The organism is Gemmata sp. SH-PL17 (genome assembly GCF_001610855.1).
GTDB lineage: Bacteria > Planctomycetota > Planctomycetia > Gemmatales > Gemmataceae > Gemmata > Gemmata massiliana.
The window spans coordinates 7,765,826-7,878,961 of record NZ_CP011271.1 but is presented as its reverse complement, the minus strand read 5'-3'; the positions used below and the strand labels follow the sequence as shown (position 1 = coordinate 7,878,961).

The 113,136-nt window shown below is 63.6% G+C and carries 110 protein-coding genes, 1 tRNA gene and 5 pseudogenes (2 of these 116 only partly in view); 61 read left to right on the top strand and 55 right to left on the bottom strand.

The genetic code is table 11. The features are described from left to right. Positions 1 to 1,326, bottom strand: the 5' portion of a protein-coding gene (locus VT84_RS32830; RefSeq protein WP_052551181.1) for a hypothetical protein. 765 nt of this gene lie to the left of the window's left edge; only the first 1,326 of its 2,091 coding nucleotides appear in the window; the start codon lies at positions 1,324 to 1,326; its stop codon lies off the left edge, out of view. 247 nt (positions 1,327 to 1,573) lie between these two features. Between VT84_RS32830 and VT84_RS39190 the strand changes: the two genes are divergently transcribed. Further along, positions 1,574 to 1,735, top strand: coding sequence for a transposase DNA-binding-containing protein (locus VT84_RS39190; protein ID WP_162271930.1), 162 nt, complete (start codon positions 1,574 to 1,576; stop codon positions 1,733 to 1,735). A gap of 128 nt (positions 1,736 to 1,863) precedes the next feature. Here the strand turns inward: VT84_RS39190 and VT84_RS41445 are convergent. Both VT84_RS41445 and VT84_RS32820 read right to left on the bottom strand, forming a co-directional pair. Then, a pseudogene (locus VT84_RS41445) lies at positions 1,864 to 2,010 on the bottom strand (transposase); the annotation flags it as partial. Positions 2,011 to 2,295: 285 nt separating this feature from the next. Then, positions 2,296 to 2,793 carry a winged helix-turn-helix domain-containing protein gene (locus tag VT84_RS32820; protein ID WP_082842513.1) on the bottom strand — a complete coding sequence of 166 codons (498 nt, stop codon included), beginning with the start codon at positions 2,791 to 2,793 and terminating at the stop codon, positions 2,296 to 2,298. Positions 2,794 to 2,878: 85 nt separating this feature from the next. Between VT84_RS32820 and VT84_RS32815 the strand changes: the two genes are divergently transcribed. Beyond that, positions 2,879 to 3,709: an IS5 family transposase gene (locus VT84_RS32815; protein WP_082842512.1), complete on the top strand. Its 831-nt coding sequence runs from the start codon at positions 2,879 to 2,881 to the stop codon at positions 3,707 to 3,709. A 309-nt stretch (positions 3,710 to 4,018) separates the two neighbouring features. Here VT84_RS32815 and VT84_RS41440 read toward each other — a convergent pair whose 3' ends face one another. Then, complete coding sequence (locus VT84_RS41440; RefSeq protein WP_239465539.1) at positions 4,019 to 4,819, bottom strand: hypothetical protein; 801 nt, start codon at positions 4,817 to 4,819, stop codon at positions 4,019 to 4,021. 368 nt (positions 4,820 to 5,187) lie between these two features. On the opposite strand from VT84_RS41440, the gene VT84_RS41435 reads away from it, so the two are divergent. The 6 genes from VT84_RS41435 to VT84_RS32780 all read left to right on the top strand — a co-directional run bounded on the left by VT84_RS41435 (position 5,188) and on the right by VT84_RS32780 (position 9,485). Further along, positions 5,188 to 5,697, top strand: a complete 510-nt coding sequence (locus tag VT84_RS41435) for a hypothetical protein (RefSeq protein ID WP_239465537.1) — start codon at positions 5,188 to 5,190, stop codon at positions 5,695 to 5,697. A 598-nt stretch (positions 5,698 to 6,295) separates the two neighbouring features. Continuing rightward, on the top strand, positions 6,296 to 6,490 hold the full coding sequence (locus VT84_RS39185; protein WP_157470101.1) for a hypothetical protein: 195 nt from the start codon (positions 6,296 to 6,298) through the stop codon (positions 6,488 to 6,490). Positions 6,491 to 6,535: 45 nt separating this feature from the next. Beyond that, positions 6,536 to 7,273 (top strand): hypothetical protein, encoded by a 738-nt coding sequence (locus VT84_RS32795; RefSeq protein ID WP_162271540.1) that lies wholly within the window; start codon positions 6,536 to 6,538, stop codon positions 7,271 to 7,273. Positions 7,274 to 7,419: 146 nt separating this feature from the next. Further along, a complete protein-coding gene (locus tag VT84_RS41430) occupies positions 7,420 to 8,007 on the top strand; it encodes a hypothetical protein (protein WP_239465535.1) in 588 nt (195 codons plus the stop codon). A gap of 108 nt (positions 8,008 to 8,115) precedes the next feature. Beyond that, positions 8,116 to 8,742: a hypothetical protein gene (locus VT84_RS32785; RefSeq protein WP_157470099.1), complete on the top strand. Its 627-nt coding sequence runs from the start codon at positions 8,116 to 8,118 to the stop codon at positions 8,740 to 8,742. Positions 8,743 to 9,311: 569 nt separating this feature from the next. After that, complete coding sequence (locus VT84_RS32780; RefSeq protein WP_239465534.1) at positions 9,312 to 9,485, top strand: hypothetical protein; 174 nt, start codon at positions 9,312 to 9,314, stop codon at positions 9,483 to 9,485. A gap of 9 nt (positions 9,486 to 9,494) precedes the next feature. Here VT84_RS32780 and VT84_RS32775 read toward each other — a convergent pair whose 3' ends face one another. The 3 genes from VT84_RS32775 to VT84_RS32765 form a co-directional block, all read right to left on the bottom strand. Continuing rightward, on the bottom strand, positions 9,495 to 10,145 hold the full coding sequence (locus VT84_RS32775; RefSeq protein WP_082842508.1) for a hypothetical protein: 651 nt from the start codon (positions 10,143 to 10,145) through the stop codon (positions 9,495 to 9,497). A gap of 39 nt (positions 10,146 to 10,184) precedes the next feature. Beyond that, the gene (locus VT84_RS32770) at positions 10,185 to 10,928 is read right to left on the bottom strand and encodes a PAS domain-containing protein (protein WP_082842507.1); all 744 of its coding nucleotides are present in this window, start codon (positions 10,926 to 10,928) and stop codon (positions 10,185 to 10,187) included. Positions 10,929 to 11,503: 575 nt separating this feature from the next. Further along, positions 11,504 to 11,929, bottom strand: a complete 426-nt coding sequence (locus VT84_RS32765; protein ID WP_082842506.1) for a hypothetical protein — start codon at positions 11,927 to 11,929, stop codon at positions 11,504 to 11,506. Positions 11,930 to 12,053: 124 nt separating this feature from the next. Between VT84_RS32765 and VT84_RS32760 the strand changes: the two genes are divergently transcribed. From VT84_RS32760 to VT84_RS32750, 3 genes are read left to right on the top strand one after another with little or no spacing between them, the layout of a single operon-like run. After that, entirely contained in the window at positions 12,054 to 13,259 is a 1,206-nt protein-coding gene (locus tag VT84_RS32760; RefSeq protein ID WP_082842505.1) for a nucleotidyltransferase, read from the top strand. Between the two features lie 12 nt (positions 13,260 to 13,271). Next, positions 13,272 to 13,643 carry a hypothetical protein gene (locus tag VT84_RS32755; protein ID WP_082842504.1) on the top strand — a complete coding sequence of 124 codons (372 nt, stop codon included), beginning with the start codon at positions 13,272 to 13,274 and terminating at the stop codon, positions 13,641 to 13,643. A gap of 11 nt (positions 13,644 to 13,654) precedes the next feature. Continuing rightward, positions 13,655 to 14,131 (top strand): hypothetical protein, encoded by a 477-nt coding sequence (locus VT84_RS32750; protein ID WP_239465533.1) that lies wholly within the window; start codon positions 13,655 to 13,657, stop codon positions 14,129 to 14,131. Between the two features lie 9 nt (positions 14,132 to 14,140). Here VT84_RS32750 and VT84_RS32745 read toward each other — a convergent pair whose 3' ends face one another. After that, on the bottom strand, positions 14,141 to 14,548 hold the full coding sequence (locus VT84_RS32745; protein ID WP_052551322.1) for a hypothetical protein: 408 nt from the start codon (positions 14,546 to 14,548) through the stop codon (positions 14,141 to 14,143). 68 nt (positions 14,549 to 14,616) lie between these two features. On the opposite strand from VT84_RS32745, the gene VT84_RS32740 reads away from it, so the two are divergent. Next, positions 14,617 to 15,792 (top strand): hypothetical protein, encoded by a 1,176-nt coding sequence (locus VT84_RS32740; protein WP_052551324.1) that lies wholly within the window; start codon positions 14,617 to 14,619, stop codon positions 15,790 to 15,792. A 342-nt stretch (positions 15,793 to 16,134) separates the two neighbouring features. Here VT84_RS32740 and VT84_RS32735 read toward each other — a convergent pair whose 3' ends face one another. Continuing rightward, on the bottom strand, positions 16,135 to 17,745 hold the full coding sequence (locus tag VT84_RS32735; protein WP_082842503.1) for an RNA polymerase sigma factor: 1,611 nt from the start codon (positions 17,743 to 17,745) through the stop codon (positions 16,135 to 16,137). A gap of 167 nt (positions 17,746 to 17,912) precedes the next feature. Between VT84_RS32735 and VT84_RS32730 the strand changes: the two genes are divergently transcribed. Then, positions 17,913 to 20,237: a hybrid sensor histidine kinase/response regulator gene (locus tag VT84_RS32730; protein WP_082842502.1), complete on the top strand. Its 2,325-nt coding sequence runs from the start codon at positions 17,913 to 17,915 to the stop codon at positions 20,235 to 20,237. Positions 20,238 to 20,345: 108 nt separating this feature from the next. Continuing rightward, on the top strand, positions 20,346 to 20,783 hold the full coding sequence (locus VT84_RS32725) for a response regulator (protein WP_082842501.1): 438 nt from the start codon (positions 20,346 to 20,348) through the stop codon (positions 20,781 to 20,783). A gap of 166 nt (positions 20,784 to 20,949) precedes the next feature. Here VT84_RS32725 and VT84_RS32720 read toward each other — a convergent pair whose 3' ends face one another. Continuing rightward, positions 20,950 to 21,390, bottom strand: a complete 441-nt coding sequence (locus VT84_RS32720) for a GatB/YqeY domain-containing protein (protein ID WP_082842500.1) — start codon at positions 21,388 to 21,390, stop codon at positions 20,950 to 20,952. 343 nt (positions 21,391 to 21,733) lie between these two features. Here VT84_RS32720 and VT84_RS32715 point away from each other — a divergent pair, with 343 nt between their 5' ends. From VT84_RS32715 to VT84_RS32705, 3 genes are all read left to right on the top strand, one after another. Next, positions 21,734 to 22,978, top strand: a complete 1,245-nt coding sequence (locus tag VT84_RS32715; protein ID WP_082842499.1) for a two-component system sensor histidine kinase NtrB — start codon at positions 21,734 to 21,736, stop codon at positions 22,976 to 22,978. Between the two features lie 199 nt (positions 22,979 to 23,177). After that, entirely contained in the window at positions 23,178 to 25,940 is a 2,763-nt protein-coding gene (locus tag VT84_RS32710) for a DEAD/DEAH box helicase family protein (RefSeq protein ID WP_082842498.1), read from the top strand. Then, complete coding sequence (locus VT84_RS32705; protein ID WP_082842497.1) at positions 25,937 to 28,090, top strand: restriction endonuclease subunit S; 2,154 nt, start codon at positions 25,937 to 25,939, stop codon at positions 28,088 to 28,090. Before VT84_RS32710 ends, VT84_RS32705 begins: the two co-directional genes overlap by 4 nt. A gap of 218 nt (positions 28,091 to 28,308) precedes the next feature. Here VT84_RS32705 and VT84_RS39810 read toward each other — a convergent pair whose 3' ends face one another. Further along, positions 28,309 to 29,355, bottom strand: coding sequence for an ISKra4 family transposase (locus tag VT84_RS39810; RefSeq protein WP_162271929.1), 1,047 nt, complete (start codon positions 29,353 to 29,355; stop codon positions 28,309 to 28,311). Continuing rightward, a complete protein-coding gene (locus VT84_RS32695) occupies positions 29,352 to 29,609 on the bottom strand; it encodes a hypothetical protein (protein WP_082839551.1) in 258 nt (85 codons plus the stop codon). Before VT84_RS32695 ends, VT84_RS39810 begins: the two co-directional genes overlap by 4 nt. A 119-nt stretch (positions 29,610 to 29,728) precedes the next feature. Here VT84_RS32695 and VT84_RS32690 point away from each other — a divergent pair, with 119 nt between their 5' ends. The 3 genes and pseudogenes from VT84_RS32690 to VT84_RS32680 all read left to right on the top strand — a co-directional run. Next, positions 29,729 to 30,592 (top strand): class I SAM-dependent DNA methyltransferase, encoded by an 864-nt coding sequence (locus tag VT84_RS32690; protein WP_204249673.1) that lies wholly within the window; start codon positions 29,729 to 29,731, stop codon positions 30,590 to 30,592. 11 nt (positions 30,593 to 30,603) lie between these two features. Then, positions 30,604 to 31,593 (top strand): transposase, encoded by a 990-nt coding sequence (locus tag VT84_RS32685; RefSeq protein ID WP_082840381.1) that lies wholly within the window; start codon positions 30,604 to 30,606, stop codon positions 31,591 to 31,593. A gap of 7 nt (positions 31,594 to 31,600) precedes the next feature. Further along, positions 31,601 to 32,077 (top strand): annotated as a pseudogene (locus tag VT84_RS32680) (N-6 DNA methylase); the annotation flags it as partial. Positions 32,078 to 32,160: 83 nt separating this feature from the next. Here VT84_RS32680 and VT84_RS32675 read toward each other — a convergent pair. The 6 genes from VT84_RS32675 to VT84_RS32650 all read right to left on the bottom strand — a co-directional run bounded on the left by VT84_RS32675 (position 32,161) and on the right by VT84_RS32650 (position 35,635). After that, positions 32,161 to 32,373: a hypothetical protein gene (locus tag VT84_RS32675; RefSeq protein ID WP_082842494.1), complete on the bottom strand. Its 213-nt coding sequence runs from the start codon at positions 32,371 to 32,373 to the stop codon at positions 32,161 to 32,163. A gap of 59 nt (positions 32,374 to 32,432) precedes the next feature. Further along, positions 32,433 to 33,179: a sigma-70 family RNA polymerase sigma factor gene (locus VT84_RS32670; protein ID WP_082842493.1), complete on the bottom strand. Its 747-nt coding sequence runs from the start codon at positions 33,177 to 33,179 to the stop codon at positions 32,433 to 32,435. Beyond that, positions 33,176 to 33,424: a hypothetical protein gene (locus VT84_RS32665; RefSeq protein WP_082842492.1), complete on the bottom strand. Its 249-nt coding sequence runs from the start codon at positions 33,422 to 33,424 to the stop codon at positions 33,176 to 33,178. The genes VT84_RS32670 and VT84_RS32665 overlap by 4 nt, the downstream gene beginning before the upstream one ends. Positions 33,425 to 33,533: 109 nt before the next feature. Beyond that, positions 33,534 to 34,040 carry an HNH endonuclease gene (locus tag VT84_RS32660; RefSeq protein ID WP_082842491.1) on the bottom strand — a complete coding sequence of 169 codons (507 nt, stop codon included), beginning with the start codon at positions 34,038 to 34,040 and terminating at the stop codon, positions 33,534 to 33,536. 188 nt (positions 34,041 to 34,228) lie between these two features. After that, on the bottom strand, positions 34,229 to 35,137 hold the full coding sequence (locus VT84_RS32655; protein WP_082842490.1) for a hypothetical protein: 909 nt from the start codon (positions 35,135 to 35,137) through the stop codon (positions 34,229 to 34,231). Between the two features lie 108 nt (positions 35,138 to 35,245). Further along, positions 35,246 to 35,635: a hypothetical protein gene (locus VT84_RS32650; protein WP_082842489.1), complete on the bottom strand. Its 390-nt coding sequence runs from the start codon at positions 35,633 to 35,635 to the stop codon at positions 35,246 to 35,248. Between the two features lie 185 nt (positions 35,636 to 35,820). Here VT84_RS32650 and VT84_RS32645 point away from each other — a divergent pair, with 185 nt between their 5' ends. Both VT84_RS32645 and VT84_RS32640 read left to right on the top strand, forming a co-directional pair. Continuing rightward, a complete protein-coding gene (locus VT84_RS32645; protein WP_082842488.1) occupies positions 35,821 to 36,006 on the top strand; it encodes a hypothetical protein in 186 nt (61 codons plus the stop codon). Then, a complete protein-coding gene (locus tag VT84_RS32640; protein ID WP_082842487.1) occupies positions 36,003 to 36,308 on the top strand; it encodes a hypothetical protein in 306 nt (101 codons plus the stop codon). Before VT84_RS32645 ends, VT84_RS32640 begins: the two co-directional genes overlap by 4 nt. A gap of 31 nt (positions 36,309 to 36,339) precedes the next feature. Here the strand turns inward: VT84_RS32640 and VT84_RS41425 are convergent, their stop codons facing one another. The 3 genes and pseudogenes from VT84_RS41425 to VT84_RS32630 all read right to left on the bottom strand — a co-directional run bounded on the left by VT84_RS41425 (position 36,340) and on the right by VT84_RS32630 (position 37,855). Further along, entirely contained in the window at positions 36,340 to 36,573 is a 234-nt protein-coding gene (locus VT84_RS41425) for a WD40 repeat domain-containing protein (RefSeq protein WP_239465531.1), read from the bottom strand. 552 nt (positions 36,574 to 37,125) lie between these two features. Then, a pseudogene (locus VT84_RS42570) lies at positions 37,126 to 37,221 on the bottom strand (WD40 repeat domain-containing protein); the annotation flags it as partial. Positions 37,222 to 37,285: 64 nt separating this feature from the next. After that, a complete protein-coding gene (locus VT84_RS32630; protein ID WP_082842485.1) occupies positions 37,286 to 37,855 on the bottom strand; it encodes a hypothetical protein in 570 nt (189 codons plus the stop codon). 460 nt (positions 37,856 to 38,315) lie between these two features. Between VT84_RS32630 and VT84_RS32625 the strand changes: the two genes are divergently transcribed. From VT84_RS32625 to VT84_RS39170, 4 genes are all read left to right on the top strand, one after another. Next, the gene (locus VT84_RS32625; protein WP_082842484.1) at positions 38,316 to 38,687 is read left to right on the top strand and encodes a hypothetical protein; all 372 of its coding nucleotides are present in this window, start codon (positions 38,316 to 38,318) and stop codon (positions 38,685 to 38,687) included. Positions 38,688 to 38,762: 75 nt separating this feature from the next. Continuing rightward, entirely contained in the window at positions 38,763 to 39,293 is a 531-nt protein-coding gene (locus VT84_RS32620) for a hypothetical protein (RefSeq protein ID WP_082842483.1), read from the top strand. A 397-nt stretch (positions 39,294 to 39,690) separates the two neighbouring features. Then, a complete protein-coding gene (locus VT84_RS32615) occupies positions 39,691 to 40,446 on the top strand; it encodes a GP88 family protein (RefSeq protein ID WP_082842482.1) in 756 nt (251 codons plus the stop codon). 66 nt (positions 40,447 to 40,512) lie between these two features. After that, positions 40,513 to 40,806, top strand: a complete 294-nt coding sequence (locus tag VT84_RS39170) for a hypothetical protein (RefSeq protein WP_157470097.1) — start codon at positions 40,513 to 40,515, stop codon at positions 40,804 to 40,806. A 174-nt stretch (positions 40,807 to 40,980) separates the two neighbouring features. On the opposite strand, the gene VT84_RS32610 is transcribed toward VT84_RS39170, so the two are convergent. After that, positions 40,981 to 42,048 (bottom strand): toprim domain-containing protein, encoded by a 1,068-nt coding sequence (locus VT84_RS32610; protein WP_162271927.1) that lies wholly within the window; start codon positions 42,046 to 42,048, stop codon positions 40,981 to 40,983. 392 nt (positions 42,049 to 42,440) lie between these two features. Next, positions 42,441 to 43,088, bottom strand: coding sequence for a sigma factor-like helix-turn-helix DNA-binding protein (locus tag VT84_RS32605; RefSeq protein WP_082842480.1), 648 nt, complete (start codon positions 43,086 to 43,088; stop codon positions 42,441 to 42,443). A gap of 743 nt (positions 43,089 to 43,831) precedes the next feature. Here VT84_RS32605 and VT84_RS32600 point away from each other — a divergent pair. Continuing rightward, positions 43,832 to 44,149, top strand: coding sequence for a helix-turn-helix domain-containing protein (locus VT84_RS32600; RefSeq protein WP_082842479.1), 318 nt, complete (start codon positions 43,832 to 43,834; stop codon positions 44,147 to 44,149). Here VT84_RS32600 and VT84_RS32595 read toward each other — a convergent pair. Further along, entirely contained in the window at positions 44,118 to 45,251 is a 1,134-nt protein-coding gene (locus VT84_RS32595; protein ID WP_082842478.1) for a tyrosine-type recombinase/integrase, read from the bottom strand. The genes VT84_RS32600 and VT84_RS32595 overlap by 32 nt on opposite strands. 189 nt (positions 45,252 to 45,440) lie before the next feature. Beyond that, positions 45,441 to 45,515: transfer RNA gene (locus tag VT84_RS32590), tRNA-Pro, on the bottom strand. 194 nt (positions 45,516 to 45,709) lie between these two features. On the opposite strand from VT84_RS32590, the gene VT84_RS32585 reads away from it, so the two are divergent. Next, positions 45,710 to 46,495, top strand: coding sequence for an ISAs1 family transposase (locus VT84_RS32585; RefSeq protein ID WP_162271926.1), 786 nt, complete (start codon positions 45,710 to 45,712; stop codon positions 46,493 to 46,495). A gap of 171 nt (positions 46,496 to 46,666) precedes the next feature. On the opposite strand, the pseudogene VT84_RS41420 reads toward VT84_RS32585, so the two are convergent. Further along, a pseudogene (locus tag VT84_RS41420) lies at positions 46,667 to 48,035 on the bottom strand (IS701 family transposase). A 584-nt stretch (positions 48,036 to 48,619) separates the two neighbouring features. On the opposite strand from VT84_RS41420, the gene VT84_RS41840 reads away from it, so the two are divergent. Further along, the gene (locus VT84_RS41840) at positions 48,620 to 48,754 is read left to right on the top strand and encodes a hypothetical protein (RefSeq protein WP_255359519.1); all 135 of its coding nucleotides are present in this window, start codon (positions 48,620 to 48,622) and stop codon (positions 48,752 to 48,754) included. A gap of 30 nt (positions 48,755 to 48,784) precedes the next feature. After that, entirely contained in the window at positions 48,785 to 49,012 is a 228-nt protein-coding gene (locus tag VT84_RS32570) for a hypothetical protein (protein ID WP_082842474.1), read from the top strand. Between the two features lie 169 nt (positions 49,013 to 49,181). Here the strand turns inward: VT84_RS32570 and VT84_RS39165 are convergent, their stop codons facing one another. Beyond that, positions 49,182 to 49,589, bottom strand: coding sequence for a hypothetical protein (locus VT84_RS39165; RefSeq protein WP_157470093.1), 408 nt, complete (start codon positions 49,587 to 49,589; stop codon positions 49,182 to 49,184). Positions 49,590 to 49,900: 311 nt separating this feature from the next. Here VT84_RS39165 and alaS point away from each other — a divergent pair, with 311 nt between their 5' ends. Both alaS and VT84_RS32555 read left to right on the top strand, forming a co-directional pair. Beyond that, positions 49,901 to 51,940 (top strand): alanine--tRNA ligase, encoded by a 2,040-nt coding sequence (gene alaS, locus VT84_RS32560; RefSeq protein WP_157470091.1) that lies wholly within the window; start codon positions 49,901 to 49,903, stop codon positions 51,938 to 51,940. Beyond that, entirely contained in the window at positions 51,892 to 52,800 is a 909-nt protein-coding gene (locus tag VT84_RS32555) for a DHHA1 domain-containing protein (RefSeq protein ID WP_082842471.1), read from the top strand. Before alaS ends, VT84_RS32555 begins: the two co-directional genes overlap by 49 nt. Positions 52,801 to 52,809: 9 nt before the next feature. Here VT84_RS32555 and VT84_RS32550 read toward each other — a convergent pair whose 3' ends face one another. The 3 genes from VT84_RS32550 to VT84_RS32540 form a co-directional block, all read right to left on the bottom strand. Continuing rightward, positions 52,810 to 53,706: a DedA family protein gene (locus tag VT84_RS32550; RefSeq protein ID WP_082842470.1), complete on the bottom strand. Its 897-nt coding sequence runs from the start codon at positions 53,704 to 53,706 to the stop codon at positions 52,810 to 52,812. A 99-nt stretch (positions 53,707 to 53,805) separates the two neighbouring features. Continuing rightward, the gene (locus VT84_RS32545) at positions 53,806 to 54,231 is read right to left on the bottom strand and encodes a TIGR03067 domain-containing protein (protein WP_082842469.1); all 426 of its coding nucleotides are present in this window, start codon (positions 54,229 to 54,231) and stop codon (positions 53,806 to 53,808) included. A gap of 59 nt (positions 54,232 to 54,290) precedes the next feature. Further along, a complete protein-coding gene (locus tag VT84_RS32540; RefSeq protein WP_082842468.1) occupies positions 54,291 to 54,719 on the bottom strand; it encodes a TIGR03067 domain-containing protein in 429 nt (142 codons plus the stop codon). Positions 54,720 to 54,888: 169 nt separating this feature from the next. On the opposite strand from VT84_RS32540, the gene VT84_RS32535 reads away from it, so the two are divergent. The 4 genes from VT84_RS32535 to tnpC all read left to right on the top strand — a co-directional run bounded on the left by VT84_RS32535 (position 54,889) and on the right by tnpC (position 59,011). Further along, on the top strand, positions 54,889 to 56,364 hold the full coding sequence (locus VT84_RS32535; protein ID WP_082842467.1) for a hypothetical protein: 1,476 nt from the start codon (positions 54,889 to 54,891) through the stop codon (positions 56,362 to 56,364). A gap of 297 nt (positions 56,365 to 56,661) precedes the next feature. Further along, positions 56,662 to 57,090, top strand: a complete 429-nt coding sequence (gene tnpA / locus VT84_RS32530; protein WP_082842363.1) for an IS66 family insertion sequence element accessory protein TnpA — start codon at positions 56,662 to 56,664, stop codon at positions 57,088 to 57,090. After that, a complete protein-coding gene (gene tnpB, locus VT84_RS32525) occupies positions 57,084 to 57,443 on the top strand; it encodes an IS66 family insertion sequence element accessory protein TnpB (RefSeq protein ID WP_082842466.1) in 360 nt (119 codons plus the stop codon). Before tnpA ends, tnpB begins: the two co-directional genes overlap by 7 nt. A gap of 47 nt (positions 57,444 to 57,490) precedes the next feature. Beyond that, positions 57,491 to 59,011, top strand: coding sequence for an IS66 family transposase (gene tnpC, locus VT84_RS32520; RefSeq protein ID WP_082842465.1), 1,521 nt, complete (start codon positions 57,491 to 57,493; stop codon positions 59,009 to 59,011). Positions 59,012 to 59,094: 83 nt separating this feature from the next. Here tnpC and VT84_RS32515 read toward each other — a convergent pair whose 3' ends face one another. Genes VT84_RS32515 through VT84_RS32500 form a run of 4 tightly spaced genes read right to left on the bottom strand, consistent with a single transcriptional unit; the run spans position 59,095 to position 61,788 of the window. Continuing rightward, positions 59,095 to 59,634 (bottom strand): hypothetical protein, encoded by a 540-nt coding sequence (locus VT84_RS32515; RefSeq protein WP_052551562.1) that lies wholly within the window; start codon positions 59,632 to 59,634, stop codon positions 59,095 to 59,097. 11 nt (positions 59,635 to 59,645) lie between these two features. After that, positions 59,646 to 60,068, bottom strand: coding sequence for a hypothetical protein (locus VT84_RS32510; RefSeq protein ID WP_239465528.1), 423 nt, complete (start codon positions 60,066 to 60,068; stop codon positions 59,646 to 59,648). Then, the gene (locus VT84_RS32505) at positions 59,962 to 60,432 is read right to left on the bottom strand and encodes a TIGR02996 domain-containing protein (RefSeq protein WP_082842463.1); all 471 of its coding nucleotides are present in this window, start codon (positions 60,430 to 60,432) and stop codon (positions 59,962 to 59,964) included. The genes VT84_RS32510 and VT84_RS32505 overlap by 107 nt, the downstream gene beginning before the upstream one ends. A gap of 24 nt (positions 60,433 to 60,456) precedes the next feature. Beyond that, positions 60,457 to 61,788, bottom strand: coding sequence for a TIGR02996 domain-containing protein (locus VT84_RS32500; protein WP_157470089.1), 1,332 nt, complete (start codon positions 61,786 to 61,788; stop codon positions 60,457 to 60,459). A 76-nt stretch (positions 61,789 to 61,864) separates the two neighbouring features. Between VT84_RS32500 and VT84_RS32495 the strand changes: the two genes are divergently transcribed. Next, the gene (locus VT84_RS32495; RefSeq protein ID WP_082842461.1) at positions 61,865 to 64,972 is read left to right on the top strand and encodes a hypothetical protein; all 3,108 of its coding nucleotides are present in this window, start codon (positions 61,865 to 61,867) and stop codon (positions 64,970 to 64,972) included. A gap of 256 nt (positions 64,973 to 65,228) precedes the next feature. Next, positions 65,229 to 66,647, top strand: a complete 1,419-nt coding sequence (locus tag VT84_RS32490) for a hypothetical protein (protein WP_082842460.1) — start codon at positions 65,229 to 65,231, stop codon at positions 66,645 to 66,647. 283 nt (positions 66,648 to 66,930) lie between these two features. On the opposite strand, the gene VT84_RS32485 is transcribed toward VT84_RS32490, so the two are convergent. Then, the gene (locus VT84_RS32485; RefSeq protein ID WP_052551572.1) at positions 66,931 to 67,161 is read right to left on the bottom strand and encodes a hypothetical protein; all 231 of its coding nucleotides are present in this window, start codon (positions 67,159 to 67,161) and stop codon (positions 66,931 to 66,933) included. A 380-nt stretch (positions 67,162 to 67,541) separates the two neighbouring features. Between VT84_RS32485 and VT84_RS32480 the strand changes: the two genes are divergently transcribed. The 3 genes from VT84_RS32480 to VT84_RS32470 all read left to right on the top strand — a co-directional run bounded on the left by VT84_RS32480 (position 67,542) and on the right by VT84_RS32470 (position 74,260). Continuing rightward, positions 67,542 to 71,237, top strand: coding sequence for a caspase family protein (locus VT84_RS32480; RefSeq protein ID WP_082842459.1), 3,696 nt, complete (start codon positions 67,542 to 67,544; stop codon positions 71,235 to 71,237). 163 nt (positions 71,238 to 71,400) lie between these two features. Further along, positions 71,401 to 73,170: a sigma-70 family RNA polymerase sigma factor gene (locus VT84_RS32475; RefSeq protein ID WP_082842458.1), complete on the top strand. Its 1,770-nt coding sequence runs from the start codon at positions 71,401 to 71,403 to the stop codon at positions 73,168 to 73,170. A 67-nt stretch (positions 73,171 to 73,237) separates the two neighbouring features. Further along, positions 73,238 to 74,260, top strand: coding sequence for a peptidylprolyl isomerase (locus VT84_RS32470; RefSeq protein WP_082842457.1), 1,023 nt, complete (start codon positions 73,238 to 73,240; stop codon positions 74,258 to 74,260). Positions 74,261 to 74,299: 39 nt separating this feature from the next. On the opposite strand, the gene VT84_RS32465 is transcribed toward VT84_RS32470, so the two are convergent. Further along, positions 74,300 to 75,223: an alpha/beta hydrolase gene (locus VT84_RS32465; protein WP_082842456.1), complete on the bottom strand. Its 924-nt coding sequence runs from the start codon at positions 75,221 to 75,223 to the stop codon at positions 74,300 to 74,302. Between the two features lie 200 nt (positions 75,224 to 75,423). Between VT84_RS32465 and VT84_RS32460 the strand changes: the two genes are divergently transcribed. Continuing rightward, the gene (locus VT84_RS32460) at positions 75,424 to 76,710 is read left to right on the top strand and encodes an MFS transporter (protein WP_052551585.1); all 1,287 of its coding nucleotides are present in this window, start codon (positions 75,424 to 75,426) and stop codon (positions 76,708 to 76,710) included. Between the two features lie 66 nt (positions 76,711 to 76,776). Here the strand turns inward: VT84_RS32460 and moeB are convergent, their stop codons facing one another. Continuing rightward, positions 76,777 to 77,961 carry a molybdopterin-synthase adenylyltransferase MoeB gene (moeB, locus tag VT84_RS32455; RefSeq protein ID WP_082842455.1) on the bottom strand — a complete coding sequence of 395 codons (1,185 nt, stop codon included), beginning with the start codon at positions 77,959 to 77,961 and terminating at the stop codon, positions 76,777 to 76,779. A 382-nt stretch (positions 77,962 to 78,343) separates the two neighbouring features. On the opposite strand from moeB, the gene VT84_RS32450 reads away from it, so the two are divergent. After that, positions 78,344 to 79,468, top strand: coding sequence for a transposase (locus tag VT84_RS32450; protein ID WP_162271923.1), 1,125 nt, complete (start codon positions 78,344 to 78,346; stop codon positions 79,466 to 79,468). A 146-nt stretch (positions 79,469 to 79,614) separates the two neighbouring features. On the opposite strand, the pseudogene VT84_RS32445 reads toward VT84_RS32450, so the two are convergent. The 15 genes and pseudogenes from VT84_RS32445 to VT84_RS32375 form a co-directional block, all read right to left on the bottom strand. Next, a pseudogene (locus VT84_RS32445) lies at positions 79,615 to 80,298 on the bottom strand (ISL3 family transposase). A gap of 23 nt (positions 80,299 to 80,321) precedes the next feature. After that, positions 80,322 to 80,861 (bottom strand): transposase family protein, encoded by a 540-nt coding sequence (locus VT84_RS32440; protein WP_052561604.1) that lies wholly within the window; start codon positions 80,859 to 80,861, stop codon positions 80,322 to 80,324. A gap of 201 nt (positions 80,862 to 81,062) precedes the next feature. Continuing rightward, positions 81,063 to 82,355 carry a beta-ketoacyl-ACP synthase II gene (gene fabF, locus VT84_RS32435; RefSeq protein ID WP_239465525.1) on the bottom strand — a complete coding sequence of 431 codons (1,293 nt, stop codon included), beginning with the start codon at positions 82,353 to 82,355 and terminating at the stop codon, positions 81,063 to 81,065. After that, entirely contained in the window at positions 82,352 to 82,597 is a 246-nt protein-coding gene (acpP, locus tag VT84_RS32430; RefSeq protein ID WP_052551591.1) for an acyl carrier protein, read from the bottom strand. Before acpP ends, fabF begins: the two co-directional genes overlap by 4 nt. A 298-nt stretch (positions 82,598 to 82,895) precedes the next feature. Then, positions 82,896 to 83,804, bottom strand: a complete 909-nt coding sequence (gene fabD / locus VT84_RS32425; RefSeq protein ID WP_082842451.1) for an ACP S-malonyltransferase — start codon at positions 83,802 to 83,804, stop codon at positions 82,896 to 82,898. 145 nt (positions 83,805 to 83,949) lie between these two features. After that, a complete protein-coding gene (locus VT84_RS32420; protein ID WP_082842450.1) occupies positions 83,950 to 86,451 on the bottom strand; it encodes a VWA domain-containing protein in 2,502 nt (833 codons plus the stop codon). A 277-nt stretch (positions 86,452 to 86,728) separates the two neighbouring features. Next, a complete protein-coding gene (locus VT84_RS32415) occupies positions 86,729 to 88,849 on the bottom strand; it encodes a S46 family peptidase (RefSeq protein WP_239465523.1) in 2,121 nt (706 codons plus the stop codon). Positions 88,850 to 89,209: 360 nt separating this feature from the next. Continuing rightward, positions 89,210 to 90,511 (bottom strand): FG-GAP repeat domain-containing protein, encoded by a 1,302-nt coding sequence (locus VT84_RS32410; protein ID WP_082842449.1) that lies wholly within the window; start codon positions 90,509 to 90,511, stop codon positions 89,210 to 89,212. A 95-nt stretch (positions 90,512 to 90,606) separates the two neighbouring features. After that, the gene (locus VT84_RS32405; RefSeq protein ID WP_082842448.1) at positions 90,607 to 91,422 is read right to left on the bottom strand and encodes an ATP-grasp domain-containing protein; all 816 of its coding nucleotides are present in this window, start codon (positions 91,420 to 91,422) and stop codon (positions 90,607 to 90,609) included. Between the two features lie 139 nt (positions 91,423 to 91,561). Beyond that, complete coding sequence (locus VT84_RS32400; protein ID WP_052551601.1) at positions 91,562 to 91,900, bottom strand: hypothetical protein; 339 nt, start codon at positions 91,898 to 91,900, stop codon at positions 91,562 to 91,564. 126 nt (positions 91,901 to 92,026) lie between these two features. Further along, entirely contained in the window at positions 92,027 to 92,494 is a 468-nt protein-coding gene (locus VT84_RS32395; RefSeq protein WP_082842447.1) for a TIGR03067 domain-containing protein, read from the bottom strand. Positions 92,495 to 92,619: 125 nt separating this feature from the next. Continuing rightward, a complete protein-coding gene (locus tag VT84_RS39155) occupies positions 92,620 to 92,835 on the bottom strand; it encodes a hypothetical protein (protein WP_157470085.1) in 216 nt (71 codons plus the stop codon). 210 nt (positions 92,836 to 93,045) lie between these two features. Beyond that, positions 93,046 to 93,372, bottom strand: a complete 327-nt coding sequence (locus VT84_RS32385) for a hypothetical protein (RefSeq protein WP_157470083.1) — start codon at positions 93,370 to 93,372, stop codon at positions 93,046 to 93,048. Positions 93,373 to 93,746: 374 nt separating this feature from the next. Then, complete coding sequence (locus tag VT84_RS32380; RefSeq protein WP_082842444.1) at positions 93,747 to 94,154, bottom strand: hypothetical protein; 408 nt, start codon at positions 94,152 to 94,154, stop codon at positions 93,747 to 93,749. Then, positions 94,141 to 95,208 (bottom strand): DUF1559 domain-containing protein, encoded by a 1,068-nt coding sequence (locus VT84_RS32375; RefSeq protein WP_082842443.1) that lies wholly within the window; start codon positions 95,206 to 95,208, stop codon positions 94,141 to 94,143. Before VT84_RS32375 ends, VT84_RS32380 begins: the two co-directional genes overlap by 14 nt. A gap of 172 nt (positions 95,209 to 95,380) precedes the next feature. Between VT84_RS32375 and VT84_RS32370 the strand changes: the two genes are divergently transcribed. From VT84_RS32370 to rpiB, 3 genes are all read left to right on the top strand, one after another. Continuing rightward, the gene (locus VT84_RS32370) at positions 95,381 to 96,628 is read left to right on the top strand and encodes a TIGR02996 domain-containing protein (protein WP_082842442.1); all 1,248 of its coding nucleotides are present in this window, start codon (positions 95,381 to 95,383) and stop codon (positions 96,626 to 96,628) included. 790 nt (positions 96,629 to 97,418) lie between these two features. Then, positions 97,419 to 98,453: a hypothetical protein gene (locus VT84_RS32365; protein ID WP_082842441.1), complete on the top strand. Its 1,035-nt coding sequence runs from the start codon at positions 97,419 to 97,421 to the stop codon at positions 98,451 to 98,453. Next, positions 98,450 to 98,905 carry a ribose 5-phosphate isomerase B gene (gene rpiB / locus VT84_RS32360; RefSeq protein WP_052551859.1) on the top strand — a complete coding sequence of 152 codons (456 nt, stop codon included), beginning with the start codon at positions 98,450 to 98,452 and terminating at the stop codon, positions 98,903 to 98,905. The genes VT84_RS32365 and rpiB overlap by 4 nt, the downstream gene beginning before the upstream one ends. Here rpiB and VT84_RS32355 read toward each other — a convergent pair. The 3 genes from VT84_RS32355 to VT84_RS32345 all read right to left on the bottom strand — a co-directional run bounded on the left by VT84_RS32355 (position 98,868) and on the right by VT84_RS32345 (position 101,651). Continuing rightward, entirely contained in the window at positions 98,868 to 100,154 is a 1,287-nt protein-coding gene (locus VT84_RS32355; protein WP_082842440.1) for a glycosyltransferase family 87 protein, read from the bottom strand. The two genes, rpiB and VT84_RS32355, sit on opposite strands and share 38 nt — an antisense overlap. A 235-nt stretch (positions 100,155 to 100,389) precedes the next feature. Next, a complete protein-coding gene (locus VT84_RS32350) occupies positions 100,390 to 100,839 on the bottom strand; it encodes an RrF2 family transcriptional regulator (protein WP_052551620.1) in 450 nt (149 codons plus the stop codon). Positions 100,840 to 100,919: 80 nt separating this feature from the next. Continuing rightward, positions 100,920 to 101,651, bottom strand: a complete 732-nt coding sequence (locus tag VT84_RS32345; RefSeq protein WP_052551622.1) for a phosphoadenylyl-sulfate reductase — start codon at positions 101,649 to 101,651, stop codon at positions 100,920 to 100,922. A gap of 592 nt (positions 101,652 to 102,243) precedes the next feature. Here VT84_RS32345 and VT84_RS32340 point away from each other — a divergent pair. The 15 genes from VT84_RS32340 to VT84_RS32275 form a co-directional block, all read left to right on the top strand. Continuing rightward, positions 102,244 to 103,356 (top strand): tyrosine-type recombinase/integrase, encoded by a 1,113-nt coding sequence (locus tag VT84_RS32340; RefSeq protein ID WP_162271921.1) that lies wholly within the window; start codon positions 102,244 to 102,246, stop codon positions 103,354 to 103,356. Between the two features lie 1,049 nt (positions 103,357 to 104,405). Then, complete coding sequence (locus VT84_RS32335) at positions 104,406 to 104,789, top strand: hypothetical protein (protein WP_082842438.1); 384 nt, start codon at positions 104,406 to 104,408, stop codon at positions 104,787 to 104,789. A 42-nt stretch (positions 104,790 to 104,831) separates the two neighbouring features. Continuing rightward, entirely contained in the window at positions 104,832 to 105,095 is a 264-nt protein-coding gene (locus VT84_RS32330) for a hypothetical protein (RefSeq protein ID WP_082842437.1), read from the top strand. A gap of 210 nt (positions 105,096 to 105,305) precedes the next feature. Then, a complete protein-coding gene (locus tag VT84_RS39795; RefSeq protein WP_162271920.1) occupies positions 105,306 to 106,076 on the top strand; it encodes a hypothetical protein in 771 nt (256 codons plus the stop codon). A gap of 40 nt (positions 106,077 to 106,116) precedes the next feature. Then, positions 106,117 to 107,169, top strand: coding sequence for an AAA family ATPase (locus VT84_RS32320; RefSeq protein WP_162271919.1), 1,053 nt, complete (start codon positions 106,117 to 106,119; stop codon positions 107,167 to 107,169). Between the two features lie 505 nt (positions 107,170 to 107,674). Further along, positions 107,675 to 108,232, top strand: coding sequence for a hypothetical protein (locus VT84_RS32315; protein WP_082842435.1), 558 nt, complete (start codon positions 107,675 to 107,677; stop codon positions 108,230 to 108,232). Beyond that, positions 108,160 to 108,807 carry a hypothetical protein gene (locus tag VT84_RS32310; RefSeq protein ID WP_157470081.1) on the top strand — a complete coding sequence of 216 codons (648 nt, stop codon included), beginning with the start codon at positions 108,160 to 108,162 and terminating at the stop codon, positions 108,805 to 108,807. The genes VT84_RS32315 and VT84_RS32310 overlap by 73 nt, the downstream gene beginning before the upstream one ends. An 18-nt stretch (positions 108,808 to 108,825) precedes the next feature. Beyond that, entirely contained in the window at positions 108,826 to 109,161 is a 336-nt protein-coding gene (locus VT84_RS32305) for a hypothetical protein (RefSeq protein WP_082842433.1), read from the top strand. A gap of 2 nt (positions 109,162 to 109,163) precedes the next feature. Further along, positions 109,164 to 109,394 carry a hypothetical protein gene (locus VT84_RS32300; RefSeq protein WP_082842432.1) on the top strand — a complete coding sequence of 77 codons (231 nt, stop codon included), beginning with the start codon at positions 109,164 to 109,166 and terminating at the stop codon, positions 109,392 to 109,394. A gap of 47 nt (positions 109,395 to 109,441) precedes the next feature. Further along, a complete protein-coding gene (locus tag VT84_RS32295; protein WP_157470079.1) occupies positions 109,442 to 109,780 on the top strand; it encodes a hypothetical protein in 339 nt (112 codons plus the stop codon). Positions 109,781 to 109,853: 73 nt separating this feature from the next. Then, on the top strand, positions 109,854 to 110,642 hold the full coding sequence (locus VT84_RS32290; protein WP_082842430.1) for a hypothetical protein: 789 nt from the start codon (positions 109,854 to 109,856) through the stop codon (positions 110,640 to 110,642). 120 nt (positions 110,643 to 110,762) lie between these two features. After that, complete coding sequence (locus tag VT84_RS32285; protein ID WP_082842429.1) at positions 110,763 to 111,170, top strand: hypothetical protein; 408 nt, start codon at positions 110,763 to 110,765, stop codon at positions 111,168 to 111,170. Continuing rightward, positions 111,167 to 111,973: a hypothetical protein gene (locus tag VT84_RS39790; RefSeq protein WP_162271918.1), complete on the top strand. Its 807-nt coding sequence runs from the start codon at positions 111,167 to 111,169 to the stop codon at positions 111,971 to 111,973. The genes VT84_RS32285 and VT84_RS39790 overlap by 4 nt, the downstream gene beginning before the upstream one ends. Next, positions 111,970 to 112,500, top strand: coding sequence for a TIGR02996 domain-containing protein (locus VT84_RS32280; RefSeq protein WP_162271917.1), 531 nt, complete (start codon positions 111,970 to 111,972; stop codon positions 112,498 to 112,500). The genes VT84_RS39790 and VT84_RS32280 overlap by 4 nt, the downstream gene beginning before the upstream one ends. Positions 112,501 to 112,529: 29 nt before the next feature. Next, positions 112,530 to 113,136 carry the 5' portion of a DNA adenine methylase gene (locus VT84_RS32275; RefSeq protein WP_162271916.1) on the top strand. Its footprint extends 239 nt past the window's final position, so only the first 607 of its 846 coding nucleotides appear in the window; the start codon lies at positions 112,530 to 112,532; its stop codon lies off the right edge, out of view.

Sequence of the window (113,136 nt, the reverse complement as noted above, 5' to 3'; positions counted from 1 at the left end):
CGTGTCGATCACGTCCCGGAGCAGTTGCATGGTGCGCCGCCCGTCGGCCCCGAGTTTCGTGTACAGGGACGGGGTCGTCGCGTGCGTCAGGAACGTCCCGGTTCCCAGAAGGAGCGCGGCGCCGGCGCCGGTGCTCAGCGCCCAGCGCGGGGCGCGCGGCGCGGACGCGATTAGGGGTGCGAGGACGGCCCAGATGATCCCCGGAAGGAGCACGTCACCCACGACCGGTGACTTGATGGCTCCGATGTTCAGAACCACAAAGGGCACCCCGAACCCCAGGAGCGCGACCGGGAGCACCGCGGCCCGCCGCGCCCCGCTGCAACCGGACGTACTCGCGCGAGCGAACCCGAGGGAGCCGAGCGCGCCCAGAATTCCCGCCACCCACCAGAACGCCGGCCCCGTGTGTTCTCGCACAACGGACCGCGGGTAGTAGTACGCGGCGTCGCTCCACTGGCGGATCCCTTCTTCCGCGGCCCGGATGTCTTTCTCCGACGACGTGATGTGCCCGACCACGTAGTAGGCTTTGATGGCCTCGCGCTGCTTGATGAGCACGGGCCAGGTCACCAGGACGAGCAGCCCGGTGGCGATCGCCCACCCGCGCAGCCGGCGGGCAGTTTGGGCGCGCGAATCCGGGTCGGAGCGCGCGACCCACAAGACCAGCAGGCCCGCCGCGATCGCGCTCAGCACCCCGCCGATGTACACGGCCGTAATGAAGCGGAAGAGGACGACCACACTGGCGCACGCACCAACGGCGGCCGCCCACCGTGCGTCCAGCAGAACCCGGGACCGGACGAGGGCACACAGGAGCGTGCCGTACAAGCAGAACGCGGTGAAATCCATCCGGAAATCGAACGCGCCGCCGGTCGCGATGAACAGCGTGTTCAGTGTGAGCGTCGACCCGAACCCGGCGAGCGCCACCCACCAGTTCCGGGTCAGCCACAGAACGGTCGCGACGAGCGCGCACTGGAACAGCACGAGGTGAGCGAAATTCACGCTCAAAACGCTCACGCGATCGTGGCCCAAGACCACACAGTGGAGTGCCCCTTGCACGGGTAACAGGATTCCCGTGGCGTGAGATTTGGCCACGTGGGACCGGATCGCGGGGAACAGCCCCTGATCGGACGCATCGTGAACGATCCGGTAGGTTTGCGTGATGTACGCGGTCTGATCGTAGTGCCCGGGGAAGGCCCACGCGATCTCGCGCCGCGCGTAGGACACGAGCGTCGCCAGTTCGACGGCAACGAGTGCTCCGACGACCACCCACCCCCACCAACCGGGCGACGGCTCGGGCTTCGGACCCGGATTCGAGAGTGGTGGTTCGTCCATGAGCCGACCTCGCAAGGCAATTTCGGGGGACACCGGCTTTCGGGCGACGACCGGGCAAAACGCGCGGCAGGGTACTGCGCGGGGTTTCGGTCCGTCAAGGCACACCGCGCGGGGCTGTTTAGTGTGTGGAGGTAGGCAGGTATTGCCGTCCACACCCGCTCGTTAACACCTTCCAGTTGGTCACATCTTTGGGGTTGACAAGTGATTGTCTGGAAGGGGTAATCATATGCACCCACGGAGGGGTGCGATGAACCCGATCCCGAAATCGTTTGGGGCCCAGGAGTTCGGTGATGCGGGCCTGGGGGACGTGCGGCGCGTGCGCCGGCTCGTGGCCCTGGGGGATGCGTGCCTGGGTGCCCCGGACCACGCGCTCCCGGACAAGCTCCACGACCCCGGCGGTTACTATTGATCCGCAGGTGAGCAACCTTATCAACTGAGGCCAGTCGGGAACGGCCGTTCCGAGCCGTCCCAGAGCGACCTCAACAACTCGGGATCACATCTCAAGCGGATCAACCGGGCAATGATCTCGTCGTCCAACTCGACCAGATCATCGGGAACGAAGTTCGCCAACTGCCCGTACTTCAACCAACTCCATACCTGCTCGACCGGGTTCAACTCCGGGGCATACGGTGGCAACCGCTCCAGCCACAACCGCTTGTTCCGCGCCAGGAACGCGCGCATCAGCGGCCCCTTGTGATTCGTCCCCCCCGTCCCACACCACGATCACCTTCCCGACCCGCACCTTCAGCAGGTATCGCAGGAACCCGAGCACCTCCGGCGCGCCGAAGAACCCGTCGGGGCGGGTGTCGAAGTACAGGCCCAACCGCCGGATACCGGGCGAGACGCTAACCGCACCGATCACCGACACCTTCGTCCGGTGCCCGCCGTCCCCGCCGATCACCGGCGTGTTCCCGCACACCGACCAGCTGCGGCGCACCAACGGGTTGATGAACAGGCCGGTCTCGTCGATCAGGACGAGGTGGGCGCGCTCCTCGCGCGCCTTTTTTGGATCCGCGGCCAGTCCTCCGGCACCCAACGGGCGATGGCCTCCGGGTTCCGCTGTTTGGCTCGCCGGGCCGGCTTCTGCGGGGTGTAGTTCCGCTTGCCCAGCCACTCCCGCAAGTAGTTCGGGTGGAACCGCACGCCGAGTTTCTTGTGGATCACCTCGGCCACCCGGCGAGCGGTCCACAGGTCGGTGCCGAACCCGTGCTTGGTCGGCGGTTCGGCCACCCAGCCGAGCACCTGTTTCTCCTGATCGTCGGTCAGGAACCGGGGGCGACCAGGGGTCGGCTTGGCCTTCAACCCGTCGTCGCGGTCGACGCGGTGGCGGGCGATCCACTTGGCCACGGTGACCGGATGGACGCCCAGGAACGAAGCCACGTCCTTCTGCGCCCACCCCTCGCCGACCCGCTGGACCGCGAGACGGCGCCGCGCCTCCAACTCCGCCGCCGTGCCTTTACTCCTCATCCCGACAAGCTATACAACCGCCATCGAATAAGTAGCGTTGCTTACCTGCGGATCAGTAACTCGTTACCGGGTGATCTAATGGGTCATGGGAACCCGGAAATCGTACCCGAGCGACGTAACGGATGAGGAGTGGGCGTTCGCGGCCCCGTACCTGAGCCTGTTGCGCGAGGACGCGGGTCAGCGCGCGTATGGCCTGCGGGACGTGTTCGACGCGCTACGCTGGGTGGTCCGAACCGGTGCTCAATGGCGCTACCTGCCGCACGACTTCCCGCCGTGGCCGGTGGTGTACCAGCACTCCCGGCGGTGGCTCGCGGCGGTACGCTTCGAGGCCATGACCCACGACCTACGAGAGTTGCTCCGGATTGCGGGCGGGCGGGCCCCATCCCCGTCGGCCGTGATCCTCGACGGTCGCACCCTCCAGTCCACACCCGAGAGTGGGAGTCGGGCTGCGTTCGACGGGCACAAGATGCGTAACGGCTCGAAGGTCCACATCGCAGTGGACACGCTCGGGCACCTACTGGCCCTGCGGGTGACGACGGGCAAGGATCAGGAGCGGGATCAGGTCGCAGGTCTGTCCGCCGATGTTCAGGAGGCGACCGGGCAGACCGTGGCGTTGGCGTATGCGGAACAGGGGTGCACCGGGCCACAACCGGTTGCTGATGCGGGGGCTCACGGGATCACGTTGCGCGTGCTCAAGCCGGACCGCACGAAGAAGGCGCAGAAGGCCAAGAAGAAGGGGTTCGTGTTGGTGCCGAGGCGCTGGGTCGTCGAGCGCTCGTTCGCCTGGATGGGACGGTTCCGCCGACTCGCCCGGGACTTCGAGCGCTTGTCCGAAACTCTTGCGGGGTGGCACTGGAGTGCCGTCACGGCGCTTCTACTCCACCGTTGGATCCCAATTACGAGCTTAGGTTCATAACAGGCTCTAACACACTACAAAAAAAGAAGCCGCAAGTGTGCTTTGCAGCGACACTTGCGGCAGTCGGGCTGATAGGATTTGAACCTACGACCTCTTGGTCCCGAATCGATGCCGCATCACACCTCTCTGTCAAAGAACGCATACCAAGTCTAGCGCCACGCACGCTTTAGGTCAAGGCCATTATTCGCCTAATCGCTTGTCATTAGGCCCAATTAGGCAGGTTTTGGGTGGGAAAGCCCGCAGCGAAAGCCCGCACGAAATCAGCGGTCGACGCCATAGTAACCTGCCTACTCAACGCTTGCGATGCCCTTAAAGAACTGACGTTCCGCTGCGAGGTTGGAAGTTTACCGGCGGAGATTCGTTCTGCTTATGCTCCTTCCCGAGCACCAGGTCTGTAACCCAGCACCCGCGCACATGACAGCGCCGCGCGTCACGACAGTGAGTCAGGATTTCCTCTTCCTCGCACCCCGCATCCTGGAGTGCGTCGGCGAGAATCGGCATCGCGCTAAAATCTCGCGACTCATACATCACCCGAGCTACAGCGACCACCGTCGACGTGCGCCACGACGAAAGAAACGGTACCAAACGGAATGGGTTCGGGAACACTTCACGCAGTAACTCGCTGAACGGCGCATGCGGGCTGAAGTCGTCGGAACGGAAATCGAGGCCCGCGAGGTGCGCGGCCGCGTGGTAGCAGCCACTGCCGAACTGCCAGGATGGCCATCGTGTTACTGCCACGACCAACCTCTCGGTCTTCGAGAGCTCCCGCAGACGGTCATTAGGTCGTGCGCGGAGCATTTCGGCGTATACGTCTGCGCTCTCTGGGTCCGAGCACACAAGGTGAGCTTCCGCTTCTAGAACCCAGTCCTTCTCTAAACGTCGAACGCATTCGGTGTCCGCGAACCGCTCCGCGGCGTTGACCGCGAGCTCGACCACGGGGTCGTCCCAATGCTCCCGGACCAACCGGCAACAGCCGACGCCGAACAGGATGCACCGGCGGTCCGTGTACACGTTCCCGAACAGCAGCCGGTGCCAAGCGTCGAATCCCGCGTAAGCCATCGACGGCGCGTACCACGCGTCCTCAGACGGACACGAGTCCCAGTAGCTCATCTCCCCACCTCGGTCCGGCCCTTGCGACGGGTCCGCCCCAATTTGTTATAGTTGCACGTGCTCGATGTGGTCGAAGAGAAGTACTAGCGACGCCTTCTGCTCAGTCCCTCGCCTACTGTCGCGACTCGCGTCAGGTTCACGTGGGTGATGAGCCGTAGATTTGGTGTTCGGTAAAGAGTAGGGTTCCATACGAATAAATTTTGTGAAGGCGGCACTAAGGTGAACTGATGACCGAAGCAGAATGGCGAGCGTGCGAAGACTGGACGACGAAACTTTGCTCGCTCTCTTCTGTCGATGGGTCCCGGAAGCTACGGCTGTGGTGCATTGCATGGGCGCGATTGGTCCTGGCCGGATTAACGGAAGGCCCAATGCCCTTCGCAAGTGAGGGCGGTTGGTTTTCGCGGACGGCCATCGCCGGGTACGCGCACACAATCGACACGGGCGAGTTATTCGCCGACGGGCTCATCTCCCGTCGGGAGCTCCACGCGGCGAAATTCCTCAGTGGCGGGCCGCACAATGTGTTTCACTTGCCCGCGGGCGTATCACGGCTGACGCCATCGCGCATTAGTGCTCAGCTCGCGCTGTTCGTGCGCGAATTCCGTCTTCCGACCGAAGACCAACTTGGCGCTCTGCTCCAGTGCGTCTTCGGGAACCCATTCCGTCCCGTTGCGTTTGCACCCGAATGGCGCACCGGCACTGCCGTTATTCTCGCTGCTCAGATGTACGAGTCGCGCACTTTCGACGCGATGCCGATTCTCGCGGACGCACTCCAGGATGCCGGGTGCAACAATGACGACATCCTCGACCACTGCCGTGACCCGAAGCAGATTCACGTGCGCGGGTGCTGGGTCGTGGATTTGGTACTCGGGAAAGAATGATGGCCGCACGAACGAGTTTTGTGTGGTGGCGCAAGAGAGGTGAGCGATGACTCGGCGCGAGCTACTCACCCTTGAAGCCACGTGGCATGAATGCGTAGCGAAGCAAAGTTTCTATGCCCTCGCCCATCTAATGCAAGAACTGGTCATCGAACACTGCCATCCGGGCGTTACTGCAAGGCGAGCTCAGCTTTTCCAAATCGCGGCCGCTCGGCACGTGGAACACCTTATCACGAATCCCATTTGCCGCCGAACGATTGAACTTGCGGAAGAGGCTTCAGAAAGGTCGGAAGGGCTGTACTCACCGCACCTTGAAACACACGGAGCCATCGTGGCAGCGATGGACCAGTACGGCCCACCGCCGAGCTTCTTCCCTCGGCCACAGCTCTCTCCAATCGAGACACAAGCCTACGAATTGGCTGCCGAGTTGGCGAATCCCGAGCAAGCTGGAGTGCGGGTCCGATACCTCGGGGGACCAGCTGCTACGCTGGCCGCAATAGCCGCCGGGGCACCCGACTCCAACCCCGAGGCTTCGTACCAAATCGGGCTTCATCGCGATATTTTTGGGTCGCTGTTCCTCACTCCTAAACTCAACCGAAAGATGCGCACGCCGAAAGCGGTCGCACTCGCCCAGCGTATGTACGAGTCCCAGGACTTTAGCGTGATGCCGATTCTCGCAGACACTCTCCAGGCTGCTGGGTGCGAAGATGCGGATGTACTAAGTCACTGCCGGAACCCGGAGCAGATTCACGTTCGCGGGTGTTGGGTCGTGGACCTCGTGCTCGGGAAGGGGTGAACCGTGCCGCGGAATGAATGGGCGACCTCCACAGACCTGGAGTGGATGCTCAGGTCCTTGGACGGCGACACAGGGCGCAAAGAACGGGTTCTCGCTGCCGCGTTCTGCCGGCACGTCGACCATCTGATGACCGAGGCCCGATGCCTCAAATTACTGGACGTGGCCAAGCAGTTGTCGGTGCCCCAAGCCACCGCACCTCTTGAACCAAGCTTTCTGCGAGCAGCCCTCTACCGCATCGAGCTGTGTGCGGATGGGCAAGGCGAACCCGACGAGCTGGCAGAAATCTGTGAGCTGACGGACCGGCTTTCCCGCTCGACGGCTGGGTACTACTACGCCTGCTTCGATGAGGACTGGGGACCGTTCGACCACGACCTCATCGCGACCTGCGAGGCAATCTCGGCAGTCTCGCGAGCTTGCTGTCCTCGGGTCAGGCTGGCCGAAGTCTCTACCCATGCCGCCCGAGCCGCGTACCGTGCCCGTGGCGGAACCGAGCAGAAGCGGATGGACCCCGTGGAAAGCGCCTGCCAATGCAACCTCATCCGGGATGTGTTCCCCGTTCCTCCGAAATGGGCTACCCGAGTCGAACTGGTGTGTCAGTCTCCGACTGCTAATGCTCTCGCCGGGCAGATGTACGAATCGCGCGACTTCGATGCGATGCCGATTCTCGCGGACGCACTTCAGGATGCGGGGTGCGCCGACGAAAACATCCTGTCGCACTGCCGTGGTCCCGGGCCGCACGTCCGCGGGTGCTGGGTCGTCGATTTGGTGCTCGAGAAAGAATGAGGGGCAGTCAAAACGATTCGTGCGACGGACCCCATTCGAGGACGGCGATGACCGAAGCAGAGTGGCTGACTACACGGAAGGTAGAGGAATTGCTCTTGTGGCTTGGTGCGGCCAGAAGCCGTAATTGGTCGAAACGGAAAAGTGGAATGTTCGCGGTCGCTTGCGCGGAGCGAACTAAGGCGTTCATGCCCGAGGCATGTACGTTACGGGGGTTAGAGCTGGCGGAGCAACTAGCAGAAGGTGTGGCGAGTGAGTCGGAATACGACACGTACCGAAGTGAGAGCCGGACCGCATCACCGCCCAAGACCCCGGGACCCGAGAGCTGGGCTTGGAATCTCCCGTATTCCGTGATGCTTGTGGTGCTCCCGTACCGCCCCAATATTTCTCCGCCGAAGAAGGCAATAGAAGTCTGCAAGCTGTGTGCGACAGTGTTGGGCGGCGGAGACGATTCCGACCGCGGCACCCAAGAATTCGGAACCCAAGCGGACCTGCTTCGCGACATCTTTGGAAACCCGTTCCGCGCCGTCTCCTTCGCCCCCTCATGGCGTACCGGCACTATGGTCGCGCTCGCGTCTCAAATGTACTCTTCGCGCGACTTCAGCGCGATGCCGATTCTCGCCGACGCACTTCAGGACGCGGGGTGTGATGACGAGAACATCTTGAATCACTGCCGCGGTGGGGAAACTCATGTTCGGGGATGTTGGGTCGTGGACCTCATTCTCAGCAGGGCTTGACTCATGGGCCGACGAAAGGCCGATTTATCGCCCGCCACGTGCCACAATCCCGACCGATTGCGCTCGCTGATTTGGCCACGACCACCCGGTCACGACACCGGATGGCTCATGGTTAGTGAATTGCCGCCACCCGCCGCACGCCGACTGCGGCTCTTCGGAGTCGCATGCGCCCGCCAGGTGGCACACCTATTTGCGGACGGCGACCAGACCGCGCTCCAAGTCTCAGAGCGATTCGCCGACGGGTTGGCGAGCCAGGCTGAATTAATGGCTTTGTCTCGACCTCTTTTGGACGGCGCACCGGGACTGGGGCCGCTCGTCTCGGATAGCGTTGGCTGGGCCGTGCTCGTTTTCTCCGGAACACATCCGGCAAAGGACCCGGACAATCTGCACATGTGGCAGCCGTTCGAGGCAGCACTATTCGCTGCACGCGCGCTTGCGAAGGAAGCCGGCCAGATAGAGGCGTTCACCGCGGCCCGGGCAAAGCAGGTCGAGCTCATCCAAGACCTCGCTCCACGAGGCCACGCTTTGCGAATTCTATCCGTGTGGCTCACGCCCGATGTACTGGCGCTGGCTCGGGGCATTTACGAGGACCAGGATTTCAGCGCAATGCCAATTCTTGCGGATGCGCTACAGGACGCAGGGTGCGACAATGACGACATCCTGTCGCACTGTCGTGGTCCCGGCCCTCATGTGCGTGGGTGCTGGGTCGTGGATTCGGTGCTTGGCAAAGAATAGCGATAAGCTAACGGTTTCTGGGGCGACCTGTGACCAACGCGAGCTGGTTAAGGTGCGTCGACCCGCACCCAATGCTCTCCATGCTCGAAGGCAGGGCGAGCGACCGGAAATTACGGCTGTTCGTGGTGGCGTGCTGCCACAGATTAAACCATGTAGGTCGGGACGCTTGGTTGGCACGTGCTGTCGCAACAACTGAAGCCCTAGCGGACGGAAACGCGCCACCACTTGAAGTCGCCGCCACGCTTGCGGATGCGGAGAGCGTTCTCGTCGCTGCTGGCGGCATTGCCACTCCGATTGAGGCGATTGTCTTCACGCTCCTGCTTACACCCCTCCGTTACGTGAAGCCGTACTCGGTCCTAGATGCTAAAAGGGTAGTGACCGCGACGTCGGACGCGGTTGGATACGAAGCTATCGCCGGCAGGGGGCCGGACTTGGAGGAGCGAGACCTTTCACCATTCGTGCCGGCTAAAGAGTTGGAGCAGGCCTACCAGGCGATTCTCGTGCGAGAGGTGTTTGGTAACCCATTCCGTCCGGTTACTTTCACCTCGGAATGGGGAAACGATTCCGCCTTGGCCCTCGCTGCTCAGATGTACGAGTCGCGTGACTTTGGCGCGATGCCGATTCTCGCCGACGCACTTCAGGACGCGGGGTGCGATGACGAAGACGTCCTGAACCACTGCCGGGGACACGGCCCACACGTGCGCGGGTGCTGGGTCGTCGATTTACTGCTCGGCAAGTCGTAAGAGCGTCGTTCACAGTTCGGGCTGGAGCAGTTCTTCCGCGGTCGGGGTGACCTGATTCAGCGGGAGCGCGTAGTACCGCGTGCGCCCCAGGCGCCGGAACCCCATGCGCCGGTAGTACCTGCGCAGCCGCACGGTAGCATCCCGGATGACCTCGTCCGAGGGAAGCGGCGGGAGCCACGTCGCGGGTACCCGGAGCGCCTCGTATCCTTCGGCCAGGAGCGGGGCAAGCTCGCTCACCACGAATCCGCACCCGCCCCCAATCAGGTCCACGAGCTTCCGCACGGCCAACAGGCCCAACCGGAGCCCGCGCCACTTCGGGCTCAGGATGACGTAGTCGAGCACCAACAGGTCGCACCCGGTCGTCTCGAACCGGCGCACCAGCGGGGCCTTGAAGTCGTACCCGTCCGGCTCGTACACGAGCCCGTGCAGGTCGTGCAGCTCGGCCGAGTGCGCGTCGCACACGTCGTACAGCCACTCCCCGGCGTCGCACGCCCGCTCGGCGTGAACCCGGCGTGCGGCCACGCGCCCCACGTTGGTCACCACCCCGGTCTCGTCGTCCGTGCTCCGGATGAGGCCCGCGTACTCGGAGACGAACTCGGTCGGCGAGCTGCCCGGGTGCAAGCTCCCTTGGGTTCGCAACACGATGTCGAATGAAGCCACCGACTCTCCTCTGCTCAGGTCTCTCTGTGTTCACACGTGTTACAGGGCCGGGGCCTCGTCCCGGCGGAATTGAATCGCCACGGCCCGCACGTCCGGGTCCGGCAGCAGATTCGTGCCCAGCACGTCGGCCACGAACACGGACCCGTCCCGAAGCACGAACCGGACGACCAGCGGGAGGTGCTCGCCCGGGGCCAGCATGACCCGTTCCAGCCACGCGCTCACGGCCCCCCGGTCGTCCGGGTGCACCGAGCCCCACAGGTCCGTGCCCGAGAGTTCTTCGACCGTGAACCCGAGGAGCCGGGCTGCGGTCGGGTTCGCGTACCGCACGGTCCCGTCGGCTCCGACCAGCACCTCCCCGTCCGGGCTCCGCTCGACCAGAGAGCGGAACAGCATCCGAGTGCCCCGGAGCTGGTCCGCCGCGCGCTTGGACTCGTCGATGTCGGTGCACGTTCCGAACCACCGGACCACGCGCCCATCCTCGTCTCGCACGGGCTCGGCCCGAGCCAGGAACCACCGGTACTCGCCGTCGCTCCGGCGCAACCGTTGCGATACCTCGCGTGGAGTCCCGGTGCGCACGGCCGCGGCCCACACGTCGAGCGAGTTCGGGAGGTCGGCCGGGTGGACGACCCAGCCCCAGTTCCACCCGAGCAGGTCGTCCAGGGGCAGGCCCGTGTACTCCACGTACCGGGTGTTCATGTACTCGACGGCCCCGTCGGGGGCGGCGCCGAACACGAGTTGTGGCAGGTTGTCCAGGGCGGTGCGGTAGTTCTGCGGGTCGTTCACGGCGAATCCGGCGGTGGCGAGCGAATACCCATCTTATCTGCCCCGGTGAGGGGGCGTGAACTCCGTTGGGACAGACCAGCCGAAACGTTCCGAAAGAGGAAATGGTCCTGAAAATGCGTGCCGGGCGTACGGGTGCGTCGGGAAGAAATGATAACGGCCGCAATCTCGCCCCGGTGTCTCCCCATACGTGCGCACGGGAGAGTCGAATCGGGCAGGCCAGCGCGCTTATCGACCCACAAAAGGACGCCACCCGAACGTGTGCCAGCCTTAACGACTGGCGCCCGCCCGGGTGGTTGCATGACCACAACGCGTGTTACAGTTCGTGAAAACGGCACGCCGTGCGGAGCGCCTCTCCCTCGCCCCGCACGACGAACCGTCTCAACTCGGAGCCGCCCGTCCACAAGCACACCCGGGGCCAATCCCGCGGGGCCATCCAGAATCTCGCTCCGGCCATCGTTTCTCAGCCGCTTTTCCGTCCTTGATTGTCGCCCCGAACCGCTCTCGTTGTTCGGCGTGTGCTCAGCGCGCGTGCAATCGCACGCGGAGAACCGCGCACCGGTGCCGAACATCCTCGCTCAGTCGAACAAGCTCGGGGTCTTGTTTCGGCGCCACCCGGCCAGCCGGTAGCCCTTCTTGTCTCGCGGATTCACGAGGACCCCGGACGTCGTCAAATCGGCCAGCGCCTTGACCACCGTGCCCGGACCGTGAGCCTTACCTGCTAACTTCAGCTCGCGAACGATTTCCTTCTGCGTTCGCGCCTGCCCCGCTGCGGTCACGACCGCGAGGATATCGGTCCGGCACTCGTCGCGCCCGCCCGTAGCTCGTTTCCGACGCTTGCTGGTCGCGGTCGGCATGACGTGGTCACCACCCCACACCTGGATGAGGCACGCCACGTGCCCGTCGGCACTCGCCACACGCACCCGCGGCGCTACCGGCAACGCGGACAGTGCCCGCAGCAGCTCGCGGGCCGCGTTCTCGACGACAGCTTTCGGGTCAATCATGACTCGTTACCGGAAGGTACCGGAACATTCTCCCCACTAGACCAGTTTAATATTCGGGTGTACAGTTTCAAGCGTAAGGACGGTACTGAACGCAGTGGCAGGCGACACAATCAGGAAAATCGTCATGGTCGCGTACTTCGCCCATTTGGATGCGGACTGTTATTACGTCAGCGCGGAGCGCGTTCGGCACCCGGAACTGACCGGGAAGCCGGTCGGAGTGCTCGGGAACAATGGGGCGTGTGTGATTGCCAAGAGCTACGAGATGAAGGCCCGGGGCGTGAAAACCGGGACGCCCATCTGGGATGCCAAGGAGCTGTGCCCGGACGGCGTTTACGTGAAGCGCGATTTCTATTGGTACGAAATCCTGAGCAGGAAAATGCTGGATATCGTGGGCTTGTTCAGTCCCCAAATCGAATACTACAGCATCGACGAGTTCTTCTTCCGAGCCGAACCTTCGGCACAAGTGGCGACCGACATCCGGGACCATATCTACGAAACCGCGGGCCTGCCCGTAACCATCGGCGTAGCCCGCACGCGCACGCTCGCGAAGCTGTTCAGCGACACGGCCAAGCCTCTCGGGGCCGTCGCAGTTCTCGGTCGGGACCACGAGCGCGAGCTCCTGGCTCACATGCCGGTGACCGAAATCAGCGGCATCGCGGGGCGGAGAGCGGCGCGGCTCGCGACCTACGGCATCCGCACGTGCCTGGACCTGGCCGACGCGGACGGGCGACTCGTGCAGAAGCTCCTGACCAAGACCGGGTACGAGTTGTGGCTCGAACTCAACGGGCACCCGGTGACGCCCATCCGTACCGAGCGCACCCCGCACAAGGTTCTCGCGCGAGGTGGGTCGCTGATGGGCAACGTGTCGGACCCGACCCTGTTGTGGGCTTGGGCCGTGCGCCACGTCGAGCGCCTCATTGAGGAATTGCACTTCCACGTCGTGCGGACCAGCGCGCTCGGAATTGAAATCGCCTGGAAGAACGGCGAGTCCACGGGCGGGTTGTGCCGGCTCGCGTGCCCCTCGGACCGGTTCGACGAACTGCTCGACGCCGCGCGTGTCGCTCTGCGCCGGGCATACGTACCCGATGGGACCGCGACTCACTTGCACGTCATTGCCCCCGAGTTGCGCCGGGCGAAGGGGTTCCAGCTGAGCTTGTTCGATATTCCGGACCCGAAGCGTGAGGCCCTGGCGGCGGCGAAAGCGGCCATCAACGCGCGGTACGGTCGGTTCAAGGTGCGGAGCGGGACCACACTGCACCTGCCCAAGGTATACAAGGACCCGGCCAACGATTTCGACATTTGCGACGTGCGCGGGAAAGTGTGCTTCTGAGGGGAGGCGTTTATGCGCGCCGACGAGTTCGTTCGGGGGGCCGTCGAGTGGGTTGCTATTCGGGACGCAGTTCGCAGAGCGTATCCGACTGATACGAGCGCGCTCTGTACGACCGTGTGCGCGCTGTACCGCGAGTTCGCGTGGGGGCACTTACTCTTTCACAAGGAGCAATACGCCCCGGCCGTTGTCCGACTGCGGTCCGTCTGTGAAGGGACGCTGAAAATCGTCCTTCCGGCCTCCGAGTTGATACCCCCGAGCCGGTCCGAGGTGCTCGCGTTCGCTGCTGCGATTCGCGCCCGGTGCCGGTCCGCGGTGCTCGCCCGCTACCCGGCCGCGTTCGATTCACTTCAACGGCCCAAGACTCGGTTCCGGCGCTCGGCGTGAGTGTGGGAGTGATGAACATCATGTGTGTCGGCGTGGCCCTGGCGTACAGCGAACTCCCTCTCCTGCTCATGGAACAGAACGGCCTCGACGAACGAATCCACGACCGGGGCGGGGAGAAGGAAGTGCGGTTCTACTGGCAGGCGACCCCGACCCTGCTCCCGGTGTGGTGGAACGGCCGGCTGCAAATCGTTCGATGGGGGAACAAGGACCGAGCCGAGCACAAGTTGCCCCCGACCGGTTGGACCTGGGAGGACTCCATTGCCGCGGGCAAGTGGTCCGCGTTGGCTCCCGAGCCGGTCGTTGTGCCGGCGACTTACGGGCTCGCGAACGGGGTGTGGTTCAAACTGAAGCAGGGGATGCGGGGACTACTGGTCCACGACCGCAAGGGCGCTCCGGTCGTGTTCCTCATCTGCCAGCCCGCCACGCGGTACTATCAGGTGATGACGAGAAGCGAGTGGATGCCCCTGCTCGTCGACGAAGTGATTTAACCAGCCACCTTACCGTGCTGACTCGAACGTGCGTGCGCCCTCCTTAACGAGGCCCTGGCAAACGCCGTCGCGGAACCGGAGCGTGACCGAGTACCTGGGAGCGTCCCACGTTAAGTCCCATCCGTCGCTGATGCAGATTGAGGAATGTGGCGCCCCGAGCCACTTCCGCACGTCCGCTTCGGACCGACCGACAAGGGGCCGTAACATTTGCACCGTCTGAACCAGCTCTCCGGTCCCGTCGTCAACACGGATTCGGGCGATGAGCCTGATGCCCCAAAAGACTACTAGACCGCCCCCGACGATGAGAGCACGTACTGAGCCGGCCGGCCCTTCCCCTATGAAGGCAAAACCGGCAACGAGGCAGGCGATGCCGCACACAATCAGTAAGGCGCCGGTCGAGTCGCGGCTTCGGCGCATGAACGGGTCACTCCGCCGTTAGTATCTTGAGAGTCCATTGACCGAGTACGAAAGCGAAGAGTATCGAAATGCAGCTGTACTGGAAGACCGCCGCGTCCGTTTCTCGTCACGAGCCCGAGAACTACGTGCGCTCGCTCCAGGTGGACGTGCGGTGCTTCGACGAGAACACCGAGCGCGAGTACCTCGTGGCCCGGGTCGCCCTGGACCACGTCCTTTGGGGCGACGCCATCGCCGACGGGGAGTCGCTCTTCCGCATCTGCGACAACGATTCGCAGGGGCTCCACGAGTTGCACGTCATCCTCACCAACGGCACGAACAACATCCGCGACGACCTGGAGATTCCGGCCCCGGTCTCGGCCGTCATCTTCGTCCACAACGCGGTGTTCCACCCGGACGTTCGACCGTACCGTATCGCCGTTCTCGATGTGGTGTTCAACCTGTTGGGCGAGCACACCTTGGCGGTGATGTGGCGCGAGGTCGGGGACCTGACCGAACGTGAGCAGGTGGAGTTGGGGCTGGCCCGGGTCGCGGGGACCAACCTCGTGTTCCGGCACAACGCCCTGTCGACCCCATATGCGGAGCTGAACCCAGAGGTATGGACATCGACTTCTACGGCACCAAGGAAATCCACCGGTGGGTCGTGCGGGAGTGGAAGCGGGCGAGGGGCATCGAATCCGACGACGCGGCATGAGTCCAACACCTACTCAACAAGAGCGACTCACGTCGTGGTGCCGCGTACTTGGTTGATGAGGTTGAGGTGCAATAGGAACGAGTCCACACCCCCGCACGCGCGAACGGCCTCGGCCACCTGCCGGGCCGTTTCTGCGCCCCCGCATCCGCCGACCACCGTGTTCACCAACGCGACGTTCGCGAGCACGGCGGAAAGGTCCGACACGGGCGACGGAGCTGCGGTTGGAACCGAAGCGGCAATCACGTCCGCCGCATTCGCCGCCGCGAGGGCGGGCTCAGACTCTGGGGTCTTGTCCTTCCGAGGCGGATTCACCACTGGTTTGGACTCGGCCTTTTCCGCCCGCTTCTTGAGCTCGCTCTTGATGTTGTGGACGGTCGTCCGGATGGACTTCTCCGGGGCCGTCACTCCGTACAGCCGGGCCTTGCGAATCACCTCATCGGCCGACAGCGTGAGGTCTTCGTTTAGGATGGAACGGACCACGGAACTCATGACCGGTGCGGACATGGAATGCCCCTACATGTATTGGAAGTGGACTCTGGCAACTGGGAGATGAAGGGCATTGAATTGGCGCAGCTGGCGACGGCAACTGAAGTCGCCACAATCACTTGTGACTGAATCACAGATGCAAACCCAAGCTGGTCGAACTGGGCGAGAGTCTTGTTCTCACCAGCCGGCTAAAGCGAGGTGTAAACGAAGTGCCGCAACATGGCGCGACCGGTCAGGGCCGACCACCGGCTCTCCACATGTCGTTCGTCCTGTGGAGCTTGGAAGTACGGATTGCCTGTTCTGACCACTCGGAATACGGCGGAAGGTGGCGAACACAAAACTCGGGTCGAAGCGAGACCGACAGAGCACTTCGTTACGGGGCACGGTTGCCGGCTCTCGCGCGAGCCCCTCAGCCCTGGACGTACACCAGTTCGAAGCCCGCATCTTTGGCCCACTGCCTACAGGCGTCGACGATGTGGTCCGGGGTTCCTTGGCCCCCATTCCTCGCGCGGGTGTAGCGCACAATCACGCGCTGGCCCTTTTGTAACTTCAGCTTCTCGGTGGCGTTTCGGGCCGATGTGACGACGTCTTCGGGCAAGGCTTTGTCCGCTCGGTTAAGGGGCATAAACACTTCAACGACGGCGTCGGCAGTGGTCAGTGCCCGACTCAGTGGGGTACGGACCGGGTACACACGTACCCGCGCGTCCCCGACGGCCGGCTCCTCACTTTCGGCCCCGTTCTCATCCGCCAACGGGCGAATGTACTTATCGAACTCGAACGAGGCGTTGTGATACGAGCCCGTCGGTTCGCCCGGAACGAATCCGTGTTCCCGCGCCGTTCCGACGAGGGTGAAGTTGATAATCCGAATCCCGTCCCGCGAGTCCCAAGTGCCCGAGGGGTAATGGACCAAGAAGTGCGCGACCGATTTTCCCTGCTGAGCGGGGAACGCCTTGAACCCCTTGCTCAACTCCCCCAGGTTAAACGCTTCCACGTCAAGCGTGTTGTTCGTCTTGAGTAGCCCGGTGCCGTTCATCAAGACGATGACCGACGAGTTCGGCCCGGCGTCACGAATGAGGCGCCGTTGTAAGTCCGTGGTCACCGGGGCGATGGCGAACCCCTTCCCCACCACAACTTTCGGAACCTTCGGGACCGGCGCTTTGTCGACCGCGACCGATTGGGGCGCGGGCGGTGGGACGACGGGCGGCTCGGCACTTGAACGGAGCCCGAACGCCAGGGCGCTACACACGGCCACAACAACGACACCCCAGCCGAGTGCCTTCTTCGCAAGAGCCATACGAATCTCCTTCTGGGCCAGATGCAGAACGGGTTTCGGGGCCATCTGCGGACCTCCGGTCACGAACGCGACCGCTCCACGTGTGGTCGCGGTGACGAAAGACGGTGCGACCGCGAAGCCGAGCGGCGTGAGCAGGGAAAGGGGCACCCCGCGCCGGGTCAGCCGAGCCGCGAGCACGTCCTTGGCCCGCGCGATGCGCCCGGCCACAGTTCCGACCGGCCATCCGAGCCGATGAGCTGCGTCCGCATGAGATAACCCCTCGAAGAAGCACAGCAGTACCGGGGACCGGTACACATCCGGCAGCCGGGCCAGTTCCTCGTGGAGTACACGGTCGAGGTCGGGGTCCGATGTAGATGTCGAGTGACCTTCGGGAATCGCGTCGAGGTCAGCGGTGGGGGCGATGGGGAGCGTAGAGCGACGAGCGGCGCGAACGGCAATTCGTCGAGCGACCCGGAACAACCACCCGGCCACGGACCCGGAGCGTCCGACGGAAGCCGCTTGTCGCGCGAGGGCCAGGAACACGGCCTGAGCCGCGTCCTCGGCCGAGTGCCGATTCCCGAGCACTCCGCGGCACGTGCGCAGGACCAACCCCGCGTGGCGCCATACGAGCAGCTCGAACGCGCCCGCGTCCCGGTCCGCAACGAACCGCGCGAGCAGTTCGGCGTCGGTCGGCTCGCCAGTAACGGGCGTGAGTGCGGCCACGAGGCGCGCGGCGTGATGCGGCATGGGCCCTCCTACCCTTTCAGTAGCCGGGAACGTGCCCCCACATACAAGATTTTCAATTTCTGGTGCCGATTAAAGAAGTAGTTCCCGCGTCCCGATTCTGCTTGTACCCAGCCCGTGCGGCGAATTATCATATGGTTCATTGACCGTCTGCTCCTCGCTCCTCAAGCATGACGATTTCCGCCGAACTCTCACACCAGAGCCGCGACTCGGGTCCGGGCGCGCCTAGCGCCGAGGTCCAGTTCCGTGCCGTTATCGAGAAGAGCCTCGACGCCGTTATCCTGTTCGGCCCCGACGGGACGATACGGTACGCGACCCCGTCGAGCGCCCGGCTCCTGGGGTACGAGGCCGCGGAACTCGACGGGACGGACGGGTTCGAGTACGTTCACCCGGCCGACCGGGACCGGGTCCGGGGGGCACTCGCGACCCGGTTGCGGGAGCCCGACGCGACCCACACCGAGGTGTACCGGGTGCGCCACAAGGACGGGTCGTGGCGCTGGCTCGAAGCCCGGGCCGTGAATCTGCTGTTCGAGCCGAGCGTCGGGGCCTTGGTCGTCACGTACCGGGACGTGACGCGCCAGCACGAGGCCGAGGACGCACTGCGGCGGAGTGAGGACCAGTACCGGCGCTTGTTCGAGGCGAGCCCGCACCCGATGTGGGTGTTCGACACCGAAACCCTCGCGTTCTTGGCGGTTAACGACGCCGCGGTGGCCCGGTACGGGTACACGCGCGAGGAGTTCGCGCGCCGGACCATCCGGGACATCCGCCCCGTCGAGGACGTTCCAGCTTTACTGGCGGACCTGCGCACGCCCGTCAGTCCCAAGGTGTGGCGCCACCGGTGGAAGGACGGGGCCGTGCGCCTGGTTGAGGTGACCGGGCACGACCTGGAGTACGACGGGCGCCCCGGGCGCCTGGTACTGGCCCACGACGTCACCGACCGCACCCGCGCCGAGGCCGAGGTCCGGGCGTGGAAATCGCGGTACGAGGCCGCGGTTCGGGCCACCGGCCAGATTCTGTACGAGTGGGACCCGTCCATCAACCGGTTGTCGTGGGGCGGGAACTCGGAGTCTATCCTCGGGTACTCGGAGCCCGAGCTGCCCGTCAACCTTGTGGAGTGGACGGACCTGATTCACCCGGACGACCGGGGCGCGTTCGGGAACGAAATCGCGCGGTGCGGGGCGTCCAAGAGTCCGTTCCGCCTGGAGTACCGGGTACGTCGGAAAGACGGGGCCTACACCACCGTGTACGACCAGGGACACTTCGTCCCGGACCCGAACGGTAAGCTGACCGAGCGCGTGGTCGGGTTCGTGGCCGATGTGACGGACCGCAAGCGCTTAGAGGAACAGTACCGGCAGGCGCAGAAGATGGAGGCCGTGGGGCAGCTCGCGGGCGGGGTCGCCCACGATTTCAACAATCTGCTCACCGTCATCAACGGGTACAGCGACATCATCCTGACCATGCTCCACGCGCACGACCCAGCGCGCCCGATGGTCGAGGCGGTGAAAAGGTCCGGGGACCGGGCCGCGGACCTGACCCGGCAGCTCCTCGCGTTCGGGCGTCAGCAGGTGCTCCAACCCCAGGTGCTGGACCTGAACGCGGTCGTGAGCGACACCGCGCAGATGCTGCGCCGGCTCATCGGGGAGGACGTCGAACTGGTGACCCGCCCCGGCGCTCCGTTGCTCTTGGTCCGCGCGGACCCGGGCCAAGTGAATCAAGTGTTGATGAACCTGGCGGTAAACGCCCGGGACGCGATGCCGACCGGGGGAACCCTAACCATTGAGACCCGGAACGAGGTGCTCGGGGCCGGGACCGCGCCGGACGGCGCGGAGGTGCGGCCCGGTCCTTACGTCCGGCTCTCGGTTACCGATACCGGGACCGGGATGTCCGAGGACGTGCGGCGCCACATCTTCGAGCCGTTCTTCACGACCAAGGAACAAGGTAAGGGAACCGGCCTCGGGCTCGCGACCGTGTACGGCATCGTGAAGCAATCGGGCGGGCACATCGAACTGGAGACGGCCCTCGGGCGCGGAACCACATTCCGGGTGTACCTGCCCGGTCTCGGTGGAACAACGGCCGACCAGAAACCGGGCGAGAGTTCGGCCCCAAAAGGGGCCGAGGTCGTGCTCCTGGTCGAGGACGAACCCGGGGTCCGGGCTCTGGCCGAACTCGCTCTTCGTAAGCAGGGGTACACGGTTCTCAGTGCGGCCAGCGCGGAAGAGGCCAAAGCACTCGTGACCAGGTGCGAGCGCACGGTAGATTTACTGGTGACCGACGTGGTAATGCCCGGGGCGGGCGGGCGCGTGCTGGCCGAGTGGTTCCTGGCCACGCGCCCGAGTTTGAAGGTGCTGTACATGTCGGGATATACGGACGACGCGGTGGTGCGCCACGGGGTCGAGGCCGCGCGCGTCAACTTCATCCAGAAACCGTTCACCCCGAGTTCTCTCTCCCGCAAGGTGCGCGAAGTGCTCGACGCACGGTCCGCACACACGAGTTAGCAGGGCCGGCCACGCTTCAATCACTATTCCAACTTGATGACTCGCCCTCTTGTGTACAATGCAGGTCGCCCTCTCCTCAGAGACCGGGCCGTGCCCGGCTGATTATTGATGAGTGATTTCCCGCGTGCTCCCCTTTCCGTTCTCGTCGTCGATGACCTCCCGGACGTGGCCGAGTCGGTCGCCGATTTGTTGACCGTGTGCGGCCACAAGGTGCGCACCGCGTCGTGCGGCACTGATGCGCTCCACGCGGCCCGTTTGGAGGCGCCGGACGTGGTGCTGCTGGACATCGGGCTGCCGGGAATGAGCGGATGGGATGTCGCACGCCGGCTCCGCGCGCAATCGACGGGCAAGCAACCCGTGGTCGTTGCCGTTACCGGATACGGTACGGACCGGGACCGGGTGTGCTCGGCGGACGCGGGTATCGACCTGCACCTTACTAAGCCCGCGGACCCGGCTCAACTGACCGCGCTGCTGGCGCGCGTTCGCGGTTGGCTCCGGCCGGAGAGGTCAAAGGGAATTCTTCCGGCCTCTATCGAAGCCGCGTGAGCAGGGAATCGCACACCGGAACCGTGTCCGAGACGTCGGTCGAGGGCGCCTTTGAGAGAGGCGCATCCCGGAAGAATTACAAGGCACCATCGATGCCGCTCATGCGGCCGAACTGAGCGCTTCCGACTTGACTACGCATCAGTGAGTAGTTTCGCATCCAGGACGTTCAGGCCCGCGCTGCTGCAACCACTACTTTGACATCTTCCGGATTTGTCACTGCTCCCTTCGCCTTGAGAACCTTCATCGCCACCCCCATTGCCTGCCCGTCGTTTTTGGCGGCGCGAAGTTCGTCCCGGTGCGGGGCGAGCGCGGCGGCGATGGCTTCCTGGTCCCACGTCTTTGGGAGCAATGATTCCAGCAACGCCAGCTCCCCTTCCTGCTGAGTGGTGTCCCGCCCCGCCTGCTTGGCCAGCGGAATCGTCTCCTTCAGTCCGGCGACGGTCTTCTTTACGACTGCAAGAACCACTTCGTCAGTGGCTTCAGTCTTTCGCCGAACGGCCTCGGCCTGTGCCTCCCCGAGCACCGTTCGCAGCGCGTCTCGGGTCAAGGTGTCCCCACCCTTGACAGCGGTAGTGACGCGGCTCTTCAGTTCGTCGTGCAGGCTCATATTTCCCTCGCAGCTGAATTTAAAATCGCCGGTTTCCGGCGCAATGCTCTCATGATTCGAGAGCTCGAACTCACTCTTTTGGTTCGGGCGGAAACATGACCGAGTGCCGCCAATCGTTTGACGTGTGCCCTTGGTCGAGCGCTACCTCGTCCGCGAGGGCGCGTTTCGCGACGACGCGCGGTCCCTTCATCCTTTATCTGTGACTGACCGGACGTCGCGTACAAGAATCTCGATTTCTCGTGCCGGTACCGCAAGGAAGGAGATTGCACGATTCTGCTTGTAATGAGCGCCCGGGGGCAATTACCTTGATGGCTCGCCGACCGTCAGTCCAGGTCACTCAAACATGGCCACCTCTTCCCGTCCCGTGCACCGGAGCCACGAACCCGGCGCGAGCGCGTTCAGTGCCGAGACCCGGTTCCGAGCCGTCATCGAGAAGTGCCTCGGCGCCGCTCTCTTTTTCGACTCCGGCGGAACGGTACGAGGTGCGACCCCATCGGGAGCCCGGCTCCTGGGGTACGAGCCCGGAGAACTCGACGGGACCGACGGGTTCGAGCACATCCACCCGGAGGACCGGGACCGAATTCGCCGTGCTCTCACGGCCCTCGTTGCGACACCCGACGCGACCCATACCGAAGTGTACCGGGGGTGCCACAAGGACGGGTCGTGGTGCTGGCTCGAAGCCCGGGCCGTGAATCTGCTGTTCGAGGCGGGCGTCGGGGCCCTGGTCGTTACGTACCGAGACGTGACCGCACAACAACGACAAGATGAAGAGCGGCGACAGACCGCGAGACAAGAGGCCACGCGTGAGCTCGCTTCGGGCGTCGCCAGTGATTTGAACAACCTCCTCACCATCGTGAACGGGTACAGCGAACTCGCCCTGGCCGAGCTCCGCTCGGACGACCAGGTGCGCCAAATGGTTGAAGGCATTAAGGCGGCCGGGAGTCGGGCCGCGGTCATAACCGGTCAGCTGCTCGCGCTCAGCCGCAGGCCCATATCCCAGCCGGGGATTGTTTTCCTGAACGCGGTCGTAAGCGATGTGGCCCGTATGGCGCGCCGCCTCGTCGGGGACGACATCGAGGTGGTGGCGCCCCTAAACGACCGTCCCCTTCGTATTCACGCCGACCGCGAGCAAATGGAGCAAGTGCTGGTGAACTTGGTTGTCAACGCCCGGGACGCGATGCCAACCGGGGGCGCCTTGACCATCGAGACCCGTAAAGAAGTGCTCGGCCCCGGAGCGAAGGGCACGGACGGCGCGGAAGTGCGCCCCGGCCTCTATGCCCGAGTCGCGGTGTCGGACACCGGGACCGGGATGACCGAGGACGTGAAGAACCGCATCTTCGAGCCGTTCTTCACAACGAAGGAGGTCGGCAAAGGTACGGGGCTCGGGCTCGCAATTGCACACGGCGTAGTCAAGCACTGGGGCGGGCACATCGAGGTGGAAACGGTACTCGGGCGCGGAACGACATTCTGCATTTACCTGCCGGTGTTCGGGGCAACTGACATTAGCAGGGACGCGGGCGAGCGTTCGACCGCGAACGGCCCCGAGGTCGTGCTCATGGTTGCGGACGAATCTGCGGACAGACCGTAAATGCCGCTGAACAAGTGAGGAACCTCGGAAGCCGTCGCTCAGATACCTGGTGAGGTTCGTTGAGGGCGCGTTCGCGCGGTGGCCGAACCGCCCTTTGCAGACCAAGTTCCGCGCAACTGATACCAACGCCATCTCTATCCTTGTCACCGCGTCCGGTCTAACGTACATTGGGCGGTCGTGTTCACTCGGAACCCCACCAATGACGCCCGAACAAAAAGCCCGTCTGCAAATCGACCGTCTGCTTACTGCCACCGGCTGGGTGGTGCAGGACTTTGCGGACATGAACGTCTACGCCGGCGTTGGTGTGGCGGTGCGCGAGTTTCAGCTCAAGACCGGCGCCGCAGATTATCTCTTGTACGCGGACGGAAAAGTCATCGGGGTCGTCGAGGCCAAGCCCGAGGGGCACACGCTCACCGGTGTCGAAACCCAGTCGGCCAAGTACGCCGAGGGGTTGCCCAAGAACCTCCCGGCGCATTCCCTTCCCCTGCCGTTCGCCTACGAGTCCACCGGCAGCGTCACCCAGTTCACGAACTACCTCGAACCGGACTCGCGCAGCCGCGAGGTGTTCTCGTTCCATCAACCTGAAGAACTGCTTCGGCTCGTCGGCCTCGAAGCTCAGGTCCGGGCGCGCCTCAAACGGATGCCGCCGCTCGACACGACCAGGCTGTGGTCCGTCCAGGAGGTAGCAATCCGCGAGCTGGAGAAGTCCCTGGCTGCAAATCGGCCTCGGGCACTCATCCAGATGGCGACGGGCTCGGGGAAGACGTTCACCGCCGTCAACGCGTGCTACCGGTTGGCCAAGTTCGCCGGAGCCAAGCGAATCTTGTTCCTGGTGGACCGCAACAACCTCGGGCGGCAGACGCTCAACGAGTTTCAGCAGTTCACCAGTCCGTACACGGGAATGAAGTTCACCGACGAGTACACGGTCACCCAGCTCAAGAAGAACAGCGTCCCGTCGTCCGCGAAGGTCACCATCACGACCATCCAGCGCCTGTTCTCGATACTCAAGGGCGACGCGGACTACGAGGAGGAGAACGAGGAGGGGTCGCTCTACGAAACCGATGGCGCGTTCTCGAAAAAGCCGGTCGAGGTCGAATACAACCCGTCCATCCCCATCGAGTCGTTCGACTTCATCGTGGTCGATGAGTGCCACAGGAGCATCTACAACTTGTGGCGTCAGGTGCTCGACTACTTCGACGCGTTTACTATCGGGTTGACCGCCACACCTACGGCCCAGACGCTCGGGTTCTTCAATCAGAACTTGGTTCAGGACTACTCGCACGAGAGGGCCGTCGCGGACGGGGTGAACGTCGGGTACGACGTGTTCCGCATCGAAACGCAGGTGTGCAAGAACGGGGTTAAGCTCGTCAGAGAACCGGGCGCGTTCGTTCTCCACCGGGACCGGCGGACCAAGAAGAGAAAGTTGAAGGAGTTGGACGAGGACAAGACGTTCACGGCCACTCAGCTCGACCGCGACGTCGTCGTGCCGGCCCAAATTCGGCTCGTCATTCAAACGTTCCGCGACAACCTACCCATTATCTTCCCGGGCCGCACCGAGGTGCCGAAGACGCTCATCTTCGCCAAGGTCGACCAACACGCCGAGGACATCGTACAGCTGGTCCGAGACGAGTTCGGGAAGGGGAACGAGTTCTGCCAGAAGATTACCTCGAAGACGACGGGTAAGAAGCCCGAGGACCTGCTCGCCGATTTCCGCAACAGCTACTTCCCGCGGGTCGCGGTGACCGTGGACATGATTGCCACCGGGACCGACGTGAAGCCGCTCGAATGCCTCATCTTCATGCGGAACGTCAAATCACTCGCGTACTTTGAGCAGATGAAGGGGCGCGGGTGCCGGGTCGTCGATGCGGACACACTCAAGAGCGTGACCCCGGACGCCAACGCGAAGACGCATTTCGTCATCGTGGACGCGGTGGGTGTGTGCGAGGATGAAAAACAGGCCACCAAGTCGCTCAACGCCAAGCCGTCCATCCCGTTCGATAAAGTGCTGGACGCGGTCAAAACCGGGGTCGCGGACGCGGAACTCGTTTCCACACTCGCCTCACGGTTGACGCGTCTAGAACGCCAGCTAACGGCGAAGCAAGAGGCTGCTATCACCAAGGCCGCGGGCGGTGCGACCATCTCGGACCTCGCCGCCTCCCTGCTCACGAGCATCGACCCGGATGAGGTCGTTCAGCACGCCGTTAACAAGTTCCAGTTACCTCACGGACAGGAGCCGACCGACGCGCAGTTCAGCAAAGCCGAGGAAGAGCGAATGCGCGAGGCACTGAAACCGTTCCACGTCGCCGATTTGCGCCGGGCCATTTTGGATGCTCGGGCCGAACTCGAACAGGTCGTCGCGGAGAGCGCTGAGGACATGGTAGTCCGCGCAGAATTCGACGCCGCGGCTTTGGAGAAAGCGAAGGGGTTAATCACGTCGTTCCGTGAGTTCCTTGAGGTCCATCGGGAGGAAATCGAAGCGCTGCAAATCCTCTACAGCCGGCCGCACCGAGCTGGACTACGTTACTCGCAAGTGCGAGAACTGGCAGATGCGTTGAAGCGCCCGCCGCATAGATTAGAGCCAGAGCGAGTGTGGACCGCATTCGCGACCATCGCGCCTACAAAGGTTAAGAGTGAAGGCGGCAAAAAACTCGTCGATGTGGTCGCCCTCGTGCGCCACGCGCTCGACCCGTCTTCGGAACTAGCTTCGGTTGAGCGCACAGTGGACCAACGTTATCAGGCGTGGCTGAAAGAGCAGGCCAACTCCGGTATGGTGTTCAGCCCCGAACACCGAAAATGGCTCGATGCTATTAAGGACCACATTGCGACCAGCCTGAGCATCGACCGCGACGATTTGTCCGAAGTGCCATTCAATCAGATGGGTGGTTTGGGCAAAGCTCATCAACTGTTCGGTGACGAACTCACCGGGCTGCTCGAAGACTTGAATACGAGACTTGCAGCATGATGGAGAACAAAGAGTTGCCCAACGGATGGGCATGGGCGACCGTAAGCGACCTTGCGGAAGTTGGCACGGGAACGACACCAAGCCGAGATGTCGTTGCCTATTGGAAAGAGGGCTCAATCCCCTGGATAACGAGTTCGGCTGTCAACCAATTCTCGGTGACGGAAGCAAATGAGAAGGTTACTTCCGCCGCGATTCGTGATACTACTTTACGTCTTTATCCAAAACACACTTTACTTTTGGCTCTCTACGGCGAGGGGAAGACGCGGGGCAAAGTTTCAGAATTGTTAATCGACGCCACAATCAATCAAGCTCTTGCCGCAATACAATTGCGCGAATCAGCCACAGAGTGTCGCGCATATCTCAAATCGTTTCTTCAAAGCCATTACGATGCACTCCGGCGCCAAGCGGTTGGAGGAATGCAGCCAAATTTGAACCTTAGCATCGTTAAGCGAATTCGTATACCCGTTGCGCCACTCGCAGAGCAGCATCGCATCGTCGAAAAAGTCGAAGAGTTACTTTCCGAACTCGATGTCGGAGTTGCAGCCCTAAAACGAGCGCGAGGAAACCTGAAAAAATATCGAGCGGCGGTGCTGAAGGCGGCAGTATGTGGCGAACTTACGGCCGACTGGCGAGCCAGTCATTTGAACGTAGAGCCAGCAACGGCGTTACTCGACCGCATCCTGAACGAACGGCGCCGAAAATGGGAAGCAGACCAACAGGCAAAATACTCCGCGAGCAACAGAGCGCTGCCAAAAAGGTGGAAACACAAGTATTCCGAGCCTGATTCGCCTGAGCCCAAGGAACCGAGCAAATTGCCATTTGGCTGGGTTTGGGCCAAGACGGCTCAGCTCGGCGATATACAACTCGGACGCCAACGGTCGCCCAAGAATCGCAGTGACAAAAACCCAACAAAATACATTCGCGCGGCAAATATTACCGAGCAGGGATTGGCGCTTGATGACCTCTTAGACATGGAGTTTTCTCCTGCGGAGCAGATTACTTATCGGCTCAGGGCTGGAGACATCGTGTTGTCCGAGGCCTCTGGTAGCCCTGACCAAGTTGGTAAACCCGCAGTGTGGAATGACGAAATACCAAATTGCTGTTTCCAAAACACGGTAATTCGCCTTCGCCCTGAGCAGGTCCGCAGTAAATTTCTGTTGGTTGTATTCCAACACCTTTACCTCAATAAAGTGCTTGCGAAGGTAGCAGGTGGTGTAGGTATCAATCACTTAAGCGCGGCCAAATTTTCAGCGTTAGTGGTGTCCCTTGCCCCTGAAGCAGAACAAGACGCTATCGTCTCGGAAGTTGAGCAGCGGCTTTCCGTTATCTCTGCGACAGAAGAGTACATCGACGCAGGCCTAAAGCGTGCCTCACGACTTCGGCAGAGCATCCTCAAAGAAGCGTTTACCGGGCAGCTGGTCCCACAGAACCCGGTCGAGGAGTCGGCATCAGAGTTACTGCTGCGAATCCGCCAACAGTCAAAGGCATCACTTTCGCCCTCTCGGTCCCGTCAACTGCGACGTCCAGTTCGCCGTCGAGAACCAAATGGCATTATTTTCCATCGTGGGGCCATTGCGAGCTACATTGTCAGGCGGCTCTCGGCCAACCAATCGTTCGGCAGAACGCAGTTGGTGAAGGCGCTACACCTCGCACAAGCTCACGTTCGAGTTGATTTGGCGCTAGAGTTCAAGCGACATCAACTTGGACCGCTTGATGAAGCCATTTACAAACTGGAGGGATTTGCTCGGAAGCGAGGCTGGTTCATAGGGAATGAGCGTGAGACGAAGGGCGTCTCCTATCAGGGCGGCCCGAACATCGACGAAAGGTGCGAAGCTGCACTTAACATTCTCGGAGAGAATCAGCGAGAAATGGACCGGTTGCTTACGGACCTACTGCCGCTCGACACGGACGCCGCGGAACTGTTCTCCACCATCTACGCTGCGTGGAATGATTTGCTCATTGACGGCCGCTCGGCTGATGACATTGGAATCGTCGCCGAGGTGTACGCTTGGCACGAATCAAAGAAAAAGTTCCCTCGGAGCAGTATCCTCTCGCGCATAGTTTGGATGCGGAACAACGGCTACGTTCCAACAGGTTCCGGTTCCCGCACTCAAACTCTCTCCAACAAGGACGGCGAAAGCGGCTCATGAGCAGCGACACCCAGCGGATTGTCAATAAGGCGTGGAACTTCGCCACCGTGCTGTGGCACGACGGGGTGCCGTACCTGTCGTACACGGAGGAAATCACATTTCTCCTGTTCCTGAAGATGGCCGACGAGGTCACCAAGGCACCATACAACCGCTCTCCAATCGTGCCGGCCGATTACAACTGGCAGAGCCTGCTGGGGTGTCGCTGTAGATTTGGGCGGTTACGCCGCCGCCCAGAGCGCTTGCCAATCGGGTGTGTGGCTCAGGGCGCGGAGTTCGACCAGCGGGCCGACGTGTTCGGCCCGCCACCGCGCGCCCGTTCGCTTCAACCGCAAGTTCACCTCTTGCTTGATCGTTCCCTCCACCGCACCGCTGCCGATACTCTGCCCGCGTGCCAACCGCGGGGCGTAATCCAAGCGGGTCGGGTGCTTGGCCATGTACGCCGCCAGCCCCAGCAACGGAGCGGTCGAGACGTCGCTCGGTGCCGCCGCGAGCACCCCGGCCAGCCACCGCTCCAGACCGACTTTCCCCCCGGCCACCAACGCCGCACGACCGGCTCGCGCCGGCGCGTCCGCCGCGTCCGTCGCGTCCCCGAAGGTGCCCTTCACCGCGTCCCCGACGTGTTCCAGGGCGTGATACACGTCCAGAACGCCTGCCGCCTGGGGCCAGTGGTCCGACGCCAGGTTCCAGATCCACTCGGCCCCGTCGCCCAGCACCGTCACATCGCGGGCGGTCGTCACGCCCAGCCGATCCGATTCCTCTCGCAGCCGGGTACCGAACGCGCCACACCCTTCGATCGCCGCACGCACCGTGCGAACGGTCGGGCCGGGCAAGGTGCGCGTGTCCCACTCCTCGGGAGTGGCCGACGCGCCCGCTTCTCGCTTGCAAAATAGGCCGACCTTCACGTCCCGCCAGCCGTCGCGCGTGTTCACCTTGCCCGCGTCGATCAGCACCTCCACCGCGCCTTTCGCGGTCGCGAACCGCCCCGCGTCGCCCCGGCCGGGGCGCGCGGCCGCCGCCCGCTTGGCCTGGGCGTGGGTCGCCTGACGAATCACCTCGTCGTCGACCTGCCAGCCGCAGAACTCCGCCACAACCTGTTGCGCCCGCGCGAAGGAGTGCTCGACGCCCGCCAGCACCAGCAACCGCGTCGCCTGCCGGGTGAGGAAGCCCTCGATCCCGAGGGCGTGGTCGGCTCGGAACGTGCCCCCGTGACCTCGGCACCACGAGTACTCGCGGTCGAGTTGGACCGGCCCGAGGGCGGTCGTCACCGTCCGGCGGTGTCGCCCTTTGGACCGCCACCCGGCGACTTTTTTTCCAGGTCGGCGCGAGCCTGGACGGTGGCCGCGAGGTTGTCACGGAGGAGCCGGCGACCGGTGCCCAATGCAAAGGTCTCGCAGGCCTCGAGTACGGTGCCGTGGGCGGCCGTCGTTCCCAACCGCCGCATCTCTTGGACGTAGGCGATGGCCCGTTCGAGTTCGATCCGCTCGGCGTCCGTGGTGTATTCGACGGTCAACGTGGGCATCCTGCCACTCCATGAAATGGGGTGAAATAGAATAACCCCAAGCCGATGCCCAAATCTACAGCGACACCCGCCTGCTGACCAGGGACGGCGAGGCGCTGAAGAAGCACTACGATAAGACGTTGCAAGAACTGGCCAAACAACCGGGGATGCTCGGAGCCATCTTCAAGAGAGCGAAGTCGGTCATCGAGAAGCCCGAAACTCTACGCCGGCTCGTGGTGGACTTCATCGACAAAGAGTCGTGGATGTCGATGGACGCCGATGTAAAAGGCGACATCTATGAAGGGCTCATCGAGCGCAGCATGTCCGACGCCGGTCAGGGGGCCGGCCAGTACTTCACCCCGCGACCGCTCATTCGGGCGATTGTCGATTGCGTTCAGCCCACCCCATCCGATACGGTGGGCGACCCGGCCTGCGGCACCGGCGGGTTCCTCTTGGGCGCGTACGATTATGTCGTGAAGCACCAGGGCAAGGAACTCGACAAAGAGCAGAAGAAGCACTTGCGCACGGCGTTCGTAAAGGGCTGGGAGCTGGTCCCGAACACGGCCCGCCTGTGCATCATGAACTTGTACCTGCACGGCATCGACCCGGGACCGACAAAAGCCGGCGAACCGGACAAGTGTCCGGTCGTATCGGGTGCCGATTCCTTGGCCACGGACCCAGGCGACCGGTTCTCGCTGATTCTGACCAACCCGCCGTTCGGGAAGAAGAGCACTATCACCATCCTGAACGACGCCGGTGAACTGGAGAAAGAAGACTCCGCGTACGAGCGGCAGGACTTCTGGACCACGACCAAGAACAAGCAGCTGAACTTCCTCCAGCACGTAAGGAAATTGCTGAAGGTGAACGGCCGATGCGCCATCGTGGTACCGGACAACGTGTTGTTCGAGGGTGGAGCGGGCGAGAAAGTACGAACGAATCTGTTACAGCATAGGAGTTACGCAGTTGGCCGTTTGGGGGTGACGTTCGGTGGCTTGTGCAGGTAAGTTGGTACCCCATGAACCCACCCCGCGCCACCGCCGAGGATTATATCGCGTTCCTGGTCGCCACACCGGGTGAGGGCACGGCAACCGAGATGGGGCGGTGCCAACCGGCTCGCCCCGATGCTCCGGCTCACGATGCCTTTACCCGGCTCCTGAACCGCCTCGAACCGGAACCCGAGGCCCTGTGGGACGAAGTGCGCCCGTTGCTTCCCACCGACGGGGTGCTGGTGTTCGACGACACCGTTCTGGACAAACCATTCGCCCGGCACATGGGACTGGTGGGCCGGTTCTGGTCCGGGCGCCACAAGCGCGTGGTTCCGGGCATCAACTTGGTCACCGCCCTGTGGACCGACGGTGATGCCCTGTGGCCGTGCGACTACCGCCTCGTTGATAAAGCGGCCGGGGACGGCACCAAGAACGATCAGTTCCGGGACATGCTCCGGGTGGCCGCCGGGCGCGGGCTCGCGCCCCGGTGCGTGTGCTTCGATTGCTGGTATTCGGGCAAGGACAACCTGAAAGCGGTGCGCGCGTTGGGGTGGACGTTCGTGACCCAGGTGCGGTGCAACCGCAAGGTGAACCCGGACCGCACGGGCAACCGACCCATCGAGGAATGCGACATCGCGGCGAGCGGCACGGTGGTGCACTTGGAGGGGTTCGGTCGGGTGAAAGCGTTCCGGATCGCCACCACAGACGGTGGCACGGAGCACTGGATCACCAACGACCTGTCGATGGACGAGGGGGCGCGGTTGATGTTCGCGGAGCGGGCGTGGGGGATCGAGGAGTTCCACCGGGGCCTGAAACAGCACACCGCGGTGGACCGGTGCCAGACCCGGATGGGGCGCGCGCAACGGAACCACATCGGGTTCGCTCTCCGCGCGTTCGTCCGGTTGGAGTGGCATCGGTTCAACACCGGGGTTACCTGGTTCGCCGCCAAACTCGCCATCATCCGAGAGGCCGTGCGCCAATTCCTCGCGCAACCGGTCTACCGACTGCCAACTGCGTAACTCCTAACAGCAGTTCGACGTTCATACCCTGCTCCGCCTTCCGACTGGCATCTTCTACGCTCAGGGCGTGAAAGCGAACGTCCTGTTCTTCGATGCCAAGCCAGGTCGCGAGCAGCCGTGGACGACCAAGTTGTGGGTCTACGATTTGCGCACCAACATGCACTTCACACTCAAGACGAATCCGCTCAGGCGGACCGACCTTGATGAGTTCGTAGCGTGTTACCGGCCGAGTGAACGGCACCGACGGGTGCAGAACTGGAACGCGGATAAGAACCCCGACGGGCGATGGCGGGTGTTCGACCACGACGAGTTAACAAAACGCGATAAGGTGAACTTGGACATCTTCTGGCTCAAGGACAAGAGCCTGGAGGACAGCGAGGACCTGCCCAAGCCGGACGTGCTGGCCGATGAAATCGCCGATGACCTGGAAACCGCCCTTGAGCAGTTCCAGGCCATCGCCAGCAAACTCAAAAATCGAGATTAGCAGGGTCGCGGTCGTTCAGTCCGCCGGTTTGTCACGTCCCCCGTGATGTACCTCACTCGAACCAAAGGCGGGCAACTTTGTCATCAACAGGCGGACCGCCACTGGACGACGAACTTGTCGTTGAAGACGGTCAACTGTTGGTCCGTTGCCCCGACCCGTTCCAAATCGTCGAGCAGTTCCTCGGCCGCGCTCAAGCTCCTCAGTGCCACCTGTTTCCATACGGCTCTGCGACGACCGGACCGTCCGGTCGGGTGAAAGTACGTCTTAACGAACGAGCGCATCGTGGTGTCGGACATGGTTCCGCTCCGTGGGCGAAGCGAAGGTGTAATTGCAAATCGCGGACCACATCGTCTAACTACCGGTTGCACCCGAGCGCGCCTCGGTCGGCACATCCCGATTCAGTGCGCACGGTCAAGAGCTTTCTCGGCTCGCTGCGTTCTTCGACGATGTGACCAACTCCGTCCGGTTCGAGAACATCATCAGCAGTAAGTTCGTGCTCCTGACGGGACGGACGAACTGAAGCGGGCTGAGCAGGAAGGTCGAGCCCCAGAATCTCGGCCACGGCGCGCTGGACCTTCTGGCGGTGCGTCGTGTCGACCGGGTCGCCCGCGAGCATCCGTAAGTAGTAGCTCCTCAGCTCAATGGGGAGCTGCGCGTCGAGGCGCTCCGTGAGCTCGTTCTCCGTGGCGTGCTCCTCGGCAGTCGACGGGCCGGTCCGTTCACCGACTCGTTCGAGCCCGACGGGCCGCGCCAGATTCGCTTTGGCCTCATTTCGCTTCAACCAAAGCACGTGCTTCTGACACAGCGTCCCATCGGGGCCGCACGGCGAACCGGAGTGACACTGCACGCACGCAGGCTCCGGGCGAAAGTAGTGGTCCCGGCTCCAGTTCAGTGCGCGGTTCCGCACGTGACGCATCAGAAACCCGTCGAGCGGCCGCCCCGGGTCGTACCGGGGGAGGGCTTCCAGGGCCCACAGAGCGACCTGCTGACGGAAATCATCCCGGCCCCCGTGAAGGGTGCCGAACTTCTTAAACAGGAGCCGGGCGATTTGGTCGACGGTCCGGGTGAACTCCTGCTCGGAGACGGTCGAGTGCAGGCTCAAGAGGAGAGCACCTCGTCGTCCGTGAGGCCGAACGCCCGGGCTACATCGAGCCGGGCACGCGTGAGGTCAACGAGCGCGTCGTCGTAGTCGTCGAGCAGGTTGCGGCCGGTCCCGTCGAGGACCTGGGCGAGCCCGTGGGTCAGAATGACCGAAACGATGTCCGCCCCGCAGAACGCGCGCCCGCCGAGGCTCGCGCCCGTAACGGTTTGTGAGCCGAGGTCGAATGTCAGAGTCAGCTGTGCCATGTTGTTGTTCCTTGTGGATGTCGCAACCCGAAATGAGTGGCGAGTTTGAACCGGTCCAGAAGAGCGATGCCCTTATTGCGAGCGGAACCGCTCGACGAACCGGGCGGTCTTACGTGACGTGTTTCCAGTACGTCCGATTCGCAACCAAATAGGCGTAGCGCGTGCTCACCCCGAATACTCGGCCCAGTTCGGCGAAGGACGTTCCCTGCTGACGGAGCGCCCTCAGCTCGCGGACCCGGTCGGCCGTGAGCTTCGCGTTGGGGTTCTTCTCCCCGAACAGCCGAACGGGCTTAAAGAGCCCGAGTGCCACCGCGTGTTGGGAATTGCCCTCCGGGGTCGTCCATTCCAGGTTCGAGGGGCGATTATCGAGCTTGTTAGCATTCAGGTGGTTCGTCACGTAGCCCGGTGGTGCGGGGCCGAAGAACGCGAGAGCGACGAGCCGGTGGGCGAACGCGCACACCCGATACCCGCCCCGGTTCACATTCACCTGGCGGTACCCGTTCTTGGTTATCGTGCCGGTCAGCACGCGCCCGCTCCGGCGGTTCCGTATCTGACCCTCGGTGCTCGCCTGGTAGTCCCGATATCCGGGAACGTCTTGCCACTGTTCGTCGACCATTGGTTCGTGCTACCTCTTGGTAGCTCCGTACACCGGATGGCCCGAACGACTTCAATTCTGGGCGCGCAGAAATGCCGCGGCCCTTCGCGCGCCCGAAGTCGGAAATGTGCCCAATGGGCGGACCGGCTTCCGCGCAAATCGAAGTGAGCAGGAAAGGGTGATTCGATTTCCGGCCGACTTGCCTCGTCTTACCCCACACCGAAGCACTGGTCGATGTCGGCCTGGATAGTGGACCGGCGCGTCCTGTTGCACGGGGGCGAAAGGGGCACGACCGTGGGCACCGCTGAACGGCCCGCGGCCGCCCGGTCGAGGAGCCACGTGGCAATCACCGAACCGACCGCAGCGCTCGCCGTGCCCGCCACGGGGGCGAGGATAACGGACTCGGGGTTGGCCGGGTTGCGCACCAGTCCCTTACCCGTGAACACGATATTGCGGAGCACGCGGCCCACTCGCTTTTCACCGTACCGACCCGACCCGCCGTACGCCCGCAGGTGCTTGGACAGAAACGCCGTTCCCTCGTTCCGTGCGACCACACGGGCACCGCCCGATGCGTCCTTCAGGCAGTAGTCGAAGCCCGCAAATCGGCATTCCATACTCACGAACCACTTGCCCTGCGCGATTTCCGCGATGAGGGCGTCCATACGTGCCTGGAGCTCGGGCGTCTGCCAGTGCTTGTAGAGCACTCCCGCGGTCACAAGGTGGAACTTGGCCGGCAAGTTTCCGGGGCTCGTGTCGTCGGGGATGGTCCGGCCCTCGGTGTCCGTTACGTGGTTGGCCGTGACGTGCCCGACGATTTGGCGGTCGTCGTGCTCGTAGTTGAGCTGTTTGTCGGTCGGCGTGTGGCGCGCGGCCCAGGTCTCGGCCCGGTCGAACACATCGTCGTTTCTGTTCCACCCGACGGTCACCAGGACGGTCGACAGATGATGCAGGTCCGAATCGCTCACGGCCCCCGTCGCGAACCGGCCTGTCACTGACTGGGGGGCACCCGTCGGCCCACCCACACGAGCGACCGACGCGAGGACCACGCGGGTGTTCGAGCGGATGACCCGGTCGAGCCCCGCAGCGCGTTCCGATTGCAATACCATCACTGATTGCATTACTCACCCCGTTAGGCAGATGTGTGTGAACGGGCCGGGCGGGACTCACTTTGCAGATTCGCGAGCGATGCCGCCATCCCGGCCTCGGTCGGCCGTTATCGATGCGGGCTAAAGGTCTTCCACAACCAGCGAGCCCTTGTTGGCGAGCAGGTCGAGCACGCGGTTCAGGGCCTGAGCGTTCGCCGGGCGGGCAAAAAAGGAACGTAGGTCCGGGGCCGTGGAGAATCGCGCCGGTGACGCTCGACCCGCTACGACTACGGGCGCGGCCAGGGCTTGTCGGACGTGGTCCACGAACGGGCCGACGTGTCCGACGGACAGGTACCGGCACCGCATCTTGCGCCCCGGCTCCTTCCACCCCTGGGTCTTGGCGAGCGCGACGGCGTTGTCAAACACGTCCCGGGTGACCGTCAACGTCCGTTCTAGGGGCGGCTCATCCAGGTCACTTTCCTGGCTCACGAATCGCAATGCCGTAAACCGCAACAGAACACGCTCTCGCATCGAATGCCCTCTCGGTGATGAAACGAACTGCCCCTCCGGACACACGCCCAGTGGGCCGTCACGAGCTAATACACCACTCGCGCCCCGGGACCAGGAATGTCCCGGATGGGCTCGATGTGCGACATAGCTGATTGGACCCAGGACGGTGTATTAGCCCATGTGAAACCCGAACCACGAGGTGGCAGATGAGACGGTACGCGATTATGCTGGACCCCCAAAAGGTCGAGGGGTTGCGAGATATCGCGCGGCGGAAGGCGGTCGAGCAGAGAGCGGACCTGTCATGGGCGGACCTGGTCCGCGAAGCGGCGGACCGAATCCTGAGTGCCGATGCGACGAAGAACTCGGGCACGTGTCCGGAGGGGGCGCAATGAAGGAGAATCACGAGGTCCGGTTGTCGCCCAACACGTTCGACGACCGGCACAAGGTGTTCAAGCTCGGTGAGCCGGAGTTCCGGCTCGCCGTTTCGTTGGTCGAGAAGAGCGGATTTCGTCCTAACATGCTCGGGGGGCTCGACCGCCGGGACGTGGGCCCCTTTGCCCAGCACCTGCGCCGGGCTCTCGACGCGGAGCGCGTTGACGAATCGGCGCGTCGGGTTCTCGAAGGGCTGGTCGAGTTCCTCGCGACGGACCACGTTCGGAGCCGAGGCCTGACGATTCACCGCGTTTGGAGGTGAAGCTGGTCCGGGCTACACGACGGGCGCCGTACTACTGCCAGTCCCACACGAGGATGGCCCCCCGGTGCCCGCCGCAGGCCGCGCGGGTTCCGTCCGGTGAGAACGCCAGACACTTGAGCTTGCCGATGCCCCAGGAGAGCACCGGTCCTTCCTCCCACGTGCGCGTGTCCCAGACGCGCACCATCTCTTCGTTGCTGACCACCGCGAGTCGAGTTCCGTCAGCCGAGAACGCGAAGTCCTGAATCACTTTCCGGTCGAGTTTCACGGCCCGGATAAAAGCCCCGTTAGCTGCGCGAAAAATCCGAAAAGCTAGATTCCAATACTCGGTTCCCGCGACGAAAGCACCATCCGGTGACCACGTAAGTCTGTGACCCGGGAAATCAGCTTTGAATAGTAAGGCCCCGGTGCGCGCATCGGACACGCCCTCGGCCGTAGCGTATCGTGTACCAGACGGGTCGAACGCGAGAGCGCCATGCGCGTAACATCCGGGCGATGGATGTGCGAACTCTTCGGACCAGTTATGTGTGTTCCACGTCCGAATCACACATCCGTTTGACGTGGCGTCCCATCCCCTTATCGCGACGCGGGACCAGTCCGGCGAAACTGAGAAATCGTTAACCGCAGGGCTGGGGTGGTCTACGAGCATCGTGGCGCACGTCCACGTGTTCAGGTCCCAGACTTGCAGCCCTTGCCACTGTGGTCGGACCGCGAGGGCAGTTCCTGTTATAAAGCCGACGCTGTCAAGCTTCCCCGTCGGCAAGAGCTCGTCAATCCGATAGAGGACATCTCCCGCGCCCGTCACTAGGTCCCAAATACGGACGGTGCCGTCCGTCGAGCAGGAAGCCAGGCGGCGACCGTCAGGTGAGAACGCAATGTCGTTTACGCGGTTCTCGTGCCCTTCCAACACCAACATGTGATTTCATCCTTCACCTGGAGGCGGCACCAACTGGCGATTCGCGCCTTCATCAACAACCTGCTTATCCCAAAAGCGATTCGTCATCGACCTTTTCTCGGTACTCGGCCCAGGTCTGAAGATGTTCGTCGAACGGTTCGACCTTGGTAGTCGTGATGACACGTCGGGCAAAGCCCATGAGAATCCGCTCGAACGCGATGAGCCACTCGGCTTGGGGGTTCGAGAACCGGAACTGACCCTCGGTCGCGTTGGTACCCCACTGGAGAAGGTAACCGAGCCCGTCGAGCGAGCGCGTCTGCACCCACACCTCCCGAGCACCGAAGCTCGCCATCGGCCAGCGAATCGGCTCGACCCGAAATGGGTTCAGCGCCTCCAAGGCGGTTAGAACATCGTCCGTATCAAGAGCGGTGACCGCCACCCGGTCGGCATCGGCCACAAACCCTCGGCACACCACCGGACCGAGTCGAAGTTCCTGCTCGTGGACGGCCCCGACCACCCAGGCCGGGGCGAAGCTCGGTTCCACACGGACGGTCCACCAGGCGAGAACCTGTCTGGTGCCGTCTCGGCCGACCGGGCTCGCACCGGCACGGAGTGCGGAAATACCCAGGTGCTTGGCCAGCTCTTCGTCTGACATGGCTCAATCCCTTGAGCAGGAAGGTGTTCCGAAACCGCGACCGAACGTGTTTCATCGACGGGACCGAACTTCGGACACATCGGTACCGAGAGTTCGCAGAACCGTATCCGCTTTCACGCAGGAATGAGGTTTAGCTGAGACGTTTAGGTTTAGCCGAGACACGTTCTGAAAATCGGCGACCTACTTCGCCTGAACCCCCTCCGGCCCAGCGGCCCGCCACCGCACTTCCCGCCGCGAACAGAAAAATGGGGGGTACCCCTTCCCCTGCGCCCTTTGTGGGTGCCAGGGGGCAACTCTCCCGGACCGACCGGGCGGCAACCCGGACGCGATGCCGATGAGCCGGCGCCCGTGTAGGGCGCTGGGCGGGTCGCAAGCTCCTCGCGAGGGCAACGCACCCCCCGTGCGTTCGTCGGTCGCGAGGTCGTAGCCCCGGGCAATGATACCGGGAGGGGGAACAACAATGGACGATTTCTTGAGCGCGATTTTCGGTGCCCGGGAATCCAAAGCCAGCGCCCGCGTCAAGGTCGGTAGCCAGACCCGGGTCGTGGCGCTCATCCAGATGCCGACCGACGTGACCCCGGAAGCGTTCGCGAACGCGGCCGAGAAGGGAGTGAACCTGGCCGTCCGCGTGAAGACCGACGAGGACCGGGTTCTAACGATGAGCGCGAAGAACGTGTTCGGGGCCGCCGCGCGCTCGGCGACGTGCCACGTACTGGGATTCACACCCACCCCGGTCGAGCCCCCCGCACCTTCAGCAGAACGGCCTCGCTCCTGGCGAAAGGACGAATCACCAGCACCGGCCACGAACGCGACCGTGCCGACCATCCATTAGACCACGGACGCGACCGCGTATTCGCCCGACTCCGGTCCGGGGCCTTTTCTTCGCCATTAACAAAACGGAGCCGACATGCCCATCGACCCGCGCGGGTCCATCGTCCGCATTATGCGGCGGACCGAAAGGGAAACGACCGACGGCGGCGCGGAACTGACGCGCACCATCTCGGCGCCGGGAATAATCGTGCGCCTGGCCCACATTCACGGGCGAAAGCCGTCGGACGTGCGCCGCGACTTCGTTCGGTACTGCCACGCCATCGGCATCCTGGCAGCCCCGTGCGAGTATGGCGCGGGACAGTTCTCCACCCGGACCGGGAAATCCATCCCGGGAACAGAGCTGGCGCCGACCGCGTACCAGTGCCTCGGCGCGCCTGACGCGCTCGCCAAGCTGGTCGAGTACTTCGCCGTGAGCGAGTGGCACTTCGCAGTCGGGGTGCGCGTGCCCGTGGTCGCGGGCGGGAGCGGTCCCGAGAAAGTGCGGCCGCCCGTGAGTTCCGCATTCGGTAAGCCGGCGACGGTCCGGGCGACGACATCGGCACTCGCCCGGCAGCGAGACGCGGCCATCGCCTCGGCGCGTAAATCGTGGAAGCAGGAGAGTCAGTAGAGCGCGCACAACACGAACGACACAAGCCCGCGGCCCGTGCCGTGGGCTTCTTCGTTATTCGGCTCGAACACCACAGGCACGCGAGGAGAGCGCACTGCTCCCTGCTGCGAGTCGAGCGCGAAATCGGGAGCCGAGGGCGTGTAACGGGCTCGATACGAGAGCCACGTCAGTTCTGCATGCGGGCCCTTGAGCCACGGGCGACCGGGCCATCAATCACGCGCCAAACACGAGGGGCGTCACACACGAACGAGTCCGGTGAGCGAGAAGCGCTCGCCGGGCTCGCCGGGCTCGCTCTTTTTGATTCAGCAGGAGGTTCACAATGTCGAAAGCGGACCATCACGTTACCGCAGTGCAGGCGGTCCGTGCTTCCGTTCGAGTTCCAGGGGGACCAGCCAGGGTGCCGCTGAAGTTCGGCGCCGGCAACGCAAAACTCGACCGCGCGATTCTCACGTTCAGCCTCCCGGCCGGCCACACGTGCCCGTTTGCACAGGCATGCCAGAGCCGGGCCAATAGAACCACTGGTGCCATCACCGACGGGCCGGGCGTCCAGTTCCGGTGCTACGCCGCGACAATGGAGGCCCGGATGACGACCGTTCGGCGTGCCCGGTGGCACAACTACACCCTGCTGCGCGCGTGCCGGTCGGGCGCTGAAATGACTCGGCTCGTACTCGACAGCCTGAGCCCGTATGCCGGGTTCGTTCGTATCCACGACAGCGGCGATTTTTTCAGTCGCGCCTACATGCGGTCCTGGCTCGACGTCGCCCGCGAGCGGCCCAACACGCTCCTCTACTGGTACACAAAGTCGCTCGGTTTCTGGGCGGAGAATCTCGTCGAGGTGGGGAACGGACACGAGCCCGGGCTCCTCCACAACGTGGTCCCGACGGCGAGCTGGGGTGGACGTGAGGACCACCTCATTCGTCGGCACCAGCTCCGGTCGGCCCGGGTCGTGTTCTCGCCGGCCGAGGCCCGCACCCTGGGCCTTGAACTCGACCACGACGACCGGCACGCGATGACCCACGGCCCCGACTTCGCGCTGCTCCTCCACGGCCAGCAGCCGAGTGGCAGTTCCGCGTCACGCGCCGCTCGGCTCCTCCGGGCGGCCGGGTTCGCCGGGTACAGTTCGCCCCGGCGCGTTCCGCTCCACACCGTCTGAGCAAATCGTCTCGCCCCTGCCGCCCCCGTCCCGGTCGCTGTTCATCCTTACCCGCGGAGGTTGCGTATGGAGTCCGTACCTACAAGCCTGTCGCCAAAGGATTGGCCGCTCCTCCCCGAGCCCACCGAGCTCTCGGCCCGCCTGGACGAGCACGGCCGTGTCGAACTGCTCGTCGGGACCGCTGACGAACCGGATAGTCCCCCGCACCGGCTCCCGCCCCCAAGTGCGTGTGAGCACTGTGGGCGCGGGCGCGCGACCTGGACGTGCCCGGAGTGCCGGACCCGACTCTGTGACTTCCATCGACAGTGCCCGGTGTGCGAGCGCGAGCGCCGGGGACACGCCTCCGTTGACGAAACGTGAGCAGGAAAGAGCTCGCGCCGAGGACCGGGCATCGGCACCTTGCCCCGGTTGGGCCGCCCCGTAGCCCGGGGCGAACGGAATCCGGCCCCTTGCGGAGAGCGTGCCGCTCTTGCCGACCCGCGCGCCCGTGCTCCTCCTCGTGCGCGGGTCGCGCAACGGCCCGCGGCCCCGGAATCACCTCGCCAACCTTCCCGTCCCGGCCACCTCGTACGGGCGCGGTCCCAACCACGCTTTCACGGCCTCGACCGACATCTCGCCCACGTCCTTGAACCCGGCCGGCGGATGCTGAAGAACTACCCGACGGCACGCACGTGATAGTATTGGGACCAGGGATGCGGCAGCTTTGTGACCGGCCTCGTCGTTGTCAAACGCGACGACCACCGACTTGTTCAGGAATCCCAACTTCACCTCTTGGGCGACTGTTACATCGGTCCCGAACGTGGCCACCGCCGGAACCCCGGCCTCGGCCGCTCGGAGGACGTCCGTCACGCCCTCAACGAGCAGCACGTAGGGCTCCGGGGCCTGTCGCGCCACGGCGTAGTTGTACAACCAGTCGCCCTTGTAGAACCGCGCCGGGAGATTCCACCTGCGCCTGCCCCCGGCGCATGGTCCGACCGGGTGGCACAGCCCGCACGCGTCGCAGACCGAGTGCACCGCCCGCTCGATGTGGCCCACGCACCGGTCCCCACAGTCGTCGTAGATGGGGACCACCGCGCACCCCAGCCGGGATGATTCGCCGATGTCGAGCCGGTCCAAGACGGTCGGGTTAAAGCCCCGACCCACGAAATAGGGAGACGGAATCGCGAGCCGCGACCGGACCTGCTCGCGAGTCCAAGACGCGCAGTTCCGCACGGGCGCCTTCTTCGGGCGCGGGGCCGAGCGCGGGACGTGAGGGCCACGGGCCACGAACTCGTTTACGAATTCCTTCGCTCTGAATATCGGGGCCGGTCGGTCCGGGTCACCGGACAAGGCCCCGCGCACCAGCCCGAGCAGATTCTCGACCAGCCCCGGGCGCGTGTGGCACTGGTGCGAGTAGCACCTCCAGTAGATAGGAACCTGTTCGCCGCCGGTGTAGACCTCGAAGTTGTGTTTCCATCCCCCGTGTATCGGGCACGGCCCGCGGAAATTCCCCCCGCGGGTTTCTTTCAAGTCGCACCCCAGCTCCGATAAGAGTTCGCCCAAGCGGTTCGTCTCCAATAGGGCGTGGGAGCACCTGTTGTTGATGTCGTTCCAGTAGCTCATTCGTAGATTCTTGCTCGCTTCGCTCGTGAGGCGGAGAACAGGGGGCGGGCCGAGAGCGCGCTCGGCGCCCCTGCCTTTCTCCTCCATTCCTCGCCTCACGCTCCAGGACTCGGACCCATGCGGTCTCCTCAACGGCACGGGTTGCCGATGTTGTTCCAGTTGCTCGCCTGTCCGCTCTTTGCTCGCTCTGCTCGTGAGACGGCGATGTTGGGGAGCTCGGTCTGCGATTCTGCATTCCTCTCCATTTCTCGCCTCACTCTTCAGAGCTTCGTCCCGTTCCGCATCCTCAACGGCCTGCGATACGTCTACAAGTTATTCCCATACGCCACCTCGTCGCCGCGCTCCCCATTAGGGTTATCACAGCGAACGGGGCGTTCTGGTGCACGGAATTTTCACGCCCCGAGATGTTCTTGAGTGTGGCAGAGGTACCGCAGCTTGGCGACCGCGGCGTCGCGGACCCGGAGCACGGTTGTATGGTGCATCCCGAGCAGGTCCCCGACCTCCCGGGACGAGTGGCCGCCCCAGTACGTCAGGGAGATGACGAGCCGCTCGCGCTCGTCCAGGAACTCCAGGAGCGCCGGAAGTACGACCAGCTTCGCCCGCTCGGATGGGACTGCGACGCGTTCACACACCAAGCCCAGGGCGGGGGTATTGCGGAACTTGCTCCGGTTGCCCTTCCGCCCGTTGTCGGTGGTACGGGCCACGGCCCGGTCGAGTCGGCCCCGAAGGGTCTGTCCGAACAAGTTGACGAAATGATTCTCCGGAGTCAGAACCCCGTGGTACTTCCGCGGGTCAAATTTCTGGAACAGGCCGGGCGGCTCGGCCCCGGGGAATCCGAGGGTCGTGTACATCAGCCCCAAGAGCTCTTCACCCGTCACCCGCCCCTCGTACTCGCGCAAGATGGTCCCGAACGCCAACTCGAACACCCGCTTCGGGTTGAGAGGGGCCCATTGGCACCGCTCGGCTTCGTAATAGAGCGCGAACTCCCTATAGAGCTGGTTCTTCATGCAGCTCGTCAAACCGTGCTTGTTTTCACTCATTAAGTCGTGGAACTCGTGTGAGAGCCGCAGGCCGGGCCGTCAACCAAAGAGCAATCAGAGCGGCGCGGAGCGGCTGAAGGAAACCAACGTGAAAAGAGGACGACGGGAGCGGAATTACGTCCGGGCAGTCCACCGGTGCGCTCCACTCCAATCATGATGAGTTTGCTCTCCGAGCTTCGGTGCCCGCCTTGGCACCGTGTTGTTCTGCATTGGACCCGACGGTCCGAGCTCCGATGCTACCACCGATTTCTGCATCGTCTATGACCTGCCAGATTCCCGCACGCCCTGAAGACGAGCAGGCCATTGACAGCAGCAAATCGCCGCAACAGCATTCAATTCGTCAGATAGTCCTGGACCTACCCGTGCGCGTGGTATGACACAACGCATACCCAGTAAACGTTTTGCGCGCGAGCATCGCCGCAGTATTCGTTGATTTACCCCGACGAGTCGTTATCCCACTGCCCATGAAGAACGCGAATCGACTGTCAGCCCCTGAATCGGGCTGCCGAGTCCTTGCCTGCTCGTGCCCGTTTCAATCCCGAGGTGCGTGCGCCGGTCCGGAACTCTAAGCACTCGCAAATCCGCTCGGTCGATTTGCCGGTTTCGGTCGTCTCGCGACCGCGCGGGGGGTATTACTATGGTCGGCGCGTCCCTGCCCGTCGACGATTGCCCTTGGTACACGAACACCCTTTTGGTCGGCCCCAAACAAATCAGCAGGGAACAGTCGAGAAGTTCCTGACTCAATGGAAAGTAACGAACTGACGGCGGTCGTGGACGAAATCATGCGGCGCTTGGAATCCCGTTTAACGCCCGAGGCGACCGCGGGCCCCGAGTACCTGACGCTGGCCGAGGTCGCCCAGCGTACCAGCTTCAGTTACGATTTCGTCTACGACGCGGCCCGGAAGGGCGACCTGCCCGCGACCCAGAAGGGTCGCGAGTGGCGCGTCGCGGTCACCGACATGCGGGCGTGGATGAGCCGGGACCGAATCGAGAATCGGCGCCCGACCCGGCCCCACCTCAAGAACGAGATTAACCGCCTGATGCCGGGGCTGAATCGATAACCCCTTTGGACCGGCGCTCGGCGACACCTCGCCCGGCCCGTGCCACCTCGACCACCTCCATGTGGACGTATCTCTGGGTGGTGGACAGGTTCGTGTTCCCGGCAATCCCCATCAGCACCGCGGCCGAGATGCTCGGGTCGTTCCCGGCCTCGGTCAGGAACGTGTGCCGGTTCGTGTACAGCACGAACTGCTCGCCCTGCTCGTTCGGTTCAACCCCGGCCCGAACGCGCAGGCGCCGCATCCGCAGCCCGAGGGCGTCCTTGGTCCACGGCTGACCGTCCCCGTTCAGGAACACGTGCCCGGTCGAACCGAACGTTTCTACCCGCCGGCGCAGAACGGCCTCGACGGCGGCGCTCATCCCGATGACCCGGGGCTTCGGAACCCGGGCCGTCCGGCTCGCCTTGTGCTTCGGCAGGACCCACATCTGTCGCTCCCAGTCCACCATTTCCCAGGTCAGGTGGTAGATGTCCTGGGGCCGGGCCGATGTGTGCCGCATGGCGATGAGCACGTCCCGGAACGCGTCGTCGGTGCAGTTCGCGAGCAGGGCCTGGTACTCCTCTTCGGTCGCGACCCGCTGGCGCCCCTCGCAGTGGAGCAACTCGACCTTGGCGAACGGGTTCTTGCCGTTCGGCAGGCGCTCGGTCTCGATGGCCCAATTAAAGGCCCGTCGGAGCGTAATGAGGGCGTGGTTGACGGTCTTCGGCTTGTACGGGCGCGGGGCCTGCTTGCCGACCACGTACTTCGCCTTCATCAGCTTCAGGCGGAAATCGTTGGCGTCGCCCCGGGTGATGGCTCGGGCCAACTTGCTCCCGTACACCTTCGCGAACTCGGTGCACCAGCGCCGGTAATCCAAGAACGTGTCCCCGTCCTTGGTGGTTTCAACGTCCCCGAGGAACAGCGCGAACAGTTCGACGACCGTCAACTTCGGCGCCGTGCGCCCGCCCATCTGCTCACGCTCGTGTTCGAGTTCTCCGAGTTTGAGTTGCAGAATTCGCTTGGCTTCGGTCATTCCCTCCTCGACCGGGCACAATTTGAGGTACTGACCGGACGGTCGGCTGATGTACCAACCCCGCTCCACGTACGGTTTGGGCACTCGCGGCATTACGGACCTCGTGATTTAAAAAACCTCGGATACTACCGACGGTCGAGGTGCGTGCGGCGAGAAATTCGGTTGGATTTGGTCAGAAAAGGTTGGGAATGCCCGCAGTGAAAGCCCGCGCATGGGTCGTTCGGACTAACACACTACAAAAAAAGAAGCCGCAAGTGTGCTTTGCAGCGACACTTGCGGCAGTCGGGCTGATAGGATTTGAACCTACGACCTCTTGGTCCCGAACCAAGCGCTCTAGCCAAGCTGAGCTACAGCCCGTCAACTCTCAATTGTGAAGTAATCCTATCCAGGACACAGCGAGAGTCAATACCAACCAATTTGTGCAGGGCCGTGGGGGCTGTTCGGGTGCAGGACCGGGTCATTGAAAGTTTCACCTTGGTGAGTTTGGGGAAGTTGCTATTTGGGTTGCTTTGCCGCACGCAATCGGCATGCGGGGTGCTCGGACAATTGCGATGAGTAACCCGTGTCTGCTGGCCGCCTTGGCCACGGTTCCCGATCCCCGATCGCGCCAGGGGCGCTCGTTCCCGTTCCCTCCGATCTTCGCCTTGCTCGTCGTCGGCGTTCTCTTGGGGCGCCGCTTGCCCGGGGCGATCGCCCAACTTGCCGACGAGTATGGTGGCGACTTCGCCTTACTTCTCGGATTCCCACGACGACGATTGCCCACGACTTCCACGCTCTCCAAGCTCCTCCCACGGATTGACGTTCTGGAGTTGGAGGCGGTTCTGCGTAACTGGATCGCGACCCGCCTGTCGCCCGACGACACGCTCGTCGTCAACGTGGACGGCACGTGCGTTCGCGGCAGCGCCCACCGATCCGCACAACGGCCCGGCGTTCACCTGTTGCCCGCCTTTGCTCCGCGCGTCCAAGCCGTTCTGGCCCAACTCCGCGTCGATACCAAGACCAACGAACACAAGGCCGCGCTGGAGTTGCTCAACATCCTGCCCTCGCGTCGGGGCGGGTGCATCGTCACCGGCGATGCGATGTTCACGCAAACCGAGGTTTGCCAAGCGATTCGAGATCGCAACGACGACTACGCGCTGGTGGTCAAGGGTAACCAGCCCGCCCTGGCCGTGGATACCGACGCGGGACTCGCATTCGCCGCTCAAGCGGCGACGTTTCCCCCCCCGAAGGGCGCGTGCCGCCGAAGGAATCGACGCCCGGCCCACGGTTCGCGCGAACAACCGAGAAGGGACACGGTCGAGTTGAGCACCGGACGTTGGAGAGCACGGCGATCCTGACGGCGCATCAGAAATGGCCCGGGCGGAAGCAAGGCTTCCGCGTGCGCCGGTGGGGCATTCGCAAGGGCAAGGCGTACGAGGACGTGGTCCACGGGATCACCATTCTGCCCCCGGAGAAGGCCGATGCGAAACGGCTGCGGGAGTTAGTACTACAGCGCAGGCTGTCGCTACCTACTTGGGGGCGGTCCGCGTTCGGCGAGGCGCCGCTTGCGGTGACTGAGGGCGGCGCGGCGGTTGCGCTCCTGTCGCCACCGAGACCATTTCAGGATCTCGTCCACGCCCCAGACTCGCACGTCCAACAGGTGCAGCAGCAGCGCACGCACTTCGGGTACGGTCATCTGGGGTTCTTTTTTCCCTCAACGGCTGCTTCCGCAACACCAAGAACGCCAGGGCCAATACCGACAACGCCGTGTGGTGGTGCCACCCCACCCAACCCCGCGTCTCGTACTCGTCCAGCCCGCACTCGCCCTTGCACGACTGGATGTCTTCCTCAATGGTCCAACGCACCCCACGCACTCGAGCCGACTTCTCCAGCGATGCCTCTGCAGGCGCGTTACTCCGGTGATATTTGATATCCGGTTCCTGGCCCAACGAGCGACGCACCAGCAACCGCTCGGTCGGCCCGGGCAACTCGTCCTCGCAGAACCACACCGGCACCTCGGCGTACTCGCACATCCGCGGGCCCTGACTGCCCTCGCCCGCGACCACGCGACGCCAGGCACCGGCGGGGAGGGCGGCGGCGATCTCATCCACGCGCCGTCGGCCCCCGACCACCAACGGCTTGGTCGGGGGCCGCCCCCGTGCCGGTCGCGGGCGCTGGTCCGCCGGGATCACCCGCGGGGCTTCGGTCCACACCTGAGTACCCGAGGAGACGTCCAGCACATACCACTTGCCCCGCGCCCGAACCCCTTGAACGAACGTCGGGTTGTCCCCGTACACGCAATCCCCACCCGCCCATCGGAACGGCACGCCGGCGGGCACCGGGTCCGCGAGCATTTCCAGGGCCAGGGCCGGCTTGGTGCGGAAGATCACCTCATCGGGAACCCCGCCTCCTTGCGGCGAACCGGGTCCGCGGCCCCGTCCTCGGGCAGGAACAACCGGCGGTCCACGAACGTGTGGCCCTTCGCCGAGCAGTAGTTGGCGAACACCGCGACCTGGCAGTTGTCGGTGCGCCCCAGGATGCCCGAGTACTGGCGCTTGACCCCGACCGACTTGCCCCCTTCTTGGGAAACCCGGTCTCGTCCGAGTTCCACACCGCGCCCGCATCGCCCAACACATCCAGAACCTGGAGGCGCAACGGGGCGAGGACGCCCGCGTCCTTCCACGCCCCCGTGGTGACGAACGCCTGGAGGGACCGGACCGGGCCGCCGTCGAGTGCCTCGGCGATGTTCTCGGCGTTGCGTCGGTCGCCGCCGCGCAACAGTCCCTGAACGAACCGCCGCGCGTGGGCCTGATTCCCGTCGTGACCGAACAGCGGGGCGTAATGGTCCAGGAACTGATCCAACTCTGGCTTCAACGCCTTCAACTGTTGCTCGTCCATGAGCCCAACCTCGTCGCGATGATAGCGATCCAATGAGTTCGTCTTGTACCCGATCCTCGCGTAGAAGAGCAGCCCACGCTGCGCTGTAGTATTAGTGCGGGAGCAGCTGGAGACGCGCGGGTCACTGGACCCGGCGATCGGGGTTCTGAGTGTGGTCGCGGTGGCCCTGGTGAACCTGCGCCGGTTGGGCTCGGGTCCGGGGCCGGGGAGCGCCCGGCACACGAGGTGGTCCCGGGGCGCGGGTCGAGGTTCTCAGCGCGTGGCGCGACAAGGCCCCGCGCGCGTTGAGCACCGGGGCGTTCGTACACGCCCTGGCCCGGTTGGGTGGGTGGATCCCGCGCAAGCAACCGCCCGGGTGGGTGGTCCTCTGGCGCGGGTGGATGAGGCTGCACACCGTCCTCGAATTCGAGTCCGCAACCCCAAAAATGTGAAACTGAAAGGTGTTAACGAGCGGGTGGAACTATACAACCGCGAGAACTAAACGGCCTTGGCGGGAGGCGGTTGTGGCGTTCTGTCGCGGTCGGGTGGATACTGGGCGGTACGGTTTGCTGTGCCCATTGGTGTGAAGCGCGTGGGAGCAAGCGATGCGCCGGCGGCTGGTCGGTTTCGTCCTGTTTGGGATGGTACTTGTGGTTGTGGCGTGGGTTTTGCGCGAAATCGGGTGGCACCGCGTTGCCGCAACGGACGTGGAGCCGATGCCGTTCGAGTACCGGGGATGAGCGTCGGGTAGCGCGACCCGGCGGTACGGAATGGCCAGACACTTGATCGAAAGCCGAGACTTGGTCGGTCGATCGAAGGATTACATCCTCACGCAACTCGGGGCAGCGCTCACTGATCGCACAGACGGAGGGCTGGAATGGTACTTGGGGCGACGGAAGGGCGGCGCCTCGCTCATGTGGGACTATGAAGGGTATCTGGTCGTCACCCTTAACGACCGCGGGGAGTGTGAGAAGGCTTACATCTACGAACGAGACTGATACTCCGATGGCTTGCACAGCCGGCGAGTTCGATGGCGTGCATTACTTCCATTGAATGATGGAAGTGCTTTAACAATCAGTTGATACACCTAAATGAGAACGCGACGCGGGCCGGGAAGACTTCCCGGCCCGCGTCGCGTTCTCATTTAGTTTTTAATCAGACCCGCGCTCAGATGTGGACCCGCGGGAGGCGATCGCCCAATTGGTCCATGAGAGACTTCGCGCTAACCGCTCGACTCACAACCAAGTCGAAACCGGCCGCTCGCGCTTGTGCGTTGCGGACGTCGCCGTCTGTGATCGCGACGAAAAGCGGGTGGCTCCCCGGCGCGTAGTATCGCTCTTTTTCTTCGCGCATCGTTGGTTCAGCGACGATCACGGCGTCCGGCTGAACGTGGTCGTCCGTGCTCATATCTCCTGCGAAACGCACTTCGATCTCGGCTCCCTGGTGCTCAAGAGCTTCGGCCAGGGCCACTGCGTCGCCGGTACGGTTATCGGCCGCAACAACCAACAAACGGGGCGGCGTCGCGAACCGGGATTCGGCACGAACTTCAGAAATCGCTCGGCTATTCGTTCTCATCGGAAACCTCAATCTGGGGCGAGTGCCCCACCGCGATTGCGGCAAATGACAGGCGATTGTGGACCACTGGCACGAGGCCGCGTCCAGATAGCTTTACCGTACCCTACTCATCGACCTTTCACAACTCCTTTTTCTCTCATAAATGACAGGTTTGTGAAAAAATCCACCCTCTGACCCGAACCAGCAGGCCGCGCCACCGGTTGATGGTTGCGGTCACGACCCTTGAACTTTCGTTCCGAATCCGTGTCCTTTTCGATAACCGGCTCCGGGGACTAACTGCCATCACGGAGCGCCAAACCACGGGTTCTGTCATGCTCTCTTCCAGCGAAATCCGCCAGCAGTTCATCGACTTCTTTTGCAAGAAGCACGGGCACACGAACATCGCGTCGTCCCCGGTGGTGCCGCACGACGACCCGACGCTGCTGTTTGCCAACGCGGGCATGAATCAGTTCAAGCCGTACTTCCTCGGAACCGAGAAGCCGCCCCACGTTCGGGTCGCGAACACGCAGAAGTGCATCCGCGCGGGCGGGAAGCACAACGACCTCGACGACGTGGGCAAGGACACGTACCACCACACGTTCTTCGAGATGCTCGGGAACTGGAGTTTCGGGGACTACTTCAAGAAGGAAGCGATCGCGTGGGCGTGGGAACTACTCACGCAGGTGTGGAAGCTCGACGCGACGCGGCTGCACGTCACCGTGTTCGAGGGCGACCCGGGCGCGAGCATTCCGCGTGACGACGAAGCAGCGAGCTTCTGGAAAGAAGTCGGGGTGCCCGAATCGCACATTCACCTCGGCAACAAGAAGGACAACTTCTGGGAGATGGGGAACACCGGGCCGTGCGGTCCCTGCACCGAGGTGCATTACGACCACACGCCGGATAAGAGCGGCGGGCCGCTCGTGAATGGGGGAACGGACAAGGTCATCGAGATCTGGAACCTCGTGTTCATCCAGTTCAACCGGAACGAGGACCAGAGCCTCACCCCGCTTCCGGCGCAACACGTTGATACGGGCATGGGCTTCGAGCGGATCACGAAGGTGATCCAGGGGAAGAACAGCAACTACGACACCGACGTGTTCATGCCGCTGTTCACGGCGATCCACAAAGTGACGAAGTGCGACACGCCCTATGGTGGCGTACTCGAAGACCTGAAAGACACCGCGTACCGCGTGATCGCGGACCACATCCGGACGCTCACGTTCGCGCTCACGGACGGCGCGACCATCGGTAACGTCGGCCGCGACTACGTGCTGAAGCGCATCTTGCGTCGGGCGGAGCGCTACGGCTACCAGGTGCTTGGCACGACCGAGCCGTTCCTGTACCAGCTCGTACCAACGGTGGTGGAGCACTTCGGCGATGCGTTCCCGGAGCTGAAGAAGAACCCGCACAAGGTCATCGATCAGATCCGCGACGAAGAGGCCGCGTTCCTGCGCACGCTGACGCGCGGCATTAAACTGTTCAGCAGAATCGCTACTCAGGCCATACTGCGATCAATCCAACAATACTTCGTCGAGCACATCGGCCGTGAAGTGACCCTTGATGTGACGACCGGGCATCAGGGTGGCTACCTCCGCACCATGACAGTAAAGCCTACAGTGGATGGGAAGAGTACCTTCGAGGGAAAGGTTCTTCCCGTGTTCGATTTGCTTCAGGAAAACCTCCCAGAGTATTTCAAATCGAGTGGCTTGAAGCAACCGACGATCTCCGGGTATGAGGCGTTCCAACTTCACGACACATACGGCGTCCTAATCGACATCACACTTCAGATGGCGCAAGAGCAAGGGCTAACGGTCGATGTGGCGGCCTTTGAAAAGGAGATGGAGGACGCAAAGAACAAGGCCCGCGAGAGCGGGAAGAAGTTCGCAGCCGTCGCCGTACTCGGTGAATTGCTAGCGACCGATGATTCGCCGAAGTACAGCGCCGAACCAGTGCAGGCGAAGGTTCTCGGCTGGGTGCAGGACGGCGCAGTTGTTATTAACGGCAAACTGCGCGCGGGTGAAAACGTCGCGCTGCTACTCGACCGGACGTGTTTCTACGGCGAGCAGGGCGGGCAGGTCGGTGATACGGGTACGATCCGCTCGGCGGGCGCCGACTTCGAGGTGGAAGAGACGCAGCGGCTCGGCGAAACGGTGCTCCACGTCGGCACGCTGCACGAGGGCGAGTTATCCGTCGGGGACACGGTCGAAGCGATCCAGACGACCTCGCGCCGCATCGACATCATGCGAAACCACACCGCCACGCACCTGCTGAACCTCGCACTGCGTGAGGTACTGGGCACCACGTCGAGCAGAAGGGCTCGCTCGTGGACGAGTCCAAGACGCGCTTCGACTTCAGTCACGACAAGCCGGTGACGGCGGAGCAGCTCCAGGAGATCGAGCGCCGGGTGAACCGGCAAGTCGTGCTCGATCAACCCGTGGCTGCGGTCGTGCTGCCGCTCGCGGAGGCGCAGAAGTTGCCCGGCGTGCGCGCGGTGTTCGGCGAGAAGTACCCGGACCCGGTCCGCGTGGTGATGGTCGGGGCCGAATCGCCGGACAAACTGACGCACGACAACTCGGTGGAGTTCTGCGGCGGCACGCACCTGCCGCGAACGGGCCTCATCGGGTACTTCAAGATCTCGTCGCAGGAGGGGGTCGCGAAGGGCATCCGGCGCATCACCGCGGTGACGGGCAAGCCGGCCTACGACGACGTCCAGGCCCGCAGCGCGATCGTGGACGACCTCGCGGGGGTGTTCCAGTGTCGGCCCGACGAGCTCCAGACGCGCGTGGGCGCGCTTCAGGATCAGGTGAAGGCGCTCCAGACGCAACTCAAGAAGGCCGTAGGCGCGGCGCTGACGGGCGTGGTGGACGAACTGATCGCGTCCGCGCCGGAGGTGGGCGGCGCGAAGGTCGTGGTTGCAAAGCTGCCCGACGGCGCGAGCAACGAAACTGTGCGCACGCAGATCGACCGCGTGAAGCAGAAGTGCGGGTCGGCGTTCGTGGTGTTCGGCTGGTCCGAGGGCGAGGGGAACGCTTCACTCATCGCCGCCGTCACGCCAGACCTGGTGAAGAAGGGGCTGAAGGCCGGCGACGTTGTGAAGCAGATCGCCCCGGTCATCGGCGGGGGCGGTGGCGGAAAGCCCGACATGGCGCAAGCCGGCGGGAAGGAACCGGCGAAGCTGGCCGAAGCGCTCCAGAAGGCCGACCGCTTGGGCCGCGACTTGCTGGCGAAGTAAGCCGAGAACCTACCCCCCCTCCCCCCTCCCTGAAGGGAAGGGGGAACTGGTGCGCGAAACCGTCGCGATTGAATCTGTGTCTGCGAGTGCCGGTTCTTTCTCCCCCTTCCCTTCAGGGAGGGGGGCCGGGGGGGTAGGTTCTCCTCCCGTCGGCGGAACGGCGGTCACCGCCGCAACCGCGGCGTCGGGGGCCTTCCGCCCGTCGCGCCAGTGCTTGAAGCCTTTCCACAGGATGGGCAGGACCGACAGGAACACGACCACCACCACGACCTTGTCGATGTGCTTCGCCCAGGTGAAAGTCGGGTCGCCGAGCAGTGCCCGCATCGGCGGGTTGGCGATCGGGATCAGGTAGTAGCCGAACAGGATCATGCTCACGATCCAGCCGATGCCGCCGAACACGTTGTAGGACAGGAACGTGCGGAACTCCATTCGCGCGGCCCCGGCCACCACGGGCACGAACGTCCGCACGATGGGGATGAACCGCGCGATGATGATCGTCTTCCCGCCGTGCTTCTCGTAGAAGGCTCTCGCGCGCTGCAGGTACTCTTGCTTGAAGAACCGGCTCGACGGGCGGTTGAAGATTGCAGGCCCCGCCTTCCACCCGATCCAGTAGCCCACCGCGTCGCCGATGATCGCCGCGGCACACAGGCAGACCAGGAACGGAACCAGGTTCCACTCGCCGATCTGGGCGACGATCCCCAGCACCACCAGGAGCGAATCGCCGGGCAACAGGAACCCGATCAAGAGCCCGGTTTCGGTGAACACGATCAGCGTCACCGCGACCAGCGCGGCCCAGTACACGCCCTGCGGCGCGAGTGCCTCCTGGAACTTCTCGGGGTGGCTCAGGTTCCGTGGGTCGACGAGCGTGCTAACGATGTTCCAGACCTGCGAGAAGAACTCTTCCATGTCGCGCGGTGCCCCGAATGGTGAATCACAGACACGGGGTTCCGCCCCGTGTTAAAGGCTTAATTACGGGCACAGGGCGGGTGCCCTGTGCGACAAATACTATTTCTTGCGCAGCAGCTTGATGACCATGTCGTTTTCGCCCTGGCCCTTAAAGTCCTTCGGGCGCTCGCCCTTGCCGCCCCGCGTGAACGCGATCGTGAGTTCCAGCCCCTTGTCCGTTTCCTTCGCCTCGTAAAGCCCCTCGATCTTCATGTCGTTTTTGGACGTGAGATCGATGTGGGCCGGTTTCTTGGACGGGTCGAGCGCGAACTTCGCGGTCTCGTCGCGATTTTCGAGTTTGATGATGATCTCGCCGTCCTTGATCTCGAACGATTTCACTTCGCCCTTCTTCTCGTCGGCGTTCCCGCCGAGGAGGACTTCCACCGCCTCGTAGGTGCCTTCGAGTTTCTTGGCCGCGTCCTTCTCGTCCGCGCGGGCCGTGAAACCGGCGAGCGCGAGAACCACAACTGCCGTGACTGGGCGCATCGGTTGGGTACTCCGGTCGGGGTGAGGGGCGGTCACGAACGGGTTCGTGACCGGGGCGCTTACTTTTCGGACTTCTTGAGCTTCAGCAGGATCACGTCCTCGTCCGACTTGAACTCCTTCGGGCGCTCGGTCTTCTCGGTGAACGCGAGCGTCAGTTCGCCCTTCTCGAACTTGTAGATGCCGGGGAACGTCTTGCCCTTCTCGGCGCCCTCGGTGGGGCTGAGGTCGATGGTTGCGGGCTTGGCGTCGGCGGTCACCTTGATCTTGGCCACCTTCTTTTCGTCCGGCCCGAAAGCGATGGTCAGTTCGTCGCCCTTGATGGTGACGACGGCCACGTCGGTCAGTTCCTTCGGCGCCGCCTTGCCGCCCTTCTCGGCGGCGGCCATCTTGTACGTCCCTTCCAGCTCCTTGATGGCCTTTTCGTCGGCGAGAACCGCGCCGCCGAGCGCGAGGACCAGGGCCGCGAAGGCGCCTGCGAATCGTTTCATGGCTAACCGCTCTCTTGAATTGGGGTTGGCACAACGCAGCAGACAGTCTACGCCGGCCCGCGGGCCGTGGAAACGGGAATCGGCGCGGCCAGCGCTCGCCTTGACCGCGACCGTTGCTGGTGCCTAAAACGAACGGATCGCCTTCGTGGAACCCCGGACGGGTGCAGCCATGACGGACGAATTGGCCGAGGCGCTGGTCGCGGTGTTCGAGCGCCTCGGGCCGTATGTCTGTTCAGATCCGCACCTACGCGACGCGGTCCACAATTTAGGTCGGGCCATTTCGACTTGGGCCGACCAGTGCGCACCTTCACCCGCTCCTCATGTTCCCGCGCGCACCGATCTCGCAATCACGCCCCCGCCGGTAGTGATTCCCGCGGACTTCTCGCTCGCCCGGCCACCGGACCCGGTCCGCCCACTGTCACTCACCGACGACGAGGTACACGGGATCGTGCCCGTCGACCTCGCCGTGATCGCGCGCCGGTGCCACCTGAAAGCCGAAGCCGCGCGCGTGACGGCGGCCCGGAAGCGCGGGGACACAACCGCGGTTCCCAATGACCTCATTCAGCAGGCGAACGAGTTGCCCGATTGCGACTTGTGGATGCTGCACCCCGGCGATTACGTGGACGCGCCGAAGGCGTGGGAGGATCTGGGCGGGGCGTTCGCGGTCGGCGCGGAAGCGGCGACCCTGCTCGCGGCCCTCCGGGACTTGCCCGATACGCTCGCCGAGCGCCACCGCGAGCGCGTCCTGTACGCGGGGGCCGAGGCCCAGGCGCTGATGTGGGCCGGCGTGCTCGACGTCCACCGGCGCGCGGACAACGACCAGGTTCACCTGTTCGTTCACATCCGCGAGTACGCCCGCAACGCCCACATCTACATCAACCGCTACCTGAAGAAAGAGGACCGCGTGTCCGCGGACCAGTGGCCGGCGCTGCTCAGCCGACTCGCGGTGCTGCGCGACGAACTGGCCGAGGCCCGCGGAAAGGCCCGGCACCGCGAGAAGGGGCTGATGAACCTCAAGTACAAGTTGCGGAAGATGGCCGACGTCCCGATGAATGCGGCCGGGGAATGGCCCCGCGTGCTGGAACTGTTGGAAGAGGTCGTTGGTGTCGGTGTGCCCGCGAGCAACGCCGACATCCGCGAACTGCTCCTTCCGGTGCTCGACACGCTGCCCGAAGACCAGGAACCGGGGCCGAACGCGGAGCGCGTGTTCAGCGCGGTCAACGAGTACCTCGCGACGCGGCCCGCCCCAGCGCCCAACGCGGGCACCGAGGAGCCGGCCGTCGAGATCCGGTCCGTGGCCGAGTTGCTCCGCGGGCGGCAGGTGGTGCTGATCGGCGGGGTCGAGCGGAACGTGGCCCGGCGCTCCATCGAGCACGCCTTCGGGCTGAGCGGGTTGAACTGGGTGTCCACGCGCCCGCACGAGTCGGTCACCGTCTTCGAGCCCGCGGTCGCGCGCGCGGAGGTGGCCGTGGTGCTGCTCGCGATCCGTTGGGCGAGCCACAGTTACGGGGACGTGAAGGGTTACTGCGAAAAGTACGGCAAGCCGATGGTGTACCTCACCGGGGGCTACAACCCGAACCAGATCGCCCACCAAATCCTGACACAGGTCGGCGACCGGTTGCGATCCCTGGAACGCGCGGGGTGATTGGCAGGAAGGCAGAAAGCAAAAGACGGATTGGCCACAAAAAGGCACAAAAGGCACAAAAGAAAGCAGAAGACAGAGAGCAGGAAAAGAGCCGCAGATAACGCGGATCAGACAATACGAAGAGCGCGTGTTTGGTTAGCCCCGTGAGGGGCGGAGGCGAGTAGCCAGGGGTTGCGCTGCGCTTCACCCCTGGCGGACTCTCACGAACCCTGGTACGCCGAATTCCCGTAAGCGCTCGGTGAAGTACAGGTCTTGCGTCGTGAGGTACGATGGGGGATTTTCCCCGGAGTACCCGTCGTGCCTCGACCTCACCTGCGTGATCCGAAGCTCGAACAGTTCTGGCGTGCGACCGTTGCCAAGTGGGCCACTTCGGGCCGGAACATTCGGGACTTCTGCCGCGAGAACAAGCTCCCCGAGCCGTCCTTCTACGCGTGGCGCCGCGAGATCGCCGCCCGTGACCGAACGCCGGTCGCCAAGTCCATTCGGCCCGTTACCGCCGCACCCGCTCGTCGTAACCCGAAGCCCGCGCGCCCAACGCGACCGGCGCGGCGCGGCACTTCGGCATCGGCGCCAACTCCGCGCCCGAGCTTCGTTGCGCTGCGCGTCGTACCCGGTACCCCGCTCGAACTGGTGCTCCGCTCGGGTCACGTCCTGCGCGTCCCGCCGGGGTACGACGCCAACCATCTGCGCGCCGTGGTGGCCGCGCTGGAGGGCGCCCCGTGCTGAGCCTGTCGCTCCCCGGGCGCGTGTCCCTGTGCGCCACGCCGACCGACATGCGCAAGAGCTTCGACGGGCTCGCGGCCGTGGTCCGCGAGCACCTCAAGCAAGACCCACTGGCCGGTGACCTGTTCGTGTTCCGCAACAAGCGCGTGGACCGGCTCAAGCTCCTGTACCGGGACGAGGACGGACTGGCGGTGTGGGCCAAGCGCCTCGAAGCCGGCACGTTCCAGTTCCCCACGCCCGGGTCCGATGGTGACGCAGTCGAGGTCAAGGCCACCGACCTGGCCCTGATCCTCGGGGGCATCGAACTGGACTCCGTCGAGCGCCGCAAGCGGTACCAGCGGCCCACACCGAGTTGATCCCACCTCACTTCGCAACTCTTCGGGCCGTCGCTCGTCGGAACGGTATGACGCTCCCGGGCCAGGACGACCCGCTCCCCGACGACCCACGCACGCTCCAGGCGCTGGCGCGCGAATTGCTCGACGCGCTGGCGGCCGAGCGCCGCGAGAGCACGGCCCTTGGTACCCGACTGGATCAGCTGCTGCGCCGGCTGTACGGGCCCAAGTCCGAGAAGGTTCCGTGTGCGGGTCCGACGGACCCGCACACGGCTGGTGACGACCCGTTGTCACTGGCTCCGGCGCCCGGGCCACGCGCCGAGAGCGGCACGACCCGGAAACGGGGTCACGGGCGCCGCCGGTTGCCCCGGGACCTGCCGCGCCGGCGCGTCGAACACGATCGGACCGACGCCCAGAAGGTGTGCCCGTGCTGCCGCGGCCCGCGGGTGCGGATCGGCGAGGAGGTGAGCGAGCGCCTCGATTATCAGCCGGCGGCGCTGTTCGTGGTCGAGCACGTGCGCCCCGAGTACGCGTGCCGCACGTGCCGGGCGCAGGTCGCGCTCGCGCCGAAGCCGCCCGAGCCACTGCCGAAGGCGCTCGCGGCGCCGGGCCTGCTGGCCCAGATCATCACCGCCAAGTTCGCGGACCACCTGCCCCTGCACCGGCTCGAACGGATCCTCGCGCGGCACGGGTACGAGCTGTCGCGGGCCACCATGTGCGACTGGCTGGGCGGGCGCGCCGCCGTGCTGCGCCCGGTGTACGACGCGATGTGCGCGCGGGTGCGGGTGTCGATGGTGATCCACACCGACGACACGCCCGTACCCGTTCTGGACCGGACACGGAACCGCACCCGCACGGGCCGGATCTGGGTGTACGTGGGCGACGCACGCAACCCGTACACGGTATACGACGCGACCCCGAGCCGGAGCCGCGACGGGCCGCAGACGTTCCTGAAGGGGTTCAAGGGACACGTGCAGGCCGATGCGTTCGGTGGGTACGACGGGCTGTACGCCACGGGCGCCACCGAGGTCGCGTGCTGGGCCCACGCGCGCCGCAAGTTCGTCGAGGCCCGTGACAGTGCCCCCCGGTTGTCACTCGAAGCGGTGGCGCACATCCGGCGCCTGTACGACGTCGAGCGGGAGGCGAAGGAACTCGACCGCGCGGGTCGGTGCTCACTGCGCCAGCGGGAGTCCGTCCCGGTACTCCGCGCGCTGGGCGCGTGGCTCGACGCGAAGCAAACCGAGGTGCTGCCGAAGAGCCCGCTGGGGCAAGCCATCACGTACGCGCGGAACCAGTGGGCGGCGCTCAACGTATACGCCACCGACGGCGACCTGGCGATCGACAACAACGCGGCCGAACGTGCCCTGCGCGGTGTGGCGGTCGGGCGCAAGAATTGGATGTTCTGGGGCAGCGACGCTGGGGGCACGACGGGCGCGATCCTGACCTCGTTCACCACGACCTGTACGCGCCACCGACTCGACCCGTGGTCATACCTGTCGGACGTGCTCGGGCGGCTCCCCGCGCACCCGACCGCGCGCCTCGCGGAACTGCTGCCCGACACCTGGGCCGCAGCCCAGCGCGCCGCCTCGTAACTCACCCGATGACATCAAACACGAACGCCACCGGATCGTATCCAGTGGCGTTTGTACTTCGTCCGATCCGTCCGAAGCGCCGCTCACCGAGACCTGTACTTCGCCGAGCGCTTACCGATAGCGGCGGAGCGAAACGGATTGCCCATCACATCGCGGGCAATCATTGGCGAGAAGATCGGATCGGGTAACTCGCGAAAACACAGGCGCGGATCGTCCGCGTTCAATCGCTCGGCCCAGTTCGCTGCCGAACGAGCGATATCAAAGGAGATGAGCGTGCGATCACGACTCGGGACGCCGTTTTCGGTCGCGTCGCGTGCATCGAGCCACCCGTCCCGAACCGCCTTCTGATCTCGCCAGTAGCGTTCTCGAATCTCATCCACCGCGAACACGGCAGCTTCGGCGAAGTATGCCGCGCGACTCAACTCGTCGTCCGTCACGAGTCCGTCGGCGAACAGTTCACTTGTCTCAACGGCCCCTCGACTCTTGTCGTTCACGAGCCAGTCCCAGACGCGCCGACAGCACCCGCACGCGATCAAGCGCGCCTTGCGGTCGCTCGCGAACTCACACACAGCCGCGGCAATCGCTTCTTCGTCGGTACAGGCTAGCCATTCCGCTTCGATCATGGGCGACTCCATCAATGCAGCGCATCCCCGAACCGGCTCTCCAACACGGCCCAGTTGCGGTCGCGGATCGAGTTCTTGGTGATGTAGAGTTCCTTCAACTGGCCGAGGTACTCGCTCTGCGCCAGTGCCCGCGCGCCGCGATCAGTAATGCGGTTCCCGCGCACGTCAAGCGATTCGAGGCCGCGTAGTTGCGGCATGTTCGCGAGCGCGATGGCGCCCTCGGTGCGGATGTCGTTGTCGGCCAGCACCAGTTCGCGCAACCGCGACAGGTCCGGGTGGGCCGCGAGCAGTTCCACGTCGTGCGCGTTCAGCTCCAACCCTTCCAGGTCAATGCTTTCCAGGCGCGAGAGGAACGGGGACGCGAACAGTGGCTCGGTCCACCACGCATATATCCCACACATCTGGTCCCAGATGCGGCAGGTGGTGAATTTCACCCGCGTGAGGGGCGTACACTCGAACTACGGCTCCGCGTGCTGGAGGAACGTGTTCGCGGGCACGTCGATCTTCTGCACGAACCCGCGCACGAACGAGTCCTCGCGCGCATACGGGTGGAACGGGCGGAGCCACGCGGCCCCGTGTGCTTTCAGGGCCGCGTCGCGCCGGGTGAACAGTACCACGCGCCGGCGTTCGTCCTCGTCGGTGCCCGGCGGCGTGTGAACCAGTTCGATCTGGGTGCGGATGAAGTTCGCGCGCGGCCTGGCCGTGCTCTTCGAGCCAATCGGCGAACACGAGCCGGACGGTGTCGTCCGCCGGCTGGTCGCAAATCGCTTTGAGGAACGCACGCTCGTCGCTCGTCATACTCTCATCGTACCAGATGCCTAGTCACCAGCCCCAGATGTCAATTGCCCCGCGCCCGAACCGTGAGCAGAGTTGCGCCTTCGCTTGCGCCCCGAAATTGTTCCGGCTCACGCGCAAATATCGCACGTCGCGCCAGTTCGCTGATCCCGCAAGCGCCGCGGCTCCCCAATCGCTCATCTCAACAGCAGTCAGGTCGAGATCGATCACGGTTTCCAGACCGGGCCACGCGGCCAGTACTTCGGCTCCGGCGTCACCGAGCTGAGTTTGTTGCAATCCGATGTGAATCGGGCGGAACCGGCGAGCCGAGAGCAGTGCCCGAACGCCTGCATCAGTAATGCTTCGATTGAATGCCAGGTTCAGCGATTTCACGCTCTCAAGCCCCGGCCATGCGGCCAGTGCTTCAAGAGCCGCGTTGGTAAGTCCGTTAGAACTCAGATCGAGTGTGACCAGTTCCGTGATGTGTGGAGAACCGGCCAGCGCGCGGGCACCCGCGTCCCCGCACATCGCCCCTCGCAGGTCCAAAAAACGAAGGGCGTTGAGTGGCGCGGTGGCGATGACCTCAGGCGCCCACCCCGCGGCCCGGCGCTGCTCGAACCGGCGCACGCGAGAAGCAAACGGAGCGTGTAGCACTCGTTCGAGAGTATCGCGCGAGACGTGCGGGCAGTGCAGCTTCAGCACGGTCGGACGCAGGTAAGGCGCATCGGCCAGCGCGTTGAGGGCAGAATCGCTGCAATCCAGGCGTCCCAAATCGAACACCCGCACGGCCGCGAGGTGAGGGCATTCGACAAACGGCGCGAAGAATTCTGCCTCGCACGGCACACTGGCAAGGAAACCGAACCGGAGCGAGCGGATGCGTTCGAGGTGGTGGCATTCTGGCACGCGCGCTCGTGCCTCCGAATCGACACGAGACAAATCCAGCGACTCGACCGGGTGCCGCTCCCACAAACGATCCGGGTTCCGCACGAGCGGTTCGAGCGGGAGCGAGACGTGCCCCACGAACCCGCGGAAAAAGCCGGCATCGTCGAGCGCAGTTCCCGCCACTGCGTACTCTGGTAGCTCGGCAGCCCATGCCCGGCGGCTCGCGCTCAGTAGCTCACTCTCGCGTCGTAACAGGGCGATCCGCTCGGCCGTGTCGTGCGGGCGGAACTGGCACCCGTCCGCGCTCTGGAGCGTGCCGAATGTATCTGGTAGGTCGACTTCCTCTGCGCGTAGACGCGCGAGTTCGATCTGCAACCGAACGAATTCCGCGCGCGGGGCCGCGCCGTTCTCCTGGAGCCAGTCGGCGAACATCAGGCGCGGCGTGTCCTCGTCCGGGTGGGCCAGGATCGCGGACAACAGGGCGTCGTGGTCGGACATGGGGCACCGGGCGTCGGGTTCTGTACTATAACCGGGTTCGCGCGCCGATCCAGCCACTGCACGCCAGCGACCCACCATGAGCGAAGAACGCCAACTGCACCTGCTCTCGTCGTACCGGCTCGCGACCTCGTACCCGCTCCAACAAACTCCGGACGAAGTGGCCGCGTGGCTCAACGGGTTCGCGGCCCTGTGGCACCCGGCCGCGCTAGCCGGGGCCGTGCAACCGCCCCAAGCGTCCAGTTCCTACGACCACGACCTCCCGCGAACCGGGTTCGTGTACTGCGTGCCCGAGGGCGCGTACCTGTTCCAACCGGACGATTGGAACCAGCGCGTCGAACAGGCCAATGCGGTCGTGTTCCGGGCGACCGCGTCGCGTGCGGAAACCATCGAGCGATTACTCTCTGCTCTCCGTGAGACGGGCCGCGCCACGGGCCTATTCGATGCACCACCGGAAGCCGTGCGGCTCTTCGCCGGGCTGGGCTACGGCTACCTGATGCTCGACACGCTCTACGAGGCGATGGACCACGAAAAGCTGCTCGACGCCCCCGGCTTCTGGGCCGATGTGATCGCCGCCCGGGACGCACTCGAACGCGGCGAGGATTACAAGGCGTCCCTGAAGAGCGCCGCCGAGAAGCTGCAAGCCGGGCGCGAGCCGGTTTATTCAGGTTCGCTCTACTGGCTCGATTGGGTTCACGTCGACCCGAAGAACCTCGATACACCGTGGCCGGCCTCGCTCGCGGCCGGATTGCCCATTACGGTGCTCGCCTCCGGTGAAACACTGGAGCAACTCGCGGAGCAGGCGCCGGACCGGTTCAGTGAACTCAAAGCAAAAATTCCGCCCGACCTGCCGCAAGCGGTGGACCTGTGCTGCGGATCGTACCGCGACCGCGAAGACGCCCTGCTGCCGATCGAGAGCCAATTGTGGAACCTCCGCGCGGCACGGCGCGCAACGCACAAACTGTTCGGCGTCGAACCTGCCGTTTACGGACGCAAGAAGAGCGCGTTCCACCCGCAACTCCCGGGCTGGCTCACGCACATGGGCTTCAAGCACGCGGTGCTGGTTAGCTCGGACGGTGGACTGATTCCCAGCATCCGCTCGTCCGCGGTGAACTGGCCTGGACCCGACGGCAAGGCGGTCGAAGCGTTCACGCGCGAACCGCTCCCGGCACACGACCCGCACACGTTCTTCAACCTCGTCTACCACCTGCACCAGGCCACCAGTTACGATTCCGCGCCCACGGTATCGCTCGTTCACAAGGGCGAACCCGCGTTCGCGACGTACCACGACCTGCTCGCACTGGCCGATCTCGCGCCCGTGTTCGGCGACTGGACCAATTTGAGCCGCTACTTCGGCGGGGCGACGAGCGGCGATTACATCGGCGTGCAGTCGGCCGACGAGTTCTTCGCGGACTACCTCGACGACCGCACGACGAACCTGCACCGCCCGGACCCCGTAAGCGGGTTCCCGAACCACCTCCGGCTCCGGCGCCGGATCGATTCGACCTTCACGCTCGCGGCCCTCCACCGTGCGCTCACACCACCCGCACCCGAAGATGAAGACTCACTCCGAGCACTGGCCGAAGTCGAAGACGCGATCGAAGCGCGCGGGGTAAACATTGGGGTGGGAGGCGAAGAACCTAACCCCCTAACCCCCTTCCCTAAGAAGGAAGGGGGAACAGAACCAAATACCGCAGGCACCACGCCACAAGCGGCGGTTTTAAGCCCCTCTCCATTTAGGGGAGGGGTTGGGGAGGGGTTACAGCCACAACCTACCCCCCTAGCCCCCCTCCCTGAAGGGAAGGGGGAGCAGGCGCGCGAAATCACTGGGACAGAGAGCACGCTCATCGACCGTGCCGGCTCTTCCTCCCCCTTCCCTTCAGGGAGGGGGGACGGGGGGGTAGGTTCTTCCGACCCGGACGCGAGAGGGGTGGACTCTTCCCTCACCGCTCTCGAAATGCACTGGGCGAAGAAGCTCGCGGACCGCATTCAGGCGCGATCGACCGAGGGGCAGCCGGGCCTGGTGGTCTTCAACCCCTGTGGGTTCACGCGCCGCGTGGCACTGGAGATCGACGGGTTCCGCGGCGCGATTCCGGTAGCCGATCCGGTGAAGGCCGCGGAGTTCAGCGGCACCACCGCGCGGCTCGTAGTAGAAGTTCCGTCGCTGGGGTTCGCGTGGGTGCCGCGTGCGGGAAATGCTGCGCCGCCCAAGCCGCGCATCAAACTCGCAGACGGTTTAACCGTGCGGAACGAGTTCATCGAGTGCGACGTGGACGCGACCACCGGCGGCATCCGCTCGTTCCGCGACCTGCGCACGCGCGCCACGCGGTTCGGTCAGCAGTTGGTGTTCAACCCCGGTAGTAAGATGATCGCCCGCGACGTCCGCGTGACGAACAGCGGCGCGGCGCTCGGCGAAATTGTAAGCACGGGCGACTTGGTCAACGATCACGACGAGATCCTCGCGACCTTCAAGCAGCGGGTCCGCGCGTGGCTCGGCCGGCCGGTGCTGGAACTGCGCATCGAACTCGACGTGAAGCACCAGCCGACGGGGTACCCGTGGCACGCTTTTTACGGCGCGCGGTTCGGGTGGCGCGACGAGCGCGCAGTCCTGTTCCGCGGGGTAAACGGCTCGAACGCACAAACGGGATACACGCGACCGGTTTCGCCCGATTACCTGGAAGTCCGCCTCGGCGCGGAGCGGTCGTTCCTGTTCACGGGCGGCCTACCGTTCGTTCAGCGCCACGGAGCGCGGATGGCGGACGTGATTCTGGTTCCCGAAGGTGAACAGGCCCGCACCTTCGATCTGCTGCTCGCGACCGACCGCGACGTACCGATGCAGACCGCGCAGGGCTGGGTGTCGCCGTCACCGGTGGTGTTCACTGAGAAAGGCCCGCCCGCGATCGGCGCGGCCGGCTGGCTGGCCCACATCGATATGCCGAGCCTGTTGTTAATGAGCCTGCGCCCGTGCGCGCCCAGTGAAGGCGCGAACCGCGCGATCGCCGGTTCACTCATTGAAACCACGGGATTCAGTGGAACAGCAGACCTGCAATTCGCACGCGACCCGAACACGGCCGCGCTCGTGGACGGAATGGGTAACGTGCTCCAACCGCTCGCGATGAACGGCGACGCGATCCCGCTCGAATACTCCGCCGGCGAAACCCTTCGCGTGAAGGCCGAATGGATCTAACCAGCACTGTGGTCGGGTTGCAGTCTGCAATCCGACCACGGCATTTCGCACGAGTTTCGGCTACTCATTCAGATAGCCTATCGTTCACAACACCCATCTGCGAAACCACTTCCAGCTCTCTAATCGGTCCGGCACGGACGGTGCGATAGCTCCCCGCCCCGCAACCACGGGCCGGCGATTCGAGCTGCGATTCAGCGAGCCGCCCCGTCGCGTGTGCGGCTATTGACGCAGTGACTGCGTCCCGGACGCTCCTAAAATGCACGCTCGCGACCTGTATTTCGTCATCCCCACGTACCGGCTCCGCGACGTGGGCGAGACGGTTGAAGCCTACGACGAGCACTTCCGACGCAACGGGCACTCGCCGAAGATCATCGTGTTCGATGACTCCAGCCCGGCCGCTCAGGAGAAGTATTACCCGCTCCTCGAACGAACCCGCACTTACAGCGACGTGTTCTACGTCGGGCCGCGTGAAAAGGAGGCGTTCACCAGCTACATCGGCCAACGGCTGCGCGACAAGCGATTAGACGGATTGGTGAAGAACCTGTTCCGCCCGAGCTACGGCGGGAACCGCAACTGTGCCCTCATGTACACACTCGGCGGGTTGGTGGTGTCGGCCGACGACGACATGCGTCCCTACGCACTCATGGAAGACAGCCTGGAATCGCTCGACGAGGGGGAAATTAGCCGCGGCCGACTCCACCGCGTGAACCAGAACGGGTACGTGCGGAAATCATTCGACGTGCTCGGTGCGTTCCTGGACGTGCTCGGCAAACGCGCCAGCGACGTACCGGCGAACTACGAAGCAGGTGAATTGCTGGTCGACACCGCAATGGACCTGGAGACCAACGCGACCAAGGGTGTGAGCCGGGAGAACTCACTGCTGCTGCGAAAAGGCTCGGTCCGCTCGGATGCGGTCGTGAAGATGGCCCAGACGTTCCGATCGGGAACGAACGACGTGGACGCGCTCGACTTCGCCGAACTGTTCCTGACCAACGACGAACAAGTGGACCCGGACGAGCTGAACGAGCTTTACGTGCTGGTCAATTTCCGCCCCGCGGTCACCAAACTGAACTGGCGAATGGATTGCGGCGTCGCCGGATACGACAACACGTTCGGCCTCCCGCCGTTCTTCCCCACGCGACTGCGGTTCGAGGACTACGTCTACCGACTGTGGGTGCGGCAGGACCAGATTGCCGCGGCGCACGTGGACGCGGCCCAAAACCACACCAAGTCGAACTACATGCGGAACCCGGTGGCCGCCGAGGTCTTCAACGAGGAAGTGTGCAACCTGCTCAAGCGGAAGATCAAGGACACGCTCAGTCACACGGACGAATTGACCATCGGGTTCGACTACAGCGGCGAGGTGACGGCCGAGGACGCGGCGCAAAGCCTGGACAAGGTCGCAGCGCTACACAGCCGCGCGATCGAGGCGGCCGGAACTGCGCAGTCGGAACGCGCGGACGCACTGCGCCTGTTCGCCGCCAATCTCCAAAAGGCGTTCTACAGCTTCGAGCCGGACTTCTTCCAACAGAACCTGCTCCGCATCGCGGACGACGTGGTGTCGGTCATCAAGGGGTCGATCGAACTGTGGCCGACGCTCGTCGAGATCTGCTATTTCGAGAAGGACCGCCGCGGGTTACCGCAAGTGCGGGTGAACAACCAGAAGCGCACGTAGCGGAGGGCGGGAAGAATTTGGACAGGATCAACGAGATCCAGAGAATACCGCGTATCAGGTCTTCATCCCGTAAATCCTGTTGATCTTGTCCAAACGCTTCGCCCGGTGGTGTGTGCCACCCGAGAGGCAGAGATGTGCGAAGCGGACTGCTCAAATTCTCTAAAAAGTGGCCCACAAGCACGGATCGCGGTACACGAAGAAAGGGCGTAGAATTCGCGCCACCAAACGCAAACAGGGCCACCCACTAAGTGGGTGGCCCTGCTGGATAACCGCGGTCAGACGGTTATGGGCACTTGTTACAGTCTTTGGCCTCGGCATCGGCCTTGGCCGCCTCCGCTTCATTCTTGGCCTTCTCCGCGGCCTCGTCAGCGCGGTTCTGGGCCTTATCCAACTTCTCGTTCACCCAGTTCTTGGCTTCTTCTGCCTTTTCGCTGGCTCGGTTCGCGACCTTCTGGGCCGTTTCCGAGATCGCGTTGCCCGCTTCAACCAGTTTGCCTTTGATCGTATCGGCCATGATCGGTCTCCTTAAACTTGTGACTTTGGTGCCATTCGTGCCGGGTTTATCGGCCCGGCCGCCGTTATGTAAAGAGGTTACGCAACGGGCGTGCCAGCGCGATTATTTGGGTAGCCGCGAGTGCTCAGCCCACAAAAATGACGAAGTCATGAGAAAGCAGTTCAGGCGCGGAACGTTCCGACCGGACGTGTGTAACGAAAGACTGTTACGAAAAACTTTTCTACTTGACGAACGAACACCAACCGATCAGCATTTCATAACTCCTACTTGCTTGTGCGACCTGCCAGCACAATCTGCTGCTTATCCGTAGTCCCCGTTCACGACCCAACGGTGCGCCCGTGCCCGTAATTAAGACCCCGTGCCCGAAGTGTGACGCCAGTATGCGCTTCACCGTTGACGGTGAGGGCGACCACGACGTGACCTGCCTGAAGTGCGGGTACGACTTCGTCGCCACACTGGAAGCGGACGAACCGCCGACCAAATCGAAGAAGTCCAAACCCGGTACGGGCACCAAAGAGCGCCTCAAGGCTGAGGGCGCCAAGTCCGGCCGGGCAACCAAGCGCGCCCGTCGAGACGATGATGACGAAGACGATGATGACGACGCGCCCAGGAAGAAAAAGAAGAAGGCGGGCGGTGACTCCGGACAGCAGAAGATCATCATCGCGGGCGCCGTCGCCGGGGTGCTGTTGCTCGGCGGTCTCGGCGCGCTGATTTTCGCTCTCACGGGTTCAAGTAAGCCGACAAAGAACGATTCAACGGCCGAGGTGAAGCCCCAGCCGACAAACGGGCCGATCCCATCCACACCGAATCCCGGTCCGAACGCGGACCCGCCCAAACCCGGTCCGGGGCCAAACACGCCCTCAAACCCGAACGCCAACCCTCCCAAGAAGGCCAACCCACAGGAGCCGCAACTCCCGCCGCTTCCCCCGCCACCGAAGATCCGTCCCAGCGGCGGCAAGCTCACGACAACGACGCCCGTAGTCAAGGCGCCGCCCGTTCCCCCTCTGGCCCCGGACGAAGACCCGTTCGTCCGCGCCAGTACGTTCAAGCCGGACGGTCCACTGCCGGCCCCCCCGGCGCTACCGAAGGGCACGCAGCGCCCGCTACTGACGCTCGATTCCGGCGGGCACACCGGGTTCGTTAGCAAAGTGTTCTTCAACACGAAAAACGACCAGATCATCACCGTCGGTGAGGACAAGGCGGTGCGGTTCTGGGATCCGACCACCAACGAAACGGTGAAGACCGTTCGCTTCCCCGCGGGTCCGGGGCACGAGGGCTCGCTCCAAGCGGCGGCGATGTCGCGGTCCGGCAAGCGCCTCGCGGTCGCCGGGGAACCGTTGGCCAAGGTTCAAGCCGGGCAGGTACCGATCTACATCATTTCGCCCGACACCGGCGCGCTCATCAAGCGCCTCGACGTGGGCAGCGCCGCGGTCACCGGCCTGAGCTTCTCCAACGACGGTAACTGGCTCGGCGTCGGGTGCGAGAACGGCACGATCCAGATGGTGAACGTGTCCACGGGTGCCTCGTACCCCGCGCCCCCGATCAGCAAGGCCTCGGTAATGGAAGTGAAGTACAACCCGAACCCGAAGGCGAAACTGCTCGCCACCCTCGGGGCCGACCACTTTGTACAGATCTGGAACTTCGCCGCGACCGCCCAGCACAAGGACTTCCCGATCAGCGGGGCCACGCCCTCGACGCTCGCCTGGAGCAACGACGGCCAAACGCTCGCCGTCGCTACGACCACGGGCGGGATCCTGCTCGGGTCCGCGAACGGGCAGTTCCAAAAGAGCCTACCGCCCGTCACGCACAACGGTAAACCGCTGCACATTCACCAAATGCAGTTCATGCCCAACGACCGCGAAATCGCGATCGCCGGCGCGAGCGGCGCGAACGGGTGGACCGGGATCGTCTCGGCCGACAGCGGAACCACGCGAACCGGCGTCACGGCCCACAGCAACGTCGTGTTCGCGCTCGACGTTTCGGCCGAGGGGGACCGGATCGTGTCCAGTGGCGGTAACCAGCACGAGACGCTGGTCTGGAAGTCGGACGACGGCAAAATCGAGCACCGCTTGGCCGGCACCGGCAACGGTATCTGGGCCATCGCGTGGGCGAAGGACGGCAAGTCACTCGCGTGGGGCGCCAGCAACAAGAAAGAAGAAGGGGTACTCGCCCTCGAAGGCACGTTCCGGCTCGACGAGTTCGGCGTCGGCAACCCGCCCGATCCGTCCAAGTACACTCAGACGGTAGAAAGCGACGATGCCGGGGTCAAACTGCGCACCGGTTCGAGCGGGTTCATGGTCCAGACGGCCGGGCGCGATCCGGCACTGGTCGCCCTTCCCGACCGCGAACCGATCTACTCGGCCACCATCTTACCGAAGGGGAACGCGGTGCTCGTGGGCGGGGTCCGGAACCTGTACATGGTCAACCCGGCGACCCGCGCGGTGATGCGAAGTTTCGTTGGTCACAGCGGGAACGTACTCTGCGTCACCCCGTCGCCGGACAGCCGGTACTTCGCGACCGGGTCGTCCGACCAGACGATCCGCATCTGGCAACGCGACCGCGAGGAACCGATCCTCTCGATCTTCGTCGCGGGGCGCGAGTGGATCGCGTGGACCCCGGCGGGGTACTATGCGTGCTCCGGGCAGGGCGAGCGCCTGGTCGCCTGGCAGATCCAAGCGGCAGGAGCAAAGGTTCCACAGGTTCACCCCGCCGAGCGGTTCCGCTCGTCCATGTACCAGCCGGCGCTGCTCAAGTACCTCATCCCCGCGGGCAACCTGCCGGTGGCGATGGCAATGGCCCAGAAGTTCGACAAGGCACTGGTCCAGACGACCAGCGTGGCCGACGTGCTCCCGCCGGAAGTCACGCTCGACGGGTTCACCGAAACGGAACTCAAAGTCGATAAGGACAGCTTTACGGTGAAGGCCCGCGCGACGAGTGCCAAGCACCCGATTACCGCGATGCGGCTCCTCGTGAACGGGCGCCCCTTTAAGGGAGCCGCCGGCGTGAAGCGGTTCGAGAACGCCGACCCGAGCACCCCGGCGGAGGCCACCTGGGAAATTCCACTCGTGCCGGGCACACAGACCGTCGCCGTCATCGCCGACTCTCCCGTGAGCAAGGGCATGTCAAAGATCGGTGTCGTGATCCGCCCGGGCGAGATCCCCAAACCGAACCTGTACGTCCTCGCGATGGGGGTGTCCGACTACCCCGGTAGTCTGAAACTGCGCTACTGCGCCACCGACGCGGAAATGCTCGCCGCGGCGTTCAAGGACAAGTCGAAAAACGTGTTCTCCAAGATCGAGGTGAAACTACTCACCGATAAGAGCGCGACCAAACAGGGTATCCGCGACGGGTTGGACTGGATGAAATCGAAGATGACGCCCCAGGACGTCGGCATCGTCTCGTTCTCCGGTCACGGGATGCGCGACCTCTTCAACCGGTTCTACCTCGTTCCGTTCGACGTCAAGCAGGACGATTTCGAGGGAACTTCGTGCCTGCCCGGGGACGAGTTCAAGGCCCGGCTCGATAACATGCCCGGCCGGTTGGTCGCCATTCTGGACGCCTGTCACTCCGGCTCGGTCGCCGAGAAGGATCGCGCGCCGGCCCAGGCCGACACCCTCGTCCGCGACCTGACGGCCGAGGACTCCGGGGTGATCGTCATGTGCGCCTCGCTCGGGCGCGAGTACGCCATCGAGAGCCCGATCAGTAAGGCCGGGTTCTTCACGCTCGGGTTGGTCGAGGGACTGTCCGGGTACGGCGACATCGACGAAGACGGGGTCGTGTACATTCACGAACTCGACACCTACGCGACCGCCCGCGTGCGCCAACTGAGCGGCGGGACGCAGAACCCGACGCTCGGGCGCCCGTCGGCCGTTCGGCCGTTCGCCATCGCGAAGCCCGATAACCCGTTGAGGGCGCAAGACCCGAAGCCGGCGCCCGCACCGAGCAAGCCACCGGCACCAAGTACCCCGCCCGTGTCAACTAACCCGACGGCGCCGGGCACCGCGACGGGACCGACCACCCCGGGTGCCCCGAACAAGCCGCCAGCACCGCTCAAGCCGCCGATCTCGGACAAATAGCTCGCGCTTTGATCGGAACCGCCTCCAACGTGGCCGGCGCGAATTTTGTTCGCGCCGGCCACGTTCTTTTTTGCCCCTCGGGACCGGTTGCGGAAAAATAGGGACGCGCGGGACGGTTCGCTGCAATACCCTTCTGAACGGACCCGTCGCACGGAGGCGCACGATGCCGGCCAGTCTCCTTCACGCCGTATCCCGGTTAGCCGCGGGCGCGGACGATCCGCGAACCGACGCTCACCTCGTAGCGGCGTTTCTCAAAAGCACCGATCAGGCCGCGTTCGCGGAACTCGTCCGGCGCCACGGCCCCACCGTCTTGGGCGTGTGTCGCCGGTTCCTGGGTGCCACCCCGGACGCCGAGGATGCGTTCCAGGCCACGTTTCTCGTGCTCGTCAACCGGGCACGCGGAACCGAGTGGCGCGAGTCGCTCGGCCCGTGGTTGTACGGTGTCGCGTTCCGGGTGGCGCGCCGGGCGCGGTCGACCCGTGCCAAACGTCTGGCGAACGAAAGGCAGGTGCCCGCGATGAGCGATCAACCGGTCCCGTCGAGCGAACCGGACGACGCGAGCGCGGTCCTCGACGAGGAACTCGCCGCACTGCCGGCGATCTACCGCCAGCCACTGATCCTGTGCGAGATACAGGGGACGAGTCGGCGCGTCGCGGCCCAGGAACTGGGGCTGTCCGAGGGCACGCTATCGAGTCGGCTGGCGCGCGGGCGCAAGATGCTCCGCGCCCGGCTCGACCGGCGCGGGCTCGCCCCGGTCACCGCGGGGCTGGCGCTGGCCGTCCCCGCATCACTGGCAACCGCGACCGTTCGGAACGCGGTCCACACGCTCACGCGAACGGCCGGGGCGGTCCCGGCCGGGGTTTTGTTCCTCACGGAAGGGGCTGTGAAATCGATGATCGTGAAATGGAAACTCGCCGGCGCCATGATCGCCGCGTGCGTCGGGTTGACTGGTCTCGGTGCGTGGCAAACATCCGCACAACCACCGACGGCTCCGAACCAGCCTGTGGCCGCGTTACCGCCCGCGCTCCCCCCTGATAAGCCCGCAGCGCTCGAGAAAAAGATCCCGGCGGTGAGCGGGCCGGAACCGATCGCGACCATCTTCGGTGACGTCCCGGTCACGCGCGAGGCGTTCGCGGATCATCTCATCCGCCGGTACGGGAAGAAAGAACTGGACCTGTTCGTGAACACGCAGATCATCGCACACGCCTTCGGACGGAGAGACTGGAAGATCACCGGCGACGACGTGCTGGCGGCGCTCGACGAGGACTGTAAGAGCCTCGGAATGACCCGCGCGCAATTCGCGAAAGACGTGCTGCCGCGGCAAGGGAAAACGCTTGATGAATGGGCAGAAGATGTCGTTGCCCCGCGCCTCATGCTCGCTCGCTTGTGCAATGCGAAGAGCCCGCCCGTTACCGAAGCGGAGCTGCGACGGGCTTTTGATGCGAAGTACGGCGAGAAGATTTCGTGCCGGGTCATTACCTGGACGAAAGACAAGGGAGCTGAAGCGCGAAAGGCTTACGAAGAGATCCGCGAAAACGAGAACGCCTTCGAGGATCATGCCCGGCGCCAGTCGGAACCGACTCTGGCGGCAGTCGGCGGGCGCGTTGCCCCGATCCCCCGCACGCCGGCAACCAACGGCGACAACGATACTCATCGGGCGACCGCAAAACTGCAGGCGGGTGAAATCAGCCCGCTCGTCGTAACGAAAACGGGGTTCATCGTCGTTAAGTGCGACCGAGTGATCCCGGCCGACAAGAGCAAGTCGTTCGAGGCGGAAAAGCCGATGCTCCTTCCCGAGGTGGTAAACGCCCGGCTGGAAAAAGAGATCCCGAAGCTGTTCGACGAACTGAAGCGCGAAGCGAAACCGAAGTACCATCTCACGTTCACCGATGCGATGATTCTCCCGAAGCCGCTCCCGGCACCCAAGAAGTGAATCGACGGCGGGCTCCGGGGCGGTCCCGGCCCGGGTATTGTTCCTCACGGAAGGGGTAACGAGAACCATGATTACGAAATGGAAACTGGCCCTGACGGTGGCCGTGGGTGCGGCGTTCACCGATTTCGGAGCGTGGAAGAGTTCTGCACAACCAGCGCCCGTACCGGTCGCAAAAGCCGCGGACGCGAAGCCGGTTGAGCCGAAACCGCCGGAACCGGTTGCGACCATTTTCGGTGACGTCCCGATCTCGCGCGAGGCGTTCGCGAATCACCTCATCCGCCGGTACGGGAAGAAGGAACTGGAACCGTTCGTAAACAAGCAGATCATCGCGCGCGGCTTCGCTCAGGAAGGATTCACCTTCGCGCCCCTAGAAATCGAGGCGGCACTCGACGCAACTTGCGCGGCGGCCAAGATGACCCGCGCACAACTCACGGAAGAACTGCTCAAGAACCAGTCCAAGACACTTGAGGAATGGAACGAAGACGTAAACATTCCGCTGCAAATGCTTACCCGGCTGACGCACGCGAAAATCAAAGCTGCAACCGAAGCAGAACTGCGTCGGGCGTTCGACCTGAAATACGGTGAAAAGCTCGACTGCCGTATCATCTTGTGGAACAGCGAGACCGAGGCCCGCGCGGTCTACGAAAAAGTGCGCGGGAGCGAAAAAGAGTTCGACGCCCACGCCCGGCGCGGCTCACAAGCGGGGCAGCCGAGATCGGGTGTCGCAGCCGACGGGCGAACCGAGCTGATCCCTCGTGCGCGCCCGTTCGAGGAGCGGCAAGCTGAGCAGGCTGTGTATGCCGCCGTCGCGAAACTCCAACCCGGCGAAGTTAGTCCGCTCGTTCCGGTCGAACTAGAAGGCAATAAAGGGTTCATCGTCCTGAAGTGCGGTAAGGTGATCCCCGCGGACAAGAACAAGTCGTTCGAGAAAGAGAAACCGGCGCTGCTGATGGACGTGATGAGCGCGAAGATCTCGAACGAGCTCCCGAAACTGCGTGCCGAACTGATGCGGCGGGCTGCCCCGAAGTACCACCTCACGTTCCCCGATCCGGTCGCCCTCCCGAACCCAATCCCAGCACCCAAGAAGTGAACCAACGGCGAGCGGGCAAAAGCCCGCTCGCTGCATTTGCTACTTCCCCTTCACGGCCGCGTGATCGCGCCACAACCAGCGGAGCGCGTCCGGCAGGAGCGCGCCGCCGTGGTCGTCCGCGTGCCCGCCGGCGCCGAGTACGTACTTGTAGTCGTAATCCTTTTCCCGCAGCACCTCCACCATCAGTTGGTTTTGCAAGAACCAGTCGCGCTTCGTATTCATCGGGCTGCGGTTGTCGTGAACGCCGTCCTGTAGGTACACGCGGATCGGCTTCGTATCGGCCTTGCGCACGAGGTCCGGGTACACGTGTCCGCCGCGCAGATTGGTGAAACTCCCGATCGCGCTGTACACGCGGCGGAACGCCTCCGGGCGCTCCCACGCCACCGTGAACGCCGCGATCCCGCCACTGGAGAACCCTGCGATCGCCCGCTCGTTCGGGTCTTTCGTGAGCGTGTATTTTTGCGCCACCTCCGGCAGCATTTCATCGACGATCAGCTTGGCGAAAGCGTCCCCGAGCGAGTCGTACTCGACGCTGCGGTTGTTCGGGTTCCCGGTGCCGAGCGACGCCGGGTACTCGGTCCCCCTGTGCCCCGGCGTCACGAAGATGCCGATCGTTACGGGGATCTCTTTTCGGTGAATGAGGTTGTCGAGCACCACCGGCGCGCGGATCACGCCCTTCGGGTTGACCGCCCGCTGCCCGTCCTGAAACACCAGCACGCTCGCCGCGTGCTCCGGCTTGTACTGCGCGGGGACGTACACCCAGTACTGCCGCACGGTGCCGTCGAACACCTTGCTCTTGAAGAGCACAGGGCCGATCAGTTCCCCCGCGGGCACGCCCTCCTGCTTCTGGGAGTCGGACCCGGGCTTGTAAGTGATTTTGGGCGGCAGTTGCTCGGGCGCCGGCTGATCGGCACCGAACGAACACGCCAGTGCCCCGATGAGTAACACGAACGCGGAACGCATGGTGATCTCCGCGGAACGGGAAGAGGTCGAACAGCGCCGATTGTCCGGGAGCGCCCGCGCCGGTCAAGGGGCCAGAAGAGAAGAACCGGTCGCGAACGGTCCTCCGACTTGCTCATACGTGCCGTTTCTCGTTGCCGCCGGGCGGTCCGGGCTTTACATTCAGCGACATTCCTCGCTAACGCTTCACACTCGGAGACAATATGTCCGCAGTTCAGCCCGCGACCGCCCCGCCACTCGCACTACCGCTGCGCCTCAACCTGTCCGTGATGATGTTCCTCCAGTTCGGTGTCTGGGGGGCGTGGTTCGTCGTGTTCTTCCCGTACTTGCGCGGGCTGAACTTCACCGGCGAACAGGCCGGTGCGCTGATCGGTAACATGGCGCTCGGGGCGATTTTCTCGACCATCTTCGCCGGGTACATCGCCGACCGGTTGCTCGCCAGCGAGAAACTGATGGCGGTCTGCCACCTCGCCGGTGCGGGGCTGTTGTACCTGATCGCACAAACGCAAGACCCGGGCCAGTATTGGACGCTGTTCGCGCTTACCTTCGTCTACGCGCTGCTGTACAACCCGACGCTGGTCCTCGCGAACTCGATCACTTTCGAGCACGTCCCGGACGGGCAGCGCGACTTCCCCGGGATCCGCGTTTTGGGCACGCTGGGCTGGATCGCCGCCGGGTTCAGCATCGATGCGCTGTTCGCGGGCGACGGCAAGACCGCGGCGGGGTCCAACGGCCCGCTGTTGCTGGCCGCGGGCCTGTCCGCCGTTCTCGGCGTGTACAGCTTCTTCCTGCCCCACACCCCGCCGAAGGGCGAGGTCAAGGGTATCCCGTTCGTGCGGGCCTTGGCGCTGTTCAAGGATTTCTCGTTTGCGGCGTTCTTTATCGTGTCGCTGGCTATCACCGTGGTGCTGGCGTTCTACTACACGGTCACATCCGACTTCCTGGAGAAGCAGTGCGGGGTGAAGAACATCGGCTCGACGATGCTGATCGGGCAGGTCTGTGAAACGGTGTTCCTGCCGCTGCTGCCACTGTTCTTGGTGCGGTTCGGGATGAAGTGGGTGCTGGCGCTGGGCATGTTCTGCTGGGGGCTGCGCTACTTCCTGTTCGCCAACGCGGGGCCGGAGGGCATGGGCTTCGCGCTGGCGATCGCGGGCGTCGCGCTGCACGGGTTCTGCTTCGACTTCTTCTTCGCCGCCGGGTTCATCCACTGCGACAACAAGGCACCAAAGGACATCCGGGCCAGCGCGCAAGCTCTGTTCAGCTTCCTCACGTATGGTGTCGGGATGTGGCTCGGTAGCCTGATTTGCGGCATGATGGTGGATAAGTACACCGATCCGGCGACGAAGGCCGTGAACTGGTCCGAGTTCTGGATGGTGCCCAGCATCGGTGTGATCGTGTGCTTGGGCGTGTTCCTACTCGTGTTCCGCGACCGCTCGGGGCGAATCGTGGAGCCCGTGTCAGAACCGGCCGCGGTCCCGCCGGGGGCGTAACGGTATTCAGCACAAAGAGCCGGTGCATTCGATGCACCGGCCCTCGTTCAAAACGAAATGTCAGAATCAGTACCGCGGCATTCCCGGATCGACCTTATCGGCCCAGCCGAGGATGCCACCGGTCAGGTTCACGAGCTTCGTGTACCCCTGCGACTTCAAGAACTCGATCGCCTTCTGGCTCCGCATCCCGCTCTTGCAGTGAACGATCACCTCGCGGTCCTTCGGCACTTCGCTGAAGCGAGTCGGCAGTTCCGGTAGCGGGAGCAGCACCGTTCCGGGTATGCGACAAATCTGGAACTCGTTCGGGTTCCGCACGTCCAGCACGAACAGGTTCTCGCCCGCGTCAATGCGCTTCTTGAGTCGCTCGGCCGTGATATCGCTCCCGCTGAACGCGGGTTGCGTCGCCGAAGCCCCGCCGCGCACGCCACAGAACTCTTCGTAATCGATCAGTCCCTTAATGGTCGGGTGCGGGGCGCCGACCGCCCACTTCGGGTCGCGGCGGATCTTGAACGTCCGGAACGTCATGTTCAGCGCGTCGTAGTGTAGCAGCCGACCGATGAGCGGTTCGCCGATGCCCAGGATGAGCTTGATCGTTTCCGTGGCCTGAATGCACCCGATCACGCCCGGCAGAATCCCGAGCACGCCGCCCTCCGCACAACTCGGCACCTCGCCCGGGGGCGGCGGTTCGGGGTACAGGCACCGGTAGCACGGCCCCACGCGCGGGTCGAACACCGTGGCCTGGCCGTCGAAGCGGAAGATGCTGCCGTACACGTTCGGCTTGTTCAGCAGCACGCACGCATCGTTGACGAGGTACCGCGTCGGGAAGTTGTCGGTCCCGTCGACCACGATGTCGTAGTGCTTCACGATGTCGAGCGCGTTCTTCGACGTGAAGTGCGTCTCCCACAAGTCGATCTGCACTTCCGGGTTCACGTCGCGGAGCCGGTCCGCCGCGGACTGACACTTCGAGCGCCCCACGTCCGCAGTGCCGTGGATGATCTGGCGCTGGAGGTTCGACGTGTCCACCACATCGAAATCAACGAGCCCGAGCGTGCCGACGCCCGCCGCCGCGAGATAGAGCGCGAGCGGCGACCCGAGCCCGCCGGTGCCGATCACGAGCACCTTCGCGGCCTTGAGCTTCCGCTGCCCGTCGAGCCCGACCTCGGGCATGATGACGTGCCGCGAGTATCGCGCGAACTCGGGCTGCGTGAGCGACACGTCGGCCCACCGGCCGGCGAGTAAATCGGGGAGCATGTGACGTCCTCAAAGAGAACCAGAAACCCGGGGTTAAAACCCCCGGCTATTCCCGGTGACCCCATTCGGGGCAGGGCTGTAAGGGTATTCGGATCGTCGTAAGTTAGCCACTCGCGGTCGGTTGTAATGCTCTCGGATGGAGGTTCGGTCGTGGTGCCCGCAGCATTTGAACCGTTCCTCAAAGCGTCCCCGGTGTGCGTCTTGGCTCGGACCATTTTGGAGCGCCTGTTCTTACCCGAACGACTGGATCAACTGTTCCGCGACACCGCACAACGACAGTACCAACACGAGTTGCTCTTCTCGCAGGTGGTCGAACTCATGTTGGCCACCACACTCCGAACCGAATCCTCTCGGGGCCGCATATCACAAACGGGCCGAGCACATGCCCGTCAGTCGCCAGGCCGTGTACGACAAACTACGATCCACGGAACTGGGGATCTGCGCGGCACTCGTTCGGGACTCCGCGGACCAGGTTGCTCCCCTCATTCGGACCCTTCAGGCGACCCGGGCACCCTTGGTTCCGGGATATCGCACTCGGGTTCTCGATGGCAACTATTTGAGCGCCACCCAGCGCCGACTTCGGGTTCATCGTGACAGTTGGGCGGCCCCTCTGCCGGGCAAAGTGCTGGCCATTTACGACCCCCAACTGGATTTGGTCACCGACGTCTTTCTGACACCCGATGGGCACGCCAACGAGCGCGAATTGATCCCCCAAGTGGTGCCTCACATTGGGGCCAACGATCTGTGGATCGCGGATCGGAACTTCTGCACCCTGGGATTCCTGAGCGCGTTGCACGAGGCCGACGCCGGATTCGTGATCCGTCAACATGGAGCCCTCGAAGGGGCGTTGCGGGGTGAGCGTCGTGCCCTGGGGCGTTGCGAGACGGGTCAGGGGTACGAGCAAGAGGTCGAATTCCGCCACCTGGATCGAACGTTGCGCGTGCGCCGAGTGACCGTGGTTCTGGATCAACCCACGCGCGACGGTGACACCGAGATCCACGTGCTGACGAACGTGCCCTCGGACGCAGCCGACGGGTGCCGTGTGGCCGCGTTGTATTTGAAGCGCTGGTTGATCGAGAATCGGTTCTACGAGTTGGCGATGACGCTCAACTGCGAGCCCGACACGTTGGCCTATCCGCCGGCCGCGCTGTTCGCGTTCTGTTTGGGTTTGTTGGCCTCGAATGCGGTGGCATTGCTCAAGGGCGCGGTGCGGAGCGCGCATGGTGCGGAAGCGGTGTCGGAGTTGTCGAGTTACTACCTGACGGAAGAAATTCGGACCACCTGGGTGGGGATGAACATCGCCTTGCCGGGTCCGTTGTGGGAGCCCTTGGGTGCGATGCCCCTGGAGTCGTTCGCGGAGTTGTTGCGGGCAATCGCCGCGCGCGTCGATCCGAAACGATATCGCAAAGCCAAGCGCGGGCCGAAAAACCCTCCACCCACAAAGAAGCCGTACCAGAACGGAGGACACGTTTCGACCCACCGTTTACTCCAGAAACGCAAACGATAGTCATTCCACCCTTACAGCCCTGCCCCATTCGGGGTCCAAAAATCATTTCAGGGGCTTTAACCCCTGAAATGATAGTAGCCAGGAGTTTTCACCCCTGGAGTGATATGGCTTATGTATTTGTGGCTCTCCGCGATTCTTGGGGGCGTTCAAGTTTTTGCCCGTCCGAAGCGGTCCAACACGCGGAGCCGGAAGTTCTTGAAGTTGACCATGCCCCAGGCACGCCACAGGATGGAGCGTAGCCCGTGGTTGAACCCCTCGGTGCGACCGTTACTACTTCGGTTCGGGAAGTAATTCGCGATCCGGCCCATCCAGTTCGTCAACGTCTTGCAGAACTTGTCTAACGACGACAGGCCCAACTTCCGAACCCCGCACATCCAGTCCTCCAGTCGCTCCTGCCCCTGGTCCGCCGTGGCGAGCGATCGATCCTCGAAGATCGCACGCAAGCCCTCCCGTTGGTCCCACAACGCACCCAGCGCCGGGAACTCCTGCCGCAACCGGGCGAACGGTTCCCGGTCCTCCTCGCGCAGGTTCTCCGGGTTCGTCACCCACCACCAGCGGCTCCCCTTGAGTCGGCTCCGGGCCTCCGCCGACAGCCCCCGCTGCAACTCCCGGCGGGCCGCCGTCAGGCCGTCCTGGAAGTTCTTCATGACGTGGAACCGATCGATAGTGATGGCGACGCCTTCCCCGAGCGCCTCCCGGGCCGCCTCCACGTAGGCGTCCTACATGTCCGTCGTCACCTCCTCGACCCGACTCAACAAGCCCTGTTCCTTCTGCTGCTTGAGGTACGCCAATACCGTTGCCTTCTCACGGTTTTCGAGCACATCGAGCACGCACCCGTGGTCGTGGTCCACGATCACGGCGACGAACTGCCGGTGCCTTTTTTCAGAGACAACTCGTCGATTCCAATGCGACGAATCGGTCCCGATGGTGCTTCCGTCGCGGGTTGCTGCTGCCGTTCGATGAAGGCGTAATACCACCCCTCCAAAGTCTTCTCGGGGATTCCAAAGAACCGAGCCGCGTTGGCCACGTCGCTGTGACGGATCAACTCGGCGGCTCGGCCCAGGAGCCGCTCCGTGGCGTGCGACCCTTCGGCCAAGAATGGGATCGGCGGAGTGAAGCACGGACCGCAGTGCGGGCACTCGAATTGTCCCACACGGACGGTCAACTCGACCGCGTGCGAACCGATGGGCAGGTCGAGAATGCGATCCCGGCTGCGTCGTTGCTTGATCGTCTCACTGGCACGCTGGCACTGGGGGCAGACGCCGATGGAGTGCTGGGGAACCACGGTGACCAAGTACCGTTGGTGGAGACGGTCTTCTTCCAGGTGGACGACGGCGAATCCAGGCAACTGGAGAATGTCCGTCCAGATGCTCGAAATGGTCTCGCCGTTCATGGCGAGTCTCCTGAACTGATGGGCAGGAACGTGGCGGTGCTCAACTCGCTGAGGATACCCGTTGCGAATCGACCAAACCGCCAGAAAACGCTCTCACGCCCCCAAGAATCGCGGAGAGCCGTATTTGTGTATTTGCGACCCCGAATGGGGTCACCGGGAATAGCCAGGGGTTTTAACCCCTGGTTTCAATGATTTCTCGCCTTACACCGCGCCGAGCGCGATCGAGCAGTTGTGCCCGCCGAACCCGAAGCTGTTGGACAGCACCTTGCGCACGCGCGTTTCGCGGGCCGCGTTGGGGATGTAGTCCAGGTCGCACCCGCCCTCGACGTCCTGGTTGTCCAGGTTGATCGTCGGGTGCAGCACGCCGTGTTTGATACTCAGCGCACACGCGACCGCTTCCACACCACCGCTCGCACCGAGCAGGTGCCCGATCATACTCTTGGTGCTGGACACCATGAGCTGCTTCGCGTGCTCGCCGAACACGAGTTTCACGGCTTTGGTTTCGGCCACGTCGCCCAGCCCGGTGCTGGTCCCGTGCGCGTTGATGTAGTTGACGTCGTCCAGGTTCCAGCCCGCGTCCTTCACGGCTTCGCGCATCGCCTCGGCTGCGCCGATACCGTCTTCGTGCGGGGCCGTGATGTGGAACGCATCGGCCGTGTTGCCCGATCCGCACACTTCGGCGTAGATCGGGGCGTTGCGGGCTTTCGCTCGCTCGTACTCTTCGAGCACGAGAATCCCCGCGCCCTCGCTCAGCACGAAGCCGTCGCGGTCCTTGTCCCAGGGCCGGCTCGCGGCCTTCGGGTTGTCGTTCCGCTGGGATAGCGCCCGACACGCGATGAACCCGCCCAATCCGAGCGGCGTCACTGCGGCTTCGCTGCCGCCGCTCACCATCACGTCGGCGAGTCCGCTACGAATTGCGGCCACCGAGTCCGCGATCGCGTGCGCCGCAGACGAGCAAGCGGTAGAAACGGTCGTGTTCGGTCCGCGGAGCCCGAAGCGGATGGAGATGTTGCCGCTCGCGGAGTTCGCGATCATCTTCGCGATGAGGAACGGCCCGAGCCGGTCGGGGCCGCGCTCCATGAGCGTGCGGTGCCCGTCCTCCCACTCGGCCATACCGCCGATCCCGCTCCCGAGGATGCACCCGCAACGAAACGGGTTCTCCTTCGCGAAGTCGAGACCGCTCTCTTTCACCGCTTCGGCAGCCGCGACGATCGCGAACTGCGTGAACCGGTCGAGTCGGCGGGCCGATCGCGTGTCGATGGTGGGTTCGGGGCTGAAGCCCTTCACCTCGCCGGCGAACGTCACCTTGAACGGCACGTCCGTACCGTTCACCAGTTTGTGCGCGGCGGTGTTGAAGAGGGTGATCGGCGCGATGCCGCTCTGCCCGGCGAGGAGGCCCCGCCAGTAGTCCGGCACGTTCAGCGCGAGCGGGTTCACCGTACCCAGGCCGGTAATCACCACCCTGCGGCGGGTCGCGGAAGAGGAAGAAGTCACTGTGGCTTGTTCTTGATAGCGGTGTCGATATAGTCCGTGGCTTCGCCGACGGTCTTAATTTTTTCGGCCTGATCGTCCGGGATCTGGATGTCGAACTCTTCTTCCAGTTCCATGACGAACTCGACGATGTCGAGCGAGTCCGCGCCGATCTCTTCGATGAACGTGGTGTTGCGGGTGATCTTTTCTTTATCGTAGGCGAAGTGCTCGCTCACGATGTCGATAACACGTTGCTCAACGGACACGGTTCGACCCTCCGGGCGGTGGTGGCGCCACCGCAACCCCGCGGTCCGACCGGCACCAACCGGTCCCCGCACACTGCGTCTGGTTTTTGTATGGCGCTCGCCCGGCTCGCGAAGGGTGAGTGGCCTTCCCCGGCGTCTGTGCAGCGACTTACGAACAAAACTCTACTGACGCGACCACCAAAAGAAAAGGCCGCCCCTACCCGGGGAAGTTAAAAGGCAAAAGGAGAAACGAAGATGGGAGCCGCACCCGCGGCGCCTCTTGCGTCGTTTTACCTTTTCCCTTTTGCGACTTCCGCACTCACGCGGCGACGTTTCGGATATCGGCCTTTCGGTGAACCCGCTTGAGCAGACCCGCGAGTACGCGGCCCGGCCCGATCTCGTAGAACCGCTCCACGTTCTCGGAGAGAAGCCCCCGGAGCGTGTCTTCCCAACGGACGGGCGAGAGCACCTGTTGCACCAAAAGCCCGCGAATTTCGGCCGGGTCCGTGTGCGTGCGTGCGTCCACGTTCGACCACACGGGCACCCGGGGGGCGTTCAGCACCACGCCCGTGAGCGCTGTGGCGAGTTTTTCGTCGGCCGGCTTCATCAGTTTGGTGTGGAACGCCCCCGCGACCGCGAGCCGCACGGTGCGGATGCCACCCTTCTGCACGCACAGTTGCTCGAATCGATCGATCGCCGCAACTGAGCCGGAGACCACCGTGTTCCCGGGGCAGAGCAGGTTCGCGACTTCGAGCGTGTCGGCTCCGCGCACTTCGAGCACCAGCGCCTCGACCTCCGGCACTTCCAGCCCGAGCACGCTCACCATGCCCGAGGGCGTCGCGACCGCGGCGTCCTGCATGGCCCGCCCGCGTGCCTGGACCAGTTTCACACCGTCCTCGAACCCCAGTGCCCCGGCGAACGCCAGCGCCGTGTACTCGCCGAGGCTCAGCCCAGCCGTAGCAACGACATCCTGGGCCGCGTCCGGTTCGGTGGCCTTCAATTGTTCGAGGGCCGCGAGGCTCGCCACAAAAATAGCCGGCTGGCTCACGTCCGTCGCGTTCAGGCGCTCCGCGGGACCGTTCACGCACACGTCGAGCAGGTCGTAACCCAGGATCGCGGACGCGCGTTGAAACAAGTCGTTGGCAGCGGGAAGCGCCTGACACAGCGCGCCCGCCATACCGACCGTTTGTGCGCCCTGACCGGGGAACAGAAAGGCTGTCCGTGGCATGAAGAACCCTACAACGTTTTGCCGAACGGCTGTGAACTCGTGAATCGTACCCGCCCCGAAAGGGGTGCTGACAACGTAGCCGTTCGCGTCCCTCTTGTCCCCTCCCCAAAAGGACTGCCAGATCGAGCCACCTCGCCAAATACCATCAAATCAGGCCCCAGAGTCGTCGGAGGCCCCATTCCGTTCCGAGGAGGATTGTGAAGGCTACCAGCCATAATGGGAGGAACCCGCGTGACCGGTTCCGGTGCCAGTCGGGATAGTAACGTGGCTTCTTGCCCAGATCGGGCGGCAGCTCCGTCTTCAGTTCCTTCAGGAATCCGGGAAGGTCTTCGAGGCGCAGCGCCTTTCCGCCGGTCGACACCGCGAGGCGCTCCATGAAAGGCTGGTTCGCACTCACTTTGAGCATTTCGTCCGAAATGTCCGGAACCGCAATGAACTTGGCTGTGCCGCGGTGGAGCTTCGGCGAGCCGTCCGCGTTCAGTTCCGGTGAACCGTCGGGCTTTTTGGCCGGGCTGGTGACCGACACAAAATATTCGCCCGGGGTCGTGGGGCGGAACAGCACCTTTCGTCCGTCCTTGTCCGTCAGGACGGTCGACGGCACCGCCTTTTTCTCGTCTTCGGGCTTCGGTTCCTGCTGTCCCGGCGCGAGCGGCAGAATGTGAACCGTCAGCGGAGCCGTCGGATCGTCGGTGCCGTCCGACTTCTTAACACCGACACGGATCGCCTGCTCCGACGTCACCTTGAGCTGGCGGAACTGCGGGCGGGCGTAAGCCTGGCTCTCTTCTTCGTCCTGGTACGCGAGCCACAGTACGCACTGGCGCCAGAAGCGATCGTGCATGTCGAGCCCGGTCGTTTCTTTGGGCTGACCGAGGCTGCGCCAGAGGTACGTGTCGAACGCGCCGAACGCGAGCCACCGCCCTTTATTTGCGTCGCCCCGCTGGGAGCCGACGAGGAGCGGTTCGTGGACCGCTGGATCGAACTCGGTGCCCGCGGCCAGTTCTTTCGGGTCACTCGGGGTGAGCACTTTGTTGACCGCGTCGAGGCGCTGGGTCCACGCGAACACCGTGTCCAGGCGCCCGGGGCGGAGCACAAACCGGTTGTGGCCGTTGAGCAACATTCCCCTCCGGAAGTTGTTCATCCGGTCCCACGCTTCTTTGGACGGATCGCCCTTCGGCACGGGCGCCCCCGGCTTGGGCACGACCTTGAACATTTTGTTCAGGCCGTTCGGGTTCGGGACCGCGGGGAAGAACAGGAGCGGGTCACCGGTCGGGCTGAGGGAGTCCGCGATCGAGTCACCCTTAATCGGGAGCAGTTCCTTCGGGATATCGCCGGTGTAGGCGTACTCGCCGCCGAGGAACATCACCCCGACGCCCTTCGTCGTCGTGAGCCTGGTGAGATCCGTCAGGAAGTTCGGCGCGGCGCGGTTCAGTACGGTCGCCCCCACGTTCCCAATGATGACCACGTCGTAGGCCTGAGCTTCGAGGTTCAGCAGATCACGGGCGCCTTGCGAAACGGTTTGGTCGGACTGGAGGATCACCTCGTACACGTCGAACCGCTTCTCGCTGCGGAATGCGTCGCGGAGGAACGTCTCTTCCCAGCGGAGCTGGTCCACGATCAGGACGCGGACGCCCTCCTTGAGAACCGTGAGGTATGTTTCGGACCAGTTGTTGAGCGGCGACAGTTCGCCCGGGAGCGGTTCGAGTTTCCCATTCTTATCGATCCCCACCTCGACCTTGATCTTGTACTCGCCCTTCGTGTCGGGCATCTTCGCGGTCATCTTCAGTTCGTTACCCTTCTCGCGCTCGAGGGTAAATTCTTCGCTCTGCACCGCTTGAGGATTGTCGTTGATGAACACGCGGGCCGTGACGCGCGCGCCGGGGAAGTTGTAGGCGTTCACCTTCGCGGTCACGGTGACATCGTTCTTGATGAAGGCGGGCGATGGGTTGCACTCCACGCTCGTCACCACGATGTCCTTTGTGAGCGTGTCCGAACTCTCTTTACCAACGATGAACGAGTGAATCGGCACCCCTCTGCGCGCCCAGCGCCCGGCCTCGGACTCCGCGTTGAACGCCTCGCCGTTATCGATGCCATCACCGATTACAATGTGCCCGCGCACACGCTCGCCCTGCCACCGCTCGAAGGTCTTGTTCAGATAAGTTCCGTAGTCGGAACGCTTAGCATCAGAAACGACCGTCGGCTCGTAACGACTGGTGGCCTCGTTGAAGTCGAGTGGGCCGAATTTGTAGAGCGTGACGCTGATCCCCTGCTCGGTGAGCAAGTCGTCGAACAGCGGCTGGCACTTCTCGATCATCTTGCGCACCGCATCGGCGCGCGCTTGTCCGCCGACCTCGTCCTTGATCGTCATGCTCTCGGACACATCGATCCCGACGAGCAGCGCGGACGGCTGTTTCGGGTTCTCGTTCACGCCGACGCTGGGGCGGAGCGCGGTGAGGAGTGTCACCAGCAGCGCGAGCAGGCGCAGCGTGAGAATGGTGAGCACGCGCTTGCGCGTCGCTTGCGGGTGCCCGAGGTACGTCCAAACGGTGAAAATGACGAGAAGTGCTGCAACAACTGCGAGCGTCGGGAGCCCGAACGGATAGATCGACCACGGGTACGCGGGCCGCGTCGAAAAGAAGTAGTCGTCCATAGCGCTATCATACCGACGCGCGGAAGGGGCCGGAAGGATCTACCCCGCCCGAACACACTTCAAGGTCGGTGAATTGCGCGTGCCCAAAAGCAAGAAGTGATTCGACCGCGGCGCGAAGGCGCGCCGCGGTGCAGAAACGGCCGGTTGCTGTGTTGAAAACTTGCGTTTTGTGTTTGTGGCACGGGCCTCTGGCCTGTGGAGGCGCTCACACAGGCCAGAGGCCCGTGCCACCAAACCATGAACCAAACGCATCAATTCAACACAGCAACGGCCGGTCTTACTTGGCCTTCCCGGTCAGCTCATCGGCAAGGTCGTTGGCGTCGTACACCTTCCGCAGCGCCTCAACGATCGCGCGGCTGTCCACGGAGACCGCACGGGCGGTTTCCTGGTCGAAGATGAAGTCGAGCACCAGCGACTGAATGTTGCCGTCGAAGATCAGCCCGACGACTTCCGCGTCGCGGTTCACCACCGGCGAACCGCTGTTCCCGCCGATGATGTCCGCGGTGCAGACGAAGTTGTAGGGCGTCGAGAGGTCGAGCTTGCCCTTCTTCGCCACCCACCGCTGGGGCAGCTCGAACGCGCCCTTGTTGCTCTGCTCGGCCGAGCGCTTGTAGAGCCCCTCGAAGGTGGTGAACGCGGGCACGTCCTTGCCGTCCTCCTTGTAGCCCTTCACGGTGCCGAACGCGAGCCGCAGCGTGAACGTGGCGTCCGGGTACACCTTGTCGCCGTCCATCGCGAACTTGGCCTTCGCCAGAGCCGCGTGCGCTTGGCGCTTCGGCTCGTCCACCTCGTTCTCGAACCGCTTGCGGAGCGCGCGGGACGGGCCGTCGACGAGGCGCGCGAGTTCGATCATCGGGTCTTTCAGGGCCGCGAGGTCGGCCGTCTTACCGCCCTTGGCCGCGGCCTCGATCTCGGCGAAAATCTTCTTGCGCGTTTCCGGGTCGCGGACCTTCGTTCCGCTGATGAGATCGTAAGCGCGCTCGCGCGGCGACTTGCCGGCGAGCACCTTCTTCACGAGGTCCGAGTCCGGCCCGAGCGTGACCGCGAGGAACTGGAGCCCGTCGGCCAACTTGAGGATCTCGAGGTCTTCAAAGATCGGCTCGTCCGAGAACAGGCCGAACTTGAGCGAGGGTAGCCGGGCGTCGGCGAACTCGCGGAGCCGCTCGCCGCCCGGTTTGGGGAGTTCCTCGGACGCGCGCAGGAGCGTGCGGGCGATCCCGAACGAGGACGAGCTGAACCCGCCCGCGTTCTCTAGTACGGTCATTTCTTTAATCAGCTCGGTACGGACCATCTCGGCCTTCGCGACGGAGTCGAACGCAGCCGCTGCGACCTTCGCCTCGGGTGCGTCCCAGCCACCAATGAACGCCTTCAGCCGCGCCTGCTCCGATTCCTTGCGCCCCATCAGCGCTGGGTCCATCAGCCCCGCGAGGCCGCCGATGCGGGCCTTGCGGCTGTTCTGGATGCTGAACAGCTCCTCTTCCGCGCGCTGGGCGTTGCGCTCGCTCCGCCCGGACCACGCCTGGAGCATCACTTCGAGCCGGTTGAGCCGGTTGAGCAGGTACGGGTAGCCGGTGTCGCGGAGGTACTTGAGTTCGTCGACCGTGTTCGCGCGGTTCGTGCGCCCCGGGTGCCCGGACACGAACACGAGTTCGTCCGCCTTGCTGCCCGCCGCGCTCCACTTCAGGTAGTGCTCGCACTTGATCGGCTTGTCGTCCTCATAAACGCGGAAGAAGCACACGTCGAGGTCGAACCGCGGGTACTCGAAGTTGTCCGGGTCGCCGCCGTAGAACGCGGCCTGCTTCTCCGGCGCGAACACGATGCGGATGTCCTCGTACTTCTTGAACGTGTAGAGGTGGTACTGCCCGCCCGCGTACAGCGTGACCACGTCGGCGCGGACCTTCTTCTCCGGGTTGGCGGCCGCTTGTTCCAGTTCGGCGATCTTGGATGTGCGGAGCTTGAACGCCGCGGCCGGTGCGGTGCCGGCGGGGACCGCCTTCTCGACTTCGGTCGTCACGTCCTTGATGCCGATGAGGACGTTCAGTTCCAGACCCTTGCACTTGATCTCTTCGGCCCGGGTCTTGGCGTGGAACCCGTCCCGGAGGTAGTTCTTTTCGGCCGTGGACACCTTCTCCAGGTCGCCGGCGCCGACGTGGTGGTTGGTCATCACGAGGCCGTCGGGCGAAACGAAGCTCCCGGACCCGCCGGAGTTGAACCGCACGCTGGAGAGCCGGACGTGGTCGAGCCACTCCTGGGTCGGCTCGAAGTTGTACTGTTTGAGCTGGGCGCGGGGCGGGTTGCTGAACAACCACATGCCCTCGTCGGCTTGGATCACATTGGGGATCATGAGCAACCCTATCAAGGCGGCCACGGCCGCCAGCGCGGGGACACGCGAAGTCACGGGTGAATCTCCGACGGGTCAAGACGGGATGAGCACGGGGTGGTCGGCGAGTACGCCACCCGTGGCGCAAAGTTATAGGCGCCCGCGCGAAGAAAACCCACGGAACAAGCGCACAGGCGCGATACAATCCGCACTTAATCGAACGTTGCTCACTGTTTACGGCCACCGGCAGAATTTAATTATTAGGCCCTACCCCGTTGCGGCTTGATGGTCATCTGATTGCACAGATACCCGATCAATGAAGTGTTCAATATTCGGTTCGACGTGCTGAAGCGGTCTAAACAGCACGGCCCGCGACACGTGCCGCGGGCCGTGAACCAATCCTGTCACAGAGCCGGCACTACGCCGGCGCCGCGATGATTACTTCCGCTGTTGCACGATGACCCGAACGCCCTTCTTGTTCGACGAGATCACGTCGAGCAGGCCGTCGCCGTTGATGTCCGCGACCTCGAACTGCGTGCCGATGCCCGAGTCCTCGTCGATGGTCATCTTGGTGAACTGCGTCAGGCCGTCCGCGCCCTTCGTGTTCTTGAACCAGTAGATCGCGGCGGGGCCGTCGGAACCCGGTTCGGCCCGGCCGTGGCTCCACCAGCGCTTGCCCGTGATGAGGTCCGGGCGCCCGTCGCCGTCGATGTCCTTGAAGTGCGCCGCGTGCGTTTCGCTCACGACCTTCGGGAACAGGTCCATTTTCTGGAACGCCGGGTTCCCGCTCGAGTTCGCGGGGCGCTGCTTGTACCACCAGATCCCGAACTGGTGCGCGGACGAGCTGATTACGTCGGCCTTGCCGTCGCCGTCCATGTCGAACGTGTACATGTCCGCGCACGCGGGGCCGAGGTCGGCCGGGTGGAACTTCCACGCGGTCTTCCCGTCGGCCTTTTCCGGTTGCTCCCACCACCCGCCGGTGCAGATCACGTCCGCGCGCTTGTCGCCGTTGATGTCGCCGACGCCCAGGCCGTGACTGAACTTCCGCGTGCCGGGAACTTCCTTACCGGTGTTCGGCACGGGCTTACCGTCTTTCTCTTCCGGCGCGATGCTCGGCTCGCTGATCGGGTGCATCACCCACACCGCCGTCGGGTCTTTCGGGTCCGGGGTGAAGTACGCCATCTGCCCCACGTTATCCTTGTTCTCCTTGCCCTTCGGCTGCCAGCCCATGACCAGGACGCGCTTGCCCTTCTCAACGAGGTCGGTGTAGAGCGGCGTTTCGTTGCAGGCCGAGTGCCAGATGACGTGTTTCTTCCAGTGCAGCGGCTTGCCGTCGTCGCCGGTGGCCTTGCCCTTCGGGTTCTCCATCCAGTAGCACGGCGCGCCGGGGAAATCGATCACGATGAGATCCTGCCACCCGTCGCCGTTGATGTCCTCGGCCCAGCACGCGAACACGCGGCTGTAGTTGCTCAGACCGGTGCCGTGGTCCTTGTAGGGCTGCAACTCGTGCGGGGTCCAGTCCGGCGCCTCGTACCAGTATTCGCCGTTGAGCACGTCGATTTTGCCGTCCTTGTTCACGTCCGCGACGGCCACGCCTTCCGAGCGGAACTTCGTGTCCAGTACGGTCTTCTTCCAGGTGATCTTCGTGTCCTCGGCTTTGGGCGCAGCGCCCGTTGCGGGCGCGAGCGCGGCGGCGAAGCCGAACGCAACGAGGAATAACGCGGGTGCGAGTCGACGCATGATTGAGAGGTTCCTGATGGGGGAGGAAGGAGGGCAGTAGATGTGGATTATGCGGTGATCGGCGCGCGGAAGCAACGGGTTGCTGAAATGTCGCCTCAATCCCCTCGCAGATCCCATCTGCGCTCGTCTGGGGTTAGCCGCGTGCGCGGTCGCGTCGCGCGCTGGAGCACGGGCAGAACGGCGGTCACATCGGCGTTCAGTAGCCCCGCGGACCACACCGGGTTGAATTCCACAACGGCCCACCCGCGGTCGTCGATCTGCCCAACGTCCACCACGAACGCCGGAGGCAGTTCACCCTCCATTGCGGCGCAAAGTCCTTCGACAACTCGCAAGCCCGCGGTCGGGAGCGCGGACGCGGTCGTTCCCCAGCGCCACGCCGGGCGCCCATAGGCGAGATAGGGCGAACCCGCGACCGCTTTCCCTTCGAGCACGAAGTAACGAAGCTCCACCGACCACTCGACCGGTTCGCTGAGCAGCACCGGTGCTTCGGGGTGCGAGCGCCCGCACGTGCGGATGTCGCGGACGTCCGAATACAGCCCCGCGTCGAACCACTTATCGAGGGGATCGGCCGGTTTCACGAACGTGCGGCCGTCGAGCCGGTCGAGATCGCCGAATGTCGCCGATTCGACCTGCCGCCGCAGGAAGCGTTCCGGCACGCGCGTAAGCAGATCAAAAGACGGCTCGAGCAGCGCGAGGTTGCGTGAACGAGCGGTTGACAGCGCGAGATCGGTCGTGACGTACACAACAGGATCGGGCACATCATCCGGAATCCGGTCGTCGGCCGCGCCGAGCACGGACCAGCCGATACTTTCGGCCGCGGCAATCACGCGCTGATCGTACACCGCAGAAAGCGGCGGCACACCGCCAGCAGAACACACAAACGACCGCGCCGACACGATTAACGTGGGCATGGGAATCTCCAGAGTAAATGAGAGATTAACAGTGAGAAGTGTCTAACGAGGGCGAAACGAAATCAGAGATGTGCAAGGCGAAAGCGGATCTCAGGCACAAGCGTAGCGTTTGCTGCGGTCGAGACGTGAGTGTAGTTAATTAGGCCGGCTTGCTATTTGGTAGGAAGGGTTCAGTAAATCCAGGTGGGTACACCACCTCCCAACCGGTTTTGCGTTCCACAGCGACGACGGCCGACCGCAAGTTACAACCGAGTACGGGTACATTCTCGATCACGTCGAGGATGAATTCAAGAGCCGACTTGAGCTGAGACGTTTTGAGGAACACGACCATTAGCGGCTGCGGTCCGATGTAATCGTACCCGTCGCCTGCGATCACCCCGCGGGACCGCGCGACCAGCAGATCGGGCAGTCGGTAGCGTATGTCCGCATCCGGGTTATCAAAAAACTGCGGGTCGAGCCGGATCGCAAGCGTCTTCACCCGGTGCCACCTCTTCGTTGATCTACCACCCGACTCGCCGGCCACGGCAATGAGTATTTGGGAGCAAAATCACATCGCATTACCGCGCCCCGGTGCCGCGCCGGGTTCGACTTTCGGCGCACGCGGTCACTTGGCTTTCACCCGTTCCAACGTGAGCAGCATAAGCCCGTCCTTGGCCCCGACTTTGAACTCCTTGGGCCGGACGGAAGCGTCCTCCACGAAGTACGGCATGCAGATCGTCAACCGGTCCCCATCGAGCTTGTAAATGCAGGCCGCCGTCTTGTCTTTTTCCTGGCCGTCGAGCGAGGTAATGTCGATCTCTTTGGGCGTTTTGCTCGGGTCCAGTTTAAACGTTTTCTTCCGCTCGCGCCCCGGCTTGCCGGTGTCTCGGGCCACCAACTCGTTGTCCTTGAACACGAATCTCATGCTTTTGGCGTCGTCTTTACCCATCTTTTTGCCGTTCAACTCGACCTCGGTCGCGGCCCATTCTCCCTGCAATTTCTTGACCTCATCGGCCGCGGGATCTGCTGCCCGAACCGCGGTACCGTGCGAGGCGAATAAGGCGAGAAGCGCCACCATTACAGCGCGAATCATGGACGTTCTCCTCAGTTACGGGAGGGTGCAAAAACGCTTTCGTCCGACAACAAATTGGCAACCATGACAGCAACAGAACGTCGCACACGCCCTCTCAGTTCATCTCGTGTTTGGAATCGCAACTCCTACCACCACGAACCGTCCTCACGAATCACGTGCGTCTCGTACACGATCGCGGCCGACACCCGACCATCCGAGTCGTAGAAGACGTGTAAGGTGCCTTCAGCGCTGGTCCACCGATCGTCCCCGCACCGAATGCCGACGCGATCGAAATAGGCCAAATCTTCTGGGTAAGTACCGGGAGGGACACCAACAGTTTCCCAAACCTGGGCTCGTGTCATTCCGACTGTGACAGCATCGAGGCGTGACCGCTGTACGCTCGGCTCAATGGGCTGGAATCTGAGGCCGGTTGCGACCAGAACGACCGCAAACGTCGCAACGGCCGAGCGAGAGATCCACTTTCGCCGCGCGGTCGTCACACGCACAGACCTCCGGTGATTTGCGGCCGGTTGACCCGCGACGAGGCGAGCCAGACGACCGAGAGCACGCATTTAATCGAGGTCCAATGCCTCGTCGGGTTGGGCCTGACTTCGGGCGATCCTCACCCGCCGGATCTTCTCACAGGCGGCCATGTGGCTCGAAAGGCCCAGCAGCCAGAGGACGCTGACAATGGTTCCGACCGGGCAACCGAACACCAATAACATCACGAACAGGTAGGCCAACCGCGCCCACGTCCTGTTACCCCGGAAAGCGGCCGTACCGCCAATAATTCCAGCAAGCCCGGCGGCCGCCAAAATCGCCCAAAAAGCGGTTGGCGGATCCGTAGTCGGTTCAGAACTGGTGGCAACAGTTCGCACAACGCCGAGGAGAGCGAACATGCCTCCGAAGAACACCAACAATCCAGACAGGATTCGCCCGTGTTGGTAATTCAGGTACTGTTTGGGGGTGAGAATGTCCTCCGGCCGGAGCCCACTCGATCCACCACTCCGATGCGATTGTTCTTTGACTCGACGGGTGCGCTTCCAAGATTGCTCCGCTTCACCGTCCATCAGACACCAACGTAGGTGAGAAGGCACCGCACTGTTCAGTTGCGAAACAGCAAACAAAACACGAGCGCGAAAACGAGGTCAAATTACCCAAACTCGCGTGTGAGCACAAGACGCGCAACTATTTCTTCAGGGCCGTTTAATGTGTGGAAGTAGGCAAGTACGAACGGGTAGCGCCCGTACCTGCGAGAATTTAACGGTCCCGGCTATTTCTTTGCTTTGCCCTGTTGCTTGGGCGGGTGCGGCGTGCCGCCCTCGCGCCTCTGTGCCCTCATGAAATCATAGAGGCGCTCGGCGGCCGAGTCCCACGAACCGCCCCGCGCCTTCGCGATGATGCTCGAAAGCTCGTCGGCCGCGTCCGCGGGGAGTTTGCCCGCGTCGCGGTAGCCCGTGAGCCGCTGCTCGCACTCGGTTAGGCGCTTTTCGTCGCGGTTCCGAACGGCGGTGTAGAGCGCGTCCACCGTGTTGAAGACTTCTTCGCTCGTCCCGATCTGCGCCGGGCGGTTGAAGTAGGCGATCAGCCCCGCCAGCGCAGCGACCGCGAGTAACCCCAGCAGCACGTACACCGCGACCGCGTTGCGGCTCGTTCCCTCCGCGTGCTCAGTAGTTGCCATCGACCACCTCCCCGCCGTCCCGCGTCGAGAGCGCGACCCAGGTGTTCGGCCGAATGAATGTGGTGATGAACCGAACCGAGCCGTCGCCGAACAGCACGTTGCAGCCGTTCCCGTGCTCGCCCCACATCTCGTCCGTGTGGCCGAACGGGTCGTTCGGGGCGTGGATGATGACCTCCGGGTGGTCGTGCGTGTCCGGCCCGCTGTGAACCCCGACCAAGCACCCGGCGCCGTTGTTCTCCGACGGCCACGGTCGCAAATCGAGACGCGGGGGAGTCACCGCGCCGGGTACCACCCCCACCCACGTCTTGTTGCTCAGAATCGAACTGTGTTCGCCAATGAAGACCGTGTTTGAAAGCCCGTCACTCACCATCGCGACACTGACTCGCGAGTTGCGGTAGAACGGCCCGTCGATCCGGGCGCGCGTGCCGCCGTTGGCCGCAACCGGTTCGGGAACGTCGTAGTCGTAGCAGTATGCCGTGTCGCGGCCCCACGGCTGGTGAATGCCCGCATTCGTGACGTAGTGACTGTGGGCGAAGAACACGCGGCTCCCGTCCGCGCGCGTGATCGGAACGCCGTGCTCCATGTCCGCCCCCGCCCGCTGCACATCAAAACCGTCACTACCGCCGGTCGCGGAAGGGCACAGGAACATCGCGACTTTCGTTCGGGCCGCGTTCGCGTTCACGGGCGCCCAGCACGGCTGCGCCATGTCGAACTGGCGGTACAAGTTGTCCTGCTCCAAATACGGGAGGATGAGCATCCCCCACGCCCATCCCGGGGGGCCGTTCCGATACTCGTCGCCGTAACTGATCCCGAACGACGAGCCGTCAACAGACGTGTTCGCGGTCACGTATGCGGACGGGAACACCTTGTAAGTGCTCTCGTAGTTGTGCAGCGCCAGCCCGATTTGTTTCAGGTTGTTTGTGCATTTCAGCCGCGAAGCGGCCTCGCGCACCTTTTGAACCGCGGGCAGCAACAGCCCAACAAGAACGGAGATGATGGCGATCACTACCAACAGCTCGATCAAGGTAAACCCTCGGTGCTGTGCGCGTTTCATGAAGCCTCCGAGTAAAAGTAGGTCAGGTTAAATCGATAATTAGCTTAACCTAATTTCACAATTCGTCTAGCCACTGCTACAAATTTTGCCTCCGCGAATCCGCGATAAGGTGCAACGGTTGGGAAAGCGTGTCGTGCTACACTTGGGCGATGCAGCTCAGACGGAACTCGACATGCAAACTGAAGCGGAAGCGTTTCTTCAACGAATCCGGGCGTACCCGGACGACGACGCACAGCGTCTCATCTTCGCCGACTGGCTCGATGAAGAGGGCGACCCGCGCGGGCGGTTCATCCGCGTCCAACTCGCGCTCGCACACCTGCCCGAACACGATCGCGCCGTCAGCGGGTTGCGTGTCGAGGAACGGCACTTGCTCGCCACCCACCGCGAAGAATGGGAAGCCCCGCTCCGCGGTTTGGTGAGTGGCCCGGTGTTCCGGCGCGGGTTCATGGACGAAGTGAAGGTCGAAGCGCGGCAATTTCTGCGTTACGCCCACGAAATCTTCGCTACGGCCCCGGTGCAGCACGTTCACCTGCTCGACGTCGGCGGAAGTTTGCCGGCCGTCATGCAGTGCCCGTACCTGAGCCGGCTGTCGGCCCTGACCGTGTACGCGCAGCACGCGGGCGAACCCCTGGCGCGGGCGATCGCCCGTTCGCCGCACCTCGCGGGCCTTAAAGTGCTTCATTTGGGCCGTAATCGGCTCGCCGACGATGCGGCCGAACAGCTCGCCACCGCGCCCACACTCGCGGGGTTGGAAGAACTCGATTTGAGTGAGAACGAGATCGGCGAAACGGGCGCCCGTGCGGTCGCCGCGTCTCCCCACCTGTCCCGGTTGACCTACCTCGAATTGCGCGAGAACCGACTCGGTCCGGCCGGCGCGGAAGCGCTCGCGGGAACCGACCGCCTGCCCGCACTCCACCGGTTGGGCCTGAGCGATAACGGGATCGGTGCGCCGCGATTGCACTCGCTCGCGCGCGCACACGACCTACTCCGCGTGCCGGTGTTGGATCTGGCGATGAACGATCTGACCGTTGCCGGCGCACAAACCATCTTCGCCCGGCCCGTGAGCGCGGACTCAAACGCCGTGCGTCTCAGAGAGCTCGACCTCGGCTCCAATCCGCTCGACGACGCAGGCGCAGAAGCACTCGCCCAAAGCGCGAACCTGATGGACCTCACCGTCCTCGCGCTCTCGAACTGCAACATTAAGGATGGCGGGATGCGTGCGCTCGCCAACAGCCCGTATCTGAACCGAGTGACGGCACTCGATCTCAGTAACAACCCGATTACGGACACGGGCTTTCGGGCACTGCACAACACGGTCTACTGGCGCGCCCTGCACCAGTTACTCTTCTCCGCGGTCAACGTATCACTCGACATGCGCAAGCGGCTCAACCACAAGTACAACCGCCCGCTCCGGGCTTAGCGGTGCGAACTTACCGACCGGGATTCCGCGAGCGGAAATCGGCCTCGCTCTTCGCCCGCTGCTCCTGCTGGTCCTTGTAATATTGGGCGTCCTGATCGGGTGGGCGCGAGCTTACCGGCGCTGTACCAAACGAGGTGACGCGGTCCCACTCGTGCCCTCGTTCTCGAAGATCATCCGTTGAAACGCCCCGCGAACATGCACACCCACTCACGAACGGGGCACACACAAGCACGAGCGCGAACAGACGTCGGGGTAGGGTCGAATCCATGACCGGCTCCCTAGCGCGTGGAAATATTGAGGCTCAAATGGGAGAACGTTTCAGATTGCGAGACTTGCGCGGAAGCACTATCGGTACGGCTTCGCACGAATTTCAGGTGCAATAAAACATTGCATCCCTACCCCGCACGCGGTATCATTATTCAATCGTGGCCAACTGATTACGAATTCTGAGCGTGTGCAGTAAAAGCCACTCCGGGGGAGCGAGGCACCGGGTGTCCCAGAATGTTAGCAATTGTTAGCCACCAAACCGGTGCGAATGGCTGAATCATCGGCGATTCCGGCATTTCTTTGCCGATGATGTCGTGACGGATAGGCTTCCAAAGCTAAAAATTGACAAAAAGCATGCGACTAAACAGAAAACGCGATTGACACAAAAAACTGTCGATCGCAAGATTAACTAAAATACAATCAAGCAACTCTCCTTCCTCTCCTCGCACCCTACTCTCGCCCTTTCCGCCCGTCTCCTCTAATATTGTGTACTGTCTACCCCGATCCCGGAGACCCGCGCACCATGCCGACGGTAATCGACTGGAGTCCGATCGTCGATCCGTCGGAACTGGTGCGTCAAACGCGAGATACACTCGCTTCCGGCTCGGCCGTCGTGCTGCCGGGCGACTGTGGGTACGCGGCCCTGTGGCGCCCGGGTACTGCCATCGACCTACTCGCTCCGGCTCTGCTCGCGTGGGGACCGGACGAGGCTGCGGCTCTGGGTGCGAACATCCCAACAGTGGCCCGGCGCCTGATGGTCCGCGCGTGGTCCGCGCCGCTCGTCATCGAGGTGCCCACTACAGCGGAACTTCCCGCGAACACGAACGGTTTCGCGCGATTCCGCTACCCCGAACACTCGCTGTTCGACCTGGTGATCCCAGCAGTTGCGGAACTCGGGCCGATTCTGGTGGCCGACACCGGTGACACAACCGCAACTGCGGCCGCGGAACGATTAAAACAAGCCGTCGGATTGGTCGTGGATGCCGGCGCACGTGCTGCGGATACAAGACCGACCGTAGTTCGTGCCACCGACACGGGTTACACGATCACCGAAGCCGGCGCGTTTCCGGCTGAGGAGATCGAGCGGCTCGCGGCGCGAATCATTCTCTTCGTGTGCACCGGGAACACGTGCCGCAGCCCGCTCGCCGAAGGACTGGCGAAGAAGTTGCTCGCGGACCGGCTCGGGTGTACCGTAAGTGAATTACCCGCGCGCGGCTTCTGGGTGCTGTCCGCAGGAGTCGCAACCTACGGCGGCAGTCGCGCAGCCGTCGAAGCGTGCGAGGTTGCGGCCGAGTACGGTGCCGACCTAAATGCCCACGCGAGCCGCCCAGTAAACGCCCAACTGTTGCTCGCAGCAGACGATGTGATCGCGATGACACAGGGGCACCTGCACGCGATTCGAGCACGGTACCCCGACGCCGGTCCGGTACCGCGGCTCCTGTGCGGCACTGAAGACTTGGACGACCCGATTGGGGCAGGACCGGCCGTGTATCGGGAATGTGCCGAGACCATTTTCCGGCACCTAGAGCGGATTCTTCCAGAATGGGTGGTGTCATGAAGGTCGCCGTGGGCAACGACCACCGCGGGTTGAGCGTCAAGCTGCGCGTGGTCGGCTTACTGACCGAACTCGGTCACGAAGTTCACGACCTCGGGGCGACCGGACCCACGGGCGTGGACTACCCCGACTACGCGATCCCGGTGGCCGAAGAGGTGAGTACCGGTAAAGCGGACCGGGGCGTCCTGATCTGCGCCACCGGCCACGGCATGTGCATCGCCGCGAACAAAGTGTGCGGCGTCCGGGCCGTAAACTGCCGCGACGTGATCGATGCCGAACTGAGTCGGCGGCACAACGACTCGAACATCGTGTGCGTCGCGGCCGATCTGCTCGGCGAGGACCAGATCGAGCGGATGATCCGGGCCTGGCTCGTCACCGAATTCGAGGGCGGGCGCCACACCCGGCGCCGGGAAAAGGTCACGGCCTACGAGAAGACGCACGAGCGCCCGGCCTGAGCAGCCGAGCCGCAATTCGCTCGCGGTGCGAATCAACAACGCACCGCACCTTCCACAAGAGACGCGGATTCGACACACTTTGGCGCCGGTCCCACGTCACCCACACGGCTGTCGCACACAGTGTTAAAGCTTGCAGATTGACGAGCAGCCCGCGCACCGGCCACGGGCCAGACACCTTCAGAATCGCCAGCCCCACAACAAACCCAATAGCCGCAACAATCCGCTCACGCACCGACCGGGATCGATCGGCAGCCGTAACGAGTAGGATCAACGCGGGGACCGCGAGCGGTACCAGGTGATACGCCTCCAAGTATGGGTTCACCGCGACCGGTCCGAGGACGAGCAGGGACACGTGCGTCAGAATGCGCCGACCGTCACGTTCGCCCCGGCCCCAACACGCGACGGCCCCAGCCAATCCCACTGCCACCCACGCCGCGCACACTAAAAGCACCATGCCCTTTGCCAAACTCGCATCGCCTCGTGCCACGTGCGCCGCGGCCTTATCGAGCGAAATCAGAATCGGGTGCATGTTCTTCAGGGTCGGATCGGTCGCGCGCGTCAACTCTCGGAACCACCCGCCATACACTTCCTGAAAACCAGCCGTACCAAACGCTACCACGGGCAGCGCGACCCAAAATACGAGCGAGCACACCACAGCGACAGCAAAAGCCCGCCAGCGTCGCGTCCAAACTAGGTACGGCAGCACCAAAACGGGCAGCACCTTCAGCGCGACAGCGAGAGAAAACCAGAAGCCGGCTGCCGCTTCGCGTTGGCGCGTGAGCGCCGTGCACCCGAACAGGATCGTTGCAAGCACGACCAGATTGCAGTTGATCGACCGCATATCCCACTGGAAGTAGTACGCAACGACGACGTGTGCGAGCGGCAGCAAACAGAGGAGCCCGGGCCGTTGATGTAAGCCCAAAATGCGCGCGAGAACAGCGTAACTACCCACAGCGGCAAGTCCCGTCAGCGCGAGCCAGAGCGAAGCAGAAACAGCGAACGGAAACGTGGCGCTCGCGGCGTGAATCGCAACAGCCGACGGCGGGTACGGATAATTGGGGGTGTACTGGTGCGTTTCGACGACGTGGCGGCTCGAATTGTACAGGATGCAGTAATCGACCGCCGATTGCGGCCACGGGGCCGCTCCGAACAGCGTGCGCGCGGTGAGATCGAACAGGAGCCAGCCGATCAACCCCACAACGGCAACGACATCCCACCGCCGCCACGCGCGTCCGTGTCCCGTATGCATCCGGCGAGTCCTGCCAGCCGGCGGTGCGCCGGAATGTATTGAAATTTAAGCGAATTCTGCCGGTGAAAGGCTGTAACGAACAACAGGCCTACCACTTTCGGCGGGCCTGTTATGACACAAACGGCTGTTCCAGTCTATCCATCTTAATCTTTTGATTTGTGCCCCTCGACAAGCGGTGAAAATCGTCGTCAGCGAGGCAAGAAAACGCGAAGTGGTCGGCGTCTGAAACCCGGCACTAAATTACGTACTGCAACGGCTGGCCCGAATCGACGAGTTGGGCCAGTGTAGTGTGTTTGAGGATATCGGCTTGAGCCTTAAGGAACTCGTCGTGCGCGTTCCGGACGCGGTCCCACACGTCGTCGAGCGCTGCGGCCAGCGGCGACGCGGGTTTACGCGATTTCGTTCGCGTGCCAGCCTGTTCGGTTCCCTCTACCGCGGCGACCACGTCGGCTAAAGTGATGTCCGCCGGGCGCTTCGCGATGTGATACCCGCCGGCCGCCCCGCGCGTGCTCGTTACGAGCCCGGCTTTATTCAACTGAATCAGGATCTGCACCAGGAATCGCGGTGACGAGATCCCGTGCTTGTTGGCGATTTCCGTCAGGCGCACCGGTTTCGGGTCGCCGTACTGCGCGGCCAGTTCCAGCATCGCGAGACACGCGTACTCGGCGCGAGCGGAAAAAAGCATTGTGAAAGTCCCAAGTCGTAAAGTCGAACGCCGCAAAGTCGAGGGCCACAAGATCAGGGCTTTACGCCGTTCGACTTTCGTCAGATGCCTTCCCCGTCCTTGACCTCGATCACGTGCAGTCCGCACTCCTTTTTGACCTTCCCGGCCCAGCGCCCGGCCCGGTCGTCCTCGCCCGCGGCCACCGGGCGCGTGCAGGGCCAACAGCCGATGCTCGGGTAATCGCGGTCGTGGAGCGGGTTGTACGGCACGTCGTTCTTGTGGATGAATCCCCACACGTCTTTCTTCGTCCAGTTCAGCAGCGGGTTCACCTTCACAAGATTGAATTTTGTGTCCCACTGCACAACTTCGGCTTTTCCGCGATCGGTGGTTTGGTCTTTGCGGATCGCAGAGATCCACGCGAGCGGGGCGATACGTTCCACCGCGAGGCGCAGAGGAAGAATCTTCCGGTCGTAGCAGCACTGGTCGGGGCGGTGTGAATACAACGGACCGCCGTGTTCGGCCTCGTACTCCGCGACCGTCAGCTCCGGTCGGATGTACTCCACCTCGATCCCGTACTTGTCTTTGATCCGTTCGCGGAGTTCGAGCGTTTCCGGAAACTGGTAGCCCGTGTCGAGATTAATGACCGTTGTGGCGGGTTGAATCTCGGCGAGCATGTGAATGATGCAGCAGCCTTCTGCACCGAACGCCGTCGCCATCAACAGTCGCGGGTGAAATCGCTCAGCGGCCCACTGCAACACGGTCTGCGGCGACGCGGTCCGGAGACGTTCGTTGGCTTCCGCGATGTCCTCTGTCGTCGCCTGTTGCACCGACATCCCGCGCTCCTGGGCGATTCTAACAGAACCTGCATTACTATCGTAAGGATTGTATACCTCAAAGAAAAGGCGAACGGTTTGTGTGAGACACCAATATTGGACGAACGCCCCTAAAAATGGCAAATAGCCCGGTGAGAGTAGCGCGAATCCCTCGCGTCTACACTCTACCGGGCTACTGAGTTAGCCGTTTGTCCGGACTCTTAGATCAGGACGCTGTCACGGATTCCGCCGCGCACATTAATAGCTATAATCGCCTTGAATTTCTAGCACATTTCTCTCGACCCTGGCAGGTCCGATTGCACTGCCGTTGGTGTCCCGGACACCAGTTGTCAGGGCTTCATCTGAGCTTCCCTGACGAATTCCCTTTCCGCATTATCATTTCATGCCCTACCCACCGCGCAAATTAACACACAACGGCGAGACACTCACCCTGATGGAGTGGGCCGCGAGAACCGGGATTAATGCGGACACGATCCGCAGCCGGATCAATCACCAAGGATACGACGTGTCGCGGGCACTCACGACACCCGTGGCGTCGAAGTATTCGCCAAGGAACAAGCCACCCATACCACCGCCACGTGCGTGTCCCAAAATGCTCCGGCACAAAGCCAAAGGCGTCGCGTACTCCAAGTGGCGAGTGGGCGGCGAGACGCGCTACGCTTACTACGGCCCGTGGGGTTCGCAGGAGGCCGCCGAAGCGTACCAGCGGTTTCAAATTGAGTGGGCCGCGGAAGGCGCGAAGCTCGCGCGGGCGAACAAATCGTTCGTTCAGGTCTGCGAACTGGTGGAAGTGTATCTAGAGCACGTGACGCGGTATTACGTGAAAGACACGGAACCCACATCGGAACAGCAGGCCCAGCGCAGCGCGATGCGGGTGCTGCTGGAACTGCACAAGGATCTCCCAATTAACGATTTTAAGCCCCGCCACCTCAAGGCGTGCCAGCAAGCAATGGTGGCGAAGGGCTGGATGCGGGGCACGGTTAATAGTCGAGTGCGGCGCATCATCCGTTGTTTCTCGTGGGGAGTGTCTGAAGAGCTGGTTCCCGTAGCACTTGCCGATGCGCTAGAGCACGTGCCGAATCTCCAAGCGGGCCGCACGACGGCACCAGATCCTGACCCAGTTACAAGCGTGTCAGAGCGGGTAATCGTAGCCACATTGCCCCACCTCGACGCCGATCCGGAACGAGCAGCCATCCTGACCGCAATGATTCGCTTCCAGGAGGCTTCAGGATGTCGCCCTGGTGAACTGTGTGCAATGACTGCGGATGCGATCGATACCAACGAAACCGAATGGGCGTACCGCGTGCGAGACAAGAACACACACCGGCAGTGGAGACGCAAGCCTCTGACCAGATGGTTCGGGCCAAGAGCACAAGAAATCCTGCGCCCGTTCCTCGCCAACCCAGGGCCGGGCGGCCGCATCTGGTGCTTTCCGCCACGATTTCCGAACGGGCCAAAAGCCAAGCGCGTGCCCATTTCGTCCGAGCGGTATGCGGAAAAAGTGCGCATGGCGTGCAAGTTGGCTGGGGTCGAATTCTGGCACCCGCACCAGCTCCGACACAACCGCGCGACGGCCGTGCAGCGGATCTACGAGAGTGATGATGCGGCGGCGGTCGCGATCGGCGACACACCAGAGGTGACCAGGGCCATTTACATTGACCCGAATCACGCGATCGCCCGGCGGATCGCCCGCGCAACCGGATGATCCCGCACATCCTCACGGAATCTTCACTGCGCGACGGATAACCGGACCAACCGACATACGCGACACATATTCACACAGGCGAGAGTGGGCGGACCTGCCCATTGACTCGCCTGGTGCCATTGTGACTCCGAACGATCCGTCTCCAATTTGGAACGCTGCCACTCAATTTGCCCGCGAAACCGATCGGCCCACACCGCTCGCTATCCTCATCCTGAACCCGGACGGTTCGTGGGAGGAGATTGGCGCGGATGGACGATTTTGCCGCGTCTGGCAGAGTACACCCGGAGAGTTTCCGGCCGCAACAGGGTGGAGTTTTCGCGCTGGTCTAGTCGCGTTCAACGGGCGAGAGTTCCGCATTGGCGGATTGAAGTACAAGCTGCTCCGTGCGCTCGCGGATGGCCGTGGGCAACCAGTTGCGGACCGCGTGCTAAAAGCTCGCGTGTGGGCTGACGACAACGTCGAGGATAACCGGCTTAAGGATGTGGCTTTTGGGCTCCGCGCTGTCTTGCGTGCGGAACTGGGGCTTAGCGAAGATGTTGACCCAGTCGAGCGACTTGAGGGTGGGTACAGGCTCGCACAATCATGAATTGCTTTTCTCTTCAGCCTTCGGCGGCCACATACCTTCCGCCTTAAGCAACTCGCGACATGCGCGGTTAACTAACTCCGCGACATCAGCCTCATCCCGATCCGCCAGTTTCTGAAGCTGGCGGAAGGTATGCGGCCTCACGAGAACCCGACGGTTCTGCTTCGCTGTTTCAGATCCTTCTTCTTCATTCGCCATGTCCGCGATTGTCTGCGCAACTCAAAACGATTTCAACGCCTAGAGCGATAGTGTCGCCACCCCACCGGCACCAAGTGCAATCTTGGTGTACACTCGGTGGATACTTTCTACCGATACGTCATTATATCAACATCCAACACAAGCCACGCTTAGCTAACCGAGGACAGAATTTCGGATCAGACCAGTTTCAGACTCATTTCGCAACGGTTTTACAACCTGCGAAGATTATGATTTATTATGTACGGCCGAACAGTAAGGAGTTAGCACGATGGATCCGATCACCAAAATCAGCGAACCGGGCATCGGGTTACCCGAGAATCTCGTCCCTCCGACGGACGAGAACCGTGATTACCTGATCCCGGCCGAGATCGCAACTGCGTGCCGCACGGACCACATGACGGTACTGCGGTGGCTGAACATGGGCATAACGGCCCGTGACGCAAACGGGCGCCGCACTCGGGTGCGTCTTGAGGGTGTCAAGATCGGCGGGCGATGGAAAATCCCCGTCGCGAAGTTCGAGGCGTTTGTTCGCGCGACCAGCGGAATGGCTTTCCCCACGGCCGAAAAGGAGCCGCGCGAGAGCGAAGCTCAACGTAAGGTTCGAGTTGCTAAGTGCCTCGAACGGCTTGCCGCACAAGGGATGCTTTCCTGAGCCATCCCACACCCCACCCTCAACCACACCAAGAGAAAAGCCATGCCCCGTCGCAAGCCGAAACCCCTGCCCGCGACCGGTAGCGACCGCGCGCTCGTCGCGGAGATGTGCGCCCGCCCGACGGTGCTGCGCCTGCTCATGCTGTGGGGATCCTACCGCGACGGGTTCGGTCAGGACGCCGTGGCGCGGGGACTGGGTCAGCTCGACCCGCCGGTGATGGTCAAGGCAGATGAGGTGCCGGCGCTGTATCACGCGGTGCTCGACCACCTCACGGCGCAGGTGCGAGAGTCGCGACGGGCCGCGTAGTGCGGCGTGAAATCACGCGGGCGCTCGCTTCGGTTGGAGAGGCGGGGCGGGCGTCCGAACAGCGGTTGGCCCCGAGCCGGTGAGGAATCGGGGTACGCGGGAGTAGCTCAGAGGTAGAGCGGGGCGCCTTCAGCAGCGCCCATGTCGCGGGTTCGATTCCCGCCTCTCGCGCTTCGGCAAGCAGCAACCCTTTTTGACCAGGAGCAGACGATGGTGGCTCAAACGAGTTCCGCCGGGGGAGACCGCGCGCCCAAACGGACGCCGGCAGCGTTCCTCAGGCCGGGCGACATGGTGCGTGTGCTCACGGCACCTGTAGCGGCCCCGTGCGTGATCGTGGCTGTGATCTATGAGCACCGGCTCCACGGCGTGTTTGTCCTGTACCGCATCGCGGCGGGTACGGTCGAACTGCTCATTGACCCCGCGAACGTGGTGCTGATCGGTGAGGCGGCGACCGCGCCGGCTCACGGGCCGATGTGCGAATGCGGCGACGACGCGGCCGATCCCGCTGCGGAAGCAGTGGCCACGGCCGAGCCGACCGAGCCCGAGGGAACGATCGAATGGGCGCGAACATCGGGCGGGACCGCGTGGGTTAGCTCCGACGGGCGGTTTCAGATCGCTGCGGAAAAAGAGGGGTTCGTCGCACAAGACCTGTGGTGTGGCGCCCGACTCAAACCGGCGATCCTGACGAGCGCGAGCGCGTGGTGTGAGGCCCGGAAAGAGGGCCAGCCCCTCAAGTGGAAAGAGGACCGGTCCGGGTACAGTGCTAATCTCCCGAATGCGCGATTCCGCGTTAACCGTGTTGGCGCCGATCGGTTTCAGGCCGTTGATTGCCGGTTCTCCTACACGCACCGGTTACACCAAAGCCCCATCTTCGACTCGCTCGAACCCGCCCAGCGCTGGTGCGAGGTGCGCGCCGCGTGCCAGGTCGAGGGCGAGGGCGCCACGGCCACACTCCACTACGTCGGCCCGATCCCGTTCTGACCCACTCCCCATCAACACCACTGCTCACAGAGGGCTCGTTATGTCCGCGTTCGAGGTACGTAAAGCGAAGCGCCAGCGCCGGCCGTTAAAGATCGCGCTGGAGGGGCTGAGCGGGTCCGGGAAGACGTTCACCGCGCTGCGCCTAGCGTTCGCCCTGAAGCGCGCCGGGATCGGCTCCCGCATCGTCGTGGCCGACTCGGAGAACGAGTCCGCCGGGCTGTACGACGGCGTGCAGATGGACGGGGAGACGTGGGAGTACGAAGTGTGCCCCATCCCCCACGACAAGCAGACCCCCAAGGGCTACACGGAGTGCTACGAGTACCTGGTTAAAGCCGGGTTCGACATCATCATTTTCGACTCGCTCTCTCACGCCTGGCACGGGGCGATGGAGACGGTGGACAAACACGCCCAACAGAACAAGGGCGACAAGTTCGGGGGCTGGGCGAAGGTCACCCCGGACCAGCGGAAGATGCTCACCGCGCTCACGGACCCGCGCGCCCACATGATCGCGACCATGCGGGTGAAGTCGGAGTACGAGCGCCTCGACGACGGGGGCAAGGCGCGAATCAAGAAGGTCGGCATGAAGACCGACCAGCGCGAGAACACCGAGTACGAGTTCGATTGCGTCGTGCGGCTCGACCCGGACGAGCACACGGCCCACGTCGAGAAGGTGCGCGGCTGCACCGCGATGGACGGCGCGACGGGCGATCACCCCGGCCCGGAGTTCTGGCAGCCCCTTTTGACGTGGTGGCTCTCGGCCGAGGCGGTCCCGGTTCCGCCCCCGCCCGCTCCACCAACCCCGTCACCGGCCGAAGTCGCGGCGATCAAACTGCTGGATGGCGCGACCACGTTGGAGCAACTCGCCAGCGCGTGGAAGACGCTCCCGATTCCCATTCAAGAGAAGCTCGAGTCACACAAGAACGCTCGCAAAGCCAAGCTGTCCGCCCCGCCCAAACCCGTGACTTCGACAGTGGGCGCGGACGGCGTGGAGCGCGACGAGCACGGCGACCCCATCGCGTTCACCAAAGGCCCGCCCCCGGACCCGGACCAAACAGGCTCGTTCGAGAACGAGAACAACAGCCCGCCGGACTGAGTGTGGAGGGTTCAACACCAGGGCGAACGCACGTTGGAGGGAATGATGGCCGGCGGGTGGATCAAGCTACGAACGGACCTGCAGAGCGACCCGGCCGTGATCCGGCTGGCGTCCCTTCTGAAGCTCGACACGTTCGGCGTAATCGGTCGGCTCACGACGGTGTGGGTGTGGGCCGACACGCACGCGGACCGTCACGGTCATGTCACGCTCGTGTCACGCTCGTGTCTCGATTCCATCGCGCTGTGCGACGGGTTCGGCGCGGCGCTCGAGTCCGTCGGGTGGCTGAAATCTTCTCCCGAAGAAGGCGGCGGAATCACGTTCCCGCGCTTCGATCGGCACATGGGCGAGGGCGCCAAACAGCGTGCGCAGGCTGCAAATCGCAAGCAAAAGCAGCGCTCGGGCGAGTCACGCTCTGGTCACGCTGATGTCCCGAAAATGTCACGCTCCCAGCGTGACACGAGCGTGACCAGAGAAGAGAAGAAGAGAGAAGAGAAGAAGGAAGACAATGGCCCCCCCCCTACCCCCCGCTCCCGCGGGGGATGCGGTGGGGGGAGCGGAGCCCGGACCCGAGGCGGTTCTCGTTACCGAACCGGCCCCGGAAGCCGGCCCGAGCCCGCAGGCCGTTACGTCGCACTGGAACGCTCACCCGGGGCTCGTTCCGTGCGTGGCGTCCGATCCCCACCGCGATCGTTTGATTCGCTCGTGGGCGATGGGGAACGCGCTGTGGGCCGCTCACTGGAAAGCCGCGATCGCGTTCATGGGCCGAACCCCGCTGTACTGCGGCGGCGGACAGCAACAGTGGCGCGCGAACATCGGTTGGCTCCTCAAGGCCGACAACTTCGCCACGGTCGTTGAGCGCATGCTCGCCGAATCAACCGCACCAAACGCACCCGCGCCCCGTGCGCCACCGAAGGCCGGGCCGGAATCGGCCGCGGACGCGGTCGCGCGGATCATTGCCAAGGCCAACACCAAGAGCACCTCGGAGCAATCGTGTACGACGCCATTGAATGCCCGCACTGGTTCACCGCATGGGTCAGCAACTACCGAGCGGCGCTCGGCGTGAACGACGAGCTGACGGACGCGATGCTGCGGATCTGGTGGCCCGCGTTCGAGGCCGCCCGGTACACCCAGGCCGATTTCGCGGGCGTGCTCCCCCGGCTCATCGTGGCCGAGAGCACCCCGAACTGGCCCCGCGAGCACCTGGCCGCGGTCAACCGCGAGCTGCGGGCCGCGAAAGAACAGCGCACCCGCCGCGCCCCGGAGTCGAGCGGTGGCCGGTCCGGGAGCCGGTGTCAGTGGTGCGGTGGAGACGGCTGGGTTTCGGTCCCGCACCCGAAGTGCCTCTCGAACGGGGAATGGATCGCCCCGCACACGACCGTAACGCCGGCTTGCACCCGGTGCGACCGGGGCGAGCAGAGCTACCAGGCCCATTGCGTGGAAGTGGCCGAGGGGAAGCGGTTCGCGCGCCCCATGACCATCGACCAGTACGAGAAGCTCGTTGGCACCGCGTGGGTCGAGATCGTGGCCCGGCACGAACAGGCGCAGCGGCTCATGATCCGGGCCGTGTCCGCGACGGAAGGTATCGACCGAACCCCGAACATCAAGCGACTGGCGAACGCCTTCGCGATGCCCAAGTGACCCCACGAGGACGCACCCATGCACGACACCCGACCCGACCACGACGGCGAGACCTTTGACCGCAAGCTCGACCTGTCCCGGCTCAATGAGCAAACGCGCCGGGTATTTGAGGCGATGCGCAACGGCGGTTGGCTCACGCTCCTGGAGATCCAATTGCGGATCTTCGCGGCAACCCAGAAGCGCGACCCGGAAGCGAGCGTTTCAGCTCGCCTGCGTGATCTCCGAAAGGAGCGCTTTGGCGGGTTCACCGTCGAGCGCCAACGCCGCGGCGACCCGAAAGCCGGGCTGTGGGAGTACCGGCTCGTGATCCCGACCACCGACACCACCAACCCGATTCCGCCACTGGAGGCTTAACCGTGCTCACGTTCCTGACCGTGCTTTGTGTGCTGTCCCTGCTCATCTCGGTCGCGGCTCTCTGGTACGCCCGGCGAGTCGTCCGCGAGGCGCGATGGGCGGTGTCCTACGTCCGCTCGGCCCGCGCCGAGGTGAAGACCTGGCACGATCGGCTGACCGCCGAGGCCGTGACCCTGCCGTTCCCGGGCTGCCCGAACGTGCTCCGCATCGCGGACACGGGCGATACGGCGTGATGTTCCCTGTGTTTCGACCCCCGACCCCGACCGTGAAGGAGTTTCCGATGTCAGTGATTCCCGTCAGCGCCCAGAGCCTCAACGCCCTCGGCGACGGCTACGCGGGCAAAGCAATCGACAAGTGCCTCGACGCGATCAACCGTGACCTGATCGACCGCGGGCACGACGGCAACGCGCGGAAGCTGGTCGTGACGTACACGTTCCAGCCCGACACGCAAGGCCGGCTCAAAATCCTGTGCAAAACCAAAACCACGCTCCCCGACTACTCGCCCCCGGAGACGGTGGCGAAGTACGACCAGCGCGCCGGCGGGTACGTGTTCAACGCGGACAACAGCGAGAACCCGGACCAAATGACGCTGAACGATCTCGACGAAACCAACGAGTGATCCCGTGCCACCGGGGACACCCCCGGTGGCCTTCCCCAACCCTGTTTCCCCTCAACCCCACTGGATTCCCGCAATGGAAGCGAAAGCCCTTGAGTTCCTGAAAACGACGATCGAAGCCGCGACCCCGGGCGAGCGCATCGTCACCACGGACCGCGAGCCGCGGCACGTGTACTACGTGCTCCAACCAGACGGCAAGCTCGATCGCACCTTTGCGACCGAGGCGCCGGCCGCTCACCAGGCCGCGGATCTTGACACGCTCGTGCGGGCCGCGATTGCACGTAAGCCTGATGCCGATAACCCGTTCGGCCCGGAGATCTGGTACGCGCGAAGTGGCGTCGTGGCCGTGCTCGATACCGAGGCCACGGCACCCGACGTGTGCCGCCTCGCACTCACTCCGTCCCCGCAAATGGCGAAGCTCGCCGAGTGGGACCGCCAGGGCAAGGCGAGCCCGACCCAGGCCGAGCTGGTGATTCTGCTCCGCACCCTGTTCGCCGGGTACTACCCGGTCGATTTCCTGCCCGCGATTCGGGGCGTGAAGTCGAGCAAGAAGACCGACGCCGATTCGCAGATCGGGCACGGTAAGGTGTCGCTCGGCAAGTCGATGATTGCCGAGATGACCGGGGTGGCCGCGATCCCGGAGCAGATCGTGTTCACCGTCCCAGTGTTCGCTCAGGCCGCGGTTCACATCCGCGGGCCGGTCCGGGTGGAGATCGACCCGGACCCGCAGAACGAGCGGTTCAATCTGTACGTGATCCCCGGCGACATCGAGACCGCCTTCGCTCACGCGGAAGAGGTGCTCGCGAACCGGCTCGAACTGCTCCTCGACGGTAGCCCCATTCCGGTGTACCGCGGCACGCCCTGAGTGACTTCCTGAGACAACCCGGGCGGTGGATGCGGTGCAGTGGAACCAGCGCGACGGGCGAAGGCGCTGTAATCCCCTCACCGGCCGCCCGGGTTTTTCATGCGCGAAAGGCGGTTTGAGATGGGCGCTCGGATCAAGAAAACGCTGGAAAAAGAAGTGCAAGCGACGTGCGTGGCGTGGCTGGAGTGGTGGGGCGCGCTGCCCATTCGGACCAACTCCGGGTCAATGAAGATCGGCAAGCGGTTCGTCCGGTTCAACGACGAGGAAGGGTGCGGTGACGTGCTGTGCTGCCTGCCGGACGGCGGCCGGTTTTTATCTCTCGAGTTGAAGAAGCCGGGGCCGGACACCACCAGCGCCGAGCGGAAGAGGAAGCAAGCCAGGCACCGCGCACGGGTGATGGCACGGGGCGGGCTGGCCATCGTCGCGACATCGCTCGACGAGTTGCGGGCGGGGTTGCAGGCCGTCGGTTACGACATCGCGAACCGGTACGAGATGATTCAGCCGATCGAGCAAGGGAGTGCAGCATGAGCAAGAAGAAGCTCACCGAGGCCGAGCGACTCACGCATGCGTGCCCGAAGTGCGGCGCTCGGCCCGGCTTTACGTGCCTGGATTATAAGGACCAACCGGCCCCGCTGTGTGTCGAACGGGGCCGCCCGGAGATCACGGCGAAGAAGCTTCAGAAGAAAGCCGACGAGCGGAACGCGCGAGCATTGGCATCGGTTGGCGGCGACAACACGTTGCTGACGTTCCTTCACGATGGAGCTGACAACCTGCTCGCGGCTGAAGGTTTACGAAAGGTGAACGCGGACGACATCGCAGCAGAGAAGTTGCGAAACGTCCGCCTCGGCGCGGAGAGCGGCGGGCGAGCCGAACACCGACTCCGTGAGGGGCTCAATTGGATCACACTTCGCTATATGCGACGAGTGGCTGCGGAACTGTTGGGGGTTGATGCTGAATCGCGGATCTGGGCACACGCAGAGCGCGTCTACCAAACGAACCTCGACCACATTTTCAGCAGCTACGGAACGGCCCTCTGCTCAACAGGGAAGATCGATCTCGCGCTTGAACTCCGGTTCGATCCGGCTCGGGTGAAGGAATGGGAATTCAAGACACCTGATGGGCGGGTGGTGAAGGGGAGCAACGACGGTCGGTACTTGGTTGTAACCGACCGATGGCCGCCGGACGGTTACACGCCCGTGATGACGCGGGAGGAGTTCCGCGCGAAGTTCGAGACGAAAGGCATGTTCTGGCGGCCCCCAACGGACCTACCGGAACCAGACGACGGCGGATTGTTCGAGCGAACGATTGGAGCATTGGGGAGGGCGGCATGAGCGATCGCGCCGCACTCCTCACCGCGATCCGCGTTCACCTCGGCGACGACACCCCGCGCCTCGTGTACGCGGACTGGCTCGACGAGCACCCGGAGAGCGATCGCGACACGGCGACCGCGGAGTTCATTCGCGCTTCGTGCCTCGGCCGGAATCATCCCACCGGGTACATGCCACGGAAGGCTTACCAGTGGCTTCACGAGAACTGGCAGCGGCTCGTCCCGGAGACGCTCGGGCTGCACGTTCGCCGGTTCTTGATGATTCACGAGGAGACAGGGGAAGTGTCTTCAGACATGGGGTGGTCGCGAAGTGGTCGTGATGTCGAGGCGTACATCCGAATGCCATTTGGTTCAGGTGATGGCATTCTTGTCAGCTGCCGAACGGTGTTTGAGTTCAACCGCGGGTTCTTGCAGTGGTGGACCGTGCATCGGCCCGGCGCATTTGATCGCATTCGTGGAGCGCTCGCGGTGGATCAGCCCCTCGCGAGGTGCCGAAAGTTCCCGCTCGATGCGGAGTGGGGATGGAAGTGAACGTGACACAAACTCAAAGAGAAAGGCCAATGGGAATTACCGCATTAGCTCCGTGGTATGGATCAAAGCGCACCCTCGCGGACCGCATCATCCACCACGTGGGGCCGCACTCGGCGTATTGGGAACCGTTCTGTGGATCAATGGCAGTGCTTTTCGCAAAAGAGCCGTCGCGCCAAGAAACCGTGAATGACCTCCACGGCGACCTAATCAACCTCGCGCGCATCGTCGCCGATCCGAAGCTCGCGCCGGAACTCGAATGGCGCCTGCGCCGCACTCTTGTTCACGAGGGGTTGTACCGCGAAACCATTGCGTGGCTCAAGAACCCCGAGGCCGATCGGGAGGGCGTCGAGCGCGCGTATCGTTACTTCGTGCGATCGTGGATGGGAATGAACGGCGTGGCCGGTACCGCGGTGAGGTGTAACTTCGCTCGCCGATTCACCAGCAATGGGGGTTGCCCGGCTGTGCGATTCGCGTCAGCAGTCGATTCACTCCCCTGGTGGCATCAGCGGTTGAGGCACGTCGCCATCTACCAGGGCGACGCGATCGACCTCTGCGAGAAGATCGAAGACAAAGAAGGAACGGCGATCTACCTCGACCCGCCGTACCTCGAAAAATCCGACGAATACGTTCACGACT

Bases quoted from the DNA above. Each gene is read 5' to 3' on its own strand.
- VT84_RS32350 (WP_052551620.1), bottom strand. From the start codon at position 100,839: ATGCTTTTTTCCGCTCGCGCCGAGTACGCGTGTCTCGCGATGCTGGAA.
- VT84_RS32330 (WP_082842437.1), top strand. From the start codon at position 104,832: ATGCCCCGTCGCAAGCCGAAACCCCTGCCCGCGACCGGTAGCGACCGC.
- VT84_RS32755 (WP_082842504.1), top strand. From the start codon at position 13,272: ATGCGCGCCGACGAGTTCGTTCGGGGGGCCGTCGAGTGGGTTGCTATT.
- VT84_RS32625 (WP_082842484.1), top strand. From the start codon at position 38,316: ATGGACGATTTCTTGAGCGCGATTTTCGGTGCCCGGGAATCCAAAGCC.
- VT84_RS32630 (WP_082842485.1), bottom strand. From the start codon at position 37,855: ATGTCAGACGAAGAGCTGGCCAAGCACCTGGGTATTTCCGCACTCCGT.
- VT84_RS32685 (WP_082840381.1), top strand. From the start codon at position 30,604: ATGAACCCACCCCGCGCCACCGCCGAGGATTATATCGCGTTCCTGGTC.
- VT84_RS32280 (WP_162271917.1), top strand. From the start codon at position 111,970: ATGAGCGATCGCGCCGCACTCCTCACCGCGATCCGCGTTCACCTCGGC.
- VT84_RS32335 (WP_082842438.1), top strand. From the start codon at position 104,406: ATGGATCCGATCACCAAAATCAGCGAACCGGGCATCGGGTTACCCGAG.
- VT84_RS32355 (WP_082842440.1), bottom strand. From the start codon at position 100,154: ATGCATACGGGACACGGACGCGCGTGGCGGCGGTGGGATGTCGTTGCC.
- VT84_RS39185 (WP_157470101.1), top strand. From the start codon at position 6,296: ATGCGCACGCCGAAAGCGGTCGCACTCGCCCAGCGTATGTACGAGTCC.
- VT84_RS32715 (WP_082842499.1), top strand. From the start codon at position 21,734: ATGGCCACCTCTTCCCGTCCCGTGCACCGGAGCCACGAACCCGGCGCG.
- VT84_RS32385 (WP_157470083.1), bottom strand. From the start codon at position 93,372: ATGTTCGCTCTCCTCGGCGTTGTGCGAACTGTTGCCACCAGTTCTGAA.
- moeB (WP_082842455.1), bottom strand. From the start codon at position 77,961: ATGCTCCCCGATTTACTCGCCGGCCGGTGGGCCGACGTGTCGCTCACG.
- VT84_RS32500 (WP_157470089.1), bottom strand. From the start codon at position 61,788: ATGTCCGACCACGACGCCCTGTTGTCCGCGATCCTGGCCCACCCGGAC.
- VT84_RS32820 (WP_082842513.1), bottom strand. From the start codon at position 2,793: ATGAGGAGTAAAGGCACGGCGGCGGAGTTGGAGGCGCGGCGCCGTCTC.
- VT84_RS32620 (WP_082842483.1), top strand. From the start codon at position 38,763: ATGCCCATCGACCCGCGCGGGTCCATCGTCCGCATTATGCGGCGGACC.
- VT84_RS32405 (WP_082842448.1), bottom strand. From the start codon at position 91,422: ATGCCCACGTTAATCGTGTCGGCGCGGTCGTTTGTGTGTTCTGCTGGC.
- VT84_RS32640 (WP_082842487.1), top strand. From the start codon at position 36,003: ATGAAGGAGAATCACGAGGTCCGGTTGTCGCCCAACACGTTCGACGAC.
- VT84_RS32535 (WP_082842467.1), top strand. From the start codon at position 54,889: ATGACGGACGAATTGGCCGAGGCGCTGGTCGCGGTGTTCGAGCGCCTC.
- VT84_RS41435 (WP_239465537.1), top strand. From the start codon at position 5,188: ATGCCCTTCGCAAGTGAGGGCGGTTGGTTTTCGCGGACGGCCATCGCC.
- alaS (WP_157470091.1), top strand. From the start codon at position 49,901: ATGCTCTCTTCCAGCGAAATCCGCCAGCAGTTCATCGACTTCTTTTGC.
- VT84_RS32545 (WP_082842469.1), bottom strand. From the start codon at position 54,231: ATGCGCCCAGTCACGGCAGTTGTGGTTCTCGCGCTCGCCGGTTTCACG.
- VT84_RS41430 (WP_239465535.1), top strand. From the start codon at position 7,420: ATGTTCGCGGTCGCTTGCGCGGAGCGAACTAAGGCGTTCATGCCCGAG.
- VT84_RS32815 (WP_082842512.1), top strand. From the start codon at position 2,879: ATGGGAACCCGGAAATCGTACCCGAGCGACGTAACGGATGAGGAGTGG.
- VT84_RS32380 (WP_082842444.1), bottom strand. From the start codon at position 94,154: ATGGCAACTACTGAGCACGCGGAGGGAACGAGCCGCAACGCGGTCGCG.
- VT84_RS39155 (WP_157470085.1), bottom strand. From the start codon at position 92,835: ATGACACGAGCCCAGGTTTGGGAAACTGTTGGTGTCCCTCCCGGTACT.
- VT84_RS39790 (WP_162271918.1), top strand. From the start codon at position 111,167: ATGAGCAAGAAGAAGCTCACCGAGGCCGAGCGACTCACGCATGCGTGC.
- VT84_RS32645 (WP_082842488.1), top strand. From the start codon at position 35,821: ATGAGACGGTACGCGATTATGCTGGACCCCCAAAAGGTCGAGGGGTTG.
- VT84_RS32365 (WP_082842441.1), top strand. From the start codon at position 97,419: ATGCCGACGGTAATCGACTGGAGTCCGATCGTCGATCCGTCGGAACTG.
- VT84_RS32585 (WP_162271926.1), top strand. From the start codon at position 45,710: ATGAGTAACCCGTGTCTGCTGGCCGCCTTGGCCACGGTTCCCGATCCC.
- VT84_RS32695 (WP_082839551.1), bottom strand. From the start codon at position 29,609: ATGCCCACGTTGACCGTCGAATACACCACGGACGCCGAGCGGATCGAA.
- rpiB (WP_052551859.1), top strand. From the start codon at position 98,450: ATGAAGGTCGCCGTGGGCAACGACCACCGCGGGTTGAGCGTCAAGCTG.
- VT84_RS32765 (WP_082842506.1), bottom strand. From the start codon at position 11,929: ATGATTGACCCGAAAGCTGTCGTCGAGAACGCGGCCCGCGAGCTGCTG.
- VT84_RS32470 (WP_082842457.1), top strand. From the start codon at position 73,238: ATGATTACGAAATGGAAACTGGCCCTGACGGTGGCCGTGGGTGCGGCG.
- VT84_RS32730 (WP_082842502.1), top strand. From the start codon at position 17,913: ATGACGATTTCCGCCGAACTCTCACACCAGAGCCGCGACTCGGGTCCG.
- VT84_RS39795 (WP_162271920.1), top strand. From the start codon at position 105,306: ATGGTGGCTCAAACGAGTTCCGCCGGGGGAGACCGCGCGCCCAAACGG.
- VT84_RS32610 (WP_162271927.1), bottom strand. From the start codon at position 42,048: ATGAGCTACTGGAACGACATCAACAACAGGTGCTCCCACGCCCTATTG.
- VT84_RS32290 (WP_082842430.1), top strand. From the start codon at position 109,854: ATGGAAGCGAAAGCCCTTGAGTTCCTGAAAACGACGATCGAAGCCGCG.
- VT84_RS32605 (WP_082842480.1), bottom strand. From the start codon at position 43,088: ATGAGTGAAAACAAGCACGGTTTGACGAGCTGCATGAAGAACCAGCTC.
- VT84_RS32305 (WP_082842433.1), top strand. From the start codon at position 108,826: ATGCACGACACCCGACCCGACCACGACGGCGAGACCTTTGACCGCAAG.
- VT84_RS32515 (WP_052551562.1), bottom strand. From the start codon at position 59,634: ATGATCGAAGCGGAATGGCTAGCCTGTACCGACGAAGAAGCGATTGCC.
- VT84_RS32375 (WP_082842443.1), bottom strand. From the start codon at position 95,208: ATGAAACGCGCACAGCACCGAGGGTTTACCTTGATCGAGCTGTTGGTA.
- VT84_RS32295 (WP_157470079.1), top strand. From the start codon at position 109,442: ATGTCAGTGATTCCCGTCAGCGCCCAGAGCCTCAACGCCCTCGGCGAC.
- tnpC (WP_082842465.1), top strand. From the start codon at position 57,491: ATGACGCTCCCGGGCCAGGACGACCCGCTCCCCGACGACCCACGCACG.
- VT84_RS32600 (WP_082842479.1), top strand. From the start codon at position 43,832: ATGGAAAGTAACGAACTGACGGCGGTCGTGGACGAAATCATGCGGCGC.
- VT84_RS32705 (WP_082842497.1), top strand. From the start codon at position 25,937: ATGATGGAGAACAAAGAGTTGCCCAACGGATGGGCATGGGCGACCGTA.
- VT84_RS32345 (WP_052551622.1), bottom strand. From the start codon at position 101,651: ATGTCGGTGCAACAGGCGACGACAGAGGACATCGCGGAAGCCAACGAA.
- VT84_RS32320 (WP_162271919.1), top strand. From the start codon at position 106,117: ATGTCCGCGTTCGAGGTACGTAAAGCGAAGCGCCAGCGCCGGCCGTTA.
- VT84_RS32480 (WP_082842459.1), top strand. From the start codon at position 67,542: ATGCGCTTCACCGTTGACGGTGAGGGCGACCACGACGTGACCTGCCTG.
- VT84_RS32490 (WP_082842460.1), top strand. From the start codon at position 65,229: ATGCACGCTCGCGACCTGTATTTCGTCATCCCCACGTACCGGCTCCGC.
- VT84_RS32495 (WP_082842461.1), top strand. From the start codon at position 61,865: ATGAGCGAAGAACGCCAACTGCACCTGCTCTCGTCGTACCGGCTCGCG.
- VT84_RS32465 (WP_082842456.1), bottom strand. From the start codon at position 75,223: ATGCGTTCCGCGTTCGTGTTACTCATCGGGGCACTGGCGTGTTCGTTC.
- VT84_RS32795 (WP_162271540.1), top strand. From the start codon at position 6,536: ATGCTCAGGTCCTTGGACGGCGACACAGGGCGCAAAGAACGGGTTCTC.
- VT84_RS32485 (WP_052551572.1), bottom strand. From the start codon at position 67,161: ATGGCCGATACGATCAAAGGCAAACTGGTTGAAGCGGGCAACGCGATC.
- VT84_RS32315 (WP_082842435.1), top strand. From the start codon at position 107,675: ATGGCCCCCCCCCTACCCCCCGCTCCCGCGGGGGATGCGGTGGGGGGA.
- VT84_RS32710 (WP_082842498.1), top strand. From the start codon at position 23,178: ATGACGCCCGAACAAAAAGCCCGTCTGCAAATCGACCGTCTGCTTACT.
- VT84_RS32725 (WP_082842501.1), top strand. From the start codon at position 20,346: ATGAGTGATTTCCCGCGTGCTCCCCTTTCCGTTCTCGTCGTCGATGAC.
- VT84_RS32735 (WP_082842503.1), bottom strand. From the start codon at position 17,745: ATGCCGCATCACGCCGCGCGCCTCGTGGCCGCACTCACGCCCGTTACT.
- VT84_RS32740 (WP_052551324.1), top strand. From the start codon at position 14,617: ATGCAGCTGTACTGGAAGACCGCCGCGTCCGTTTCTCGTCACGAGCCC.
- VT84_RS32595 (WP_082842478.1), bottom strand. From the start codon at position 45,251: ATGCCGCGAGTGCCCAAACCGTACGTGGAGCGGGGTTGGTACATCAGC.
- VT84_RS39190 (WP_162271930.1), top strand. From the start codon at position 1,574: ATGAACCCGATCCCGAAATCGTTTGGGGCCCAGGAGTTCGGTGATGCG.
- VT84_RS39165 (WP_157470093.1), bottom strand. From the start codon at position 49,589: ATGAGAACGAATAGCCGAGCGATTTCTGAAGTTCGTGCCGAATCCCGG.
- VT84_RS32395 (WP_082842447.1), bottom strand. From the start codon at position 92,494: ATGATTCGCGCTGTAATGGTGGCGCTTCTCGCCTTATTCGCCTCGCAC.
- VT84_RS32570 (WP_082842474.1), top strand. From the start codon at position 48,785: ATGGCCAGACACTTGATCGAAAGCCGAGACTTGGTCGGTCGATCGAAG.
- VT84_RS41440 (WP_239465539.1), bottom strand. From the start codon at position 4,819: ATGAGCTACTGGGACTCGTGTCCGTCTGAGGACGCGTGGTACGCGCCG.
- VT84_RS32750 (WP_239465533.1), top strand. From the start codon at position 13,655: ATGAACATCATGTGTGTCGGCGTGGCCCTGGCGTACAGCGAACTCCCT.
- VT84_RS32450 (WP_162271923.1), top strand. From the start codon at position 78,344: ATGCCCGTCAGTCGCCAGGCCGTGTACGACAAACTACGATCCACGGAA.
- VT84_RS41840 (WP_255359519.1), top strand. From the start codon at position 48,620: ATGCGCCGGCGGCTGGTCGGTTTCGTCCTGTTTGGGATGGTACTTGTG.
- VT84_RS32475 (WP_082842458.1), top strand. From the start codon at position 71,401: ATGCCGGCCAGTCTCCTTCACGCCGTATCCCGGTTAGCCGCGGGCGCG.
- VT84_RS32505 (WP_082842463.1), bottom strand. From the start codon at position 60,432: ATGACGAGCGACGAGCGTGCGTTCCTCAAAGCGATTTGCGACCAGCCG.
- VT84_RS32760 (WP_082842505.1), top strand. From the start codon at position 12,054: ATGGTCGCGTACTTCGCCCATTTGGATGCGGACTGTTATTACGTCAGC.
- VT84_RS32285 (WP_082842429.1), top strand. From the start codon at position 110,763: ATGGGCGCTCGGATCAAGAAAACGCTGGAAAAAGAAGTGCAAGCGACG.
- VT84_RS32420 (WP_082842450.1), bottom strand. From the start codon at position 86,451: ATGGACGACTACTTCTTTTCGACGCGGCCCGCGTACCCGTGGTCGATC.
- VT84_RS32665 (WP_082842492.1), bottom strand. From the start codon at position 33,424: ATGGCACAGCTGACTCTGACATTCGACCTCGGCTCACAAACCGTTACG.
- VT84_RS32655 (WP_082842490.1), bottom strand. From the start codon at position 35,137: ATGCAATCAGTGATGGTATTGCAATCGGAACGCGCTGCGGGGCTCGAC.
- VT84_RS32410 (WP_082842449.1), bottom strand. From the start codon at position 90,511: ATGCGTCGACTCGCACCCGCGTTATTCCTCGTTGCGTTCGGCTTCGCC.
- VT84_RS32440 (WP_052561604.1), bottom strand. From the start codon at position 80,861: ATGAACGGCGAGACCATTTCGAGCATCTGGACGGACATTCTCCAGTTG.
- VT84_RS32370 (WP_082842442.1), top strand. From the start codon at position 95,381: ATGCAAACTGAAGCGGAAGCGTTTCTTCAACGAATCCGGGCGTACCCG.
- VT84_RS32340 (WP_162271921.1), top strand. From the start codon at position 102,244: ATGCTCCGGCACAAAGCCAAAGGCGTCGCGTACTCCAAGTGGCGAGTG.
- VT84_RS32540 (WP_082842468.1), bottom strand. From the start codon at position 54,719: ATGAAACGATTCGCAGGCGCCTTCGCGGCCCTGGTCCTCGCGCTCGGC.
- VT84_RS32460 (WP_052551585.1), top strand. From the start codon at position 75,424: ATGTCCGCAGTTCAGCCCGCGACCGCCCCGCCACTCGCACTACCGCTG.
- VT84_RS32785 (WP_157470099.1), top strand. From the start codon at position 8,116: ATGGTTAGTGAATTGCCGCCACCCGCCGCACGCCGACTGCGGCTCTTC.
- VT84_RS32550 (WP_082842470.1), bottom strand. From the start codon at position 53,706: ATGGAAGAGTTCTTCTCGCAGGTCTGGAACATCGTTAGCACGCTCGTC.
- VT84_RS32745 (WP_052551322.1), bottom strand. From the start codon at position 14,548: ATGCGCCGAAGCCGCGACTCGACCGGCGCCTTACTGATTGTGTGCGGC.
- VT84_RS32675 (WP_082842494.1), bottom strand. From the start codon at position 32,373: ATGTCCGACACCACGATGCGCTCGTTCGTTAAGACGTACTTTCACCCG.
- fabD (WP_082842451.1), bottom strand. From the start codon at position 83,804: ATGCCACGGACAGCCTTTCTGTTCCCCGGTCAGGGCGCACAAACGGTC.
- VT84_RS32720 (WP_082842500.1), bottom strand. From the start codon at position 21,390: ATGAGCCTGCACGACGAACTGAAGAGCCGCGTCACTACCGCTGTCAAG.
- VT84_RS32660 (WP_082842491.1), bottom strand. From the start codon at position 34,040: ATGGTCGACGAACAGTGGCAAGACGTTCCCGGATATCGGGACTACCAG.
- VT84_RS39170 (WP_157470097.1), top strand. From the start codon at position 40,513: ATGGAGTCCGTACCTACAAGCCTGTCGCCAAAGGATTGGCCGCTCCTC.
- VT84_RS32650 (WP_082842489.1), bottom strand. From the start codon at position 35,635: ATGCGAGAGCGTGTTCTGTTGCGGTTTACGGCATTGCGATTCGTGAGC.